This is a genomic window from Isoptericola sp. Y581, from assembly GCF_059445475.1.
Window position 1 is genome coordinate 1 of record NZ_JCAIUK010000010.1, and the last position, 105,574, is coordinate 105,574.

Annotated in this window: 103 protein-coding genes, 1 tRNA gene, 2 pseudogenes and 1 riboswitch; of the genes and pseudogenes, 57 read left to right on the plus strand and 49 right to left on the minus strand. The window is 73.4% G+C overall.

The genetic code is table 11. The annotated features are described in order from the left end of the window. Positions 1 to 196: 196 nt before the first annotated feature. From AC1C2W_RS17785 to AC1C2W_RS17800, 4 genes are all read left to right on the plus strand, one after another. Positions 197 to 1,468: an AGE family epimerase/isomerase gene (locus tag AC1C2W_RS17785; RefSeq protein WP_495413865.1), complete on the plus strand. Its 1,272-nt coding sequence runs from the start codon at positions 197 to 199 to the stop codon at positions 1,466 to 1,468. Next, positions 1,465 to 1,923: an RrF2 family transcriptional regulator gene (locus tag AC1C2W_RS17790; protein ID WP_495413866.1), complete on the plus strand. Its 459-nt coding sequence runs from the start codon at positions 1,465 to 1,467 to the stop codon at positions 1,921 to 1,923. Before AC1C2W_RS17785 ends, AC1C2W_RS17790 begins: the two co-directional genes overlap by 4 nt. A gap of 160 nt (positions 1,924 to 2,083) precedes the next feature. Then, positions 2,084 to 3,004 (plus strand): sulfite exporter TauE/SafE family protein, encoded by a 921-nt coding sequence (locus tag AC1C2W_RS17795; RefSeq protein WP_495413867.1) that lies wholly within the window; start codon positions 2,084 to 2,086, stop codon positions 3,002 to 3,004. A gap of 230 nt (positions 3,005 to 3,234) precedes the next feature. Next, positions 3,235 to 4,038, plus strand: a complete 804-nt coding sequence (locus tag AC1C2W_RS17800; RefSeq protein WP_495413868.1) for a PAS domain-containing protein — start codon at positions 3,235 to 3,237, stop codon at positions 4,036 to 4,038. 27 nt (positions 4,039 to 4,065) lie between these two features. Here AC1C2W_RS17800 and AC1C2W_RS17805 read toward each other — a convergent pair whose 3' ends face one another. Next, positions 4,066 to 4,332: a DUF4235 domain-containing protein gene (locus tag AC1C2W_RS17805; protein WP_495413869.1), complete on the minus strand. Its 267-nt coding sequence runs from the start codon at positions 4,330 to 4,332 to the stop codon at positions 4,066 to 4,068. 141 nt (positions 4,333 to 4,473) lie between these two features. Further along, a riboswitch (TPP riboswitch) is annotated at positions 4,474 to 4,576 on the plus strand. 70 nt (positions 4,577 to 4,646) lie between these two features. Between AC1C2W_RS17805 and AC1C2W_RS17810 the strand changes: the two genes are divergently transcribed. The 3 genes from AC1C2W_RS17810 to AC1C2W_RS17820 all read left to right on the plus strand — a co-directional run bounded on the left by AC1C2W_RS17810 (position 4,647) and on the right by AC1C2W_RS17820 (position 8,310). Then, positions 4,647 to 5,756 (plus strand): thiamine ABC transporter substrate-binding protein, encoded by a 1,110-nt coding sequence (locus AC1C2W_RS17810; protein ID WP_495413870.1) that lies wholly within the window; start codon positions 4,647 to 4,649, stop codon positions 5,754 to 5,756. Positions 5,757 to 5,872: 116 nt separating this feature from the next. After that, positions 5,873 to 7,510: an ABC transporter permease gene (locus AC1C2W_RS17815; protein WP_495413871.1), complete on the plus strand. Its 1,638-nt coding sequence runs from the start codon at positions 5,873 to 5,875 to the stop codon at positions 7,508 to 7,510. Next, positions 7,510 to 8,310, plus strand: a complete 801-nt coding sequence (locus AC1C2W_RS17820) for an ABC transporter ATP-binding protein (protein ID WP_495413872.1) — start codon at positions 7,510 to 7,512, stop codon at positions 8,308 to 8,310. The genes AC1C2W_RS17815 and AC1C2W_RS17820 overlap by 1 nt, the downstream gene beginning before the upstream one ends. A gap of 32 nt (positions 8,311 to 8,342) precedes the next feature. Here AC1C2W_RS17820 and AC1C2W_RS17825 read toward each other — a convergent pair whose 3' ends face one another. Both AC1C2W_RS17825 and AC1C2W_RS17830 read right to left on the minus strand, forming a co-directional pair. Then, positions 8,343 to 9,041 (minus strand): response regulator transcription factor, encoded by a 699-nt coding sequence (locus AC1C2W_RS17825; protein WP_495391092.1) that lies wholly within the window; start codon positions 9,039 to 9,041, stop codon positions 8,343 to 8,345. Further along, on the minus strand, positions 9,038 to 10,306 hold the full coding sequence (locus AC1C2W_RS17830) for a sensor histidine kinase (protein WP_495391091.1): 1,269 nt from the start codon (positions 10,304 to 10,306) through the stop codon (positions 9,038 to 9,040). The genes AC1C2W_RS17825 and AC1C2W_RS17830 overlap by 4 nt, the downstream gene beginning before the upstream one ends. Positions 10,307 to 10,585: 279 nt before the next feature. On the opposite strand from AC1C2W_RS17830, the gene AC1C2W_RS17835 reads away from it, so the two are divergent. After that, the gene (locus AC1C2W_RS17835) at positions 10,586 to 10,951 is read left to right on the plus strand and encodes a DUF6069 family protein (protein ID WP_495413873.1); all 366 of its coding nucleotides are present in this window, start codon (positions 10,586 to 10,588) and stop codon (positions 10,949 to 10,951) included. On the opposite strand, the gene AC1C2W_RS17840 is transcribed toward AC1C2W_RS17835, so the two are convergent. Next, positions 10,899 to 12,029, minus strand: a complete 1,131-nt coding sequence (locus tag AC1C2W_RS17840) for a PrsW family intramembrane metalloprotease (RefSeq protein WP_495391090.1) — start codon at positions 12,027 to 12,029, stop codon at positions 10,899 to 10,901. The genes AC1C2W_RS17835 and AC1C2W_RS17840 overlap by 53 nt on opposite strands. Positions 12,030 to 12,068: 39 nt before the next feature. Here AC1C2W_RS17840 and AC1C2W_RS17845 point away from each other — a divergent pair, with 39 nt between their 5' ends. Then, entirely contained in the window at positions 12,069 to 12,683 is a 615-nt protein-coding gene (locus AC1C2W_RS17845; protein WP_495391089.1) for a dihydrofolate reductase family protein, read from the plus strand. Positions 12,684 to 12,728: 45 nt separating this feature from the next. Here the strand turns inward: AC1C2W_RS17845 and pgi are convergent, their stop codons facing one another. Continuing rightward, complete coding sequence (pgi, locus tag AC1C2W_RS17850) at positions 12,729 to 14,438, minus strand: glucose-6-phosphate isomerase (protein ID WP_495413874.1); 1,710 nt, start codon at positions 14,436 to 14,438, stop codon at positions 12,729 to 12,731. A 138-nt stretch (positions 14,439 to 14,576) separates the two neighbouring features. Then, positions 14,577 to 14,864: a hypothetical protein gene (locus AC1C2W_RS17855; RefSeq protein ID WP_495391087.1), complete on the minus strand. Its 288-nt coding sequence runs from the start codon at positions 14,862 to 14,864 to the stop codon at positions 14,577 to 14,579. 147 nt (positions 14,865 to 15,011) lie between these two features. On the opposite strand from AC1C2W_RS17855, the gene AC1C2W_RS17860 reads away from it, so the two are divergent. The 3 genes from AC1C2W_RS17860 to AC1C2W_RS17870 all read left to right on the plus strand — a co-directional run bounded on the left by AC1C2W_RS17860 (position 15,012) and on the right by AC1C2W_RS17870 (position 17,050). Continuing rightward, positions 15,012 to 15,803, plus strand: coding sequence for a copper homeostasis protein CutC (locus AC1C2W_RS17860; RefSeq protein WP_495413875.1), 792 nt, complete (start codon positions 15,012 to 15,014; stop codon positions 15,801 to 15,803). An 8-nt stretch (positions 15,804 to 15,811) separates the two neighbouring features. Then, positions 15,812 to 16,510 carry a DedA family protein gene (locus tag AC1C2W_RS17865; protein WP_495391085.1) on the plus strand — a complete coding sequence of 233 codons (699 nt, stop codon included), beginning with the start codon at positions 15,812 to 15,814 and terminating at the stop codon, positions 16,508 to 16,510. Between the two features lie 243 nt (positions 16,511 to 16,753). Continuing rightward, positions 16,754 to 17,050 carry a hypothetical protein gene (locus AC1C2W_RS17870; protein WP_495413876.1) on the plus strand — a complete coding sequence of 99 codons (297 nt, stop codon included), beginning with the start codon at positions 16,754 to 16,756 and terminating at the stop codon, positions 17,048 to 17,050. 81 nt (positions 17,051 to 17,131) lie between these two features. On the opposite strand, the gene AC1C2W_RS17875 is transcribed toward AC1C2W_RS17870, so the two are convergent. Beyond that, positions 17,132 to 18,187: a LacI family DNA-binding transcriptional regulator gene (locus AC1C2W_RS17875; protein WP_495413877.1), complete on the minus strand. Its 1,056-nt coding sequence runs from the start codon at positions 18,185 to 18,187 to the stop codon at positions 17,132 to 17,134. 198 nt (positions 18,188 to 18,385) lie between these two features. Between AC1C2W_RS17875 and AC1C2W_RS17880 the strand changes: the two genes are divergently transcribed. The 5 genes from AC1C2W_RS17880 (at position 18,386) to AC1C2W_RS17900 (ending at position 24,602) form a co-directional block, all read left to right on the plus strand. After that, on the plus strand, positions 18,386 to 19,702 hold the full coding sequence (locus AC1C2W_RS17880; protein ID WP_495413931.1) for an ABC transporter substrate-binding protein: 1,317 nt from the start codon (positions 18,386 to 18,388) through the stop codon (positions 19,700 to 19,702). 7 nt (positions 19,703 to 19,709) lie between these two features. Further along, on the plus strand, positions 19,710 to 20,678 hold the full coding sequence (locus tag AC1C2W_RS17885) for a carbohydrate ABC transporter permease (protein WP_495413878.1): 969 nt from the start codon (positions 19,710 to 19,712) through the stop codon (positions 20,676 to 20,678). Continuing rightward, complete coding sequence (locus AC1C2W_RS17890) at positions 20,675 to 21,568, plus strand: carbohydrate ABC transporter permease (RefSeq protein WP_495391081.1); 894 nt, start codon at positions 20,675 to 20,677, stop codon at positions 21,566 to 21,568. Before AC1C2W_RS17885 ends, AC1C2W_RS17890 begins: the two co-directional genes overlap by 4 nt. A 14-nt stretch (positions 21,569 to 21,582) precedes the next feature. Next, on the plus strand, positions 21,583 to 24,021 hold the full coding sequence (locus AC1C2W_RS17895) for a beta-xylosidase/alpha-l-arabinosidase (protein WP_495413879.1): 2,439 nt from the start codon (positions 21,583 to 21,585) through the stop codon (positions 24,019 to 24,021). An 86-nt stretch (positions 24,022 to 24,107) separates the two neighbouring features. Further along, a complete protein-coding gene (locus AC1C2W_RS17900) occupies positions 24,108 to 24,602 on the plus strand; it encodes a nitroreductase family deazaflavin-dependent oxidoreductase (RefSeq protein ID WP_495391079.1) in 495 nt (164 codons plus the stop codon). Positions 24,603 to 24,960: 358 nt separating this feature from the next. Here the strand turns inward: AC1C2W_RS17900 and aspA are convergent, their stop codons facing one another. After that, the gene (aspA, locus tag AC1C2W_RS17905) at positions 24,961 to 26,532 is read right to left on the minus strand and encodes an aspartate ammonia-lyase (RefSeq protein WP_495391078.1); all 1,572 of its coding nucleotides are present in this window, start codon (positions 26,530 to 26,532) and stop codon (positions 24,961 to 24,963) included. Positions 26,533 to 26,794: 262 nt separating this feature from the next. Here aspA and AC1C2W_RS17910 point away from each other — a divergent pair, with 262 nt between their 5' ends. After that, positions 26,795 to 27,157 (plus strand): RNA-binding S4 domain-containing protein, encoded by a 363-nt coding sequence (locus AC1C2W_RS17910; protein ID WP_495391077.1) that lies wholly within the window; start codon positions 26,795 to 26,797, stop codon positions 27,155 to 27,157. Between the two features lie 96 nt (positions 27,158 to 27,253). After that, complete coding sequence (locus AC1C2W_RS17915; RefSeq protein ID WP_495413880.1) at positions 27,254 to 28,465, plus strand: dipeptidase; 1,212 nt, start codon at positions 27,254 to 27,256, stop codon at positions 28,463 to 28,465. Positions 28,466 to 28,477: 12 nt separating this feature from the next. On the opposite strand, the gene AC1C2W_RS17920 is transcribed toward AC1C2W_RS17915, so the two are convergent. Further along, on the minus strand, positions 28,478 to 28,786 hold the full coding sequence (locus AC1C2W_RS17920; protein ID WP_495413881.1) for a hypothetical protein: 309 nt from the start codon (positions 28,784 to 28,786) through the stop codon (positions 28,478 to 28,480). 314 nt (positions 28,787 to 29,100) lie between these two features. Here AC1C2W_RS17920 and AC1C2W_RS17925 point away from each other — a divergent pair, with 314 nt between their 5' ends. Continuing rightward, positions 29,101 to 31,179, plus strand: coding sequence for a gluzincin family metallopeptidase (locus tag AC1C2W_RS17925; RefSeq protein WP_495413882.1), 2,079 nt, complete (start codon positions 29,101 to 29,103; stop codon positions 31,177 to 31,179). On the opposite strand, the gene AC1C2W_RS17930 is transcribed toward AC1C2W_RS17925, so the two are convergent. The 3 genes from AC1C2W_RS17930 to AC1C2W_RS17940 form a co-directional block, all read right to left on the minus strand. After that, a complete protein-coding gene (locus tag AC1C2W_RS17930) occupies positions 31,063 to 31,617 on the minus strand; it encodes a GNAT family N-acetyltransferase (RefSeq protein WP_495413883.1) in 555 nt (184 codons plus the stop codon). The two genes, AC1C2W_RS17925 and AC1C2W_RS17930, sit on opposite strands and share 117 nt — an antisense overlap. Before the next feature lie 10 nt (positions 31,618 to 31,627). After that, a complete protein-coding gene (locus AC1C2W_RS17935) occupies positions 31,628 to 31,807 on the minus strand; it encodes a hypothetical protein (protein WP_495413884.1) in 180 nt (59 codons plus the stop codon). 90 nt (positions 31,808 to 31,897) lie between these two features. Next, positions 31,898 to 32,479: a 1-acyl-sn-glycerol-3-phosphate acyltransferase gene (locus tag AC1C2W_RS17940; RefSeq protein WP_495413885.1), complete on the minus strand. Its 582-nt coding sequence runs from the start codon at positions 32,477 to 32,479 to the stop codon at positions 31,898 to 31,900. An 85-nt stretch (positions 32,480 to 32,564) separates the two neighbouring features. Between AC1C2W_RS17940 and AC1C2W_RS17945 the strand changes: the two genes are divergently transcribed. Then, positions 32,565 to 32,945, plus strand: coding sequence for a VOC family protein (locus AC1C2W_RS17945; RefSeq protein WP_495391071.1), 381 nt, complete (start codon positions 32,565 to 32,567; stop codon positions 32,943 to 32,945). Between the two features lie 7 nt (positions 32,946 to 32,952). Here the strand turns inward: AC1C2W_RS17945 and AC1C2W_RS17950 are convergent, their stop codons facing one another. Further along, positions 32,953 to 34,137 carry an SLC13 family permease gene (locus tag AC1C2W_RS17950; RefSeq protein WP_495413886.1) on the minus strand — a complete coding sequence of 395 codons (1,185 nt, stop codon included), beginning with the start codon at positions 34,135 to 34,137 and terminating at the stop codon, positions 32,953 to 32,955. 79 nt (positions 34,138 to 34,216) lie between these two features. On the opposite strand from AC1C2W_RS17950, the gene AC1C2W_RS17955 reads away from it, so the two are divergent. Both AC1C2W_RS17955 and AC1C2W_RS17960 read left to right on the plus strand, forming a co-directional pair. Next, on the plus strand, positions 34,217 to 34,492 hold the full coding sequence (locus AC1C2W_RS17955) for a formyltransferase family protein (RefSeq protein ID WP_495413887.1): 276 nt from the start codon (positions 34,217 to 34,219) through the stop codon (positions 34,490 to 34,492). 88 nt (positions 34,493 to 34,580) lie between these two features. After that, on the plus strand, positions 34,581 to 35,141 hold the full coding sequence (locus tag AC1C2W_RS17960; protein ID WP_495413888.1) for a hypothetical protein: 561 nt from the start codon (positions 34,581 to 34,583) through the stop codon (positions 35,139 to 35,141). A gap of 74 nt (positions 35,142 to 35,215) precedes the next feature. Here AC1C2W_RS17960 and AC1C2W_RS17965 read toward each other — a convergent pair whose 3' ends face one another. The 4 genes and pseudogenes from AC1C2W_RS17965 to AC1C2W_RS17980 all read right to left on the minus strand — a co-directional run bounded on the left by AC1C2W_RS17965 (position 35,216) and on the right by AC1C2W_RS17980 (position 38,025). After that, positions 35,216 to 35,581 (minus strand): DUF2255 family protein, encoded by a 366-nt coding sequence (locus tag AC1C2W_RS17965; RefSeq protein WP_495413889.1) that lies wholly within the window; start codon positions 35,579 to 35,581, stop codon positions 35,216 to 35,218. A gap of 212 nt (positions 35,582 to 35,793) precedes the next feature. After that, positions 35,794 to 35,958, minus strand: a pseudogene (locus AC1C2W_RS17970) (carboxymuconolactone decarboxylase family protein); the annotation flags it as partial. A 64-nt stretch (positions 35,959 to 36,022) separates the two neighbouring features. After that, positions 36,023 to 37,039: an aldo/keto reductase gene (locus AC1C2W_RS17975; RefSeq protein ID WP_495413890.1), complete on the minus strand. Its 1,017-nt coding sequence runs from the start codon at positions 37,037 to 37,039 to the stop codon at positions 36,023 to 36,025. Between the two features lie 95 nt (positions 37,040 to 37,134). Then, on the minus strand, positions 37,135 to 38,025 hold the full coding sequence (locus AC1C2W_RS17980; protein ID WP_495413891.1) for an aldo/keto reductase: 891 nt from the start codon (positions 38,023 to 38,025) through the stop codon (positions 37,135 to 37,137). A gap of 126 nt (positions 38,026 to 38,151) precedes the next feature. Between AC1C2W_RS17980 and AC1C2W_RS17985 the strand changes: the two genes are divergently transcribed. The 4 genes and pseudogenes from AC1C2W_RS17985 (at position 38,152) to AC1C2W_RS18000 (ending at position 40,896) form a co-directional block, all read left to right on the plus strand. Continuing rightward, entirely contained in the window at positions 38,152 to 39,087 is a 936-nt protein-coding gene (locus AC1C2W_RS17985; RefSeq protein WP_495413892.1) for a 1-phosphofructokinase family hexose kinase, read from the plus strand. Positions 39,088 to 39,165: 78 nt separating this feature from the next. Beyond that, positions 39,166 to 39,927, plus strand: a complete 762-nt coding sequence (gene surE / locus AC1C2W_RS17990; RefSeq protein ID WP_495413893.1) for a 5'/3'-nucleotidase SurE — start codon at positions 39,166 to 39,168, stop codon at positions 39,925 to 39,927. Between the two features lie 253 nt (positions 39,928 to 40,180). Next, positions 40,181 to 40,483, plus strand: a pseudogene (locus tag AC1C2W_RS17995) (MmyB family transcriptional regulator); the annotation flags it as partial. Then, entirely contained in the window at positions 40,483 to 40,896 is a 414-nt protein-coding gene (locus AC1C2W_RS18000; protein WP_495413894.1) for a (R)-mandelonitrile lyase, read from the plus strand. The pseudogene AC1C2W_RS17995 and the gene AC1C2W_RS18000, both read left to right, overlap by 1 nt. Before the next feature lie 74 nt (positions 40,897 to 40,970). Here AC1C2W_RS18000 and AC1C2W_RS18005 read toward each other — a convergent pair whose 3' ends face one another. Genes AC1C2W_RS18005 through AC1C2W_RS18020 form a run of 4 tightly spaced genes read right to left on the minus strand, consistent with a single transcriptional unit; the run spans position 40,971 to position 44,544 of the window. Beyond that, complete coding sequence (locus AC1C2W_RS18005) at positions 40,971 to 41,396, minus strand: universal stress protein (RefSeq protein WP_495391060.1); 426 nt, start codon at positions 41,394 to 41,396, stop codon at positions 40,971 to 40,973. After that, on the minus strand, positions 41,393 to 42,979 hold the full coding sequence (locus AC1C2W_RS18010) for a tripartite tricarboxylate transporter permease (RefSeq protein WP_495413895.1): 1,587 nt from the start codon (positions 42,977 to 42,979) through the stop codon (positions 41,393 to 41,395). Before AC1C2W_RS18010 ends, AC1C2W_RS18005 begins: the two co-directional genes overlap by 4 nt. A 12-nt stretch (positions 42,980 to 42,991) precedes the next feature. Then, on the minus strand, positions 42,992 to 43,528 hold the full coding sequence (locus AC1C2W_RS18015; protein WP_495413896.1) for a tripartite tricarboxylate transporter TctB family protein: 537 nt from the start codon (positions 43,526 to 43,528) through the stop codon (positions 42,992 to 42,994). Beyond that, complete coding sequence (locus AC1C2W_RS18020) at positions 43,525 to 44,544, minus strand: Bug family tripartite tricarboxylate transporter substrate binding protein (RefSeq protein WP_495413897.1); 1,020 nt, start codon at positions 44,542 to 44,544, stop codon at positions 43,525 to 43,527. The genes AC1C2W_RS18015 and AC1C2W_RS18020 overlap by 4 nt, the downstream gene beginning before the upstream one ends. 194 nt (positions 44,545 to 44,738) lie before the next feature. On the opposite strand from AC1C2W_RS18020, the gene AC1C2W_RS18025 reads away from it, so the two are divergent. Together AC1C2W_RS18025 and AC1C2W_RS18030 are read left to right on the plus strand one after the other, a co-directional pair. Further along, positions 44,739 to 46,409: a sensor histidine kinase gene (locus AC1C2W_RS18025; protein WP_495413898.1), complete on the plus strand. Its 1,671-nt coding sequence runs from the start codon at positions 44,739 to 44,741 to the stop codon at positions 46,407 to 46,409. Beyond that, positions 46,406 to 47,104 (plus strand): response regulator, encoded by a 699-nt coding sequence (locus AC1C2W_RS18030; RefSeq protein ID WP_495391055.1) that lies wholly within the window; start codon positions 46,406 to 46,408, stop codon positions 47,102 to 47,104. The genes AC1C2W_RS18025 and AC1C2W_RS18030 overlap by 4 nt, the downstream gene beginning before the upstream one ends. Before the next feature lie 3 nt (positions 47,105 to 47,107). On the opposite strand, the gene AC1C2W_RS18035 is transcribed toward AC1C2W_RS18030, so the two are convergent. The 4 genes from AC1C2W_RS18035 to AC1C2W_RS18050 all read right to left on the minus strand — a co-directional run bounded on the left by AC1C2W_RS18035 (position 47,108) and on the right by AC1C2W_RS18050 (position 50,334). Continuing rightward, a complete protein-coding gene (locus AC1C2W_RS18035) occupies positions 47,108 to 48,484 on the minus strand; it encodes a hypothetical protein (protein ID WP_495413899.1) in 1,377 nt (458 codons plus the stop codon). Continuing rightward, a complete protein-coding gene (locus tag AC1C2W_RS18040; protein WP_495413900.1) occupies positions 48,481 to 48,957 on the minus strand; it encodes an RNA polymerase sigma factor in 477 nt (158 codons plus the stop codon). Before AC1C2W_RS18040 ends, AC1C2W_RS18035 begins: the two co-directional genes overlap by 4 nt. 175 nt (positions 48,958 to 49,132) lie before the next feature. Continuing rightward, positions 49,133 to 49,315, minus strand: coding sequence for a hypothetical protein (locus AC1C2W_RS18045; protein WP_495413901.1), 183 nt, complete (start codon positions 49,313 to 49,315; stop codon positions 49,133 to 49,135). A 143-nt stretch (positions 49,316 to 49,458) separates the two neighbouring features. Then, positions 49,459 to 50,334 carry an SDR family oxidoreductase gene (locus AC1C2W_RS18050; protein ID WP_495413902.1) on the minus strand — a complete coding sequence of 292 codons (876 nt, stop codon included), beginning with the start codon at positions 50,332 to 50,334 and terminating at the stop codon, positions 49,459 to 49,461. A 120-nt stretch (positions 50,335 to 50,454) separates the two neighbouring features. Here AC1C2W_RS18050 and AC1C2W_RS18055 point away from each other — a divergent pair, with 120 nt between their 5' ends. Continuing rightward, the gene (locus tag AC1C2W_RS18055; RefSeq protein ID WP_495413903.1) at positions 50,455 to 51,117 is read left to right on the plus strand and encodes a histidine phosphatase family protein; all 663 of its coding nucleotides are present in this window, start codon (positions 50,455 to 50,457) and stop codon (positions 51,115 to 51,117) included. 85 nt (positions 51,118 to 51,202) lie between these two features. Next, positions 51,203 to 51,568: a cupin domain-containing protein gene (locus AC1C2W_RS18060; RefSeq protein ID WP_495413904.1), complete on the plus strand. Its 366-nt coding sequence runs from the start codon at positions 51,203 to 51,205 to the stop codon at positions 51,566 to 51,568. A gap of 17 nt (positions 51,569 to 51,585) precedes the next feature. Here the strand turns inward: AC1C2W_RS18060 and AC1C2W_RS18065 are convergent, their stop codons facing one another. The 3 genes from AC1C2W_RS18065 to AC1C2W_RS18075 are packed head-to-tail and all read right to left on the minus strand — an operon-like array spanning position 51,586 to position 54,277. Further along, positions 51,586 to 52,590, minus strand: coding sequence for an NAD(P)-dependent alcohol dehydrogenase (locus AC1C2W_RS18065; RefSeq protein WP_495413905.1), 1,005 nt, complete (start codon positions 52,588 to 52,590; stop codon positions 51,586 to 51,588). Between the two features lie 41 nt (positions 52,591 to 52,631). Continuing rightward, entirely contained in the window at positions 52,632 to 53,498 is an 867-nt protein-coding gene (locus AC1C2W_RS18070; protein ID WP_495413906.1) for a sugar phosphate isomerase/epimerase family protein, read from the minus strand. Positions 53,499 to 53,539: 41 nt separating this feature from the next. Next, positions 53,540 to 54,277, minus strand: a complete 738-nt coding sequence (locus tag AC1C2W_RS18075) for an HAD-IA family hydrolase (RefSeq protein ID WP_495391046.1) — start codon at positions 54,275 to 54,277, stop codon at positions 53,540 to 53,542. A gap of 105 nt (positions 54,278 to 54,382) precedes the next feature. On the opposite strand from AC1C2W_RS18075, the gene AC1C2W_RS18080 reads away from it, so the two are divergent. Further along, positions 54,383 to 55,318, plus strand: a complete 936-nt coding sequence (locus AC1C2W_RS18080; protein ID WP_495413907.1) for a sugar-binding transcriptional regulator — start codon at positions 54,383 to 54,385, stop codon at positions 55,316 to 55,318. A gap of 50 nt (positions 55,319 to 55,368) precedes the next feature. Here AC1C2W_RS18080 and AC1C2W_RS18085 read toward each other — a convergent pair whose 3' ends face one another. The 4 genes from AC1C2W_RS18085 to AC1C2W_RS18100 are packed head-to-tail and all read right to left on the minus strand — an operon-like array spanning position 55,369 to position 59,411. Next, positions 55,369 to 56,079, minus strand: a complete 711-nt coding sequence (locus AC1C2W_RS18085) for a glycerophosphodiester phosphodiesterase (RefSeq protein WP_495413908.1) — start codon at positions 56,077 to 56,079, stop codon at positions 55,369 to 55,371. Between the two features lie 34 nt (positions 56,080 to 56,113). Then, on the minus strand, positions 56,114 to 57,499 hold the full coding sequence (locus AC1C2W_RS18090; protein WP_495413909.1) for an ABC transporter substrate-binding protein: 1,386 nt from the start codon (positions 57,497 to 57,499) through the stop codon (positions 56,114 to 56,116). Between the two features lie 44 nt (positions 57,500 to 57,543). Next, positions 57,544 to 58,470 (minus strand): carbohydrate ABC transporter permease, encoded by a 927-nt coding sequence (locus AC1C2W_RS18095; RefSeq protein WP_495391042.1) that lies wholly within the window; start codon positions 58,468 to 58,470, stop codon positions 57,544 to 57,546. Beyond that, complete coding sequence (locus tag AC1C2W_RS18100) at positions 58,470 to 59,411, minus strand: carbohydrate ABC transporter permease (RefSeq protein ID WP_495413910.1); 942 nt, start codon at positions 59,409 to 59,411, stop codon at positions 58,470 to 58,472. Before AC1C2W_RS18100 ends, AC1C2W_RS18095 begins: the two co-directional genes overlap by 1 nt. Before the next feature lie 197 nt (positions 59,412 to 59,608). On the opposite strand from AC1C2W_RS18100, the gene AC1C2W_RS18105 reads away from it, so the two are divergent. From AC1C2W_RS18105 to AC1C2W_RS18140, 8 genes are all read left to right on the plus strand, one after another. Beyond that, complete coding sequence (locus tag AC1C2W_RS18105; RefSeq protein ID WP_495391040.1) at positions 59,609 to 60,340, plus strand: MgtC/SapB family protein; 732 nt, start codon at positions 59,609 to 59,611, stop codon at positions 60,338 to 60,340. Positions 60,341 to 60,439: 99 nt separating this feature from the next. Further along, a complete protein-coding gene (locus AC1C2W_RS18110) occupies positions 60,440 to 62,023 on the plus strand; it encodes an HNH endonuclease signature motif containing protein (RefSeq protein ID WP_495413911.1) in 1,584 nt (527 codons plus the stop codon). 114 nt (positions 62,024 to 62,137) lie between these two features. Then, positions 62,138 to 63,079, plus strand: a complete 942-nt coding sequence (locus tag AC1C2W_RS18115) for a cold-shock protein (protein ID WP_495413912.1) — start codon at positions 62,138 to 62,140, stop codon at positions 63,077 to 63,079. Positions 63,080 to 63,557: 478 nt separating this feature from the next. Then, positions 63,558 to 65,441, plus strand: coding sequence for a molecular chaperone DnaK (gene dnaK / locus AC1C2W_RS18120; RefSeq protein WP_495413913.1), 1,884 nt, complete (start codon positions 63,558 to 63,560; stop codon positions 65,439 to 65,441). Next, entirely contained in the window at positions 65,438 to 66,082 is a 645-nt protein-coding gene (gene grpE / locus AC1C2W_RS18125; protein WP_495413914.1) for a nucleotide exchange factor GrpE, read from the plus strand. Before dnaK ends, grpE begins: the two co-directional genes overlap by 4 nt. A 173-nt stretch (positions 66,083 to 66,255) precedes the next feature. Next, on the plus strand, positions 66,256 to 67,275 hold the full coding sequence (locus AC1C2W_RS18130; protein WP_495413915.1) for a DnaJ C-terminal domain-containing protein: 1,020 nt from the start codon (positions 66,256 to 66,258) through the stop codon (positions 67,273 to 67,275). Between the two features lie 21 nt (positions 67,276 to 67,296). After that, positions 67,297 to 67,728, plus strand: a complete 432-nt coding sequence (locus AC1C2W_RS18135; RefSeq protein WP_495391101.1) for a heat shock protein transcriptional repressor HspR — start codon at positions 67,297 to 67,299, stop codon at positions 67,726 to 67,728. A gap of 156 nt (positions 67,729 to 67,884) precedes the next feature. Beyond that, positions 67,885 to 68,193 (plus strand): DUF1540 domain-containing protein, encoded by a 309-nt coding sequence (locus AC1C2W_RS18140; protein WP_495391034.1) that lies wholly within the window; start codon positions 67,885 to 67,887, stop codon positions 68,191 to 68,193. 85 nt (positions 68,194 to 68,278) lie between these two features. On the opposite strand, the gene AC1C2W_RS18145 is transcribed toward AC1C2W_RS18140, so the two are convergent. Next, positions 68,279 to 69,049: a hypothetical protein gene (locus tag AC1C2W_RS18145; protein WP_495391033.1), complete on the minus strand. Its 771-nt coding sequence runs from the start codon at positions 69,047 to 69,049 to the stop codon at positions 68,279 to 68,281. 211 nt (positions 69,050 to 69,260) lie between these two features. Between AC1C2W_RS18145 and AC1C2W_RS18150 the strand changes: the two genes are divergently transcribed. Then, complete coding sequence (locus AC1C2W_RS18150) at positions 69,261 to 73,250, plus strand: sigma-70 family RNA polymerase sigma factor (RefSeq protein WP_495413916.1); 3,990 nt, start codon at positions 69,261 to 69,263, stop codon at positions 73,248 to 73,250. A 49-nt stretch (positions 73,251 to 73,299) separates the two neighbouring features. On the opposite strand, the gene upp is transcribed toward AC1C2W_RS18150, so the two are convergent. Further along, positions 73,300 to 73,935, minus strand: a complete 636-nt coding sequence (gene upp / locus AC1C2W_RS18155) for a uracil phosphoribosyltransferase (RefSeq protein WP_495391031.1) — start codon at positions 73,933 to 73,935, stop codon at positions 73,300 to 73,302. A 156-nt stretch (positions 73,936 to 74,091) separates the two neighbouring features. On the opposite strand from upp, the gene AC1C2W_RS18160 reads away from it, so the two are divergent. Together AC1C2W_RS18160 and AC1C2W_RS18165 are read left to right on the plus strand one after the other, a co-directional pair. After that, positions 74,092 to 74,640, plus strand: a complete 549-nt coding sequence (locus AC1C2W_RS18160; protein WP_495391030.1) for a nucleoside deaminase — start codon at positions 74,092 to 74,094, stop codon at positions 74,638 to 74,640. Positions 74,641 to 74,678: 38 nt separating this feature from the next. Next, the gene (locus AC1C2W_RS18165; protein WP_495391029.1) at positions 74,679 to 75,710 is read left to right on the plus strand and encodes a transglutaminase domain-containing protein; all 1,032 of its coding nucleotides are present in this window, start codon (positions 74,679 to 74,681) and stop codon (positions 75,708 to 75,710) included. Positions 75,711 to 75,730: 20 nt separating this feature from the next. Here AC1C2W_RS18165 and AC1C2W_RS18170 read toward each other — a convergent pair whose 3' ends face one another. Next, positions 75,731 to 77,284: a phytoene desaturase family protein gene (locus tag AC1C2W_RS18170; protein WP_495413917.1), complete on the minus strand. Its 1,554-nt coding sequence runs from the start codon at positions 77,282 to 77,284 to the stop codon at positions 75,731 to 75,733. Positions 77,285 to 77,395: 111 nt separating this feature from the next. On the opposite strand from AC1C2W_RS18170, the gene AC1C2W_RS18175 reads away from it, so the two are divergent. Genes AC1C2W_RS18175 through AC1C2W_RS18185 form a run of 3 tightly spaced genes read left to right on the plus strand, consistent with a single transcriptional unit; the run spans position 77,396 to position 80,273 of the window. Next, a complete protein-coding gene (locus AC1C2W_RS18175) occupies positions 77,396 to 78,748 on the plus strand; it encodes a sensor histidine kinase (RefSeq protein WP_495413918.1) in 1,353 nt (450 codons plus the stop codon). After that, positions 78,736 to 79,398 carry a response regulator gene (locus AC1C2W_RS18180; protein WP_495413919.1) on the plus strand — a complete coding sequence of 221 codons (663 nt, stop codon included), beginning with the start codon at positions 78,736 to 78,738 and terminating at the stop codon, positions 79,396 to 79,398. The genes AC1C2W_RS18175 and AC1C2W_RS18180 overlap by 13 nt, the downstream gene beginning before the upstream one ends. Beyond that, on the plus strand, positions 79,395 to 80,273 hold the full coding sequence (locus AC1C2W_RS18185; protein WP_495413920.1) for a DUF4097 family beta strand repeat-containing protein: 879 nt from the start codon (positions 79,395 to 79,397) through the stop codon (positions 80,271 to 80,273). The genes AC1C2W_RS18180 and AC1C2W_RS18185 overlap by 4 nt, the downstream gene beginning before the upstream one ends. 14 nt (positions 80,274 to 80,287) lie before the next feature. Here the strand turns inward: AC1C2W_RS18185 and AC1C2W_RS18190 are convergent, their stop codons facing one another. From AC1C2W_RS18190 to AC1C2W_RS18225, 8 genes are read right to left on the minus strand one after another with little or no spacing between them, the layout of a single operon-like run. After that, entirely contained in the window at positions 80,288 to 80,740 is a 453-nt protein-coding gene (locus tag AC1C2W_RS18190) for a thioesterase family protein (protein WP_495413921.1), read from the minus strand. After that, complete coding sequence (locus AC1C2W_RS18195) at positions 80,737 to 81,681, minus strand: 3-hydroxyacyl-CoA dehydrogenase NAD-binding domain-containing protein (RefSeq protein WP_495391023.1); 945 nt, start codon at positions 81,679 to 81,681, stop codon at positions 80,737 to 80,739. Before AC1C2W_RS18195 ends, AC1C2W_RS18190 begins: the two co-directional genes overlap by 4 nt. Beyond that, positions 81,678 to 82,565, minus strand: a complete 888-nt coding sequence (locus AC1C2W_RS18200; protein ID WP_495413922.1) for a beta-keto acid cleavage family enzyme — start codon at positions 82,563 to 82,565, stop codon at positions 81,678 to 81,680. Before AC1C2W_RS18200 ends, AC1C2W_RS18195 begins: the two co-directional genes overlap by 4 nt. A gap of 59 nt (positions 82,566 to 82,624) precedes the next feature. Next, entirely contained in the window at positions 82,625 to 83,770 is a 1,146-nt protein-coding gene (locus AC1C2W_RS18205; RefSeq protein ID WP_495391021.1) for a serine hydrolase domain-containing protein, read from the minus strand. 12 nt (positions 83,771 to 83,782) lie between these two features. Then, entirely contained in the window at positions 83,783 to 85,591 is a 1,809-nt protein-coding gene (locus AC1C2W_RS18210; RefSeq protein WP_495391020.1) for an ABC transporter ATP-binding protein, read from the minus strand. Next, positions 85,588 to 86,481 (minus strand): ABC transporter permease, encoded by an 894-nt coding sequence (locus AC1C2W_RS18215; RefSeq protein ID WP_495413923.1) that lies wholly within the window; start codon positions 86,479 to 86,481, stop codon positions 85,588 to 85,590. The genes AC1C2W_RS18210 and AC1C2W_RS18215 overlap by 4 nt, the downstream gene beginning before the upstream one ends. Beyond that, positions 86,478 to 87,545, minus strand: a complete 1,068-nt coding sequence (locus AC1C2W_RS18220; RefSeq protein ID WP_495391018.1) for an ABC transporter permease — start codon at positions 87,543 to 87,545, stop codon at positions 86,478 to 86,480. The genes AC1C2W_RS18215 and AC1C2W_RS18220 overlap by 4 nt, the downstream gene beginning before the upstream one ends. 1 nt (position 87,546) lies before the next feature. Continuing rightward, positions 87,547 to 89,097, minus strand: a complete 1,551-nt coding sequence (locus AC1C2W_RS18225) for an ABC transporter substrate-binding protein (protein ID WP_495413924.1) — start codon at positions 89,095 to 89,097, stop codon at positions 87,547 to 87,549. A gap of 152 nt (positions 89,098 to 89,249) precedes the next feature. On the opposite strand from AC1C2W_RS18225, the gene AC1C2W_RS18230 reads away from it, so the two are divergent. After that, entirely contained in the window at positions 89,250 to 90,044 is a 795-nt protein-coding gene (locus tag AC1C2W_RS18230; RefSeq protein WP_495413925.1) for an IclR family transcriptional regulator, read from the plus strand. Positions 90,045 to 90,050: 6 nt separating this feature from the next. On the opposite strand, the gene AC1C2W_RS18235 is transcribed toward AC1C2W_RS18230, so the two are convergent. Continuing rightward, positions 90,051 to 90,905 (minus strand): NAD-dependent protein deacetylase, encoded by an 855-nt coding sequence (locus AC1C2W_RS18235; RefSeq protein ID WP_495413932.1) that lies wholly within the window; start codon positions 90,903 to 90,905, stop codon positions 90,051 to 90,053. Positions 90,906 to 91,350: 445 nt separating this feature from the next. On the opposite strand from AC1C2W_RS18235, the gene AC1C2W_RS18240 reads away from it, so the two are divergent. From AC1C2W_RS18240 to AC1C2W_RS18250, 3 genes are read left to right on the plus strand one after another with little or no spacing between them, the layout of a single operon-like run. After that, on the plus strand, positions 91,351 to 91,605 hold the full coding sequence (locus tag AC1C2W_RS18240) for a hypothetical protein (protein ID WP_495391015.1): 255 nt from the start codon (positions 91,351 to 91,353) through the stop codon (positions 91,603 to 91,605). Further along, positions 91,602 to 92,663 carry an FUSC family protein gene (locus AC1C2W_RS18245; RefSeq protein WP_495413926.1) on the plus strand — a complete coding sequence of 354 codons (1,062 nt, stop codon included), beginning with the start codon at positions 91,602 to 91,604 and terminating at the stop codon, positions 92,661 to 92,663. Before AC1C2W_RS18240 ends, AC1C2W_RS18245 begins: the two co-directional genes overlap by 4 nt. 47 nt (positions 92,664 to 92,710) lie before the next feature. Beyond that, positions 92,711 to 94,285, plus strand: a complete 1,575-nt coding sequence (locus AC1C2W_RS18250) for an NAD-dependent epimerase/dehydratase family protein (protein ID WP_495413927.1) — start codon at positions 92,711 to 92,713, stop codon at positions 94,283 to 94,285. 22 nt (positions 94,286 to 94,307) lie between these two features. Here AC1C2W_RS18250 and AC1C2W_RS18255 read toward each other — a convergent pair whose 3' ends face one another. Continuing rightward, a complete protein-coding gene (locus AC1C2W_RS18255; protein ID WP_495413928.1) occupies positions 94,308 to 95,261 on the minus strand; it encodes a manganese catalase family protein in 954 nt (317 codons plus the stop codon). A 129-nt stretch (positions 95,262 to 95,390) separates the two neighbouring features. Between AC1C2W_RS18255 and AC1C2W_RS18260 the strand changes: the two genes are divergently transcribed. Next, the gene (locus tag AC1C2W_RS18260; protein ID WP_495391011.1) at positions 95,391 to 96,698 is read left to right on the plus strand and encodes an APC family permease; all 1,308 of its coding nucleotides are present in this window, start codon (positions 95,391 to 95,393) and stop codon (positions 96,696 to 96,698) included. Here the strand turns inward: AC1C2W_RS18260 and AC1C2W_RS18265 are convergent. Further along, entirely contained in the window at positions 96,695 to 97,894 is a 1,200-nt protein-coding gene (locus AC1C2W_RS18265) for an alcohol dehydrogenase catalytic domain-containing protein (protein WP_495391010.1), read from the minus strand. The two genes, AC1C2W_RS18260 and AC1C2W_RS18265, sit on opposite strands and share 4 nt — an antisense overlap. A gap of 2 nt (positions 97,895 to 97,896) precedes the next feature. After that, positions 97,897 to 98,517, minus strand: coding sequence for a DUF2231 domain-containing protein (locus AC1C2W_RS18270; protein ID WP_495413929.1), 621 nt, complete (start codon positions 98,515 to 98,517; stop codon positions 97,897 to 97,899). Positions 98,518 to 98,802: 285 nt separating this feature from the next. Here AC1C2W_RS18270 and AC1C2W_RS18275 point away from each other — a divergent pair, with 285 nt between their 5' ends. Continuing rightward, positions 98,803 to 98,997 carry a hypothetical protein gene (locus AC1C2W_RS18275; protein ID WP_495391008.1) on the plus strand — a complete coding sequence of 65 codons (195 nt, stop codon included), beginning with the start codon at positions 98,803 to 98,805 and terminating at the stop codon, positions 98,995 to 98,997. Positions 98,998 to 99,015: 18 nt separating this feature from the next. On the opposite strand, the gene AC1C2W_RS18280 is transcribed toward AC1C2W_RS18275, so the two are convergent. Then, positions 99,016 to 99,708: a PAS and ANTAR domain-containing protein gene (locus AC1C2W_RS18280; RefSeq protein WP_495391007.1), complete on the minus strand. Its 693-nt coding sequence runs from the start codon at positions 99,706 to 99,708 to the stop codon at positions 99,016 to 99,018. 213 nt (positions 99,709 to 99,921) lie between these two features. Between AC1C2W_RS18280 and AC1C2W_RS18285 the strand changes: the two genes are divergently transcribed. The 4 genes from AC1C2W_RS18285 to AC1C2W_RS18300 all read left to right on the plus strand — a co-directional run bounded on the left by AC1C2W_RS18285 (position 99,922) and on the right by AC1C2W_RS18300 (position 103,738). Continuing rightward, on the plus strand, positions 99,922 to 100,632 hold the full coding sequence (locus tag AC1C2W_RS18285) for a PAS and ANTAR domain-containing protein (protein WP_495391006.1): 711 nt from the start codon (positions 99,922 to 99,924) through the stop codon (positions 100,630 to 100,632). 59 nt (positions 100,633 to 100,691) lie between these two features. Further along, a complete protein-coding gene (locus AC1C2W_RS18290; protein ID WP_495391005.1) occupies positions 100,692 to 101,555 on the plus strand; it encodes an SDR family oxidoreductase in 864 nt (287 codons plus the stop codon). 208 nt (positions 101,556 to 101,763) lie between these two features. Next, a complete protein-coding gene (locus AC1C2W_RS18295; protein ID WP_495413930.1) occupies positions 101,764 to 103,497 on the plus strand; it encodes a glycosyl hydrolase family 18 protein in 1,734 nt (577 codons plus the stop codon). A gap of 152 nt (positions 103,498 to 103,649) precedes the next feature. After that, positions 103,650 to 103,738: transfer RNA gene (locus AC1C2W_RS18300), tRNA-Ser, on the plus strand. 134 nt (positions 103,739 to 103,872) lie between these two features. Here the strand turns inward: AC1C2W_RS18300 and AC1C2W_RS18305 are convergent. Further along, entirely contained in the window at positions 103,873 to 104,535 is a 663-nt protein-coding gene (locus AC1C2W_RS18305; protein ID WP_495391003.1) for a DUF2625 family protein, read from the minus strand. A 42-nt stretch (positions 104,536 to 104,577) separates the two neighbouring features. Here AC1C2W_RS18305 and AC1C2W_RS18310 point away from each other — a divergent pair, with 42 nt between their 5' ends. Next, positions 104,578 to 105,267, plus strand: a complete 690-nt coding sequence (locus AC1C2W_RS18310; RefSeq protein WP_495391002.1) for a YdcF family protein — start codon at positions 104,578 to 104,580, stop codon at positions 105,265 to 105,267. The last annotated feature ends 307 nt before the right edge of the window (positions 105,268 to 105,574 follow it).

Genomic DNA, 105,574 nt, shown 5'->3' on the forward strand with positions numbered 1-105,574 from the left:
TGGTACTGCCCTCGAGAGGGGGTGGGAGAGTAGGACGCCGCCGGACATCTATTCACGAGAGGCCCACCCCTTACCCGGGGTGGGCCTTTCGCGTACCCCGATACATTTCGCGTACCCCGATACAGGAGCGGCCCCGCAGCACGGCACGTGGCGGGCGACGCTTCGCCGTCGCGGCACCGGCCGATAGGCTCACCGGGTGACCGGAGCTGCCTTCCTTCCTCCCGCGGGCCCCACGTCGTCGTGGCGCGCTGACCACTTCTTGTCCCTCCTGGACTTCGCCCAGCCGTCCGTCGGCGCCGGCGGCGCGGCGGGTTGGCTCGACGATGCGGGCGCGGTGGACGCCACCCAGCCCACGCACACGTGGATCACCTCCCGCATGACGCACACGTTCGGCCTGGGGCACCTGCTGGGCGTCGAGGGCGCCGGGGATGTCGCGGAGCGGGGCGTGGCGGGTCTGGATCGCGTGCTCGCCGATGCCGAGCACGGCGGTTGGGTGGCCTCTCGCGGCCCCGGAGCCGACGAAGTCGACGGGACTAAGCAGGCGTACGGCCACGCGTTCGTCGTCCTCGCGGGAGCGACGGGAACCTTGGCCGGGATCACCGGAGCCGAGCCGCTGCTCGAGCGCGCGCTGTCCGTGCTGGACGGGGAGTTCTGGGAGGCGGAGCACCAGCTGCACCTCGACGAGCGCTCGCGCGACTGGGCGGTCGTGGACCCGTACCGGGGCGTGAACGCCAACATGCACTCGGTCGAGGCGCTGCTGGCCGCCCATGACGCCACCGGGGAGCGTCGGTGGCTCGACCGGGCGGCGACGATCGCCGACCGTGTCATCGGATGGGCGTCGTCGAACGACTGGCGCATCCCCGAGCACTTCGACTCGTCCTGGCAGCCCCAGCTCGAGTACAACGCCGACCGGCCGCACGACCCGTTCAAGCCCTACGGCGCGACGCCGGGGCACGGGCTCGAGTGGTCCCGACTGCTGCTGCAGGTCGACGTCGCGGCCGGCGCTGAGGGCACGCGCACGCACGCGGCGCGGAGCCTGTTCGAGCGCGCCGTGACCGACGGCTGGGACCCGTCGGGCGGCGGCTTCGTCTACACGACCGACTGGACGGGGCGGCCGGTCGAGCCGCGCCGCTTCCACTGGGTGGCCGCCGAGGCCGCCGCGGCGGCCGACGTGCTGCACCGAACCACCGGCGACGACCGCTTCTCCGGCCTCGCCGACGAGTGGTGGGCCTGGATCGACGCCCACCTGGTGGACCACGGCCAGGGCTCCTGGTTCCACGAGCTCGGCAGCGACAACCTGCCGTCGGGGCGCACCTGGGTCGGCAAGCCGGACATTTACCACGCAGCGCAGGCGGTCATCCTTCCGGAGCTCCCGCTCACCGGCTCGTTCGCGGCCTCGGCCCGGGCGGTCGGCCGGCTGCTCGAAGGGGCGCGGCTCGCTGCCCCGACGGAGAGCGCCGGGCGATGAGGATCTCCGCCAAGGCGGACTACGCGGTGCGGGCGGCGGCCGAGCTCGCGGCCTCCGTCGACGACGGTCCGGTGCCCGCCGAGGCGCTAGCCCGGGCGCAGCAGGTGCCGCACCGCTTCCTCGAGGCGATCCTCGGCGATCTGCGTCGCGAGGGGATCGTCGCGAGCCGTCGGGGGGCCGGCGGAGGGTATGTTCTCGCACGCCCGGCAGATCACGTCACCGTCGCCGACGTGGTGCGGGCCGTGGACGGGCCGCTCGTCTTCGTGCGCGACGCGCGCCCCTCCGATCTCGAGTACTCGGGGGCGGCGGCCGCGTTGCTGCACGTCTGGGTGGCGCTCCGGGTCAACGTACGGGCCGTCCTCGAGCAGGTGACGCTGGCGGACCTGGCGGCCGGAAGCCTGCCCGACGTCGTGCGGGAGCTCACGGACGGCGAGTCCGCCTGGCTCAACCCCTGACGTCGACCCACCGCAACATGAAGGCCTGACGATCCGGGCGCCTCCAGCGTGTCTCACGGTACGGACAAATCAGCGAGACCCGTTGAATCCGATCGGACCGATCGGGTAAGTTCGCATAGGTCGCGGTGGACCGGCTGCCGTGCCGACGGAGGGAACACCCGTGCGGACTCTCGTGCTCCTTGCACTCGTAGGCCTCGGCGCGCAGCTCGTAGACGGCAGCCTGGGCATGGCCTACGGCGTGACCTCGACGACCCTGTTGCTCGCGATCGGCACCAACCCCGCGGCCGCCTCGGCGACGGTGCACCTCGCCGAGGTCGGCACGACGCTCGCATCGGGCGCGTCGCACTGGCGCTTCGGCAACGTCGACTGGAAGGTCGTGGTCAAGATCGGCATCCCCGGCGCGATCGGGGCATTCGCCGGCGCGACGTTCCTCTCGTGGCTCTCGACCGAGATCGCGGGGCCGCTCATGTCCATCCTGCTGCTCGGCCTCGGTGTCTACGTGCTGCTGCGCTTCACGCTGCGCGGCCTGCGCACCGACCGCCTCGGGCAGCCGCTGCGCAAGCGGTTCCTCACTCCGCTCGGGCTCGTGGCCGGCTTCATGGACGCCACGGGTGGCGGCGGCTGGGGCCCGGTCGGGACGCCCGCGATCCTCGCGAGCGGCCGGATGGAGCCGCGCAAGGTCATCGGCTCGATCGACACCAGCGAGTTCTTCGTGGCGGTCGCCGCCAGCCTCGGCTTCCTGTTCGGCCTCGGTGTCGCCGGCATCAACCCCTCGTGGGCGCTGGCGCTGCTGATCGGCGGCCTGATCGCGGCCCCCATCGCCGCCTGGCTCGTGCGGCTGGTCCCGCCGCGGGTCCTGGGTTCCGCCGTCGGCGGCATCATCGTCCTCACCAACGCGCGCACCCTGATGAACCTGGACTCGTTCCCGGTGGACGGCGCCGTGCGCGGCGTCGTGCTCGGCCTCATCGCCGTCGGCTGGGCCGGGGCGATCGTGTACTCGTTCCGCGAGCACCGTAAGGCCGTCGCCGAGGAGACGGCTGCCGCGCCCGTCGATCCCGCGGTCGCGACGCCCGCCGTCTGAACCAGGTCTGAAGCACAGGGAGGCGCACCCGCCGGTACGACACCCGCGGCCCCGCGCGGTCACCCGACCCCCTGGGCCGTGGGTGAGATCGTGGGCCGGTTCCTGGGGAAACCGGGCCACTTGCCCTCACCACCCCGGGCCGTCCGGTGGCGGTGCTGCCGTGTCCCGGTACGGTGGGGGAGCCAGGAGATCTGCGAGCCCGACCCTGAGCACGGATCGGGGGTGAGCCCATGTCGACGCACAGGACTCCGCACGACTCCCCGCGCCGTGAGCTGGTCGCGCTCGCGGAGCTGCTCGGGGCCGGGAGCCAGCTCCTCGTGGGCCAGTATCGGGTCGACGTCGCCACGGGGGCGTGGTGGTGGTCCGACGAGGTCTACCGGATCTTCGGCCGCGAGCCCGGGACGATCCCGCCGGGGCCCGAGGTGCTGCGCGCCCACCTGCACCCCGACGACCGGGAGCGGCTGTCGCGCACCGCGGTGGTCGCGCTCGGCACGGGCCGCCCGTTCGCGGGCGGGCACCGCATCGTGGACGACCACGGGCGTACGCACACCGTCGTCGTCACGGGGCAGGCGCGGCACGGCACGGACGGCGCGGCGTCACAGCTCGTGGGGTACGTGATCGAGGCGAGCCCCGTCGTTCGCGTCGCGCTCGACCGCGACGCGCACCGGGCCGTCTCGCGCGCGTTCGTCGCGGCGGCCGCCTCGGAGCGTGCCAAGGGCGCGATCATGGCCGTCTGCGGGGTGGACGAGTCGGTGGCCACCGAGGTGCTGGCGGACGCCGGCGCCCAGGTCGGCGCCTCCGCGCAGTCGGCCGGAGAACAGGTCATGAAGGAGCTCGCGCGACCCGTCGGCGTCGGTGTCGGCGACGGCGACGGCGACGCGGCGCTCACGGCGGCGGAGGTGGTCCGGTCCGCGCCGCCCGCGAAGGACGCCGCGGACCGGCTCAGCCGCGCGCTCGCCGCCGTGCACCTGGTGGACCGCCCGCACGGCCACGACGCGCAGCTCGCGAGGCGTCGCCCGCGGGCGAGCCGCTGAGCGGCTGCACCCGCGGAGGCGCCGTCGTCAGGCGCTGTGCACGAAGCGCCCGGCCGCGCGCACCGCGCCCTTGCGGGCCAGCCGCTTGGCGAGGACCGCGACGCCTCCCGAGACCGCCGCGAACGTCACCGCCTGGACGACCGAGATCTCGTCGTCGTCCACGTTGGTGGGTGCCGCGCTGCCGGTGGCCTTCTCCCAGACCACCCCGATGAGCTTCTGTGCGATCCATCCGGCGGCGATCGTCAGCACGACCGTGCCGACCTTCACCGCGATCGGCTGCTCGGTGTCTGCCACGTGGCCTCCTCGGTTCGTTCTCTCGTGCGTTCTCGGTGCGTGATCGTGGCGCGTGCAGGGGCGTCGTGGCACGTCAGGCACATCACACCCCGTCGACGCGGACGGCACCACGGTAGCGCGGCGCGGGTGTGTAGGCTCGTGGTGATACGACAGGGGAGCGCCACGGCGCTGAGAGTGCGGACCGCCGCAGACCCTCGAACCTGACCCGGTTAGCACCGGTGGAGGAAGTCGGGATTCTCGATCCCTGCGGGCATCCGCGCCACGACGACGCCCAGCGCCCGCAGGACCCCCTTCTCGACCGTTGAGGAGGAACCATGACCCACAGCGCGCAGCGTCCGCTCCCGGCGGGCCGCGAGCGGACGAGGACACGCACGACGGCGGGCCTCGCCGTGGTCGCGCTGCTGCCACTGCTCGCCGCCTGCGGGGCAGGCGGGGACGGCGGTGGCGCGGCGAGCGGTGGGGACGACAGCACGGTGACGCTCGTGACCCACGACTCGTTCGCCGTCTCCGACGACGTCCTGGCCACGTTCGAGAAGGAGTCCGGCCTCACTGTCGAGCAGGTCGCGCCTGGTGACGCCGGCACCCTGGTCAACCAGCTGGTGCTCACCAAGGACGCGCCGCTGGGCGACGTCGTCTTCGGGGTGGACAACTCGTTCGCGTCGCGCGCGGTGGAGGCGGGCGTCTTCGAGCCATACCAGCCCGCTGACCTCGACCCGCAGGTCGCGGCGTACGCGCCGGACGACCTGGCCGGCACGCTCACGCCGATCGACGTGGGCGACGTGTGCCTCAACCTCGACGACGGCTGGTTCGCCGAGCACGACGTCACCCCGCCGGAGACGCTCGAGGACCTCACGAAGCCCGAGTACGCGGACCTGACCGTGGTGACGAACCCCGCCACCTCGTCGCCCGGGCTGGCGTTCCTGCTCGCCACGATCGGCGCGTTCGGCACCGACGGCTGGCAGGGCTACTGGGCCGACCTGCGTGACAACGGCGTCAAGGTGGCCGAGAGCTGGGAGGACGCGTACTACGTGGACTTCTCCGGCGCGGGCGAGGGCGGGCAGCGGCCGATCGCGCTGTCGTACGCGACGTCGCCGGCGTTCACCGTGTCCGAGGACGGGAAGTCCTCGACCACCAGCGCCATGCTCGACACCTGCTTCCGGCAGGTCGAGTACGCGGGCGTGCTCGCGGGGGCCGAGAACCCGGAGGGCGCGCAGCAGCTGGTCGACTTCCTCACCACGAGCGAGTTCCAGGCCGACGTGCCAGGCCAGATGTACATGTACCCGGCCGACCCGGGCGTCGAGCTGCCCGCCGAGTGGCAGAAGTTCGCGCCTCTGGCCGACGAACCGTTCGAGGTGGCGCCCGCCGACGTCGCCGAGCACCGCGACGAGTGGATCGAGCAGTGGACGGCCACGGTCGTCGGCTGACGCGGCCGCCCGCCCCGGCAACGCGTCCCGTCGCGCGCCCTTCGTCCCGGGCGTCGCTTCCGCGCGCCCACCGGTGGCGCGCGTGGCTCGGCTGGGGCGCCGCGGTCGCGCTCCCGATGGGCTTCCTCGCGGTCTTCTTCGCCTGGCCGGTGGTCTCGCTCGTCCTGCAGGGATTCTTTACGGACACCGCGGCGGGCCGGGTGCTGGACCTGTCCGGCTTCGCGGACGTGCTGTCGCAGGAGCGCACGTGGCGCATCGTCGGCCAGACGCTCGCCCAGGCGGTCGCGGGGGCGGTGCTGTCGCTGCTGCTCGGCCTGCCCGGCGCGTACGTGCTGTACAGGTGCCGGTTCCCCGGGCGCACGCTGGTGCGCGGCCTGGTGACCGTGCCGTTCGTGCTGCCGAGCGTGGTGGTGGGCGTCGCGTTCCGCGCGCTCTTCGCGCCCGGCGGGCTGCTCGGCTGGGCCGGGCTCGAGGAGAGCTTCGCCGGCATCGTGCTGGCGCTCGTCTTCTTCAACTACGCGGTGGTGGTGCGCACCGTGGGCGGTATGTGGGAGCGGCTGGACCCGCGCGCCGAGCAGGCCGCCCGCGCGCTCGGCGCCACGCCGTGGCGGGCGTTCCGCACCGTGACCCTCCCCGCCCTCGGGCCGGCGATCGCGTCGGCCGCCGCAGTGGTGTTCCTGTTCTGCGCGACGGCGTTCGGCGTCGTCCTCGTGCTCGGCGGCCTGCGCTACGGCACCATCGAGACGGAGATCTGGACCCGGACCACCCAGTTCCTCGACCTGCGCTCGGCCGCCGTGCTGTCCGTCCTCCAGCTCGTGGTGGTGGCCGGGGCCCTGCTGGTCAGCTCGCGCGCGCGGTCCCGGCGCGAGCGCGCGCTGCACCTGACGAGCGACCGGGTGTCCGCCCACCGGCTGCGCCTGCGCGCGGGCGCGGACCTCGCCCCCGCCGTCGCGACCGTCGTCGTGGTCGCCGGGCTGCTGGTGCTGCCCGTGGCGGGGCTCGTCGCCCGCTCCCTGCGGACGGCCGACGGCTCCTGGGGGCTCGACAACTACCTGGCGCTCGGCACCACGGGGGGCCGCAACGCCCTGACAGTCACCGTGTGGGAGGCGCTCGGCAACTCCCTGCGGACGGCGGCGTGGGCGGCTGTGATCGCCGTCGTCGTGGGCGGGCTCGTGGCCCTGGTCGTCTCCCGCCGCCCTCGCCGCGCGGGGCTGCGGCGGGCCATCGGCGTCCTCGACGCGGCGTTCATGCTGCCGCTGGGCGTGTCCGCGGTGACGGTGGGGTTCGGCTTCCTGATCACGCTGGACCGGCCGCTCGGGCTCGACGTCGACCTGCGCACGTCGGGCGCCCTCGTGCCGATCGCGCAGGCCGTGGTGGCGATCCCCCTCGTGGTGCGCACGATGCTGCCGGTGCTGCGCGCGATCGACCCGCGGCTGCGCGAGGCCGCCGCCGCCCTGGGCGCGACGCCGGGGCGCGTGCTGCGCACCGTGGACGGGCCGCTCGGGGCACGGTCGCTGGGGCTCGCGATCGGCTTCGCCTTCGCCGTGTCCCTGGGCGAGTTCGGCGCGACGTCGTTCCTCGCCCGCCCCGACACGGCGACGCTGCCGGTGGTGATCTTCCGGCTGATCGGGAGGCCCGGGGCCGAGAACTACGGGATGGCGCTCGCGGCGTCCGTGGTGCTCGCCGTGCTCACCGCGACCGTCATGATGGTGGCCGAGCGCCTGCGGGGCGACCGGCCGGGAGGGGAGTTCTGATGGGGCACGCGAACGAGGCGACCCCGGGGGCGCCGGGCGGGCTGGCCGTGCGCGACGCCGAGGTGCGGTACGGCGCGACGCGCCGACGCGCGGGGGCCGTCGCCGTGGACCGGGTGTCGCTCGACGTGGCGGCGGGGGAGATCGTCGCCCTGCTGGGGCCGAGCGGCTGCGGCAAGTCGTCGCTGCTGCGCGCGGTCGCCGGGCTGGAGCCGCTCGCTGGCGGCAGCGTCGCGTTCGACGGCGAGGACCTCGCCGGCGTGCCCGTGCACCGCCGCGGCTTCGGCCTGCTCTTCCAGGACGGCCAGCTGTTCCCGCACCGCGACGTGGCCCGCAACGTGGCCTACGGGCTCGAGACGCAGGGCGTGCCGCGGGCCGAGCGGTCGGCGCGCGTCGCCGAGCTGCTCGCCGACGTGGGTCTGGCGGGCTACGAGCGCCGGTCCGTCGCGACGCTGTCGGGTGGCGAGCAGCAGCGGGTGGCACTGGCCCGCGCGCTCGCCCCGCGGCCGCGGCTGCTGCTGCTCGACGAGCCGCTGTCCGCCCTGGACCGCCGGCTGCGCGAGCGGCTCGCCGTCGACGTCCGGGACACGCTGCGCGCCACCGGCACCACCGCCGTCTTCGTCACGCACGACCACGACGAGGCGTTCACCGTGGCCGACCGGGTCGCGGTGATGGACGCCGGCCGGTTGCTGCAGCTGGACGCCCCCGACGTGCTGCTGCGCGCCCCGGCGTCCGCCCGGGTGGCGGAGTTCCTCGGCCTCGCGCCGGGGGCCGAGGACCTCGTGCCGCGGGTCGAGGCCTGAGGGCAGAGGGCAGAGGGCAGAGGTCTGAGGGACTAGGCGCCGGCGTCGTGCACGAGCAGCGCCACCTGCGTGCGGTTCTCCAGCCCCAGCTTCACCAGCACGCTCGACACGTGGGCCTTGACGGTGGGGACGCTGAGGTAGAGGCGCGCGGCGATGTCCGCGTTCGACGCGCCGCGGCCGAGCTCGACGGCGACGTCCCGCTCCCGCCCGGTGAGGGTCGCCAGCGCCGCGCGGGCCCGCTCGCGCGTCCCGCCCGACCCGGCCACGGCGTCCATCAGCCGCCGCGCCACGTCCGGCGCCAGCACGGGCTCGCCCGCGGCCGCCGCGCGGACCGCGGCGGCGATCCGGGCGGGTGGCATGTCCTTGAGCAGGTAGCCGGCTGCGCCGGCACGCAGCGCTCCGCCGACCTCCTCGGCGGTGTCGAACGTGGTCAGCACGACCACGGCCGGCGGCGAGGGGCGGGCGCGCACCCGCCGCGTAGCGGCGATGCCGTCGACGCCGGGCATGCGCAGGTCCATCAGGACGACGTCGGCCGGGTGGGCGTCGAGGACGGCGGGGACGTCCGCGCCGTCGGCGGCCTCGGCCACCACGCGCACCCCGTCCGCGCCGTCGAGCATGAGGCGCAGGCCCGCCCGGACGAGGGCGTCGTCGTCCACGAGCACGAGCCGGACCGTGCCGGCGGGGTCAAGGTTCGCGTCCGTGCCGGCGCCGGTGCTGTCAGGGGTGGTCACGGGCCCCACGGTAGCCACGCCTCCACCGCGAAGCCGCCCGACGCCTCCGGCCCGGCGGCGAGCGTGCCGCCCAGGAGCGTGGCCCGCTCGCGCAGGCCGACGAGGCCGGTCCCCGTGCCCGCCCCCGTCGTCGGGCCGCCGCGGGTGGCCCCGTCGTCGGCCACGCGCACGCGCACCTCGCCGCGCATCTCGTCATGGCGCGTCGTCGCGACCGTCACGCGCACGCCCGCCCCCGGCGCGTACCGACGGGCGTTGGTGAGCCCCTCCTGCACCACGCGGAAGACCGCGGTCGCCACGCCGGCGGGCGGTGCGGCGTCCGGCCGGAGGTCACCCGTGCGCTCGAACCGCACGTCGCCCCCGGCGGCGCGGGCGTCGTCGACCAGCCGGCGCACGTCGTCCAGGCCGGGCACCGGGCCGAGGTCGTCGGGGCCGGCGCGCAGCAGGCGGATCACCTGGCGCAGGTCCTCGAGGGCGTCGCTGACGCCCGAGCGGACCCGCCCGGCCGCCGCCGCGACCTGCGCCGGGTCCGCGTCCGGCCGGTACTCCAGGGCCCCCGCCGTGGCTGCCAGCAGGGAGAGCCGGTGCGCCAGCGTGTCGTGCATCTCGCGGGCGATGCGGGTGCGCTCGGCGGTGCGCGCCTCGGTCAGGCGCCGCTCCTGATCGGCCTCCGCCCGGCGGGCCCGGTCGCGCAGCGACCACACCACCAGCGCGCGCTCCCGGCCGTAGGCGCCCCAGCCGAGCAGCGCCGCGTGCACCGCGACGTCGCACAGCAGCCACCAGCCGATGGGCAGGCTCACCGGCCGCCACAGCGCCTGCACGGCGTGCCCGAGGACGCCCGCCGCCGCGACGGGGATCGCCGTCCGCACCGGGTACCAGCGCGCGACCTGCAGCGTCCCCACCGTCGCGGCCGGGGTGGCCGCCCCGGAGGCCGCCGCGAGGATCGCGAGCGCGACGGCGGCGACGACGCTGCGCCGTGTGAACAGCAGCGGCACGATCGCGACCGCGGCCACCGCCACGGCGATGTCGACGGCCGCGGGCACCTTCGGCACCGCCGCCAGGATCGCGCCGGGCCCGGGGACCGAGGTCACGACGGCGGCCGTCGATGCCGCCGTGAGCATGGCGATCAGCGCCCATGCGATCACGAGGAGGCTGCGCGGGGCGGGTGGCGGGCCGTCGCTGGGGGGCGGGCACGGGTCGCTCGTCGCCCAGCCGCCAGGAGTCGGGCGGGGCCGCGCCGCGGTCGGGGTGGTGCCGGAGGTGGTCATGACCGGGACGCTACGGCGGCGTGTGTGCCCGCGACACCGACCAAGGTCGGGGGTGGGGGCGCCGCAGGGTGTGCCGGTTGCCGACCGCGGGAGGGCGCGGTGTATGCCCGGTGCGCGGGAGTCTCGTCGTGTCGGCAGGGAGCCGGCAGAGGAGGGGACGAGACCATGGGCGCGACGGAGACACCGAGGACTCATCGGAACACGCGGAGCACCACGCCGTCGGGCACGAGGACGCCGCGCAGGCGGTGGAACCGCCCGACGAAGGTCGTGGTGGCCGCGATGCTCACGGGCTCGTTCGTGTACCTCGTCGGGATGCTGCTGGGCGTCGACCCGCAGGTGCGGGCCGGGTCGGGCACCCTCGAGGTCGTCATCTCGCTCGTCGTGGCCGCGAGCATGACGACGGCACTGGCAGGCTGGGGGGTCCGGGCGCTCCTGTTCCGCACGCGGAGCGGCGGGCGACGGGCCTGGCTGATGCTGTGCGCCGTCGTCCTGCTGGTGTCGCTGCTCGGCCCGCTGGGCGCCGCCAACGGCGGCGCCATGGTGCTGCTGATGCTGGAGCACCTCACGGTGGGCGCGGTGATTGCCCTCGGTCTCAGCGGGGCGGGCGCCGCAGGGGCTCGAACACCTGCCGCGCCGCGTGCATGAGCAGCAGCAGGGGCCCGCGACGCAGCTCGAACCGGGGCCGGTCCACCAGCCCGCGCTCGGCGCGACGGTGCAGCATGGCGAGCTCGGTGGCCGCCTGCTGGTAGTCGCGCAGGGCGCGGGCGGGGCCCGGGCCGCCCGCGGCGCGGACCTGCTCGCGCGCCCGCCGGCGCGCCGGCAGCGAGGACAGCATCACGACGTCCGACGGGGTCACGACCCCGGCCGCCGCGTACGGGGGCAGGTAGCGGCCGATCAGCGCCACGATGCGGGCCCGGTCCGCGCGGACGACGGTGAGCAGCCCGACCAGGACGGCGAGGCCCAGGACGTAGACGGCGATCGTCGGGCCGACGCCGGCCGACGCGGCGCCGTTCCACAGCGCGTGGTAGGTCACGGCGCCCAGCAGCCCGAGCAGCACCGGCCAGACGCGCGACCAGCCGCGCGGCGCGAGCGCCGCCATCGCGATCCCGATGCCCGTGAGCGAGGTGCACAACGGGTGCACCAGCGGCGACGCGAGGCCGCGGGCCACGAACGTCAGCGCCAGCCCCTCCGGGCCGGCGACCGTGTAGTAGTGGATGTTCTCCACCGTCGCGAAGCCGAGGCCCACCATCGAGCCGTAGATGATGCCGTCGGTCGGCCCGTTGAGCTCGTGCCGGCGGAACCAGAGCATCCCCACGAGGACGAGGGCCTTGAGCGTCTCCTCGACGACGGGTGCGGTGAGCACCGCCGTCGCGACGAACCCCTCCTCCTGGCCGAGCAGCGGCGTCCACAGCATCGTGAGCCCCGCGGTGTTGATGGCCATCGCCACCAGCACGGACACGCCGGCGCCCCAGAGGAAGGCCAGGACCAGCGCGTCGGGGGGCTCGGGCTCGAGCCGGTCCAGGGAGAGCACGCCGGCGAGCAGCAGGGGCAGCGGCAGCAGGGCGAGCAGCAGGCCCTCGACGAACGTCGGTCCCTCCGCCGCGGTCATGACGAGCGCGGCGATGAGGCACAGCGACGACACGGCGATGGTGACGAGGGCGCCCACCGGCGGGCGACCGGGCGGCCGCCCGGCGAGGATGGCCTTCGGGTCGAGGGCTGCCATGGCCACCGATCCTAGGACCCCCTACCGGAAGGACCTCTCATGGCCTCGGTCGTCTCCACCCTGTTCATCTCGCTCGACGGCGTGGCCGAGATCGACCCCGCCTGGCACTTCCCGTACTTCGACGACCACATGTCGGGCGCCGTCGACGACGACTACCGCGACACCGACCTCCTCCTGATCGGGCGCGTCACCTACGACAGCTTCGCCGGCGCCTGGCCGGAGCGGGAGCTGGCCGGCGAGGAGGACGCGGCGTTCGCCAAGCGCCTCGGCGACATGCGCAAGGTCGTCGCGACCCGCCAGGACCACGACCTCGGCTGGCGCGGGGTCGAGCGCCTCGACGGCGACCTCGTGGCCGCCGTCGAGGCGCTGAAGGCGGAGCCCGGCGTGGAGAAGATCCTGGTCCCCGGCTCGCTGTCGATCGTCCGCCAGCTCCTCGCGGCCGGCCTCCTCGACGAGCTGCGCCTGCTGGTGCACCCCGTCGCGGCCCGGCACGGCGAGCGGCTCTTCGACGAGGGCGAGCCGATCTACCCGCTGACCCTGCTCGCCTCGGAGGCGTTCCCGACCGGCGTCGTGCGGCTGATCTACGCGCCGGGCGAGCTGCCCAACCAGGCCGAGTACGACGACGTCAAGGGCCAGGTGCCCAGCGCTGGTTGAGCTTGTCGAAACCCGGGTCTCGACAGGCTCGACCGACGGTAAGGATCAGGCGCGGTGGTCGCGGTAGTACCGGATGAGCGCGGCGGTGGACTGGTCCTGGGCGGCCAGGGCGGCGTCGTCGCCGGCAACGGCGGGCGCGACCTCGAGGGCGAGCTTCTTGCCGAGCTCCACCCCCCACTGGTCGAAGCTGTCGATGCCCCAGACCACGCCCTGGACGAACGTGATGTGCTCGTAGAGCGCGACGAGCTGGCCCAGGACGGACGGCGTGAGCGCGGGCGCGATGATCGACGTCGTGGGCCGGTTCCCGGGGAAGGTGCGCGCCGGGACGATCTCCTCGGGCGTGCCCTCGGCGCGCACCTCGTCCGCCGTCTTGCCGAAGGCCAGCGCCTTGGTCTGGGCGAAGAAGTTCGCCAGGAACAGCTCGTGCACGTCGGCGCCCGGGGACACGGCCTTGCCGTCGCCCTCGGCGTCGGCGAGCGGGTAGGCGGGGTTCGCGACGGCGATGAAGTCGGCCGGGATGAGCCGCGTGCCCTGGTGGATGAGCTGGTAGAACGCGTGCTGGCCGTTGGTGCCGGGCTCGCCCCAGAAGACCTCGCCCGTCTGTGTGGTCACGGGCGAGCCGTCCCAGCGCACCGACTTGCCGTTCGACTCCATCGTGAGCTGCTGCAGGTAGGCGGGGAAGCGGTGCAGCTGCTGGGCGTACGGCAGCACGGCGTGCGTGTGGGCGCCGAGGAAGTTGACGTACCAGACGTTGAGCAGGCCCATGAGGGCGGGCACGTTGCGCTCGAGCGGGGTGGTGCGGAAGTGCTCGTCGACGGCGCGGAACCCGGCCAGCAGCTCGCGGAAGACGTCGGGGCCGAAGGCGATCGCCAGCGACGTCCCGATCGCGGAGTCCACGGAGTAGCGGCCACCCACCCAGTCCCAGAACCCGAAGGCGTTGGTGGGGTCGATGCCGAAGTCGGCGACCTTGTCGAGGGCCGTCGAGACGGCGACGAAGTGTGCGCGCACGGCGGCCTGCTTCGCGTCGGTGTCGTCCTCGATCGCCCCCGCGTCGATGAGGCGCTCCCAGAGCCAGGCCCGCGCGAGCCGGGCGTTGGTGAGGGTCTCGAGCGTGCCGAACGTCTTGGACGCCACGATGAAGAGGGTGGTCTCGGGGTCGAGGTCCGCCGTCTTCTGCGCGATGTCGGTGGGGTCGATGTTGGAGACGAAGCGCACCTCGAGGTCCGCGCGGCCGTAGGGCTTCAGCGCCTCGTAGACCATGACCGGCCCGAGGTCGGAGCCGCCGATGCCGATGTTCACCACCGTGCGCACGGGCTTGCCGGTGACGCCCGTCCACGCGCCCGAGCGGACCTCGTCGGCGAAGGCGGCGACCTTGTCGAGCTCCCCCTGGACGTCGGCGTCGACGTCCTGCCCGTCCACGACCAGCGGCGGCTGCGTGCCGGGCGGCCGGCGCAGGGCCGTGTGCAGCACGGCGCGGTCCTCGGTGACGTTGATGTGGTCGCCGGTGAACATCGCCTCGATGCGCTCGGGCAGGCGCACCTCGTGCGCGAGGCGGACCAGCAGGTCCAGCGTCTCGTCGGTCGCGAGGTTCTTCGAGAGGTCCACGTGCAGGTCGCCGGCGACGTGGGTCATCCGCTCGGCGCGCTCCGGGTCGGCAGCGAACCACCCGCGCAGGTCGCCCCGGAACTCCTGGTAGTGGCCGTACAGGTCGCCCCAGGAGGCCGTGGTGGTGGGATCGACGGGGGAGGAGGTCATGGGCCCCACGGTACTGACCTCCTCGGGACCCGGCCACGCTGGTTCGAGAGGACGGCCGAACAGGCGGTTGACACCGTTATCGGGGCCACGAGCGGCGGATTACGGTGTCAACCGCCTGTTCGGCAGGGAAGGGGGCGGTCAGGCAGGCTGCCAGCGGTTGCCCCAGCGCCGGGTGAGGGTGCCCCCGAACGTGTCCGCCAGCGGGTCGACCCCGTCCTGGACGGCGTCGGCGACCTGGTGCGCGACGTCGTCGTCGTCCGCGGTGAAGCGCACCGTGATGCGTGCGCGTCCGCGCACCACGCCGACGTCGTACGCCTCGACGGTGGCGAGCGCACGGGCCGCGTCGGCGGCCGCGGGCAGCACATCGGCCGGGCCGACGCCCGGCTGGAGCAGACCGATGGCGAGGCTCACGCGGTAGGAGGGCACCCGGAGATCCTGCCACCGACGCCCGCCGAGCCCCGACGCCGCCACCACCGAGTAGTCACCACCGAGTAGTTACCACCGAGTGGTCACCACCGCGCCGTCACAGGCTGCACCGATCGCGCACACGCGTGCCCCCGTAGACTCGCCGCCGTGACTGCCGCCCCCTCGACGGAACCCGTCCCCGAGCCCGTCAGCCCTGCTCACCGGGCCGTCGCCCTCGAGATCGCCGTGCAGGACGTCGCCGGTGCGCGCGTCGCCGCGGAGGGCGGCGCCGACCGCCTCGAGCTGTGCGCGGCCCTCGCGGGCACGGGCGGGCTCACGCCGTCGACGGGCATGGTCGCCGCCGTGGCGGACGCGTTGCGGGGCACGGGCGTCGGCGTGCACGTCCTCGTGCGCCCCCGCGCCGGTGGGTTCGTCTGCACGCCCGACGAGGTGGACGTGCAGGTGCGCGACGTCCGTGCCGTGCTGGACGCCGGCGCGACGGGCGTCGTGGTCGGCGCGCTGACCGAGGCCGGCGACGTCGACGCGTCGACCCTCGCGGCGCTCGTCGTCGCGGCCGGCGGTGCGGACGTGACCTTCCACCGGGCCATCGACCAGGTGAGCCGCCCCGTCGAGGTGCTGGAGACCCTGGCAGCCGCCGGTGTGCGGCGCGTGCTCACCTCCGGCGGCGCGCCCCGGGCGTGGGAGGCACTGGACGTCCTCGCCGCGCTCGCGGAGCGCGGCCGGTCGCTCGGCGTCGAGATCATGGCCGGCGGCGGCGTGCGGGTGCAGGACGTGCCCGCCCTCGTCGCGGCCGGCGTCGACGCCGTCCACCTCTCCGCACGACGCACCGTGGTCGCCGACGGCGGCCCGGGGGGCGGCGGCACCGGCGGGTACGACGTCACCGACCCCGACGTGGTCGCCGCGACCCGTGCCGCGCTCGACGCCGGGACCGCCCTGTGAACGGCGTCGTGAGCGCCGTGGCCGCGGCGACCACCGACCCGACCCAGGGGTACGACGGCTTCATCGGCTGGGTGCTCGGCCTGATGGTCACGCTCGGCGAGGTCGGCGTGGGCGCGGCCGTGCTCATCGAGACGTTCGTTCCGCCGATCCCGTCGGAGGCCGTGCTGCCCGGTGCGGGCTTCCTCGCGTACGCCGGGCACATGAACGCCTGGCTCGCGATCCTCGCGGCCACCGTCGGCGCCGTCGTCGGGGCGTGGATCTGGTGGCTCCTCGGCCTGCTGCTCGGCCGGGACCGCACGCGCGCGATCGTCGACGCGATCCCGCTCATGGACGGCTCGGACTTCGACAAGGCGGAGGCCTTCTTCGCGAAGTGGGGCCGCGTCGCCGTGCTGCTCGGCCGCTGCGTGCCGCTGGTGCGCAGCTTCATCTCCATCCCCGCGGGCATCGAGCGCATGCCGTTCTGGTCGTTCACCCTCTACACCGCCATCGGGTCCGGGGTGTGGAACGGCATCTGGGTGGGCCTCGGCTACGCGTTCGGCCCCGCCATCGAGCCCGTGCTGGAGCAGTGGAGCGGCATCATCTCCAACGGCGTGCTCGTGGTCATCGGGCTGCTGGTGCTGTGGTTCGTCCTGGTGCGGCTGCGCAGCCGGTACCTCGCGCGCCGCGCCCCCCGGGAGCCCGAGCGCAGGCACGGTCGCCAGCGCTGACTCGCAGGCCTACGCTCCCGGCATGTGGACCCGTGGCGGGTGGCCGGGCGGCGTGGCCCTGGCGTCGTTGGTGCTGCTCGTCGGCTGCGAGCTGGCCGACGACGACGCCCTCGACGACCAGGCTGTGGGGTTCGACACGCCCCAGGTCCAGGCCCTCGACGAACCGAGCTACGACCGTATTTCCGTGACGAGCCCGCGCTGCTCTTCGGTGAGCTGCGAACGCTCGCCAACGGCTGCCACGTCGTGGAGATCGACGGCGTCGAGCACGTGGTCTTCTGGCCGGACGGCACGGAGGCTGTCGCGTCCGGTGACTCGAGCAGGAGTTCCACGATCACGCTCCCCGGCGGGGCGTCGCTCCAGGCCGGCGGCCGGGGCGGAGACCGCTTCACCGCCACAGGCACGGTGGCGGACTCGAACGGAGCGATCGCCGTCGACCCCGAGCATCCGGACGGCGACTTCGCCGGCAGCTACCTCGGGTTCTGCGGCGTCGACGCGCCGCCGGTGATGTTCCAGGACGCCGCAACCTTCGTCGTCGACTGAACTACCTCGCCGAGGCTCGGACTACCTCGCGGAGATCCGAACTACCTCGCGGAGATCCGAACTACCTCGCGGGATTCGGGACTACTTCGGCGGGGGTGCGGTCGAGGCGCGGACGACGAGCGACGTCGGGAGCCGGAGGTGGCGCTCGCGGGCGGTGCCGTCGAGGAGGTCGAGCACCATCCGCAGGGCCTCGGCGCCCATGCGGTGCATGGGCTGCGCGACGGTGGTCAGCGGGGGAGTGCTGCTCCACGACTCGGGGATGTTGTCGAAGCCGACCACGGAGAGGTCCTCGGGCACCCGCAGCCCGAGCTCCTGCGCCACCTCGAGGACGTGGATGGCGGACAGGTCGTTGGCGGCGAAGACCGCGGTGGGCCGGTCGGAACGGGTCGGGTCGAGCAGGGAGCGCACCGGGGCGTCCGCGAGGTCGGGCCGGTAGCCGCCGACCTTGATCAGCAGCGGGTCGACGGGGATCCCCGCGCCGGCGAGCGCCTGGCGGTAGCCCAGCTCGCGCAGGCGCGCGGACTCGAGGTCGGCGCGCCCGCCGAGGTGGGCGATACGCCGGTGCCCGAGGTCGATGAGGTGCTCCACGGCCTCGCGGGCGCCCGTGGTGTTGTCGGAGTCGACGGTGGGGGTGCCCTCGGGGCCGGTGTGCGGGTCGACGGCGACGACGGGGACCGGCGAGTCGGCGGACATCACCATCGTGGGCGTCACGACGATCGCCGCGTCGACGAGCGTGCCGGCGAGCCGGGAGAGCGATCGCCGCTCCCACCCGGTCTGCGCGCCGCCGTCGGTGCGCCCGGCGTAGGCGAGCAGCTCGTACCCGGTGCCGTCGACCGCCGCCGAGATGCCCTTGAGCAGCTCCGTGGAGTACGGCTCGAACTCGGCGACGAGCACCCCGATGACGTTGGTGCTGGTGCGGCGCAGGCTGCGGGCCACGAGCGACGACTCGTACCCGAGCTCCTCCACCACGGCGAGCACGTGCTTCGACGTGCTCGGGGAGACGCCGTACCGGCTGTTCACGACCTTGGACACGGTGGCCACGGAGACGCCGGCGACGCGTGCCACGTCGGAGATGGTCACGCGCCCGACGACGGGGGTGGGGGCGCCCGCGGCGGGCGGGTCGGCGGCGGTGCTCACGAGTCGACAGTATGCGGCATGCCCGCGCCGGTCACCCCGCCGCGTCCCCGTCGTCGAGCCCGGGCAGGTGAGATGTCGAAATCGTTATCGACAACGATTGACGAAGCGCCGCCCGGCCTGCCAGTCTCGTGCTCAGGCACTCACCCACCTCGCGGCAGCGTCGCTGCCGTGCCCGTCGACGAAGACAAGGGATCGATGATGACGAGGACGAGGATCATGCGCGGCGCCACCGCGGTCGCGATCGGGACCACCGTGGCGCTCCTGGGCGCAGCCTGCGCCGGCCAAGGCACGGGCAACCAGAGCGACGACGACACCGCCAGCGCCGACGGCGGCACCATCACCTGGTGGCACAACTCCAACACCGGCGACGGCAAGGAGTACTACGACAAGGTCGCCGCAGACTTCGAGGCGGCGCACGAGGGCGTGACCGTCGAGGTCAGCGCCATGCAGCACGAGGACATGCTCACCAAGCTCGACGCCGCCTTCCAGGCCGGCGACTCGCCCGACGTGTTCATGGAGCGGGGCGGCGGCGAGCTCGCCGACCACGTGGAGGCCGGGCTGCTCAAGGACATCTCGGAGCCCGCCGCGGACACGATCGGCACCCTCGAGCCGTACATGCCCGGGTTCCAGGTGGACGGCGCCTCGTACGCGCTGCCCTTCTCGATCGGCGTCGTCGGCTTCTGGTACAACAAGTCGCTCTTCGAGAAGGCGGGGATCACGCAGACCCCCACCACGATGGCCGACCTGTACGACACCTTCGACAAGCTCGAGGCGGCCGACATCACGCCGGTCTCCGTGGGCGCCGGCGACAAGTGGCCCGCCGCGCACTACTGGTACTACAACGTGATCCGGCAGTGCTCCGCGGACACGCTCGACTCCGCCATCGCGGACGTGGACTACTCCGACCCGTGCTTCGTCAAGGCGGGCGAGACGCTCGACGAGCTGCTCGCCACCGAGCCCTTCAACAAGGGCTTCCTCACCACCGCGTCGCAGACGGGCCCGACGTCGGCGTCCGGCCTGCTCGCCAGCGGCAAGGTCGCGATGGAGCTCGCCGGCCACTGGGAGCCCGGCGTCATGCAGGGCCTCACCGAGGACGGCACGGGCCTGGGCGACGACACGGGCTGGTTCCCGTACCCGTCGATCCCCGGCCAGCAGGGCACCGAGTTCGCCCAGATGGGCGGCGGCGACGCGTGGGCGGTGTCGAACGACTCGCCCGACGTAGCGGTCGAGTTCGCGCAGTACCTGCTGAGCGACGACGTGCAGCAGGGCTTCGCCGAGCTGGACATGGGCCTGCCGACCAACCCGACGGCGTCCGCGTCCGTCTCCGACGCCGCGCTGGCCGAGCTGCTCAGGGTGCGGGACTCCGCGCCGGAGATCCAGCTCTACCTCGACACGCTGCTCGGGACCTCCGTGGGTGGCGCGATGAACGACGCGATCGCGCTGCAGTTCGCCGGCAAGGCGACGCCGCAGGACGTGGTCGACGCGGTGCAGTCCGCCGCGGAAGCGGACCAGTGACCGACCGATGACGGAGACCGCGGTCCGGTCCGCCGGCCGTGCCCAGGCACGGTCGGCGGACCGCCGTCCGGAGCGTCGCGGCCAGGCAGGGGCGTGGCGCAAGCGGGCGGAGATCGCCTTCTTCGTGACACCTGCTCTCGCCCTGCTGGTCGCGTTCATCGTGGTCCCCATCGCCACCGCCGTGCAGATGTCGCTGTACAAGTGGAAGGGCTTCGGCCCGATGGTCGACTTCGTCGGCCTGCGGAACTACGTCTCCGTGCTGACCAGCGAGGTCTTCACGGACGCCGTCGTGCACAACCTCATCATCGTGGTCGGCTCGATCCTGCTGCAGCTGCCGCTCGGCCTGGCGATCGCGCTGCTGCTCAACCGCAAGATGTGGGGCCAGGGGCTGCTGCGCACCATCATCTTCGTGCCGTACGTGCTGGCCGAGGTCATCGCGGGCGTCGTGTGGTTCCAGCTGCTGCAGCCGCAGTACGGCGTGATCGACTCGATGCTCGCCGCCGTCGGCCTGCACGGGCCGGAGCAGGGCTTCCTCGGCACCCCCGAGTACGCCCTGTGGACCGTGCTCGTGGTGCTGACCTGGAAGTACCTCGGGCTGGCCGTGATCCTGTTCCTCGCGGGCCTGCAGGGCGTACCCGGGGAGCTCTACGAGGCCGCTCAGCTCGACGGCGCGACCTGGTGGCAGGTGCAGCGCCGGATCACGATCCCGCTGCTGGGGCCGACCATGCGCACCTGGGGCTTCCTGTCGATGATCGGCTCGCTGCAGCTCTTCGACATGGTGTGGATCCTCACCGGCGGCGGCCCCGCCAACGCCACCACCACCATGGCCACGTTCCTGGTCAACGAGGGCACCAAGCGGCAGAACTTCGGCATCGCCGGCGCCGCGTCGGTGGTGCTGTTCGTCATCGCGCTGGTGCTCGCGCTGGTCTACCAGCGCGTCGTGCTGCGCCACGACACTCAGGAGGACGACCGATGAGCGCCGTCACGACGTCCCCGGCCACGACCGCTGGTCGAGCCCGACGAGACGCGGGTTTCGACAGGCTCAACCGGCGGGGACGCAAGGCGCTCGTGTACGCGATCTCCCTCGTGGTGGTCGCCGTGACCCTCGGGCCGGTGCTGTACGGCGTGCTCGGCGGGTTCCGCACCAACGCGCAGCTCGCCGAGGACCCGGCCGGGCTGCCGAGCCCGTGGGTGCTGTCCAACTACGTGGGCGTGCTGTCCCCGGGCTCGCCGTTCTGGGGCTACTTCCTCAACTCCACGATCATCGCGGTGCTCACCACGGCCGTGGTCGTCGTCTTCGGCATCATGGCCGCCTACCCCCTCGCGCGGTACCGCTTCAAGGGGCGCGAGGCGCTGTTCATGGTGTTCGTCATCGGGCTGCTGTTCCCCGCCACCGTGGCGATCATCCCGCTGTTCATCCTGATCACGCAGAACTACCAGATGGGGAACACCTGGTGGGGTGTGGCCCTGCCGCAGGCGGCGTTCGCGCTGCCGATGACGGTGGTGATCCTGCGGCCCTTCCTCAAGGCGCTGCCCGCCGAGCTCGAGGAGGCGGCGCAGCTCGACGGCGCCAGCCGGATCGGGTTCTTCTGGCGGATCCTGCTGCCGCTGTCCGGGCCGGGGATGGTGACCGTGGGCGTGCTCGCGTTCGTCGGCTCCTGGAACGCCTACCTCCTGCCGCTGCTGCTGCTGCAGGGCGACATGCGGACGCTGCCCCTCGGCGTCGCCGACTTCTCCTCGGAGCACTCGGCGGACACCGCGGGCGTGTTCGCCTTCACGACGCTGGCGATGATCCCTGCGCTGGTGTTCTTCCTCGCGATGCAGAAGCGCATCGTGAACGGCCTGCAGGGAGCCGTGAAGGGATGACCCAAGGAGAGCACGTGACCCACCCTGTCCCCACGGCGCCGGAGCTGCCGAAGCTGCCCGTGGTGTCCGAGCGCGTCCGCGCGCTGCACGCCCGGATGACCCTCGACGAGAAGCTCGCGCAGCTGGCCGGCTACTGGCTCGACAAGGGCGGCGACGTCGTCGCGCCCATGCAGGGCGAGATGGGGGTCGGCGACGGCGGTCGGCTCGAGGAGGTCACGCGGCACGGCATCGGCCACTACACCCGGGTGTACGGCACGCGGCCGGTGGACCCGGCCGAGCGGGCGGCGTGGCTGTGGGCGGAGCAGCAGCGGCTGCGTCGTGAGACGCGGCTCGGGATCCCCGCCCTCGTGCACGAGGAGTGCCTCACCGGGCTCTCCGCCTGGAAGGCCGCGACCTTCCCGACGCCGCTGGCGTGGGGGGCGACGTTCGACCCGGAGCTCGTGGCGGAGATGGGCCGCGTCATCGGCGACTCGATGCGCGAGCTCGGCATCCACCAGGGCCTCGCCCCGGTGCTCGACGTCGTACGCGACCCGCGCTGGGGGCGCGTGGACGAGTGCATCGGCGAGGACCCGTACCTCGTCGGCACGGTCGGCACCGCGTACGTGCGGGGGCTGCAGGGCGCCGGCGTGCACGCGACGCTCAAGCACTTCGCCGGCTACTCGGCCTCGCGCGCCGGGCGCAACCACGCCCCGGTCTCGGCCGGCCCGCGCGAGATGGCCGACGTCTTCGTGCCGCCGTTCGAGATGGCCGTGCTGGACGGCGGCGTGCGGTCGATCATGGCGTCGTACGTGGACGTCGACGGCGTACCGATGCACGCCAGCGCCGAGTACCTCACCGGGATCCTGCGGGAGCGGTGGGGCTTCGACGGCACCGTCGTGGCGGACTACTTCGGCGTGGCGTTCCTCGAGGTGATGCACCGGGTCGCCGCCGACCGCGGCGAGGCCGCCGCCCAGGCCCTCCAGGCGGGGCTCGACATCGAGCTGCCGTCCGGCGACGCGTACCTCGAGCCGCTGGCGGCCCTTGTCCGCGAGGGCCGGGTGGACGAACGCTACGTGGACCGCGCAGTGCTGCGCGCTCTCGCCCAGAAGGAGGAGCTCGGGCTGCTCGACGACGACGCCTTCGCCGGCGAGCCGCCGGCGCAGGTCGACCTCGACTCGCCCGCGCACCGCGACGTCGCGCGCCGCCTCGCGGAGGAGTCGGTAGTGCTGCTGACCAACGACGACCTGCTGCCCCTGTCCGGGTGGAGCGCCGCGCCGTCGCGCGTCGCCGTCGTCGGGCCGAACGCGCACCGCAGCGACGCGCTGATGGGTTGCTACTCGTTCGCCAACCACGTGCTGGCGCACCACCCCGAGGTGCCCAAGGGCTTCGAGATCCCCACGGTGTTCGAGGCGCTCGGCGGCGCGTTCCGCACCGCGGGCCTGCCGCAGCCGGAGCTGGTGCACGCCGCCGGCTGCGACGTCGAGGGCGAGGACACGTCCGGCTTCGCCGAGGCCGTCGCGGCCGCCGGGTCCGCCGACGTGGCGGTCGTCGTGGTGGGCGACCACGCCGGGCTGTTCGGCCGCGGCACCGTGGGCGAGGGCAACGACGCGGAGTCCCTCGAGCTGCCCGGCGTGCAGCGCGGGCTGGTCGAGGCCGTGCTGGCCACCGGGACGCCGGTCGTGATGGTGGTGCTCAGCGGGCGCCCCTACGCGATCGACTGGGCGCTGGACGGCGACCGTCGGCCCGGGGCCGTGCTGCAGGCGTTCTTCCCGGGCGAGGAGGGCGGCACGGCGGTGGCCCGGGCCGTCGCCGGCGCGGTGAACCCGTCCGGGCGGCTGCCCGTCTCGCTGCCGCGGTCGGCGGGGGCGCAGCCGTACTCGTACCTGCACCCCGTGCTGGGCGGGCCCTCCGACGTGACCTCCACCGACTCGACGCCGCTGCGGCCGTTCGGCTTCGGCCTGTCGTACACGTCGTTCGCCTACACCGACCTGGGGGTCGAGGCCGAGGTCTCGGCCGGCGGCACGTTCGCCGCCGCCGTCCGGGTGACCAACACCGGCACGGTCGCCGGCGCGGACGTCGTGCAGCTCTACGGCCGGGACGTGCTCGGCTCCGTCACCCGCCCCGTCGCGCAGCTGCTCGCCTACCGCCGGGTGTCGCTGGAGCCGGGGGAGTCGGTCGTCGTGACCTTCGCGGTGCCGACCACGCGGCTCGCGTTCTCCGACCGACGCCTGGTGCGCGTCGTCGAGCCGGGCGAGGTCGAGGTGTGGGTCGGGTCGCACGCCGCCGCCACGCCCGACGTCGAGGCCGAGGACGTGCAGCACGCCACGGGGGGCGCGATCACCAGCGCGCGCCGGTCCGAGAAGCGCGACGTGCCGGGCACCGCGACGCCGCGCGCGACGCTCGTCGTCTCGGGCGACACCTACGAGGTGACGGCCGCCGACCCGCGGGTCGTGACGTCCGCCCTCGGGTCGTGACGTCCACCCTCGGATAGCGAGATCGGAGGGCTGGGTCGGAGAGCGAGTCGCGAGCAGGGTGGCCGTGCCCCGGTCAGGATGGGGGCATGGCCACCCTGCTGCACGTCGTCCGGTCCGCCGTCGCACCGCTGACGCGCACGCGCGCGTTCCGGGCGGCAGGGCCGGTCGTGCTGCCACCCGTCGAGCGCGCGCTGGCGTGGCTCACGCGCGGCCGGTTCCAGCTCAGTGCGGTGCTGGTGCCGTCGCTGGTACTGCACACGACGGGCGCACGGTCGGGGGAGCCGCGCGACACGTACCTGATGTACACGCCCGTCGGCGCGGGGCGGCTGGTCGTGGCGGGCACGGCCTTCGCGCAGGGCCGGCACCCGGCCTGGACGTACAACCTGCTCGCGCACCCGGACGCGGCCGTCAGCATCCGCGGCCGGCGGTTCGACGTGCGGGCCACACCCATCGAGGACGACGCCGAGCGGGACGCCGCGTGGGCGCGCATCGAGGCGCAGTGGCCGGGCTACCGCGCCTACGAGCGGGACTCCGGCCGGGTGGTGCGGCTGTTCCTGCTGGAGCGCACGCCCGCGTCGTGAACAGAACCGCCGCGCGCGGCTCAGCCTCTTCTGGGCGCGGCCGACTGACGCACGACGAGCTGAGGGGCGGGCTCGGTGATGCTGTTCCTCACCCTCCTGCTGATGGGTCGTCGTCGAGCCTGATCCGAAGCCGCTCTGGATCAGGTGCCCGTCGACCGCCGACGACGTGTGACCCCGCGATGCTCGCCCAGCATCGGGCCGAACGTCGGCGGCTACCTCCCGACCTGGGTCGCTCTGATGCTCATCTTCACGATCTGCTACGACGCGATGCTGGTGGCCCGGTCCGGGTTCATGTCGGAGCTGTTCGACGTGCGCCGCCGGACGGGCGCTCGGTGGCCACGGTCCCGGGTCAGTACAGCTAGGCAGCCCCACCCGGCTCAGACTCGTGCGCCGATTCGTGGTCAGGGTCGGGGTCGGACGGCGCCCCGCCGGCGTTGTCCGACTCCACGACGTGGGACGACCCGCCCTCCTCGTCGACCGGCGGGATGCCACGCTCGTCGGGCGGGTAGAACCGGCCGGTATAGCGCGGGTGCAGGAAGTTCTCCGTGGTGAGGATGGCGTCCACCTCCTCGGCGCTGAGCAGGCCGCGCGCTACGACGACGTCCCGCACGGACCGGCCGGTGACCGCGGCCTCCTTGCCCACCTTGTCGCCGTGGTGGTGGCCGATCACCTCGTTGAGGTAGGCGACGATGCCGATCGAGCCGAGCACGTGGGCGCGCGTGACCTCCGGGTTCGCGGTGATCCCGACGACGCACTTGGTGCGCAGCGCGTTGCACGCGTTGGTGAGCAGCCGGATCGACTCGAACATCGACTCCGCGAGCACCGGCTCCATGACGTTGAGCTGGAGCTGGCCCGCCTCCGCCGCGTGGGTGATGGTCACGTCGTTGCCCATCACCTTGAAGCAGACCTGGTTGACCACCTCGGGGATCACCGGGTTCACCTTGGCGGGCATGATCGACGACCCCGCCTGCAGCTCGGGCAGGTTGATCTCGTTGAGCCCCGCGCGCGGTCCGGAGGACAGCAGGCGCAGGTCGTTGCAGATCTTGGACAGCTTGGCGGCGAGGCGCTTCACGGCCGAGTGCACGGCGAGGTAGGCGCCGTTGTCGTAGGTGGCCTCGACGAGGTTCTCCGCGGGCACCGTGGCCAGCCCGCTCACCTCGGCGAGGCGCCGGGCCGCGACCTTGGGGTAGCCGGGCGGCGTGTTGAGGCCGGTGCCGATGGCGGTGGCGCCGAGGTTGACCTCCAGGAGCAGGTCGGCGGCGACGCTGAGGCGCTTGACCTCCTCGGCGACGTTCACGGAGAAGCCCGCGAACTCCTGTCCGAGGCTCATCGGCACGGCGTCCTGGAGCTGCGTGCGGCCCATCTTGACGACGTCCGCGAACTCCGAGGCCTTCTCGTCGAACGCCCGGGAGAGCCGTCGGACCGCGATGGTCAGCGAGCTGACCAGGGCGTGCACGGCGAGCCGGAAGCCGGTGGGGTAGGCGTCGTTGGTGGACTGCGACTTGTTGACGTGGTCGTTCGGGTTGATGACGTCGTAGCGGCCCCGGGGGAAGCCCGCGAGCTCCAGCGCGAGGTTGGCGACCACCTCGTTGGTGTTCATGTTGACGCTGGTGCCGGCACCGCCCTGGAACACGTCGATCGGGAACTGGTCGAGGCACCGGCCCTTGACGAGGATCTCGTCGCAGGCGCCCACGATGGCGTCCGCGATGTCGCGCTGCACCGCCCGCAGCTCGCGGTTCGCCAGGGCGGCGGCCTTCTTCACCATGACCATGCCGCGGATCATCTCCGGCACGTCGTTGATGGTGGTCCCCGAGATGGGGAAGTTCTCGATCGCCCGGACCGTGTGGATCCCGTAGTACGCCAGCGCCGGGACCTCCTTCGGTCCGAGCAGATCTTCCTCGACGCGCACGTCAGCCCTGGGTTCAGCCATGGGGCAGACGCTAGCAACCGCGGCGACCCGCCACCCGCCGGGACAGGGCGCTCCCTACCGTCGTGAGCCTGCCGAGCATCTGACGGGCGACTGCACCGCGGACGCGTTCGGCGCGCTGTTCCTCGCCAACCCGGACCTGCCTCGTCGGCTGGCCCTTCAACGCGCCGGACCGCACCACCTTCTCCGGGGACGACGCGCGCGGCTACACGGACTACCCGGCGCTCGCGGCCTGAGCCGCTCGCCCTCGTGAGAGGCTGACGACGTGCGAGCGGACGTGTGGCTGTGGGCGGTGCGGCTCTTCAAGAGCCGGTCGTCATCGGCTGCGCTGCTCCGGGCCGGTCGGGTGCGGGTGAACGACGTCGTGGCCAAGGCGTCGACGCCGGTGAAGGTGGGCGACCGCATCACCTGGCGTGACCCGCTGCGCGACCGCAACGTCGTCGTCGTCGAGCTGCTGCCCAAGCGCGTGGGCGCGCCGCTGGCGGTCAAGGCGTATCGCGACGAGAGCCCGCCGGTGCCCACCCGCACGGAGCGGGCCGCCGTCGGCATCCGCGACCGCGGCGCCGGCCGCCCCACCAAGCGTGAGCGGCGCGAGATCGACCGGCTGCGCGGCGCCCGCCGCGACTGATCCCCGTCGGTCGAGCGTGTCTCCCCGCCGGTCGAGCTTGTCGAGACCGGGGTTTCGACAAGCTCGACCGGCGAAGTGCGCCGATAGGGTCGCGGGATGACGACCGACCGCATCGCCGCCCTCCTGCGTGACCACCCCGTCTGGGACGGGCACAACGACCTACCGTGGGAGGCGCGCGCCCAGGTCGCGTACGACTGGTCGCGGCTCGACGTCGCCGCCGGCACCGAGGGTCGCGGTACGGGGCGATGGGGCGCGCGTCGCGCCACCCAGACGGACGTGCCGCGCCTGCGCGCCGGGGGAGTGGGCGCCCAGTTCTGGTCGGTCTACGTGCCGTCCAACTTGCCGGACAGCGCCGCGGTCACCGCGACGCTCGAGCAGGTGGACGCCGTGCGCCGCATGGTGGCCCGCTGGCCCGAGCACTTCCGCCTCGCGCTGGGCGCGGACGACGTGGTGGCCGCCTGGGCCGAGGGCAGGATCGCGTCGCTCATGGGCGCCGAGGGCGGGCAGTCGATCGACTCGTCGATGGGCGCGCTGCGGATGCTGTACGAGGTGGGCGTGCGGTACATGACGCTCACCCACAACCACAACAACCCCTGGGCCGAGTCGGCCACGGACACCCCCGCCCCGCACGGCGGCCTGTCCGCCTTCGGGCGCGAGGTGGTGCGCGAGATGAACCGCCTCGGCATGCTCGTCGACCTGTCGCACGTCTCGGCGGGCACGATGCGTGCCGCGCTCGACGTCTCCGAGGCGCCCGTGATCTTCTCGCACAGCTCGGCCCGCGCCGTCTGCGACGTGCCGCGCAACGTGCCCGACGACGTCCTCGCCCGCCTCGCCGACAACGGCGGCGTCTGCATGGTGACGTTCGTGCCGAGCTTCGTCACGCCCGCGATCGGGGAGTGGCGCGCCGCGGCGGGGGAGGCCGCGAAGGCGGCCGGGATCGCGCCCAACGACTACGCCGAGTTCGCCGCGTTCGCCGACGAGTGGGAGAAGAGCCACCCCAAGCCGCCCACCACGCTCGACGACGTCGTCGCACACGTCGAGCACGTGCGCGAGGTCGCGGGGGTCCGGCACGTCGGGCTCGGCGGCGACTACGACGGCGCCAGCGGCTTCGCGGACGAGCTGCGCGACGTCTCCGGCTACCCGAACCTCTTCGCGGCGCTCGCGGACCGCGGCTGGTCGGACGACGACCTGGCCGGCCTCGCCAGCGGCAACGTGCTGCGCGCACTGCGCGGGGCCGAGGACGTGGCCGCGCGCCTGCAGACCGAGCGCGAGCCGAGCGTCGCGCGCATCGAGGTCCTCGACGCCTGACTTTCTCGCGTGTCAGGCGTGGAGGGAGCGCTGCGACCAGCTCACTCCGAGCGTGCGCAACACGTCCTGCGGGTCGCGCTGGGTGGCGTCGGTGTAGGCGCGCAGCGACATCACCGAGGCCGTCAGCATCGTGGTGAGGACCTCGCGGGCGAGGTGCGCGTCGTGGCTCGCCTCGTCGAGCAGCTCCTGGACGACGCGAGACCGGATGCCGAGGTCGGGCTCGGAACAGGCGGTCAGGAGCGCGATCGTCAGCGACCCGGCGTCCACGTCGGGGTCGACGCCCGCGCCCGTGCTCCGGTGCGTGCTCTCGTCAGCGCTCATGGCGTCCCCCTCCGTGGCCCGACCTGCACCGGTCTACCGCACGCCGGGGGCTCGCGCACTCGGAACGTCCATCTCACCAGCGTCGACGGGCTCGCCGGGCGCGACCGGCGGGTGATGTACGGGTCGCGCCTTGCGGTGCCCACGCGCCGCGCGGCAGGATGCGGCGACCGATCACGTCGGTTCCTCCATCTCGGCACCGGGCGGCAGCTCCCGGAGCCCGCCAGCGACAGGACGCGATGACGCTTGTGGCCACCCCCCACGCATGCCCGGCCCGACGGCCGCGTACCCGCCGACAGACGCTCCGGCGTCGACGCGTGCTCCTGGGCCTCGGCGCCGGCCTCGTCGGCGCGCTCGCGCTCGCCGGCCCGGCCGCCGTCGCGGACGAGGGGCTCACGGAGGAGTCGGACAGCCGCTACGTGCTCCGGGCCAAGGACTCCGAGGTCGAAGCGACGGTGACCACCACCATCCGCAACGTCACGCCGGACCAGGGAAACACGTACTACTACTTCACGAGCTACACGATCCCGGTCCCTGCGGGCGCCGAGGACCTGCGCGCCGTCAGCGGCGGTGCGTCGCTGCCGGTGCGGCTGGAGAAGACGGAGGACCCGAGCACCCGGTATGCGACGGCCACCTTCGCGCCGCTGCGTTACGGCAGCTCCCGCTCCGTCGAATGGAGCTTCGTCATCCCGGGCGAGCCCGTCCGGTCGAAGGACTACACGCGGGTGGGGGACGGGTTCGCGACCTTCGCCGCCTCCAGCGTGGGCGACGCCGGGCGCACCCGGGTCGAGGTGGTGCTGCCCGCCTCGATGACGTTCGACGCCACGTCCGACGTCTTCACCGAGAAGCGCACGGGCAAGACCGTCACCTACACGGCCACGGAGAACACCGACCAGGACGGCATCTGGGCCGTGGTCTCGGCCCGCGACCCGAAGAAGTCCGACGAGCGGAAGGTCGAGGTCGGGGACACCTCGCTCACGCTGCAGAGCTTCCCGGGCGACGAGAAGTGGACCGGCTTCGTCGGCAAGCGGCTGGAGAAGGGGCTGCCGGTGCTCGAGGAGCTCGTCGGGCGGCCGTGGCCGGGCGGCCTCGAGACGATCCGCGAGGACGTCTCGCCGAAGGTGCTCGGCTATGCCTGGTTCGACCCGGGCAAGGACGAGATCGTCATCCCGGAGGACCTCGACGAGGTCACGCTGTACCACGAGCTCGGCCACGCCTGGCTGAATCCGGACCGGCTGCGCGAGCGGTGGCTGTCCGAGGGGCTCACCGAGGTGGTCGCCCACCGGGTGGTCGCGCGCACGGGCGGCACCAGCGACCCGTGGAAGACGCCCGACCGGCACGCGGACGAGGCCGTGCCACTGTCGGACTGGGAGGGCAACATCGGCGAGCTGGACGAGGACGTCGAGAACTACGGGTACGCCGCCTCGTACACGACGGTGCAGAAGCTGCTCGGCCCGCTCGAGGACGACGCGTTCACCGCGGTCGTCTCGGCGGCGCAGGCGGGCGAGAGCGCCTACGAGCGGCCGGGCTCGACCGAGGAGAACCACGGGCGCACCGACTGGCGCCGCTTCCTCGACCTCGTCGAGACGCGCGGGCAGGTGTCCGGGGCGCCGAAGGTGCTGCGTACGTGGGTGCTCGACCCTTCGACAGGCTCAGGGGAGACCGCTGACCAGGAGGCGCTCGCGGACCGGGCGCCGGCGCGTGCCGCCTACGCGGAGACGGACGAGGCCGACGGGGAATGGTCGTCGCCGCTCGGGCTGCGTGCCGCGATGACCGACTGGGAGTTCGAGGACGCCGCCCGCGTGCTCTCCGCGCTCGACGGCGTCCCGGCCGAGGCAGCCGCCGCCCAGGAGGCCGCCGACGCCGCAGGCGTCCCCGTGCCGGCCGCGGTGCGTGCGGCGTACGAGGGGGCCGACGCGGAGGAGGACTACGCGGCCCTCGCGACGCTGCTGCCCCGAGCCGCAGAGGTCACGACCGACGTCGGCCGGGCTGCGCGCGCCGCCGCGGCCGACCGCGACCCGGTGTCGGAGCTGGGCAGCCTCGTCCTCCGAGCCGACCAGGCCGCCGACCGCGCGCAGGACGAGCTGGCGGCCGGCGACCTGGACACGGCCGCCGAGGAGGCGGACGCCGCGGCAAGCCGCGCGGGGGCGGCGCCGTGGGTCGGCGCGGGGATCGTGCTGCTGGTGCTCGGCGGCGCCGGCGGGATCGCCGCGGGCGTGGTGCACCGACGGCGTCGGCGGCGGGCGGCGGAGGAGCGGGCGGACGTCCCCGCCGAGGGGTCAGTCGTGCAGGATGCGCTGGAAGAGCGCGTGGTCCTGCCAGCGTCCGGCGATGTTGAGGTAGCGCGGCGCGGTGCCGATCCGGTCGAACCCGGTGCGGGCGAGCACTCGCTGTGACGCCTCGTTGTGCAACAGGGTCGCGGCCTGGACGCGGTGCAGCCCGAGGTCGTCGCGGGCATAGGCGCACGCGGCCTCCACGGCCGCGGTCATGATGCCGCGCCCGCCCAGCCGCGCGTCGACCCAGTAGCCCAGGTGGGCGCTGTGGAACGCGCCGAGCACGATGTCGCTGAGGTTCACGCGGCCGACGATCTCGCCGTCGCGCTCCAGCACGAGGGGAGTCGACCGTCCGGAACCGTGCGCCAGCAGCTCCACCGGGATGCGCTGGGCGTGGTACTCGGCGTCGTAGAACGACGCCGGACGGGCCGGCTCCCACGGTTCGAGGTGGTCGCGGTTGCGCGTGTACGCCGCCGCCAGCGCGGGGCCGTCGTCGTGGTCCAGCAGCCGCAGGTTCACGTCGTCGGGCAGCGTCGTGCGCAGCGTGTCGGTGGGGGGCACGGGCGCGAGCCTAGTCCGGGGAGGGCCCGGAGTCGGACGGTGCGATCTGCCCGCGCAGCGCAGCGCGCGAGCGCGGCGTCTCCGGGTACGTGGTGGACGGGTCGTCCCGGCGGCCGGCCGTGCACATCGGCGACGCCACGCGGGCCGTGGCGCTCGCGCTGGCGAAGGCGCCCGCGGGTCCGTGGTGCACGCCGTCTGCTCGACGACCTGGCGGCCGGGGCGTTCGACCACGCGGCGCGCGGCTGACGCCGGGTCGCCCGTGCCGCCGGCGGTGTGCCGGTCAGGCCGGCCGGTCCTCGTCCTTGAGCCGCGGCTCGGTGCGCAGGCCGGGGCGCAGGCCCGCCTTGTCGGCGTAGAACGCGCGGATGACGTCCATGTCGGCGCGTACGTCGCCGGTGAGGCGGAGGGTCGGGCCGAGGCCCGTCGTCATGGTGGTGCGGTCCACGTACCCCAGGGTGACGGGCAGGTCGGCGGCTCGGGCGATGCGGTAGAAGCCGGACTTCCACCCGTCGCCCGAACGGGTGCCCTCCGGCGTGACTACCAGGTGGAAGACCTCGCCGGCCCGGACCCGGGAGAGCACGTCCTCGACCACGCTGCTGGGGTCGCGACGGTCCACCGGGATGCCGCCGAGCCGGCGCATCAGCGGCCCCCGCCAGCCGGCGAACAGCGTGTGCTTGCCGAGCCAGCGCACGTTCAGCCCGAGCCGCCACGCGATGGCCAGCATGAGCGCGAAGTCCCAGTTGGACGTGTGCGGCGCCCCCAGCAGCACGCCGGCCTGCGCCGGCACGGGCTCGCTGCGGAGGGTCCAGCGGCTGACCCGCCAGTAGACGCGGGCGAGGGCCCTCCGCAGGTTCCTGAGCATCACGCGACTCTACCGGCCGCCGTCCTCCCGCCCGGCCGCGCTGTCGCCCGGCCGTGCTGTCGGAGGCCCGCGGCACGCTGGGCCGATGAGCGAACACACGCACGGCGTCCACCACACCATCGACTACCTCGAGCTGCCGGTGACCGACCTCGCAGCGGCCCAGGAGTTCTACGGCTCAGTGTTCGGCTGGGAGTTCGTCCCGTACGGCCCTCAGTACGCGGGCATCCGCACGGCCGCGGAGCAGGCGCCCGCCGAGGCGGGCGGGCTGCGCCTCGCCGAGGCCGCCGACATCAGCCGGGGCGGCCCGTTCGTGCTGCTGTTCTCCGACGACCTCGACGCGACGCTCGCCGGCGTCACCGGCGCCGGCGGCCGGGTGGTCGACGGCCCGTACGAGTTCCCCGGCGGCCGGCGCTTCCACTTCCTCGACCCGAGCGGCAACGAGCTGGGGGTCTGGGCCACGTCCTGACCACGCGTCAGCCCCCGAGCGCGAGGGCTACGACGCCGGCACCGACGGCCAGCGGGGCCATGACCGCGCCCTGCAGCACCACTCGCCGCACCAGCCCGGACGGCGACGTCCAGACGTGCCGGCGGTACTGCTGCAGCCAGAGCAGCGTGGCGAGCGAGGCCCACGGCGTCACCAGCGGACCCGCGTTCACGCCGATGAGCAGCGCCGCGAGCCGGGCGTCGTCGCCGGTGACGGTGGGGGCGAGCGCCAGATAGGCGGGGAGGTTGTTTACCCCGTTCGCCGCCGTGGCCCCGACCGCCGCGACCTGGGCGAGGCTCGCCGCGTCGCGGCCGTCGCCCACGAGGTGGGAGAGCAGATCGGTGAGGCCGTGCGCGTGCCAGGTGCCGACCGCGACGAACAGGCCGGCCGTGACGACGACCGTGCGCCACGGCACCATCGCGCGCGCCGGGACCACGAGCGGGACGCGCCGCCAGGCCGTCGCGCCGCCGAGCGCGGCTGCGGCGACCAGCGCCGTCGGCAGCACGGGCAGCTCGGCCGCGAACGCGACGCCCATGAGGACCACCACCGCGGCGGCCACGCGCAGCAGCACCGGGTCGCGCGGCGCCGTCCGCTCCGGGACGGCGTAGCGGCCGCGCAGCGCGGGGGCGTGCAGGACGGCGAGGGCGGCCATCGCCACGACGAGCACCGCGACGGCCGGCCACACCATCACGCCCACGTACCCGGCGTCGAAGGACCGGGCCGCCATGAGGTTGGTGAGGTTGGAGACCGGCAGCAGCAGCGACGCCGTGTTGGCCAGTGCCAGCACGGTGAGCGCGAGGGGGAGCGGGTCGCGGCCGGCGCGCCGGGCGACCGCCACGACGGCGGGCGTGAGCAGGACGGCCGTCGTGTCCAGGGAGAGCACGATCGTGCAGGCCGCGGCGGCGGCCACGACCAGCAGCCACAGCACCGCGGGGCGGCCCCCGGCGAGGCGCGCGGCGCCGTCGGCGACCGCGTCGAACAGCCCGGCCCCGGCGCAGAGCTCCGCGATCACGATGAGCACGACGACGAACGCGAGGACCGGGCCGGTGAGGGTGGCGAGCGCGGCGGCGTCGTCGGCGGGCAGTGCGCCGGTCGCCGGCAGGAGGACGAGCACGACGGCGGCGAGGACCCACGGCTGGGCCAGCGAGCGGAGCCGTCCGCGGCGTCCGGTCACCGCCGGCTCGGGTCGTGCGTCACGGCGTCGATCCTAGTGCGGCGCCGCTGTGCTGGCCGGGTGCTGCGATGCTCGCGTCGTGAGCATCGCGCCTGCACCCACCCGGGCGCTCCTGCCGGAGTTCGGCGGCGCCGGCATGTTCGGCGACCGGGTGCACGCGGCCGTGCTCGCCGCCGGTCGCCCGACGTCCGGCGCCACGGTGCACCTGGTCACGGCCGGCTACGACGAGGGACCCGTCGTCGCGCAGGTCGAGGTCCCCGTGCTCCCGGACGACGACGTGCCCGCGCTGCGGGCGCGCGTGCAGGCGGCCGAGAAGGAGCTCCTGGTCGACGCCCTCCGGACCTGGACGGGCTGAGCGCCGGGACGCTGCGACGACGGACCCCGACGACAACGAGTTCTCGATCCCGGGTAGCGATCGCGGGGTTGCCGGCAATGGGGAGGGTATGGGGACTCGACGGCCCGGGGACAGCCCGGGCGGCCTGCTGTTCGCCCTCGTGGCGTGCGGCTGCCTGACGGTATGGGTCGTGGGCGCCGGAGTCCTGCTGCTCACGAGGCCGGGGGACGACGTCGCCGCCGGCGGCTGGGCGTGCGTCGTCGCGGGGTCGGTGGTGCTGGTGGGCCTCGCGGTGACCGTCGTGTCACTGCTGCGCGGCCCGACGACGATCGCCGTCCACAACGAGGCCGGGACGAGCTGGTCGCTGCGGACGTCGCCCGTGCCGCTGCGGCTGGCGAGCTCCGCCCGGCTCGTGGCGGGATCGCGGGGGGAGGCGCTCGCGGCCCAGGTGGTGCGCGCTGCCGCCCGCGACGGGGGCCACCGGGTCGACGTCGCGCACGCGGTGCCGGTGCTCCAGGGGATCCTCGAGATCGCCTCGTCGGACGACGAGAAGGAGTGGTCGCGCGTGCGCGCGGCTGTCGTCGACCTCACGCTGCGCGCCTCGGACCACCCGCCGCACCCGGTGACCCTGCTGCCATGGGGGGAGCACCTCTCCGTGCCCCCGCGCTGACGGGCACGCTCGTGCCGGGGGGCGTCAGGGACTCGAGGAGGTCGGGAACCCGCCGATCGTAGGGGACCGGCGGCTCAGGCCGGGTCGACGCGCAGGGTGGTCGCCGTCGCGTCGGGGCTGGTGATCGAGCGCACGGCCGAGCCGTCGCCGTACTTGACGTGGTACGCCTGGTCGACCGCCTTGTCGTGGGCGTCGTCGCGGGTGAACGTCACCTCGGCGTGGATGCCGCCGGCGTCGATGGTTCCGGTGCCCGTGCGCCGGACGCCGCGGTACCAGGAGCCCTCCTCCCCGCGGACGGAGCGGATGAACAGGTCGTCGTCGACGACGACGTGCCAGACGGTCCGCGGGGTGCGGAGCGTGCCGTCGGGCCGGTGCGCCGCGACGCGCAGCTCTCCGTCACCCTCGATCGCGGCGAGGTCGGCAGGGTTCCAGCCGGTCATGGTTCCTCCCAGGTCAAAACAGGTCCGACAGGTCAGTGCTGTGCGGGGGGACGACATCGTCGAGGGCCCGCAGCCCGTTGAGCGTGCGGGGGTACCCGACGTCGGGCAGGAGGTGCGTGAGCACCGCGACCAGCGTCCCGCGTTCGTTGCCCACCCGCACGTTCGCGCGCACGTGCCCGGCCACCTGCCGGGTCGGCGCCGCCGAGCGCGACGAGCAGCGCGAGGGCGATCAGCTCGCGCGTGGGCACGTCGATCCCGTCGCGCGTGTAGTGGTCGCCGAAGCAGTGCGCAGACAGGTAGTGCTGCACGTGCTGCTCGTCCGCCGGGGCGTTCGCGTACATGGCGTCGAGGGCGGCGCCGAGCGACTCCCGGAACATTCGGCGGCCGCCCGTCGCGACAGCGCGGCGAGCCGCACCAGCCCCTTGAGGGCCTCGCGGCTGTTCAGTGGCGCCGCTCGCCGGGTGTGAGCTCGTGGGCGCCGTAGCTGTTGTCGTCGGGGTTGACGGTGACCCCCGGAGCGACGAGCTCGTCGATCCGGTCGAGGACGTCGGCGGTGAGCGTGAGTCCCGTGGCGGGCAGGTACGACTCGAGCTGCTCCATCGTGCGCGGCCCGACGATCGCCGAGGTGACGCCGGGGTGGTTGATGACGAACGCGATCGCCAGCTCGAGGAGCGGCATGCCCGCTTCCTCGGCGAGCAGGGCGAGCTCCTCGACGACGTCGAGCTTGCGCTGGTTGGCGGGGCTGCTCATGTCGAAGCGGGCACCGGGCCGCGCGCTCGACGTCGGGGCCGACGCGGCGCCCTTGCGCCACCGGCCGGAGAGCCAGCCGCCGCTCAGCGGGCTGTACGTGAGGGTGCCCATGCCGTGCCGCCGCACGGCGGGCAGCACGTCCTCCTCGATGCCGCGCACGAGGATCGAGTACGGCGGCTGCTCGGTGACGAACCGCTCGAGGTTTCGCTCCCGGGAGGCCCACTGCGCCTCGACGATCTGAGACCCGGAGTACGACGACGAGCCGAGGTAGCGGATCTTGCCCTGCCGCACGAGGTCGGTCAGCGCGCCGAGCGTCTCGGTGACGTCGGTGTCCGGCGACGGCCGGTGCACCTGGTAGAGGTCGATGTGGTCGGTGTTCAGCCGGCGCAGCGAGCTCTCGACCTCGCGGACGATCCACCGGCGGGAGCCGCCGCGGTGGTTCGGGTCGTCGTCCATCGGCATGAAGAACTTGGTGGCGAGGAACACGTCGTCGCGGCGCCCGGAGATCGCCTCGCCGACGATCTCCTCGGAGACGCCGGCGGAGTACACGTCGGCGGTGTCGACCACGTTGATCCCGGCGTCGAGGGCGCGGTGGATGATCCGGGTCGCGTCCTTGCGATCGTCGTTGCCCCAGGGGCCGAACATCATGGCGCCGAGCGTGAGCGGGCTGACCTGGACGCCGGTGCGTCCGAGCGGGCGGTACTGCATGGCTCAGGCCTCCGATTCTGTGGTCGGCATGTGTCTGCGCTCCGCGTCGTGCGGGTGCCTCGTTGCTCGGCCCCCACCCTGTGCTGCGCTCCGACTCATGCCTCGGGGATGTCGCGGCCGAAGGTCTCGAGCGTGATGGCGTCGGGCTCGGGGCCGCCGCGCACGCCGGTGTCGAGGGCGTCGATCGCGGCGAGCTCGTCGGTGGTGAGCTCGAAGTCGAGCACGTCGAAGTTCTCGGCGATGCGGCTCGGGGTGACGGACTTGGGGATCGCGGAGCGACCCTGCTGCAGGTGCCAGCGCAGCATCACCTGCGCGGCGGTCTTGCCGTGCGCCTGGCCGATGCGCAGGATCGTGGGGTCCTGCAGGGTGCTGGTGTGCTTGCCGTCGCGGTAGAACGTGATGCCGCCGATGGGCGACCAGGCCTGCGTGAGGATGCTGTGGGCGGCGTCCGCGGCCAGCACGTCGGGCTGGCGGAAGTAGGGGTGCATCTCGACCTGGTTGACGGCTGGCACGACGGTCGTCGCGGCGAGGAGCCGGTCCAGGTGCTCGGGCATGAAGTTGCTGACGCCGATCGCGCGGACCTTGCCGTCGGCGAGCAGCTTCTCCAGGGCCTGGTAGGCCCCGGTCGTGAGGTCGAAGCGGCTGGGCAGGGCCTGGTGCAGGATCAGCAGGTCGATCGTCTCGACGCCGAGCTTGCGGGCGCTCTTGTCGAACGCGTGCAGCGTCGCGTCGTAGCCGTAGTCGCTGATCCAGATCTTGGTCTCGAGGAAGACGTCGGAGCGGTCGACGCCGGAGCGGCGGATGGCCTCGCCGACCTCGCGCTCGTTGCCATAGGCGGCGGCGGTGTCGATGTGCCGGTAGCCGGTGGCGAGCGCGGCCTCCACCGCGGCGACCGTCTCGTCCGGCGGGGTCTGGAAGACGCCGTACCCGAGGGCGGGCATCTCGACGCCGTTGTTCAGGGTGAGGGTGGGAACGGAGTTCGTCATGCCCCCACGCTAGGCACGGTCCGGCGGACTCGGGAGGTGCTGCTGGTACCCCGCTCGTCGGCACCCCGATCACCGTCCGGGCCGCCGACCCGGCGGACACCCCGGATTCTGCTTAGGGTCCGAGGCATGGCATCCGAAGGCGCCCCCACCGTCTGTGTCGTGGCCCCCGAGCCGCTGCTCACGATCGAGATCGAGACCGACCGCGTCCGGGACGCGCCGGAGATCCACGTGCATCCGGGCGGCCAGGGCCTCTGGGTCGCCACGATGGCACGTTCCCTCGGGGCGGACGTCGTCGTCTGCGGACCGTTCGGCGGCGAGACGGGGGAGATCACCGCCCACCTCGCTCGCAGCCGGGGCCTCGAGCTGCGGGCCACCGTGCAGGGCGGAGGCGGGACCCTGCTGCGCGACCGGCGGAAGGGAGGGGACCCCGAGCTCGTCACGATGCCGTCGATGCGGCTCGACCGGCACGCGCTCGACGACCTCTACGGCACGGCCCTCGTCGCCGCCCTCGAGGCCGACGTCTGCGTGCTGACGGGCATACAGCACGACATCGGGCTGCCGCCGGACTACCTCGCCCGCCTTGCCCGGGACGTCGCCGCGTCCGGGACTCCGGTCGTGGCGGACCTGAACGGCGAGCTCGCCAGCGCCGTGGGCAGGGAAGCGATCGCGGTGCTCAAGATGAGCCACGAGGAGATGGTCGACTCCGACCTCGCCGCCGACGACTCGGTGCCGGCGCTGCGCCGCGCCGCCGAGGGGTGGATCGACGAAGGGCTGGGTGCCCTGGTCGTCTCCCGGGCGCACGAGCCGGCGCTCGTCGTGACGGGCGAGGGCACGTCGACGATCACGACTCCGTCGGTGTCGACCGTCGACCACCGCGGCGCCGGCGACTCGATGACGGCCGGCATCGCGGTGGGGGTCGCGCGCGGGCTGCCGGTCGCCGACGCCGTACGGCTCGGTGCCGCGGCCGGCGCGCTCAACGTGGCGCGGCACGGCCTGGGCTCCGGCCGGCGCGACGAGATCGAGAGCTTCGCCGCGAGGGTGACGGTCGAGCCCATGGACTGAGGAGCCGGTCCTCGCGGGGCGCGGGCGGGCCGGAACGACCGACGGATCGGCAGACGGGAGCAGGCGATGCTGGCGCTGGTGACGAACGACGACGGGATCGACTCCCCGGGCCTCGGGGTTCTCGCCCGGTGCGCCGTCGAGCGGGGGCTCGAGGTGCTGGTCGCCGCCCCGCGGGAGGAGTCCTCCGGTGCCTCGGCGGCCCTGCATGGAGCCAAGCAGGACGGTCGGCTCGTCGTCGAGCCGCACCGGGCACCCGGCGTGCCCGACGGGGTGACGTCCCTGGCCGTGGCGGCCGACCCCGCGCTCATCACGTTCGTCGCCGCGTACGGCGCCTTCGGCCCCGTCCCCGACGTCGTGCTCTCCGGGGTCAACCGCGGGCCCAACATCGGCAACGCCGTCCTGCACTCGGGCACCGTGGGCGCGGCCCTGTCCGCGACGTCGCTCGGCATGCGGTCGCTCGCGGTCTCGCTCGACGCCGAGCAGCCGCGGCACTGGGACACGGCAGAGCGGGTGGTCGCCCACGTGCTCGACTGGGTGCTCAGCACCCCGCGCAGCCGCCGGACCCTCAACCTCAACGTGCCGGACGTGCCGGCCCACGAGCTGCGCGGGCTCCGGCAGGCGCCGCTCGCCACGTTCGGGGCGGCGCGCGCGCGGGCGGCGCAGGCCGACGACGACACCGTTCTCGTGGTGCGGTACGAGGGCACGGAGCGGTCCTCCGAGCCGGAGTCCGACGCCGGCCTGCTCGCTCAGGGCTGGGCGACGGCCTCCCTGCTGGTGGCCCCGTACGCGGACGAGTCGGTGGAGGTCCCCGGTTTCGAGGGCGGGTTTCCGGCCGGGTGACCGTCCCGAGCAGTCCTCGCCCGGGTGGTCGTCACCGGCCGTCCCGGGTAACGCCAGTACCTGCCGTGCCGCGGCGGCCGGACGTACCGTCGGTGACATGGACCTGAAGCCGAGACGCGAGAGTTCCTGGCCCGTCCGGGTCGAGGAACTGGAACCGTGCCGTGTTGACGGGCTTGTTCGCGGGGCGCTCCGGGGAGTCGTACAGCGGCGCGTAGAGGGCCCGGCCCATGAGGTTCGCGCACCCGCCGGTTCACTCACCGCCCTGGTGGGCGAGCTGTCCACCCGCAGCGAGGACTTCCGCCGGCTGTGGGCCTCGCACGACGTGCGCCTCCACCGCACCGGCACCAAGGTCTTCGACCACTCCGCGGTCGGTGCGCTCGAGCTCGACTACGAGGCGCTGGTGCTGCCCGCAGATCCCGGGCTCCAGATGAACGTGTACACCGCCCAGCCCGGGTCGCCGTCCGACGACGGGCTGAAGGTGCTCGGGTCGTGGGCCGCCACGACGCTCACGGCGCCGGCCGAGAACGCCGCCACCCGAGAAGGAGTCTCCGACTGATGCAGAAGAAGCTCGCCAGGCCCGCGACCACCAAGAACCCGCCGGAGATGTTCGCCGGCGACGTGTGGCTCGACCCGATCGCCTCGCCGCAGGACAGTGACCAGCGCATGACGGTCGCGCTGGTGCGGTTCGCGCCCGGCGCCCGCACCGCGTGGCACTCGCACGCCCGGGGCCAGACGCTGCACGTGACGTCGGGCGTCGCGCTGTTCGGGAGCCGCGACGGGAGCGTCATCGAGGCGGGTCCCGGCGAGACCGTCTACTGCCCGCCGGGGGAGGAGCACTGGCACGGCGCCACGCCCGACGCCTTCATGGAGCACCTGGCGATGCTCGAGGGCGCCGATGACCCCGCCGCCACCACCACGTGGCTCGAGCACGTCACCGACGCGGAGTACGCCGCGCGCAGCGCCGGCTGAGCCTGCCGACGTACCGCTGGTTGAGCCTGTCGAAACCAGGTTTCGACAGGTTCAACCAGCGGGTTTCGACAGGCTCAACCGGCGGAGGGCTTGACCGCCAGCACCGGGCACGCGGCGGTGAGCAGGATCCGCTGCGCCACGGAGCCCATGAGCAGCTTCCCCACGGGGCTGCGGTGCCGCAGGCCCACCACGACGAGGCGGGCGTCGAGCTCCGCCGCGACGTCGAGCACCTGCTCCGCGACGTCGCGCCCCATCTCCTGCCGCACCACGTGCGGAAGCCCGGTGCCGCGCAGCCGCTCCGCCAGCGCGGCGAGGCGGTCGCCGGTGGCATACCGCTCGTCCACGAGGGCGTCGCCGCGGGTGCCGTTGACCACCGCGACGCCGCGGCCGCCCTCGTGCGCCCACGCGACCGCGTGCTCCAGGGCGGCGTCGCCGTACTCGTCGGGCGTCCACGCCACCACCACCCAGCCGTCGGCCGAGGGCTGCTCCTGCTCGTTCATCGCGCGTTCCCTTCCGTCACCGTCTCCGCCTCGTCGGCCCCGTCAGCCCCGTCCGCCTCCGCGACGATCCGCGACTCCGTCCGCGTCCGCCACCGCGACAGCAACGGCCGGCCCGCGAGCACCAGGAGCAGCACCGCGTAGATCGCGATGGCGAGCGGCTCGCTCCACAGGATGGCGGGGTCGCCGCCGGAGATGGTGAGCGCCTCGCGCAGCTTGGTCTCCATGAGCGGGCCCAGGATGACGCCGAGGATGAGCGGCAGCACCGGCAGCCCGAAGCGCCGCATCGCCAGCCCGAGCAGGCCGAAGACCAGCAGCAGGCCGATGTCGAACGGGTCGAGGTTGGTGGCGTAGGCGCCGAGGCAGGCGAAGAACAGGATGCCCGCGTACAGCTGCGGCCGCGGGATCCGCAGCAGCCGGGCCCACAACGGCGCCAGCGGCAGGTTGAGCACCAGCAGCAGCAGGTTGCCGATCAGCAGGCTGGCCAGCAGCGTCCACACCATGTCCGCGTGCTCGGTCATGAGCTGCGGGCCGGGCTGGATGCCATAGCCCTGCAGCGCCGACAGCATCACCGACGCCGTCGCCGTCACGGGCAGGCCCAGCGCGAGCATCGGCACCAGCATGCCCGCGGCAGACGCGTTGTTCGCCGCCTCCGGGCCGGCGACGCCCTCGATGGCGCCCTTGCCGAACTCGTCCTTGCCGGGACGCTCGCCAGACCGCTTGCGCGCGGCCAGCTTGCGCTCCGTGACATAGGACAGGAAGGTCGGCAGCTCCGCGCCGCCGGCCGGCAGCGCGCCGAACGGGAAGCCGAACGCGGTGCCACGCAGCCACGGCTTCCAGGAGCGGCGCCAGTCCTGGCGGCCCAGCCACGGCTGGCCCACCGGGACCACGCGCGCCGGCTTCCGACGCAGGTGGGCAGCGACCCACAGCGCCTCGCCGAGGGCGAAGATGCCCACCGCCACCACGACGATGTCGAGCCGGTCCACGAGCTGCGTGACCCCGAACGTCAGGCGCGGCTGCCCGGTGTTGAGGTCGAGCCCCACGATCCCGATGGTCAGCCCGACGAACAGGGACAGCAGGCCGCGCAGGGGGCTCGCCCCGAGCACCGTCGCCGTCATGACGAGCGCCAGCACCATGAGCGCGAAGTAGGACGGCGCGCCGATCTCCACCGCGACGTTCGCCAGCGCCGGCGCGAACATCGCGACCAGCAGCGTGCCGATGGTGCCGGCGACGAACGACCCGATGGCCGCGGTCGCGAGCGCCTGCGCGCCCCGCCCGGCCCGGGCCATGAGGTTGCCCTCCAGCGCCGTCATCACCGACGCCGACTCGCCGGGCGTGTTGAGCAGGATCGACGTCGTCGACCCGCCGTACATGCCGCCGTAGTACAGGCCGGCGAACATGATGAACGCCTGCGTGGGCTCGAGGCCGAAGGTGACGGGCAGCAGCAGCGCGATCGCCATCGCCGGCCCGATGCCGGGCAGCACGCCGACGAAGGTGCCGAGCAGCACGCCGATCGCGGCGTAGGCCAGGTTCATGGGGGTGAGGGCGGCGCCGAAGCCGTCCCACAGCAGTCCGAGATTCTCCATCAGGTCACCGCCTCACAGGATTCCGTCGAGGACGCCGGGGGCGAGCGGGATGCCCAGCCCGACGACGAAGCCGTACCAGCTCGCCACCGCGAGCACGAGGCCCACGAGGACGTCGCGGATCAGCGTGCGGCTGCCCAGCGCCCACGCTGCCCCGGCGAAGAGGATGGCGCCCGCGAGCGCCCACCCGAGCCACGTCACCGTGGCGATCGTCAGCAGGATCACCGCCACGAGCTTGAGCACGGTGCTCCAGTCGGCGGACGTCGTGACGTCCACGTCCTCGCCGGCCTCCGGCTCGGGGCGCGAGCCACGCGCCGTCGCGACGACCAGCAGCACGCTCGTCATGACCAGCCCGGCGCCGATGAGCAGCGGGAAGACGCGCGGGCCCACGGGATCGGCGAAGCCCACCTCGAGCGTCGTGGCGTCGTAGACGGTGTAGGCGCCGACGACGAGCAGCACGGCGGCGAGCCCGTACTGGGCGCGGTCGACGCGCGGGGTCGCGGGCCCGGGGTCCGCGGCCCCCGCGGCGGGCGAGTCCACCTCGGTGCTCACAGCAGGTTCAGCTCCTTCAGGGTGGTCGAGACCCGCTCGTCCTGGTCGCGCAGGAACTGCTCGAAGTCGTCGCCGGTGACGAAGGCGTCGGTCCAGCCGTTGTCGGCGAGGGCCTGCTGCCACTCGGGCGAGTCGTGCATGCGGGAGAGCTGGTCGATGAGCTCGTCGCGGCGTTCGTCGCTGATCCCGGGCGGGGCGATGATGCCACGCCAGTTGGTGAAGACGAGGTCGATGCCGCTCTCGGTGAGCGTCGGGACGTCGGCGAGCACGCCGCCCCGGATCCGTTCGTCGCCGGAGACGGCGAGCACGCGCAGCTCGCCCGCGGAGATCTGCCCCTCGAACTCGGCCAGGCCGGAGAACCCGACCTGGATCTTGTGCCCCAGCAGCGCGCTGGTCAGCGGGCCGCCGCCGTCGTACGACACGTAGCGCACGCCCTTGGGGTCGACGCCGGTGGTCTTCGCGAGCTGCATCGGGAACAGGTGGTCGGGGCCGCCGGGCGAAGAGCCGCCGCCTACCACCACCGAGCCGGCGTCGTCCTGCCAGGCCGCGACCAGGTCGTCGATGGTGCGGAACGGCGAGTCGGCCGGGACCAGCACGCCCTCCTGCTCCTCGATGAGCTGGGCGAGCGGGGTCGCGTCGTGCGGGCGGGCGTCCACGCCGAACGAGTAGGTGGACCCGACGACGCCGAGCCCGAGCGTCATCATCAGCCGCTCGTTGCCCGCCTCGCCCATGAGCCGCGACATCGCGACCGAGCCGCCCGCGCCCAGGATGTTGGTCACCTGGATGTCGCCGCCGGTGATGTCGTCCCGGTCCAGCACGCCGACGGCCGCGCGGCCGGTCTGGTCGTAGCCGCCGCCGGGGCTGTTGGGGATCCACATGTCGATGTCCGCGGAGTCGTCGCCGCGCGTGACGCCGCACGCGGCGGTGACGACGACGAGCGCCGCGGCGAGCGTGGCGGCAAGGGCTGTGCGGGCTGTGTGGGCGTAGCGCCAGGGGCCGGATGTCGTCGACGACATCGGGGTGCCTCCAGACTGGTCGGTGCTGCGGGGCGGCTGTGCCCCGGGAGCGATCGTCACAGGTGGGACGGCGCGCGTCATCATTGGGCAACCAAAGGAGGTTGTGGAACTTGCGGTCGCAGGCTCGTCCTACGCGTCATGGCGCGCCTCGTCCCACGGGTCGTCGCACGCGTCGCCTCACGCTCGGCGGGCAGGTGCTGGTGCTGCAGCTCGGCGTGCTGCTCGTCGTCGTCGCGGCCGCCGTGACCGTGTTCCTCGGTCAGGCCGACGCCGAGTTCCGCGACGACCGCGCCGACCGGCTCGAGCTGGCGGCGGAGGCGCTCGCCGGCATCCCCGCCGTGCAGCAGTCCCTGGCCGCCGACGTGCCCGACCGCCCCTCCCTCGGCTTCTACCTGCAGACCCGCGCCGACTTCGTCGACGCCACCAACGCCTACCTCACGGACCTCGACGGCCGCGTGCTGGTCGCGACCGACCCGACGCGCGTGGGGGAGCGGCTCGGCCTCGGCGCGCGCCCGACGACTCGCGCGGGCAGCGGCGACGTCGACGACGTGGCCGGGCGGTCCATCGCCGCGTGGGTGCCCGTGTACGGGGCGGGTCAGGCCGTGCCGGACGCCGCCGCGCCCGAGCCGGTGGCCGTCGTCGTCCTGTCCGAGCCGTATCCGCCGCTCGGGGAGCGCCTGTCGCGGGCGGGCGCCGACGTGCTCGTCGTGCTGGTCCTCGGCCTCGGGGTCGCCGCGGCCGGGTCGTGGCTGCTCGCCCGGCTGGTCAAGCGCCGCACGCGCGGGCTGGAGCCGGCGCAGATCGCGGCGCTCGCGGACCACCGCGAGGGCGTGCTGCGCTCGATCCGCGAGGGCGTCGTCGTGGTGGGCGACGACGGCCGGGTGAGCCTCATGAGCGACAGCGCCCGCGAGCTGCTCGGCCTCGCCGGGACGGACGATCCCGCGGGCCGGCCGCTCGACGACCTCGACCTCGAGCCCGCCGTCCGCGACCTGCTGCGCGGCATCGACGAGGTGCACGACGCGGTGCTCGTCTCCGGCGACATCGTGCTGGTGCTCAACCGCCGCCGCGTGCTGCACGACGGCCGCCCGGCGGGCACCGTCACCACGCTGCGCGACCGCACCGAGCTGCTGGCGCTGCAGAGCGAGCTGCACGCCCGCGAGAGCGTCACGGAGACCCTGCGCGCCCAGACCCACGAGTTCAGCAACCAGCTGCACACCGTCTCCGGGCTGCTCGAGCTGGGCGAGTACGAGGAGGTGGGCCGCTTCGTCGAGCGCCTCACCCGCCGCCGCGCGGACCTCAGCGACGTCGTGACCGCGCGCGTGGCCGACCCGGCGGTGGCCGCCCTGCTCATCGCGAAGGCGAGCCTCGCGGACGAGCGGCACGTCGAGCTCGTCGTCGACCCGGAGAGCTCGCTGCCGCGGCTGGACCCTGACCTGTCGGCCGACGTCGGCACCGTGCTCGGCAACCTCGTGGACAACGCCGTGGACGCCGCGGCCTGGGCCGCCGGCCCCGACCCGCAGGGCGTCGTCCGGCCCGCGCGGGTGCGCGTCCGCCTGGCGGTGTCCGGCCCGGAGCGGAGCGTCGTGGTGGAGGTCTCCGACAGCGGGCCCGGCGTGCCGCCCGAGCAGGCGGACACGATCTTCCGGCGCGGGTGGAGCACCAAGCCGCACGGCGAGGTGGGGCGCGGCGTCGGCCTCGCGCTGGTGCACGTGCTCGCCCAGCGCCGCGGCGGCGGCGTGACGGTGCACAATGGCGGCGCCGTCGACGACGGCGCGGGCGGCGCCGTGTTCACCGCGCGGCTGCCGCAGGCCGCAAGCCGGCAGCCGACCGACCGGACGACCGACGAGGGGGTGCGACCGGCATGAGCCTGGACGTGCTCGTGGTGGACGACGACTTCCTGGTCGCCTCCATCCACCGCCGGTTCGTGGAGCGGGTGCCCGGCTTCCGCGTCGTCGGCGAGGCGCACACCGGCGCCGACGCGCTCGCGGCCGTCGAGCGGCTCCGCCCCGACCTCGTGCTCCTCGACGTGCACCTGCCCGACGTCGGCGGCATCGAGGTGCTGCGCCGGCTGCGGGCCGCGGGGCACGACCTGGGCGTGGTCGTGATCACCGCAGCCCGCGAGGCCGACACCGTGCGCGCGGCCGCGGCGGGCGGGGCGGCGCACTACCTGGTCAAGCCGTTCGCCTCCGAGGACCTCGTGGCCCGGCTCGAGGCGTTCCGCCGCTCGCACGAGGCCCTCCAGGGCCTGGCCGGCGCCGAGGACACCGCCGACCAGGCCGCCGTCCAGGCCGACATCGACGCCGCCTTCGCCCCGCAGCCCGCGCGCGTCTCCCCGCGCGCGCCGCTGCCCAAGGGGCTGAGCCAGGAGACGGCGGACGCCGTGCTCGGCGCTCTCGCCGGCGGCGCGGAGCTCAGCGCCGCCGAGTGCGCCGACGCCGTCGGCGTCAGCCGCGTCAGCGCCCGCCGCTACCTGGAGCACTTCGCGACGTCGGGCCGCGCCGCGGTGCGCCTCAACTACGCCACGGCCGGGCGGCCCGAGCGCCGCTACCGCCTGCGCTGATGGTCACGGGAAGGCGGGGCCGCTCCCGAGCTCCGAGCCGTTCGCGTCGTACCAGGTGAGCGTCGCGCCATCCCAGGGGCCGTCGCCGCTCGGGCCCGCGCCCTGGCCTTCAGCGCCATCGTCGAGGTCGGCGCTCCACGCCACCCAGTAGCCGGCGTCGACCGTGGCGTCGAGCCGGACTCCTGCGGCGGTGGTGACCTCCACCCGGGCGACGTCCGCCCCCGCGATCCCGACCAGGGCACCGCCCGGGCCGGACGCGCCGCCGCCGACCGCGTCCGCGTCGCCCGGCGCCGGATCCTGCTGAGGCAGCGCACCGTCGGCGGTGAACAGCGGCGCATACGGCGCGTCGGCCTCCTGCACGCACGCGGTGAGCCGGTGGGCGGCCTCGTTCACGAGCACCGTGACGCCGTGGTCGTCGCGTCGGCCCTCGAGGACCGGGCCGGCGGCCGCGCCGCCCCAGCCGGGGCTGCAGGCCCGACGGCGCTCGTCGGCGAACGTGGGGGAGCCCGCGTCGACGTCGTGCCAGGCGGCGTCGAGGGGCACGGACCGCGTGGTCCCGTCCACGAGGCGCCACGTGAGCGTGACCTCCGCGTCCTTCGGGACGTCGCCGGGCGCGAGGAACGCGGACCAGTAGCCGTCGTCGGTCAGGTCGGCCTCCACGACGAGGCCGGAGTCCTCCCGGTCGGAGCCGTCGGTGTCCGCGACGCTCCACTCGGCGTGGACGTCCACCGACACGACGCCCTCGCCCACGGTGCCCCACAGCGCGGACCACCCCCCGAGCTGGGTGCCGACCGGCAGGACCGCGCCCGGCTCGGGTGCCGCGTCGCGGACATGGGTCCAGAGCCTGCTGCTCGTCGTCCCGGCGCCGACGGCGCAGAACCCCGCGAGCCCGGAGTCCGTGGCGAGCAGCGTCAGGTCTGCGTCGCCGCGCGACCCTCGCGCGATGGTGCGCCAGGACAGGTCGGCCTCGAACCCGTCGGGAACGGCCGAGGCGGTCAGGTGCTCCTGGCACCCCTCGACCTGCGACGCCGGCCCGACGCGGAGGCCCCCGGGCGCGACCAGGAGCGCGGCGGCGCCCAGGACGACGAGCCCGGTGGCCGCGGCGACCAGGGCGTTCCTGCGGCGGTGCGGGGAACGACGTCGGTCCGGTCCGTGCACCGGAGGTGCCACGTCGACGCGCACGCGGTCGTCCACGAGTTCGAGGAGGTGGGCGCCGGTGCCGGCCGAGCGGCCGCCGTCGCTGCCTGTACCGCCCTCGTGCTCGATCGACGCCTCCAGCGCGGCCCGCGCCGCATCGAGCCGGTCGGGGTCGGGCGAGGTCGCCGGCGCAAGGTGGGTCAGACGACGGTCGATGCCGTCGGTGCGGTCGTCGGTGCTCATGCCGACCTCCTCGGGGTCGGGGTAGGGCCCGTCGGGCGCGCGGTGCCCCTGGCGTCGGTGCCGATGAGGCCGTCTTCTCCGGCCGTGAGCCGCCGTCGGGCCCGGTGCAGCCGCACGTGGAAGGCCGCCGTCGAGCAGGACGCGACGTCGGCGGCCAGTGACTCGGGTGCGGCATCGGGCAGCGGCGCCGAGGCCTCGAGGTTGGTGAGGGCGTCGACGAGCGAGCGGCGGCGGCGGTCCGACCGGTGCGCGTTCCGTACGTGGTTGCGCGCGACGACCAGCAACCACGGCAGCGCCGGGTCCGGCACGTCGCCGATGCGGCGCCACGCGACGAAGAACGTCTCGGACAGCACCTCCTGCGCGGTGTCCGGGTCGGTGTGGCGCAGCGCGTAGGCCTGGACACGGACGGCGTGGTCATCCCACAGCGCGGCCAGCCGTGCATGCGGGTCCACGTCGTCGTCGGAAGTGCTCACACCACGTAGTGTCCGGCAGGCCACGGAACTTACGGCGTCGGCAGCCCTGTGCGACCCGTCGTCTCGCGGCTGCTACGGCGGGACGCGACCTCGTGCCAGAGGGCAATGCCCCAGGGGCTGGACACGCCGCGCATGCGCAGCAGATGCGCAAGGCGATCTGACGTCGCCGTGCGGGTCAGAGGACCCGGGCTGCCGACGAGCGCCTCGCAGCCGCGGGGGAGCCGGACCTGCTCGCCGCGGAGAGCCGCCGGCACAGGCGCATGACCGAGTTGAAGTCGGGGTCGGCGGCGCCGTCCGCCGACATCTCTCCGCCGTCGGGGTACCAGGTCGCCGACCAGCGGCGCGCTCGCAGCAGCACGGTCGGACCCCCGACGACCCGGCCGACGGCCTGGTCGACGGCCGTCGAGCCGGCCCCTGTCCGACTCCAGGAGCTAGGCCGCCGTGGTCCGCGCGGCCAGCTCGTCGAGCCTCACCCGCGCGACGGTAGTGCCGTGGGCGACGTCACTGCAGGGTGAAACCGCCGTCGGTCGTGAGCACGCGCCCGACCATCCAGGAGCCCTCGGGCCCGACGAGCCAGCCGATGAGCCGCGCGGGGTCGGCCGGCTCGCCCCAGCGCCCGAACGGCAGGGCGTCGCGGATCTCGTCGAGCTCGGCGAGGGAGCGGTCGGTGGTTTCCGGGTCGAGGTACCCGGTGTTGACCGGTCCGGGGTTGATCGTGTTGAGGACGATGCCGAGCTCGAGGAGCTCGGCGGCGACGGTCGCCGTGACTCCCGCCAGCGCGGCCTTCGAGGTGGCGTAGGCGACCTCGCCGCGCATGGCCCCGCCCTCCTGGCCGGACGTCATCCACACGACCTTGGGAGCCGTGGCGGCGTCGTGCGGGGCGGTGCGCTGCAGCCGGTCGCCGGGCCGGGCGGACGTCGCGGGCGCCTGCCGGAACTGCTCGGCGAACCGCCGCGTGAGTAGCAGCGTGGACCGCGTGTTCGTCTCCCAGAACGCGTCCAGCGCGGCGGGGGACATGTCGAGGATCGACCCGTCGCCGCCGCTCCTGGCGTGGTTGCACACCAGGATGTCCACCGTCCCGGTCAGCGCTCGGGCGGCGTCGAACAGGGTGTCGACCTGCGCCGGGTCCCGCAGGTCCGCGCTCGCGTCCCCGGCGACGGCGCCGGGGAGCAGCGCCCCCCGGATCCCGGAGCGCACGGCGTCGAGGTCGTCCGCTCCCCACGGCCGGTCGACGTCGTGGGCGGCGTAGTGGTGGGTGAAGACGCTCGCGCCGCGGGACGCGAGGTCGCACGCCACGGCGTGGCCGATGCCCCGGCGTCGTGAGACGCCCGTGACGAGCGCGGTACGGCCGGCGAGCGGAAGGTCGTCGTGGGACATGTGTGGACCCTATCGAAGCCCGGTGCGCGTGCCCGGCGACCCCTGGGCGAGCTCCGGTCGGTCGTGGGAGCGCCGCCGCACACCCTCGGGACGCGCCACGGCCTCTGCGAGGCTGGGGGCATGCGTCTCCTCCTCCTCCGACATGGACAGACCCCCGCCAACGTGGCGGGCCTGCTCGACACCGGCGCCCCCGGGCCGCGACTCACCCCGCTGGGCGAACGCCAGGCCGCCGCGGTGCCGTTCGCGCTCCGGGACCGGGCGGTCGGCGCGCTGGCGGTCTCCTCGCTCGTCCGGACGTCCCTCACCGCCGGGCCGCTGGCCCAGGACCGCGCGCTGGAGCCGCTCGTGCTCGACGGGCTGCGCGAGGTCGAGGCCGGGGACCTGGAGATGTCCGCCGACCTCGCCGACCACCACACCTACCTCGAGACGGTGTTCGCCTGGGCGCGCGGGGACCACGCGCGCCGCATGCCCGGCGGCCCGGACGGGCACGACTTCCTGACCCGCTTCGACACGTCCGTGGCGCGCCTGGCCGACCTCGGCGAGGACGTCGTCGTGGCCGTGTCCCACGGCGCGGCGATCCGCACGTGGGCGAGCTCGCGCGTGCAGGGCCTCGAGGTCGACGAGGTCGAGCACACGCCGCTGGCCAACACCGGCCTCATCGAGGTCGAGGGCGACCCCGTCTCCGGGTGGCGCCTGGTCGACTGGCAGCGCGACCCCGTCGGCGGCGCGCACCTCGAGCCCGTCGTCGCGAACGACCCCACGGGCGAACCCGTCGACGACTGACGGACGACCGACGACCGACGACCAGGCATCCGATCGCTGGACAGGCCCTTGCCATGACCTGCCGCTCTGTCGCTAGCCTCCGATCATGGCCGACGACGTGCGCAACGTGCAGGACGCTCTCGACTCGATCGACACGCAGTGGCAGCCGCACCGGCTGACCAGCGTCAACGACTACGACGTCAAGGTCGTGAAGCTCGAGGGCGAGTTCGTCTGGCACACCCATCCCGACACGGACGAGATGTTCATGGTCGTCAGCGGCGTCCTGACCATTCAGCTCCGCGACCGCGACGTCGTGCTCGGCCCGAGCGACGTCTTCGTGGTCCCGAAGGGCGTCGAGCACTGCCCCAAGGCCGACGCCGAGGTGCACGCCATCCTCTTCGAACCTCGGGGGACGGAGAACACCGGCGACGTGGGTGGCGACAGGACGGCGTCGCTCAGGGAGCTGAGCTGAACTGAGCTGAGCCGGGCTCAGGCCTGCTGCGGGTAGACGATCGCCTTCATCGAGCGGGGGTCAGTCGACGCGATGTCCAGCGCGGTCGCGGTGTCCGCCAGTGCGAAGGAATGGGTCTGGAGGTCGTCGAGGACCACGCGGCCCGAGGCGACCAGGGAGATCCCCAGCGACCAGGTGTTCTGGTAGCGGTTCACGAGCGCGAGGCTGACCTCCTTCTTGTTGAGGAAGGAGACGGGGAGCTCGACGGGCTGCTTGGGCAGGCCGATCATGGCCGCCCGGCCCGCTTCGCGCAGCCGGTCCATCCCGGCGGCGAGGACCCCGGGCGCCCCCGAGCACTCCAGCAGCACGTCGAAGGTGCCCGCGCCGGGCTCGTCGCTCGTCTCCACGGAGAAGCCCAGCGTGCGGGCGAGGTCCAGGCGGAAGGCGGACACGTCGGTGACCGTGACCGAGCCCGCGCCGAGAGCTCGTGCGGACTGCGCGGCAAGCACGCCCACGGGCCCCGCTCCGGTCACCAGGACGTCGTCGCCGGGCCGGAGCCCGGCACGCTGGCAGGCCCACAGGCCGACAGAGAGCGGCTCGACCATCGCGGCCTGCTCGTAGGTCATCCCCGCGGGGATCGGGAAGAGAGTGCGGGCGTCGAGCGCGACGTACTGCATCAGCGCGCCGTCGAACGGGGGCGTGGCCAGGAACGCGAGGTCCGGGCACAGGTGGTAGCGGCCGGCCATGCACTGCGCGCAGTCGCGGCACGGGGTGCCGGGCTCGATCGCGACGCGGTCGCCGACGGTGAGGCCGGTGACACCCTCGCCGACCTGGACGACCTCACCGGCCGCCTCGTGGCCGAGGACGATGTCCCCGTCGACCACCCAGTCGCCGATGCGCCCGTGGCGGTAGTACGTGGTGTCGGAGCCGCACACCCCGACCGCGTGCACCTTGACCACGGCCGTCCCGGGCGTGGCCTGGGGCATCGGCCGCTCCTGCAGCTCGATGCGACCGATCTCGGTCATCACGGCAGCAACGTTCATGTCGTTCGTCTCCATTCGTGGGTGCGGGGTGTGCGCGTGGCTCAGTGCAGGTCGATCGTCTCGACGGCCCGGATGACGTTGCGGATGTAGTCGTTGGCGTGGCGGCCGAGGTCCGCGCCGTCGCGCCACAGGTTCCGCCAGATGCCGAGGGTCGCGGTGAGCTGCGGGTCCACGACGGCCGAGGAGAACGACTCGAAGACGATCGGGCCGTCGTAGTCCACGTGGCGCAGGGCGCGGAAGAACGACGGGAAGTCGACGGTGCCGGTGCCGAGGTAGCCGCGGTGGCTCTCCCCGATGTGCACGTACTCGAGGCGCCGGGCCGAGTCCACGACCGGTGCGAACAGGCCCGACTCCTCGATGTTCATGTGGTACGTGTCCAGGTGGACGCCCAGGTTGTCCATCCCGATCTCGTCGACGTACGCGACTCCTTGTGCGGCGGTGTTGAGGATGTTCGTCTCGTACCGGTTGACGATCTCCAGGCCGAGCCGGACACCGAGGCCGTCCGCCCGGCGGGCGAGCCGACGCAGGGCGTCCTGCCCGTTGACGATCTCCGCCGCGGTGGCCGGGCGCATGTGCTTGCGCATCGGGCCGTAGACGACGCCGCACAGGTGCGAGGAGCCGAGCTCGTGCAGGATCTCGAGGACCGCCGTCAGGTGCGCCTCGCCGCGGCTCACGACCTCGGCGTCCTCGGAGCTGATGTTCACCTCGTCGGTGAGCCCGAGCGAGGCGGTCACCGCGAGGTCGTACTCCGCCGCCAGCGACTTGGTGAGCTCGACGTTCCACCCGCGGGGGTCGAACATCGGCAGCTCGATGAGGTCGAAGCCGGCCTCCGCGGTGCCGCGGAACGCCGTCCTCAGGCCCTCGTCGTCGAACGTGCCGGTCCAGACGGAGGCGTGACAGCCGATCATGGTCTTCCCTTTCGACAGGATGGGAGAAGTCGTGGGCGCGGTCATGCCGGCGTCGCCGTCGCCGTGAGCCGGTCGCCGTCCTCGCGCACTCGCAGCACCTCGAGGGAGGGGACGACGAGGTGCGCGTGCGGGGCGAGCTCGTCCCGGTCGAACGTGCCCACGACGCCGATGGCCAGGCAGCCGGCGGCCCGAGCGGACCGCAGCCCGGCGATGGTGTCCTCCAGCGCGATCACCGGGCCGTCGCAGCCGCGCCCGCGCAGCTCGTGCAGCCCCTTCGCGAACGGCTCGGGCGCGGGCTTCCCCGAGGCCACGTCGTCGCCCGTCACCAGGAAGGTCGGGAAGGGCAGGCCGGTGGCGCCGTACCGCGCGCGGGCTACCGGCCGCGCGGCCGAGGTGACGATGCCCCACCGCGGCGCGGGCAGCGACGCGACGAGCTCGCGCACCCCCGGCAGCGGGTCCAGCAGCTGCCCGTCGCGCGACTCGATCTCGGTGAGCCGGTCCTCCGCCCGTCGGCGGTCGTCGGCGGGGATCCCGAAGGCCGCGACGACCGCCTGCACGGTGAGGCCGTGCGACCCCGCGAGCAGCATCGGCACGTCGTACTCGGAAGCCAGGATCCGCCAGGCCTCCTCGACCGCCGGCACCGAGTCCACCAGGGTGCCGTCCATGTCGGACAGCACGCCCCCGATCTCGATCGGCCGCCCGGCGGCGAGGTCCGCGACCAGGTCGGCGGCGAGGGCCTCCCGCGTGCCCGTCGTGCTCTGCATGAGGTCGTACTCCATTCCGCGAGTTCTCGACGCCCGAGTGCCGGGGCCGCTCCCTCGTGTCCGTTGCGGTGTCCGAGCAACGTAGAACGGAATGCTCTTACGTTGACCTACCATGCTCGGATGAGCAGACCGCTTCCCATCGATCAGCAGGTCCTCCACACGTACGTCGCGATGCAGAACCTCGCTCACGGCCGTGCCATCAACGACATCGCCGAGGAGATCGGCAGGTCCCGGTTCGCCACGGCCCGCATGGTGAAGCGCGCGCGGGAGCTGGACCTGATCGAGGTGAGGGCGAAGGTTCCCGACCCGGTCGACGTCGACCTCTCCGCGCGGCTGGTGCAGCGGTACGGGCTTCGTTCGGCACTCGTCGTGGCGGCGCCCTCGACGAGCATGTCCGAGGCGCGGGAGGCGATCGCCCGGATCACCGCGCGCTACATCGCCGACGACCTCGAGGAGGACGACGTGATCGGGATCGCCCCGGGGCGGACCCTCGTGCTCGCGTCGCGGCTGGTCGCGAACCTGCCCTCCGCCGACATCGTCCAGCTCACCGGCGTGGGCGCACCGCGGCTGGAGGACGGCGTCGAGGTCATCTCGAACCTTGGCCGGGCGAGCGGCGGCGCCACCTACCCCCTGTACTCCCCGGTGCTGCTCATGAAGGACCCGAAGGCGCGGATGCTCCTCCAGCACCCGTCCATCCAGCGCACGCTGCGCCGGATGGACCACCTCGGGAAGGCCTTCCTGACGATCGGCGGCTGGCCCGGGGCGTCGCTGCTGGCGCAACAGCTGACCGATCTCGGCGAGCGTGCGGCCTTCGAGAAGAAGGGTGTCGTCGCGGAGATCGGGACGGCCCTGCTCGACCGCGACGGCAACTCGGTGTCGGGCCTGGAGGAGCGGCTGGTCGGGATCTCCGAGGAGAGCCTGCGCCGGGTGCCCACCCGCGTCGGCATCGGCGGGGGCGCGGGCAAGGAGCAGGCGGTCACCGCCACCCTGCGATCCGGGATCTGCCACGTCCTCATCACGGACGTGGGCTGCGCGCAGGCGGCGCTCGCGGCGTGACCGCCGCGGCCCGACGGCCGCAGCGGTCACGCCCGCGCGAACGGGTCGGTTCAGGCCCGCGCCGTCTGCTCGGTGCGCACCTGGTCGTACCAGGTGCGCGCGAGCCCGGGGTCGTCGGAGGTCGTGCCGTCCGCGCCCAGCTCGACGGCCCGGCGCATGTCGTCGACCGTGCGCAGCGGCCAGACGTGCAGCTCGAGGCCCAGCTCGTGCACGGCGTCGACGACCTCGGGGGTGAGGCCCTCGAGGCCGCAGGCGAAGCGCGTGGAGCGGGTGTGGTCCAGCAATCCCCGCCAGCCGCCCTCGAACTCGTCGGCGACGGCGATCGTCTTCACGATGATGCACCGGCCGATCGTCGGCATCAGCTCCGCGGCGTGTCGGAGGGCGTCGGGGTCGAAGCCGGTCAGGATCGTGCGCTCGGCCTCGTCGGGGTGCGCCGCGAAGTACTCGGCGAGGTAGGGCACCGTCGCGGGATCCTTGATCTCCAGCTGGATGAAGGTGCGCGTCGCGTCGTACATCTCGGCCAGCGTGACGACGCCCCGGCCGGAGTCGAGCCGCGCCGCCTGCAGCTGGGCGAGGGTCAGCTCCGCCGCCGGGCCGAGCCCGCGGGCGGCGTCGTCGCCCGCGGTGCGGTCGAGGGTGGCGTCGTGCAGCAGGAAGAGCTCGTCGTCCTTGCTCAGCCGCACGTCGAGCTCGATCTCGTCGACCCCGACCCGCTCGGCGAGGGCGTACGACTCGAGGCTGTTCTCGGGCTTGTGGGTCATCGCGCCGCGATGACCGACGATCGACAGTGGCATCTCAGTTCACTCGTTCCTCATATTGGGGGCGGATCCGATCGATCGACAGCTCCAGGTTGGTCGCCATCGTCGAGAGGGTGGATTCCGGGTCGGCACCGCCGGAGTACACGGCCTGGATGGTGTTCTTCGCCTCGGGCAGGCACTCCGGCACGTAGCGGCGGACGATGTCGGGCGCCTTGGCGGCCGCGAGCTGGTCGATCGCGACCTGGTAGTTCCGGTTCTCCGCGGCGCGCCGACGGATCTCGTCGGACTCCTTCGCTGCCTTGGTGGTCGGCATGTAGCCGGTGCCGACCGTCCAGTCGACGGAGGCCTGCCCGGAGCTGAGGAACTTGATGACCTCCCAGGCCGCCTGCTTGCGCTCCTGGGAGGCGTAGCGGAGCACGGCCAGCCCGCCGCCGCCGGTCGGCACGCCGGTCGTCGCCTGCTCGGGCAGGAAGCCGCACCCGACCTCGAACTCCGCGGACTCGATGATGCTGGTGAGGGCCCCGGTGGACTCCAGGATCGTCGCCGCCGTCCCCGCGACGAAGTCTCCGGACGGGTCGTTCGAGAGATACCCGGCGCCGTCGTCGTGGATGACGGCGCGATCGAACTCGAGCGCCGCCATCGTGGCGTCGGAGGTGAGCCGCATGTCCAGACCGTCCGAGTAGCCGCCCCCGAACGCCCAGGTCGACCCCTGGAAGTACCAGTCGTCGGCGCCGGTGTAGGCGCGCATCGACACGGACTGGCCGTCGGCCGAGTAGCCGGCCAGCTCCTTGCCCCAGTCCCGGTACTCGTCGTAGGTCTCCGGCGCGCGATCGGGCAGGCCGACGGCGGCGAAGAGGTCGCGGTTGTAGTAGAAGAGCGGCGTCGAACGCCCGAACGGCAGCCACCAGACGTCGTCCTTGACGGTCCCCTCGGCGAGGAACCGCTCGTCGAAGGCGTCGGTGCCGAAGCCGCCGTCGAAGTATCCGGTGAGCGGCTCGAGGGCGTCGGCGAGGTAGAAGCGGTTCCAGACGACGTCGCTCATCACCGAGATGTCCGGCACCTGCCTGGCCTGCAGGCTCGCGGCGAGCTTCGACTCGACGTTGTCGTAGCCCTCGAAGATCTGGATCTCGCAGAAGATGTCGCTCTGCGCCGCGTGGAAGGCGTCGACGTTCCGCTGCAGCACCTCGGCGTTGTGGGACGTCCAGTTGCTCCACAGCACCACGCGCAGACGGTCCGCGAACTCCGCCGGCACGTCTCCGCCGGGCTGTTCCATGATGGCGCCGGGGCCCCGGCCGGCGCCGAAGCAGCCGGTCAGGACGGGCGCCGCGGCGGCCATCATGCCCGCGGCGAGCACCTGCCGGCGGGTGAGTCCGCGAAGCCTGCTTCCGTGCCCTCCTGCGTGGGGGCGTCTCTGGGCGTGCATGATCTCCTTCGATCGTCGGGGGACGGGTGGGAGCACGTCGGGGCTCAGCGGCCGCTGCCCGCGGCGGCGCCGGTGAGCCCGGAGACGATGTACCGCTGGGCGAAGAGGAAGACGAGCAGCATCGGCAGCACCACGAAGAGCGTTCCGGACATGAGCACGCCCCACGAGACCATCCCGTCGTTGGCCTTGAGGTACATGAGGCCGATGGGCAGCGTGCGCATGTTGACGGAGTTGGTGATGATCAACGGCCACACGAAGCTGTTCCACTCGTCGATCACCGCGACCAGGGCCACCGTCGCGACGGCGGGCACCGACATCGGCAGCACCATCGAGCCGAGCTTGCGGAGGTGCCCGGCCCCGTCGACCTCGGCGGCCTCGAACACCTCCTTGGGCAGCGACATGAAGTGCTGCCTCAGCAGGAAGGTGCCGAACGCCGATCCGACGCCGGGCAGGATGATGCCGGCGTAGGTGTTGATCAGGCCCATGTTGCCGACGGTGATGTAGTTGACCAGGAGGGTGACGTGCCCGGGGACCATGAGGGCGCCGAGCATCAGGAGGAACAGGACGTTCTTGCCGGGGAACGGCAGGAAGGCGAAGGCGTAGGCCGTGAAGACGGCGAGCACGACCTTGAGGGCCGCCCCGACGACCGTGACGATCACCGAGTTCTTGATGAAGGTGCCGAACGGCGCGAGCTGCCAGGCGGTGCTGACGTTGTCCCACGTGAGGTCGGTGGGCAGGACCTTGGGGGGCCAGGAATAGATGTCGGAGTTCGTCTTGAACGCCGTCGTCACGAGGATGTAGAGCGGCACGACGAACACCAGGGCGGCGGCCACGAGCAGGAGGATCCCCCACCAGCGGTGGCGGAGCTTCCCGAGGCGCCGGGCCCCCGTCGTCGGCTGCTGCCGTGCGGTGCGGGTCCGCGCGGTGCCCTCGTCGCGAGAGGCGGCCGGCCGCGTGGTCGTGGCGGACATCAGTAGTGCACCTTCCTCTCGACGTACCGGAACTGCAGCATGGTGATGACCATGAGGATCACGAACATCACGGTTCCCGAGGCGGCGGAGTAGCCCACGTTGGAGCGCTGGAAGGCCTGTTCGTAGATGAACCAGCTCAGCGTCGTGGTGGCGGAGGCCGGGCCGCCGCCGGTCATGATGGCGATGATGTCGAAGGCCTGGAACGCGGCGATCGTCTGCGTGATCACCAGGAAGAAGGTCGTCGGCGACAGCAGCGGCAGCACGACCCGGGTGAAGAGCTGCCAGCGGGTCGCGCCGTCCAGGCGTGCGGCCTCGAGCACCTCCGAGGGCAACCCCTGCATCCCGGCCAGATAGACGATCGACACGAAGCCGACCCCCTTCCAGATCGAGACGATGATCAGGGCGGGCAGGGCCCAGTTCGCGTCCGTGGTCCAGCCCGGCGAGGTCAGACCCACGGCGTCGAACAGGGTGCGGGCGAGGCCGTAGTTCGGGTCGAAGATGAACAGCCACACGGCGCCGATCGCCGCCCCGGCGATGACGTGCGGGGTGAAGACGATCCCGGTGACGATGCCCGTCCCGGGCAGCTTCATCGAGAACAGCGAGGCGAGCGCGATCCCGAGGACGAGGCTGACGCCCACGACCACGACGACCCACGTCACCGTGGTCACCATGACGTCGAGGAACATGGGCGACGTGAACAGCTGGGTGTAGTTGCTGAGCCCGACGAAGATCGGCTCGGGAGAGATGAAGTCCCAGTTGGTGAGGCTGAGGTAGAGGTTCTCCAGCACCGGCCAGTAGGCGAAGACCGCGATCAGGGCCAGGTTGGGGAAGGCGAACAGGGCGAAGAGCGCGGCCCCCCTGCGCTGTCGGCGCCGATGGAGGAGTGAGTGCCCGCGTACCGGGCGGCGGGTCCCCCGCACGCCGACGTCCACTTCGGCCACGCTCGCCATCGCTCGCCATCCCTTCTCGGGTGCCTCGTTGCTTTCGGGCGCCCGACTGCTGTGTCGGAAGCCGCCAAGGTAGTGCCGGGTATCTCGGGTCCGGGCGGGGGTGCTCGGATGAGCGCGCCGAGCTCGCATTCGAGCGGAGGGGGAAGGGTAGGGTCGCGGAGGACCGCAGCCGACGGAGGTGATCGCGCATGGAACCGTTCGTCGGGATCGTCACCGGCACCAGCCTGGTCGAGGCCGAGCTGCTCCTGACGACCTTCGTGCTGTGCTCCCTCATCGGGGTCGAGCGTCAGCTCCGCCAGAAGGCCGCCGGGTACCGGACCCACGTGCTGGTCGGGCTCGGGTCCTGCGCCTTCACCCTGGTCTCCGCCTACGGCTTCTCCGCCGTGCTCGGCAGCGACGTCAACCTCGATCCCTCGCGCATCGCCGCCCAGATCGTCTCCGGGATCGGCTTCCTGGGGGCGGGCGTGATCTTCAAGGGGCGCAGCTTCGTCCGAGGGCTCACCACCGCGGCCACGATCTGGGTCGCCGCGGCGGTGGGCATGGCCTGCGGCGCCGGGATGCTCTCGCTGGCGGTCGCGCTCACCGCGCTCCACCTCACCACTCTGTTCGTCGTCGCCCCGCTGGTCCGTAGGCTCCCCGACCCGGACCGCAAGCGCATGCTGCGGATCACCTATGCCGACGGCGCCGGCGTGCTCCGCGACGTCCTTGCCGTTGCCTCCGCCTCCGGGTTCACGAGCTCGATCGAGAGCAGCCGACGGGTCGCCACCGGCGGGAAGCCGTTCGTCGTCATGGACATCCGGTTCCACGGACGGCCTCCGGTGCGCGACCTCATCCCGCAGCTCGTCGAGGTGCAGGGCGTCGACCGGGTGGACCTCCGGCACGACGCCGACGAGCTCGACGAGGACGTCGACCAAGCCTGACCGCCGCGCGGGAGGACTGCCGGCGAGAGGTCGAGGCGGTCGTCCACAGGCCCTGTGAGGCCTTGTGGCCGAGGTGCGGCGACCGATAGGATCGAACGTATGTTCGAACATGCGAGCGGGGGTGACGGTGCCCCGAAGATGTGGTCGCGCGGCTCGGTCGTCGCCCCGGCTCGCTCGGGCGTGGACGCGCCGGCCGACGTCGCGGGTGCGGTAGACGTGCTGCGCCGGGTGAACCCGGGGCCGCGACCGTCAGTGCACGACATCTCGGCGGCGATCGACGAGGCCGTGACGATCCAGGCGCGGATCGACGCGCTGGAGGGCGCCAAGCTGCTCGCGGTCGAGCGGGCGCGCAGGGCTGCCGTCGGGTGCGAGCGCGCCCTGCTCGACGAGAACGACCCGGAGCTGCGCCGGGCGTCAGCGGTGCGGCGGCACGAGCTCGCGGCGCGGGCGTTCGTGGCGGACCTCGCGGTGGCTCTGCGGTGGCCCGAGCAGCAGACGTCGCACCTGGTCGACACGGCCCGCACACTGACAAGCGCGGCCCTGGATGCCGGCGGCATGGATGCCGACGGCACGAGCGGTGTGGGCGACGTCGGCACCGGGTCTGCGCTGCTGCAGCTGTGCCGGGGGCGGATCTCCGCGGCGCACGCGCGCGCCCTCGCCGACACGCTCGCAGACTTGCCGGACGCCGTGGCCCGGCGCCAGGTCGAGGGCACTGTGCTCCCCGCCGCCGGGCAGCTCACTGTGCCGCAGTTCCGCCGCCACCTGCGTCGTGCGCGGGATCGGGTGCACCCGGTGCCGCTGACGGTGCGGCACCGCGCTGCGCTCGAGAAGCGGGCGGTCTATGTCGACCCGGGCGCCGACGGCATGGCCTGGCTGACCGCACAGCTGCCCGCCGTCCAAGCACACGCGATCCACGACCGGCTCACCCGCGCTGCGCGGACCGCCCGTGACGGCGGTGATCCCCGCGGGGTCGGGCAGCTGCGCGCGGACGCGCTGGCAGGCCTCCTGCTGGCGGGTCCCGGCGCCGACGGCGGTCGGTTCGGCGAGGCGCGTGCCGGGGCCGGGGGTGACGGCGCTGGTGACGGCGCTGGTGGCCCTGACGCCGTGCCGGACCTGGCCGGCCTGACGAGCCGGATCTCCCCGACGGTGCGGATCACGGTGCCGGTGCTGACGCTGCTGCGTGGCACCGACGTCGCAGAGCTCGACGGACAGGTCCCGGTCGACGCGGAGACCGCGGCCCACCTGACGGCGAACGCGCCGTCACTACGACGGTTCCTGGTCGACCCGGCAGACGGGACGGTCCTGACCGCCGACCCCGGCACGTACGCCGTGCCCGCCGCGTTGCGGGCCCTGCTGCAGCCCCGCGACGTCACGTGCACGTTCCCGGGCTGCACCCGCGCCGCGTCCGGTTGCGACATCGATCACCTGCTGGCCTGGGCCGACGGCGGGGCCACCGTCGCGGACAACCTCTCCCACCTGTGCCGCCACCATCACGTGCTGAAACATCAGACGGGCTGGCGCGTCGCCCGTGCCGCCGACGGCGTCCTGACCTGGACCTCGCCCACAGGACGCACCCGTCGCAGACCCCCGGAGAGCGGACCGCCCGACCCGGGAGGTCCCGAGGTGGCGCCGCGACCCCGCCCCGCGCCATCGGCGCCCGAGCCCGGGCCGCCACCTTTCTGACGTGCGATGGCGGCAGGGCGTGCACGGGCTACGCCGGAAGCGGCTGGACCTCCGTCTGCTGTTCTGTCGGGGACACTGGATGACAGCAATGTTTGCCAAGACTAGGAGTACCAGGTGCCTCAGGGAACTGTCCGATGGTTCGACGCCGACCGAGGGTTCGGCTTCATCGACCTCGGGAACGAGGCCGAGGACCTGTTCGTGCATGCGTCCGAGATCGTCGGCGACGACGGACCGAGGCTGCTCCGCGAGGGGCAGGTCGTCGAGTTCGAGGTGGGCGAGGGTGACCGTGGCCCGCAGGCGCGCCGCGTCCGGGTCACGGGCGACCGGGCCGCCGACGCGCCCGTGGGCGTGCTCGGCACCGTCGCCTGGTACGAGCCGGCCAAGGGATACGGCTTCGTCACGCCCGACGACGGGCGCGGCGAAGTCTTCGTGCACAGCTCGGCCATCGTCGGGGCCGGCGTGATCTCGGAGGGGCAGCGGGCGGCGTTCCTCGTCGTCGACGGGGAGAAGGGGCCGCAGGCGGACCACCTGCTACCGCTGGGGGCGGAGGCTGCACCACCGGCAGCCGACGGCGCGGACGGCACGGTGTCCTGGTACGACGACACCAAGGGCTTCGGGTTCGTCGCTCCAGACTCCGGTGGCGACGACGTCTTCGTCCACGTCAGTGCGCTCGGCTCGGGGTTGACCGAGCTCTCCGAGGGTGCGCGCGTGACGTATGGCGTCGTCGACGGCGACAAGGGGCCGAATGCCCGCAACGTGCAGCTCGTACGCGGCTCCGGGAGTGCGCGCGCGGCCACGGGGCGTGACCGGGACCATGGTCGGTCGAGCCGCCCCGCGGCGTCCGGCGGGCCTGTGCGCGGAGGTGAGGGCTCCGTCGCGCGCTACGACGCGGAGCGCGGTTTCGGCTTCATCACGCCCGATGCCGGGGGCGTGGACCTGTTCGTGCACGTGTCGGTCGTGCGGGGCACCGAGGTCCTGGAGGAGGGCGACCGGGTCCGCTTCAAGGTGCGTCAGAGCGACCGGGGACCGCAGGCAGACAGCGTTGAACTGGTGTGAGCTAGCTCGGTGAGCAGTTCGCCTCCGACTGCGCTCCGGGGCGCTGTCACGCTTGCTGATCCCTGACGCCATCGCCGCCCTGCGTCACGCGGAAGCCGTGTCGTCACCCCCCGCGGCGGCCACTACTTGCCCATGACACGGCCACGATCCTTCGTGCGCGAGCTCGAGGCGTTCGCCTCCGTCGGGTGACCCGGCCAAGGGCGACGCAGCGTTCGTGGAGGTTCTCGCGGTGACCACGACGGCGTGATGGAAACTCGCGACCTCTTAGAGCGACCTCTGAGGTGGAACCTGCAGTTCGCTCAGGGCGAACAGTCCGCCTGCCCAGGAGGAATATCGGTGCCACCGCCAAGGTTGAGCCATGCAGACTCAACTTTCGCCCCCGTGGTTTGCGAGCCGCGGCGCCGCGATTTACGTTGAGTGCAGACGACTCAACCTCGGGCGCTCACCTGGCACCCGGACTCACGCATGGAGGCAGCACATGGCTCGAGCAGTCGGTATCGACCTCGGCACCACCAACTCGGTGGTCGCCGTCCTGGAGGGCGGAGAGCCCACCGTCATCGCGAACGCAGAGGGGTCGCGCACGACGCCGTCCGTCGTCGCGTTCTCCAAGACCGGCGAGGTTCTCGTCGGTGAGGTGGCCAAGCGCCAGGCGGTCACCAACGTCGACCGCACGATCAGCTCGGTCAAGCGCCACATGGGCACCGACTGGTCGGTGGAGATCGACGACAAGAAGTACACCGCGCAGGAGATCTCCGCGCGCGTGCTCGGCAAGCTGAAGCGGGATGCCGAGGAGTACCTGGGCGAGCCCGTCACCGACGCGGTCATCACCGTCCCGGCGTACTTCAACGACGCCGAGCGCCAGGCCACCAAGGACGCCGGGCAGATCGCCGGCCTCAACGTCACCCGCATCGTCAACGAGCCCACCGCGGCCGCGCTGGCGTACGGCCTGGAGAGGGGCAAGGAGGACGAGCTCATCCTGGTCTTCGACCTGGGCGGCGGCACGTTCGACGTCTCGCTCCTCGAGGTCGGCAAGGACGAGGACGACTTCTCCACCATCCAGGTCCGCGCAACCTCCGGCGACAACCGCCTCGGCGGCGACGACTGGGACCAGCGCATCGTGGAGCACCTCATCAAGCAGGTGAAGAACAGCTCGGGCGTCGACCTGTCCAAGGACAAGATCGCCCTGCAGCGCCTGCGCGAGGCGGCCGAGCAGGCCAAGAAGGAGCTCTCGTCCGCGACGAGCACCACCATCTCGATGCAGTACCTCTCGATGAGCGAGAACGGCCCCATCCACCTGGACGAGAAGCTCACGCGGGCCCAGTTCCAGCAGATGACGCAGGACCTCATCGACCGCACGAAGGCGCCGTTCCACGCCGTCATCCGCGACGCCGGCATCTCTGTCTCCGACATCGACCACATCGTGCTCGTGGGTGGTTCCACCCGCATGCCCGCCGTGTCCGAGGTCGTCAAGGAGCTCACCGGGGGCAAGGAGCCCAACAAGGGCGTCAACCCGGACGAGGTCGTCGCCGTCGGCGCCGCCCTGCAGGCCGGCGTCATCGGCGGTGAGCGCAAGGACATCCTGCTCATCGACGTCACCCCGCTGTCCCTCGGCATCGAGACCAAGGGTGGCGTGATGACCAAGCTCATCGAGCGCAACACGGCCATCCCGACCAAGCGCAGCGAGATCTTCTCCACGGCGGAGGACAACCAGCCGTCCGTGGCGATCCAGGTCTTCCAGGGCGAGCGCGAGTTCACCCGCGACAACAAGCCGCTGGGCACGTTCGAGCTCACGGGCATCGCCCCGGCGCCGCGCGGCGTGCCGCAGATCGAGGTCACCTTCGACATCGACGCGAACGGCATCGTGCACGTGTCCGCCAAGGACCGCGGCACGGGCACCGAGCAGTCGATGAAGATCACCGGCGGGTCGGCCCTCCCCAAGGAGGACATCGACCGCATGGTGAAGGACGCCGAGGAGCACGCGGCCGAGGACAAGCAGCGTCGCGAGGAGGCGGAGACCCGCAACCAGGCGGAGTCGTTCGCGTACTCGATGGAGAAGCAGATCGCGGACAACCGCGACAAGCTCCCCGCCGAGGTCGTGTCCGAGGTCGAGGCCGACGTCGCCGAGGTGAAGTCCGCGCTCGAGGGTGAGGACGCCGGCGCCGTGAAGGCCGCGTACGAGAAGCTCGGCGTGTCGTCGCAGAAGATCGGCCAGGCGCTCTACGCCACGGCGGAGCAGGAGCAGGCCGCGGGTAACACCGGGGCCGCTGCCGACGACGCCGCCTCCGCGGCCGGCGCGACCTCCGCGCCGGACGAGGACGTCGTCGACGCCGAGATCGTGGACGACGAGGACGAGCGCAAGTGACGGACGAGAGCCAGCGGTCGGTCCCCGAGCCCCCGGAGAACTCCGAGGGCTCGGGGGAGACCCCATTCCAGTTCACCGACAAGCGCAAGGTCGACCCGCAGTCGGGCGACGCCCGCGCTGCCGGCCGGGCCGGCCCCGCCCAGCCCTCCGAGGGCGACGACCCGCTCGCCACGCTCGACTTCGAGCCCGCGGGCGACGGGGCCGAGAGTGCCGCGGTCCTGGCGGCCAAGGCCCAGGCGGCCGAGCGCCTGGACGCGCTGCAGCGCGAGCGGGCGTCGTTCACGAACTACCGCAACCGCTCGCTGCGCGACCAGGAAGCGGCACGCACGCAGGGCACGCAGGACGTGCTCGCTGCGCTGCTGCCCGTGCTGGACGACATCGAGCGCGCCAGGCAGCACGCCGAGCTGAGCGGGCCCATGGCGGCCATCGCGGAGAAGCTGGACGCGTCGCTGGCGAAGTTCGGAGTCGAACGGTTCGGCACGGTCGGGGAGGAGTTCGACCCCACCGTGCACGAGGCGCTCATGCACAACGTCGACGCGGAGGCGACGACCGCCACGGTCAGCCTGGTGGTCGAGCCCGGCTACCGCATCGGCGACAAGGTGGTCCGCGCCGCCCGCGTCGGCGTCGTCGGGCCGGAGTAGCACACCCGTCGCCGGTTGAGCCTGTCGAAACCCGCTGGTTGAGCTTGTCGAAACCGGCTGGTTGAGCTTGTCGAAACCCGGGTTCGACAGGCTCAACCAGCGGGGCTCCGGCTCAACCAGCACTCGCACGACGAGGATGATGAGATCACGAGCATGACCCGGAAGGAGGCGTCGTGACAGGTCAGGACTGGATCGAGAAGGACTTCTACTCCGCCCTCGGCGTCCCCAAGGACGCGGACGACGCGGCGATCAAGAAGGCGTACCGCAAGCTGGCCCGCAAGTACCACCCGGACCAGAACCCGGGGGACGACGCGGCCGAGACCAAGTTCAAGGAGATCGGCGAGGCGTACGCGGTACTCTCCGACACCGAGCAGCGCCAGCAGTACGACGCCGTACGGGCGATGGCCGGCGGCGGCGCGCGGTTCGCGGCAAGCCCCGGCGGTGGCGGCGGCAACGGGTTCGAGGACGTCTTCGGCAACATGTTCGGCGGCGGCGGCGCCGGCGCCGGCGGCCCGAACGTCCGGTACTCGCAGTACCCCCAGGGCGGCGCCGACAGCGGGTTCGAGGACATCCTGAGCTCGATGCTCGGCGGCCAGGGCGGCGGCGGGTTCCGCACCAGCCGGCGCGCCGGCTTCACCACGCCGCAGAAGGGCGCGGACGTCGCAGCGGAGACCACGCTGCCGTTCCGCACGGCTGTGCAGGGCGCCACGGTGGAGTTCACGGTGGACGGCCGCAAGGTCAAGACCAAGATCCCGGCCGGCGTCAACGACGGGCGCAAGCTCCGCATCCGCGGCAAGGGGCGCCCGGGCCCGGGAGGCGGCGACCCCGGAGACCTCGTGGTCACGGTGCACGTGTCCCCGCACCCCGTGTTCACGCTGGACGGGTCCAACCTACGCATGACCGTGCCGGTCACGTTCGCCGAGGCGGCGCTCGGAACCACGATCGAGGTGCCCACGCTCGACGGGCAGACCGTGCGGCTCAAGGTGCCTGCGGGCACGCCGTCGGGCCGAGTGCTGCGCGTCAAGGGTCGTGGCGTCCCGACGCCGAAGACCCAGGGCGACCTGCTGGTGACCGTGCAGGTCACCGTGCCGCAGAAGCTCGGCAAGAAGGCGAAGGAGGCGCTCGAGGCGTTCGCCGCCGAGAGCGACCACGAGGACGTGCGGGCGGGCCTGGCGCAGCGCGCCGCGCAATAGCACTGGTCGAGGGAGGAGATCATCGTGGACGTCGACGCCCCGGTGCTGACCGTGTCGCAGGCGGCCGGGCTCGCGGGGATGCATCCGCAGACCCTGCGGCAGTACGACCGCCTCGGCCTGGTAACGCCCCGGCGCGCCACGGGCCGCGGTCGGCGCTACTCCCAGCGCGACGTGACGCGCCTGCTGGAGATCCAACGGCTCGCCCAGGTGGAGGGCATCAACCTCGCCGGTATCCGGCGCATCCTCGACCTCCAGGAGCACGTGACGCAGCTCGAGAGGCGCCTCGCGGCGCTCGCGACGCATCCGGGCGGCAGGGTCTTCGCCGCCGGGTCCACGGGCGGCGACGTCGTCGTCGTGCGCCGTGGCCAGCGCGTTCGCCGGGCCGAGCGGTCGGAGCTCGAGGCGGCCGACGGCGCGATGGTGCTGTGGCGCCCGGGGCCCCGTCGCGGCTGAGAGTATTTTCGCAACGCCATTCTTCGTTAATTGGAATTGCGTTCGGTAAGGCTCTCCTCAGTAAATTCGATATCGCATTCGCTGTGCAATTCCGCGCACGAGTCATACCCTGGCCGAAGGCGGCGAGAGCCGGTGTCGAGCGGCGAGGAGCATGCGATGAGCACGCTGATGGAGATGCCCGAGGTGACCGAGTGCACCGTCGAGCGCTGCGGATACAACCACGAGCACGGCTGTCACGCCGGGGCGGTGACCATCGCCGGGCACCACGGCGACGCGTCGTGCGCCACGTTCATCCCGCTCAGCACCAAGGGCGGCCTCGAGAAGGTCATCGCCCACGTGGGTGCGTGCCAGCGTGGGGACTGCGTCCACAACCAGGAGCTCGAGTGCGGGGCGGGGGCGATCCGCGTCGGCGCCGGGCCCGACGACGAGAGCCACGCCGACTGCCTCACCTACGCCCAGCACTGACGGTCGTCGGCTGATCGTCTAGGTTTCGACAGGCTCAACCAGCGATCTGCAGGCTCAACCAGCGATCGACAGGCTCAACCAGCGATCAGCGTGCCAGCTGTGCGAGCAGCTCGACCGCGGCGGCGTGCGACGTCGGCAGGGACTCCATCCACACCCGGGTGGGGCGTCGCAGCGTGTCCCCGAGTCCCATCAGCATGGCGTTGCGCTCCACGACGCTCTGGACGGCCTTCGCCAGGTCGGGGACCCCGGAGTCGCGGCGTACCAGCACGGCGAAGACGCCGTCGGTCAGCGCCGCCATCGGGTGCCCGTCCCCGAACACCTGCTCCAGGGCGCGGCCCACCGTCGCCGACCGGGCCGCGCGATCCCAGGGGGCGAGCCCGTCGACGGCCACGTCGACGACCACGAGGCCGAACATGCTCAGGACGTCGTCCGTGCCCGGCGCCCCGTACGTCTCCCGCAGCCGCTCACCCAGGTAGTCGCGCGTCGGCAGCCCGGTGGCGGGGTCGCGCACCCCGCCCAGCGCCGGCTCGGCGTCCCGGCCGCGCACCCAGCCCACTGCCACCGCGCGGACCGCCTCCGGGTCGGGCTCGCGACGCACCGAGCGGTACAGGCACTCGACGTCGTCCAGGGTCTCGCCCAAGCCCACGCCCGCGCCCCCGCGGGCGGCTCCGAGCCGGTGGGCGGCGGCGTGCGGCGACGTGCCGTCGTCGAACGTCTCGGCGAGGGCGTCGACCGCCGGGTGGTACCAGTCGTTCGGGCGCAGCCACACCTCGGCCAGGCTCGTCGCACGCCAACGGTCGCGGACGTCGGAGCTTTGCTCCGGCGCGTCCGTGGGCCCGCTCGCTGACCGGTTCATGATGTAGGGACTTCCATAGCGGCTCATCATGACGCAGTTGTGGGGCACTTTCTCAAGGAACTTCCCCCGCCCATTTTCATATGGTGCTCGAGGCACGGAATCCCGCGGCTTCTGGCCTGAACTTCACCCTCCCGGAGGATGCTCCGGGCGCGTAAAGTACGGAGGTCTGCGTGGCGCGGGTCGCGCAGGGTTCTCGGAGCGAGGAACGGCCATGACGGACGTCTACGTAGGGTCTGACGACTCGGCGCGGAGCGATGCCGAGCTGATCCTCGACGTGCGCGGCGGAGACCTCGAGGCGTACGGCGCGCTCTACGTGCGGCACGTCCCGGCAGCCCGCGCGGTGGCCCGGCAGTACGTGCGCTCGTCGGCCGACGCCGACGACGTCGTGTCCGAGGCGTTCCACCGCGTGCTGGACGTGCTGCAGCACGGCGGCGGGCCCGACGCAACGTTCCGGGCATACCTGCTGACCGTCGTCCGGCACCTGGCCGCCGACCTCGCCCGCGGGGTGCGCCGCACGCGCCCCACCGACGACGACGGCACGTTCGAGGCCGCGCTCGGTCTTGTGGACTCCACCGACGTCGCCACCTTCGAGGGCTTCGAGCACTCCGTGGTGAAGAACGCCTACGAGGGGCTCCCGGAGCGGTGGCAGGCCGTGCTCTGGTACACGGAGATCGAGGGCCGGGCCCCGGCGGAGGTCGCGCCGATCCTCGGGCTCACGCCCAACGGCGTGTCTGCCCTCGCGTACCGCGCCCGGGAGGGCCTGCGGGTCGGGTACCTCCAGGAGCACCTGACGTACGCGCCGACCGACGGCTGCCGCGCGGTCAACCCCCTGCTCGGCGGGTACGTGCGGGGCGGCCTCGCCCGGCGCGAGGTCACGAAGGTCGACGCGCACCTCGGCGACTGCGGCGAGTGCCGGTCCCTGGTGCTCGAGCTCGGCGACATCGCGCACGGGATGCGCGCCGTGGTGGCGCCGCTGATCGTCGGGCTCGCGGGCATGGCCGTGGTGGGTGCCCTGCCGATCGGCGGCTCGATCGTCGGGGCCCTCGGCGGCAGCGGCGTCGCCACCGGGAGCGCCGTGACCGTCGGCACGGTGACGGGCGGCTCGGCCGGCAGTGCGACGGGCGGTGCCACGGCCTCGATCTGCACGACGGCAACCACGACCACGACCACCGCGGCCTCGGCAGGGACGACCACGGCGACCGGCGCGGCGTCGCTGGCAGGCACGGCAACGGCGGGCGTGGCGACCGGGTCGGCGGCCACCGCCGGCACCGCGGCCGCGGCCGGGGCCGGGGCGTTCATGGGGACGACCGCCGGAGTGGCCGCGGCGGCGGGTGCGGTCGCCGTCGCGACCGTCGGTGTGGTCACCGTGCTCAACGCGCTCAGCACGGCGCAGGACCCAGCGGCCGCACCGCCGGCAGCCGTCACCATCCCGGGCCAGCCGTGGGCGGCGCCGTGGGAGCCGCCCGTCGAGGCGGAGGTCGAGCCCGGCGAGGACGCCGTGGACACCCCGACCGCCGACCCCTCGAGCCCGGCCAACCTGCTGGCCGTCAGCCCGTTCCCGCCGCTCGCCGACCTCACCGTCGCCTCCGCGACGGGGCCGCTCGAGCCGCGCATCGTGCAGTCCCTCGTGCTGACGGTGACCAACACCGGGGGCGCGACGGCCGACGGGGCCGTGGTCGAGGTCGCCATGCCCGACGGGGTCGATCTCGCGCTCCCCGACGCCCCCCTCGGCGCGGCCGCGGGAACCGCCTTCGCCGCGGACGCGCTCGCCTGTACCCCCGCCGACGGCGACGGGCGGCTGGCACGGTGCGCGCTCGGCACGATCGAGCCGGGGGCGTCGCGCACCGGGTCGGTCCCCGTGCGGGCCGGGTCGGGTGGCAGCTACCCGATCGGCGCGTCCGTGTGGGCCGACAACCTGGCGGCGGAGACCGTCGACCTGCCGCCCACGACCGTCCTGCCGTACGGCGCCGAGCTCACCGCGTCCACCGGGGACGCCGTCGTGCTCTCCAACCCGGGCGCCGCGTGGGTGCCGCTGGCGGTCCGCAACACCGGCGACCAGCCCGCGTCTGCCGGCTGGTCGGTGCTCGTGACTGTCCCGGACGGGCTGCGGCCGGTCACTTCCGACGGCGACCTGACGTGCTCGCCGGCGACCGGCGGCACCACCACCTCCCACGGCGGGACGTCCTCCACCGGGGAGGCGACCACGGCCACGGACGCCGTCCTGACCACCACGGGCAGCACGTCCGCGGCCGGTGCGGCGCACGGCACCTCCTGGTCGTGCGCCTCGGGCGCGGATGCCGCACCGCTCGGCCCGGGCGAGCAGCGCTCGGTCCGGGTGCGCGTCGTCGCCGACGGCACCTTCGCGCCGGGAACCACGACCGTCACCGCCGCGCCGCAGCTGCCCGGCTCCTCGCACGCGCTGCCCGGCCGCACCGCCGTCGACGTGGCGCAGCCGTGGGCGGGAGCCACCGGGGGCGTCCGGTCGGTCCAGGCGCGCTGCGCCGCGGTCGGCGGGGTGACCACGGCGTCCGCCGTCGTGGACGCCACGTACGTCAACCAGACCGACCAGAGCCTCGGGGTGCGGCTGGACGCCGCGGGCAGCTCCGGCACGGCCGGGCGGCAGGTGGCGCCGGGGGAGTCGGTCACCGTGCGGGTGCCGGACGGGCTCCGCGTGCCGGCGGGCGGCGCCAGCTGGACGCTGTCCACGACGCTCGGCGGCGAGACCTACCGCACCTCCGTCGCCGCCGGCCCGCACTCGTCGGCCGAGTGCTACGACCCGCGGTGGGACACGAGCACCGGGGCCGAGACCGTGAACGCGGACGGCCGCCTGCAGGTGCGGGGCACCCTCACCAACACCAGCGACGAGGCGATGCGGGTGGGTATGACCGCCGCCGGCGGCAGTGCCGACCAGAAGCGGGTGGCCCCGGGCGAGTCCGCGACCTTCGTCGTCCCGACCGACCGGACGACGCTGGGCGCCGCCGCCGCGGAGTTCGAGCTGTACCGGTGGGTGGCGGATGCGGACGGTGACCAGCCCCAGCAGGGCGTGGTGCCCGCGGTGGCGCCCACCGCCCGGTACGCGTCCGCCGTCCTCGCCCCGGCCGTGGGCGGGCCGGCGCAGCTCTCGGCGGGCGAGTGCGCGTACGACGCCGACACGGAGACGTCGCGGCGCACGGTCACGATCCCCCTCGACAACACCGCCTCGACGCACGCAGTACGGTTCGCCGTCGCCGGCGGGGTCGGCGGCGGGCGCGCGGCCACGGTCGAGGCCGGGAAGTCCGGGACGCTCGAGGTGCCCGTCGCATGGGGCACGCGCGGCGTCACGCTGACCGCGGACGGCCGCGAGCTCGCCATCGTCGACGTGCCGGCGTTCGACGGCTGCGCCACCGTCTCCTGGCCCGACGCGACCGTCGACGTGACCACCGCGGCCCGGTGCGTCGACGACCGCGCCCAGGTGGACGTGGAGGTGCGCAACCGCGGGAACGTGGCGTGGGAGGCGGGGCTCGCGGGCGGCGACGGGTCCGTCGTCCAGCCCGGCTCGAGCACCACGCTCGTGGCCCGGAAGGGCGGGCTCGAGACCGACGGCGGTTCCGTGACGGTGCGGCTCGCGCGGACGATCGAGGACCGCCGGCCCGCCGTCGAGCACACGGTCACCTACGACGCCGTGTCCTGCGTGGCTGTCGCCCCGCAGGCCCGCCTGGACCTGGGCGACGTACAGGTCGACAAGCATCGGTGGCGGTCCACGTCGATGCGCACCGCGATGGTGACGCTGGACAACAGCGGGTCGTCCGTCCCCGTCGACTTCCGGGTGACGGGCACGAACGGCGTCACGCAGGAGACGACCGTCGGGGCGCGGCAGACCGCGAGCGTGGACGGCGGCACCGTGGCCGGGCGCTCCGGCGCGACCTTCACCGTGAGCGCGGGCGACTGGTCCACCGCGCTCTCCGTCGAACCCTTCACCGGGACCACGGGCTGGTGCGCCTCACCCCTGCGCTGGTGGGACGACCACGAGGCGGGAGAGGTCGGGTCGTGGCGGGGGTCGAACTACCGGTACGTCGGCGCACAGGGGCGGGGCGGCGGCTCCGGCGGCAACGGGCACGGCGTCGCCCAGGGGCAGGGTGTGGCGACGGCCCAGGGCCACGGGCGCTGGTTCGGTCACGACGGTCGGCACCGGGGCTGGGAGCGGATCGGCGCCTGCGAGTAGCGGTCAACCGGCAGGTGCCCGGCCGCCGCGGGTCCGGCAGCCGTGCAGGTCAGACGATGCCGTACAGCCGGTCGCCGGCGTCGCCGAGGCCCGGGACGATGTACTTCTGGTCGTCGAGGCGCTCGTCGACCGCGGCCACGACGATCTGCACGTCCACGCGCGAGCCGATCGCGTTCTCGAGCACCTTCAGCCCCTCCGGGGTGGCCAGCAGGCAGACGGCGGTGACGTCGCGCGCGCCGCGCTCGAGCACGTAGTCGATGGCCGCGACCAGCGTGCCGCCCGTGGCGAGCATCGGGTCGAGCAGGAACACCTGCCGGTCGGTGAGGTCGTCGGGCAGCCGGTTGGCGTAGGTGACGGCCTCGTAGGTGGTCTCGTCGCGCTGCAGGCCGAGGAAGCCGACCTCCGCCGTCGGGATCATGCGCGTCATGCCCTCGAGCATCCCCAGCCCGGCGCGCAGGATGGGGATGACGATGGGGCTGGGATCGCTCAGGCGCACCCCCGTGGTCGTGGTGACCGGGGTGCGGATCTCCTTGGGCTCGGTCCGCACGTGCCGCGTCGCCTCGTAGGCGAGCAGGGTGACGAGCTCGTCGACGAGGAGGCGGAACGTCGCCGACGGGGTCTTCTCGTCGCGGAGGACGGTGAGCTTGTGGTCCACCAGCGGGTGGTCGGCGACGTGCAGGCGCATGGGCACACCGTACCCGGGAGTTGTCAGGGCGACGGCGACGAATACATGGTCCTGGCCCTGACAGCTCGGCGAGCCCGGGAGTTGTCAGGGCCAGGAGCAGGGAAACGTGCACGTCGACCTGACAACTCGGGTGGGGTTGGCGGCTAGCCTGGCGGGATGACGTCGGACGGCGGAGCGCCTGAGCCTGTTCGGTCCGGCCTCGCGCTGCCCTGGGCCGACGGCGAGTTTCCGCCGGCCACGGTCAGCGGGCGGCGGCAGGTGTGGGACGCGTTGATGGGGATGGCGCTGCACGAGGCGTCGCACGCGCTGGCCAGCGACGACGTGCCCGTCGGGGCGCTCGTCGTCGACGCCGACGGCCGGCTCGTCGGGACGGGTCGCAACCGCCGCGAGGAGACCGGCGACCCGACGGCGCACGCCGAGATCCTCGCGCTACGGCAGGCCGCGCTGACCCGCGGCGAGTGGCGGCTCGAGGGCTGCACGCTCGTCGTCACGCTGGAGCCGTGCGCGATGTGCGCGGGGGCGCTCGTCGCGGCGCGGGTACGGCGGCTCGTCCTCGGCGCCTGGGACCCTAAGGCGGGAGCGACCGGCTCGGTCTGGGACCTCGTGCGCGACCAGCGGGCGAACCACGCTGTCGAGGTGGTCGGGGGTGTGCGCGAGGACGAATGCGGCGAAATCCTGCGAGACTTCTTCGAGTCTCGCCGCTGAGGGTGATGACGCGGAACGCCGATGGAGGTCTGACAGGGATGGACACGCCCACCACGACGGAGTCACCGATCACCGGACGGGGCCCGACGGTGCCGACGCTCGCCGACTACGCCCGGCACAGCGCCTACTCCGACCCCGGGGCGCACGCCGACCTGCTGAGGGCCGTCGCCCCGGACGCCGCGAGCGCCGGCGCCGCGGCGTGCGCCACGATCGTGCACTACCGGTCGGGCAACCCGCTCACCGACGAGCAGTCCGCGGACGTCGACCGCCGCTGGCTGTCCTCGGTGCTGGATGCCGCCGCCGCCCGGCAGCCCGGGCCGCTCGACGCACCGCGGGAGCTGCCCCGGCAGGTCGCCGGCTGCTGCCGCGACCACACCCTGTTCGCCCTCGGGGTGCTGCGCGAGCACGGCGTCCCGGCACGGTCGCGGATCGGGTTCGCCGGGTACTTCGGGCCGCCGTTCTTCGGCGACCACGTCGTGGTCGAGCACTGGTCCGAAGGGGAGGACGACGGCGACGGCCGGTGGGTGCGCTGGGACCCGGAGCTGACCCCCGACGGGTCGTGGGAGTTCGACGTGCGCGACATGCCCACCGGGCCGGCGTCGCCGTTCCCCACGGCCGCCGAGGTGTGGCGGGCGATCCGGGCCGGCGACGTGGACCCGGCGTCCTACGGCGTCGACCCGAGCCTGCCGCACCTGGTCGGCAAGGACTTGGTGCGCGGCTACGTCATGCTCGAGCTGGCGCACCGGATGCGCGACGAGGTGCTGCTGTGGGACGTCTGGGGCGCCGTCCCCGACCTTCCCGGGGTCCCGGAGCTCCTGGCCTCCGCGCAGCCCGGGAGCGTCCCCCTGGTGCCGCTCGACCCGGAGACCTGGGACGCGCTGACGGACGTCCTCGCCGCCCTGCTGGTGGCGGCGGACGCCGGTGACGCGGACGCGGAGCGGAGCCTCGCCGCCCGGTACGAGGCGGGGCTCGGCCCCCGCGGGCGGCTGCTCACGGCGTCGCCGATGGGCCGCCTCGGGATCACCGACCTGCGCGAGCGCACGACGCGCTGGGCCACCGCGCCTGTCTGACCGGGGCCGTCCACGGGCGGCTACAGCGGCGCCACCCGGACCCCGAAGACCTGGCGCAGCGCGCGACGGGCGGCGTGCCAGCCGCCCATGCCGTGCACGCCCGGGCCGGGCGCGGTGGAGGCGGAGCACAGGTACACGCCGCCGGCGCCGACTCGGTACGGGTCCGCCGCGGCGGTGGGCCGCGCGAGGATCTGCCACATCGTGGCGGCGCCGGCGGAGATGTCCCCGCCCACGTAGTTCTGGTTGTGCTCCGCCATCGCGGCGGCGGGGACGGCGCGCGACGCGACGACGACGTCGCGGAACCCCGGCGCGAACCGCTCGATCTGCGCGGTCACGGTCTCGGTGACGTCGACGTCGGAGCCGGCCGGCACGTGCGTGTACGCCCACAGGGGTCGCAGCTCGCCCTGTCCGCCCGGGCCGGGGACGCGGCGCGACGCGTCCACGACGGTCGGGTCGCTGACCAGGCACACGGGGCGCTCGGCGTGCCGCCCGGCGGCCACCTCGCCCTCGGCCCGGGCCATCTCGGCGCGGGTGCCGCCCACGTGCACCGTGCCGGCCCGCGCGACCTCCGGGGCGCTCCACGGGACCGGGCCCGAGAGCACGAAGTCGACCTTTGCGGCCGCGTTGCCGTAGCGGAACCGCGAGAGGCGGCGGTGCACGGACGGCGGCAGCGACGCCCCGAGGACGTCGAGCAGCGTGCGGGGCGTCGTGTCGAACAGCACGGCGCGGGCTGCGGGCAGGTCCGCGGGAGTGCGCACCCGGTGTCCCGCGACGACCGTGCCGCCGTGGGCCTCGAGGTCCGCCCGTAGGGCGGCGACGATCGCCCCCGACCCGCCGCAGGGGACCGGCCACCCGCCGTCGAACCCGCCGTCGAACCCGCTGGCGGACCTGCTGTCGGGGGCGGCGTGTGCCAGGGCCCCGAGCAGCAGGGACGTGCCTGCCCCGGACAGCGACGGCAGCGCCGTGATGGCGTGGGCGGCGACGCCGGTGAGCAGCGCCCCGCCGTCGCCCGAGAACCTGCCGCCCCAGGCGTGGGTGCCCTGCTCGAGCACGCCGAGCGCGAACCGGGCGGCGCCCGCGGTGGCCCGCACGGGGTCCGCCGCGTCGAACACCCCCGGCGGCACGGAGCGGTGGTCGCCCATCCCGACGGCGACGACGGCCTCCCACTGCTCCGCCAGCGGGCCGAGCAGCGAGCGCCACGCGGCGCCGTCAGGACCCAGGCCCTCGGCCGTACGCTCGAGGTCGCGGTGGGCGACGGCGGCGCGCCCGCCGGGCAGCGGCTGCGCGTAGGACACCTCGGGGGTGAGCAGCTCGACGCCGTGCGCGCGCAGGTCGAACGCCCGGAAGAACGGCGATGCCCAGGCCATCGGGTGGACGGCGGAGCACAGGTCGTGCACGACGGCGCCCGGCAGGCCGGCGAGCAGGTCGCCGTCGTCGCCGGGGGCGAGCGTCCGCGCGCCGCCGCCGACGGTCGCGTTCGCCTCCAGCACCGTCACCGACAGCCCCGCCCGGGCCAGCGTCACGGCGGCCGCCAGGCCGTTGGGACCCGAGCCGACCACCACGGCGTCGTGCACGTCGTCCTCCCTCCGCCGGCACCGCCGGCCGCCTCCGGTGGGTATTCCCTACCGCGACGACGTGGGGATGCAGACTGTCCGGCCGATACGTCGCAGCCTAGTCTCGACACCATGACCAGCACGGACGCCCGCGGGCCCACCATGAGCCTCGTACCGGCCCTGACCTCCGGAGCGGGCCTGCTGCGGGCGCCCGTGGACCCGGCCACGGGCCGCGCCGTCGCGCAGCTCGCCGTCGGGACGGTGTGGTTGGCGAGCGTGGGCGTCGTGGTGTGGGTGCTGGTCACCGTGTCGACGGTCCTCGTCGCCGCCGTGGGGCTGGGCCTCGTCCTCCTCGGGCTCACCCTGTCCCTGGCGCGGCGGTTCGCCGCCCTCGAGCGCGAACGCCTCGCCGTCCAGACCGGGGTCGTCGTGCCTGCGCCGTCGCCGCCCACGGCCCCGTTCCCTCGGTCCTTGGCCGCCCTGCGGTGGACGCTGCGCGACGACCGCGCGTGGGCCGCAGCGGCGTACGCCCTGCTCGCCCTGCTCGTGTCCGTCGCCTTCCTGGTGACCGCCGTCGGCCTGGCCGCGGGGGCGATCGCGCTCGTCGTGCTCCTGGTCCGGGGCGCGGTCGGGAACATGTCCGGCCTGACCGGGAACCCGTGGCCCTTCGCGGTGCTCTTCGGGGCCTTCGTCGGCGCCGGGCTGTTGTGGGCCGCGTCCGCCGTCGCCCAGGCCGGCACCGCCCTCGTGGTGTGGATGGCGCAGAACTGCCTCGGCCCCTCGGCGGCCGACCTGGCCCGGGAGCAGGCCCGGGCCGCCGAGCAGGACGCCGCGACCGCGCGCGAGCGCGCCGTCGCCCTCACCGAGACGCGCTCTCAGGCCGTCGCCGCCGCTGCCGACGAGCGGCGGCGCATCGAGCGCGACCTGCACGACGGCGCCCAGCAACGTCTCGTCGCCCTGGGTGTCGAGCTCGGCGTCGCGCGCCGCCTCGCGGGGCAGGACCCCGAGGCGACCGCCGCAACGATCGAGTACGCGCACGGCGAGGTGAAGGCGACGCTCGCCGAGCTGCGCGACCTCGTGCGCGGTATCCACCCCGCCATCCTCGACGACCGTGGGCTCGACGCGGCCCTGTCTGCCCTGGCGGCCCGCAGCCCCGTCCCGGTGCAGGTCGAGACGGCTTCCGACCTCTCCCGGGCCGGTTCGGCCGCGCAGGCCGCGGCCTACTTCGTCGTCGCCGAGGCGCTGACCAACGCGGCCAAGCACGCGGACGCCCGGACCGCCCGGGTGCGTGCCGACGTCACGGAGGACGGGGCCCGCCTGCGGGTGGTCGTCGAGGACGACGGCCGCGGCGGGGCCGAACCGGCACTCGGCAGCGGCCTCGCCGGGCTGCGGGGGCGCGTCGCCGCGCTCGACGGCAGCTTCGAGCTCACCAGCCCGCCCGGTGCGGGCACCCGACTCACCGTGGAGGTGCCGTGCGCGTCGTGATCGCGGAGGACTCCGTGCTCCTCCTGGACGGGCTGTCCCGGCTGCTGGCCGCGGAGGGCCACACGGTGACGGGCCACCGCACCGCCGACGAGCTGGTCGCGGCCCTCTCGCGCCACGGGGCCGTGCTGCCCGACCTGCTCGTCACCGACGTGCGCATGCCGCCGTCGCACACCGACGAGGGGCTGCGCGCCGCCCTGCACCTGCGCAGCCTGCACCCCGACCTGCCGGTCCTCGTGCTCTCGCAGTACGTGGAGCAGCGGTACGCGTCCGAGCTGTTCGCCGCCGGCGCTCGCGGGCTAGGGTACGTGCTCAAGGACCACATCGCCGACGTCGACACGTTCCTCGACGCGGTCGACCGGGTGGCAGGCGGCGGTACCGTCGTGGACCCCGAGGTGGTCACGCAGGTCATCGCGCGCAGCCGCCGCTCGGGCCTCGACATCCTGACCCGGCGCGAGCGCGAGGTACTCGGGCTCATGGCCGAGGGCCGCTCCAACACCGCGATCGCGGAACGCCTCGTCGTGGGGATGCCCGCCGTCGAGAAGCACGTCACGAACATCCTCACCAAGCTGGGACTTCCGCCCGACGCCGACGACAACCGCCGCGTGCTCGCGGTGCTGCGATGGCTCGACGAGAACGGAGCACGACCATGACCACGACCACGACCAACCCCACGCCCGCGCCTGCACCCAACCCCGCGCCCGCGGTGCCCCCGCCGCACCGCAGCTCTGTCGGCCGCGCACTGCTCGTCATCGGCGCCGTGGTCGCGACCCTGGCTGGGCTCTGGGTCGCGTTGTTCCTCGTGGACGGCGCGGTGGCGGAGACGGCTGCGAAGCACGAGAGCTACGCCGCCCCCGCCACGGTAGAGCTGGTCGCCGACGGCGACGTGACGGTGCGGGCCTCGGACGGCAGCGGCGACGTCGAGGTCGACCGGATCGCGCACAGCGGCCTGACGAGCCCCACGTACCGCGCCGACGAGTCCACCGGCCGCCTCGTCCTCACGCACGAGTGCACGGGCTGGCTGAGGAGCGCCGGCCGGTGCAGCGGCGAGCTCGCGGTCACCCTTCCCGCGGACACCGCGGTGCTGGTCCGCACGTCGAACGGCGACGTGCTGGCCGCCGGGGTCGCGGGCGACGTCGAGCTGCGGTCCAGCAACGGCGACGTCGAGGCCACCGACATCGGGGGCGCCCTGGACGTCGGCACCAGCAACGGTGACCTCGTCATCGACCAGGCCGCCGGCGACGTCGACGCCCGGTCGTCGAACGGGTCGATCGACGTCACGGACGTCGGGGGCAGCGTGGACGCCGACACGAGCACCGGCCGCGTCGACGTCGCCGAGGTGAGCGGGGACGTGCGCGCCACGAGCAGCAACGGCGACGTCACGGTCGTCGGAGACGGCGAACCCGTGCGACTCCAGATCGAGACGTCGAACGGGGAGCAGACCACCGAGGGGCCCACCGACCCCGACGTCGACCGGAGCGTGGCGATCCACTCGTCCAACGGGGACGTGTCCTACCTGGCCCCGTGACCCGGCCCCGGCGGTCAGCGACCAATCCGGATGGCCCGGCCGACGTCCGGGCCGGGTGGCGTGCGCGCCGCGTCGATCCGTTCGACGACCTCGGGTGGGAACGGCGCCGACCGGCCGCCGACCACGTGCAGCCCGAGCACCTCCTCGGTCGCCCGCAGGCGGCCGCCGGTCCACAGCTCGTGCCAGAGGTGCAGTGCCTTGCCCGTGGCGCCGACAACGCTCGACCGCACCTCGAGGTCGGCGCCGGCCGGCACCTCGTCCAGGTACCGCAGGTGCGCCTCGACCGTGTAGAGCGACGCGTCGTGCCGCTCGCGGTAGTCGGGTCCGAGGCCGACGTGGTCCATCAGCGCATCGGTGGCGTGCCCGAGGACGAGCACGTAGTAGGCCTCGCTGAGGTGGCCGTTGTAGTCGATCCACTCGTCGCGGACCGGCTCGCGCCAGGGCGGGAGCACCGCGGGCGTTGTCACGCGCGTCCCGTGGCGCGCAGCAGGGCGACGACCTGGCGGTCGCGCTCGGCGATGAGGTCGTCCACCGTGCGGCCGTCGGCCTCGTCCTCGCACCCGTCGACGACGGCGTCCCGCAGCTCGGGCGTGAGCTCCGGGGCGTCGAGCCGCGTCCACGGCGAGAGCAGCGACGGCCCGAAGTGGTCGAGCATGTGCGCCATGCCGCCCTGCCCGCCGGCCAGGTGGAAGGTGAGCATCGGCCCCTGGAACGGCCACCGGAGCCCGGGGCCGTCCGTGATGGAGCGGTCGATCTGCTCGACGGTCGCCTCGCCGGCGTCCACCATGTGCAGGGCCTCGCGCCACAGTGCCTCCTGCAGGCGGTTGGCGATGAAGCCCGGCACCTCGCGGTCCATGGTGATCACCGACTTGCCGGCGGTCGTGAGGAACTCCGAGGCCCACGCGACGGCGGCGTCGTCGGTCTGCTCGCCGCCCACGACCTCGACGAGCGGGATGAGGTACGGCGGGTTGAACGGGTGCCCGACGACGGTGCGGCCCGGAGTGGCACAGTCCGTCTGCATGTCCGTCATCGGGTAGCCGGACGTCGACGACGAGATCACCACGTGGTCCGCGGTGGCCGCGTCGATGTCGGCGAGCAGCGTCCGCTTGAGCTCGAGGTTCTCCGGCGCGCTCTCCTGCACGAAGTCGGTGCCCTCGACGGCCTCGGCCAGCGTGGCGCAGACGGTGAGGTTCGTCCGGTCGGCGCCGTCCGCGAGGCCGAGCTCGGTGAGCGCGGGCCAGGCCGCGTCGACCAGGTGGCGCAGCCTGGTCCCGGCGTCGGGCGCCGGGTCCCAGGCGCGGACGTGGTAGCCGCGGGCGAGGAAGTAGGCGGCCCAGCCGCCGCCGATGACGCCGGCGCCGACGCAGGTGACGGTGCGGACGTCGTGGGGTGCGGTGCGGGCGGTCATCGGGCACCCTCCAGCTGCAGGATCTCGCGGGCGTCGTCGGGGGTGGCCACCGCGGCGCCCATCGCCTCGACGATGGTCCGGGCCCGCGTGACGAGCTGCGCGTTCGTGGCCTTGACCCCCTTGCTCAGGTACAGGTTGTCCTCGAGGCCCACGCGCACGTGGCCGCCCAGCAGCACCGACTGCGCCACCCAGGGCAGCTGCATGCGGCCCAGCGCGAACGAGGACCACACCGCGCCCTCGGGGAGCTGGTCGACCATCGTCGCCAGCAGCCGCGGGTCGGCGGGCGCGCCGTAGGGGACGTCCATGCACAGCTGGAACATCGCGGGGGAGTCGATGAGGCCCTCGGCGACCAGCTTCTTGGCGAACACGAGGTGGCCGGTGTCGAAGATCTCCATCTCGACGCGGGTGCCGAGCTCCTGGATGCGGCGGGCGCCGTCGCGCAGGATGTCGGGCGTGCTGATGTAGACCAGGCTGCCGTCGCCGAAGTTGAGGCTGCCGCAGTCGAGCGTGCAGATGTCCGGCCGCACCGTCTCGACGTGCTTGAGCCGCTCCACGCCGTTCACCAGGTCGGTGCCGGGCAGGATGGTGGTCGGGTCCTGGGGGTCGAGGTACAGGTCGCCGCCCATGCCGGCGGTCGTGTTGATGACGACGTCGACGTCGCTGGCGCGGATCAGCTCGACCGCCTCGCGGTAGAGCTCGGTCTCGCGCGAGGGGGCGCCGGTCCGCGGGTCGCGCACGTGGATGTGCACGATGGCGGCGCCCGCGCGGGCGGCGTCGATGCCCGCCTGGGCGATCTGCTCGGGGGTGACCGGCACGTGCTCGGAGCGGCCGACGGTGTCGCCGGCGCCGGTGAGCGCGCAGGTGATGATGACGTTGCGGTTCATGGTGTCCTCTCGGGGGTCCTCGGGGACGAGGTGTTCGGACGGTGGTGGGTGGTCGGAGGTCAGGGACGCGTGCCGGGCACCGCGGCGGCGATCGCCTGGAGCCCCAGGTAGCTGAGGTCGCGGTAGTGCCGGTCCTCCCAGGCGTCGGCGTACGGCCACAGGGAGGTCTTGACCACGACGACGCCGCGGTCGCGGTCGACGAGGGTGAACTGGCCGTGGCTGCCGTCGGCGACGAGCACCCGGCCGGCGGTGTCCAGCGGCCACCAGTGGCAGGAGTAGCCCGCGTGGGTGGTGTACGCGCTGGGCAGCCGCCCGGGAGCGAGGAACGGGTACGGGGGGACGCCGTCGGCGGCGACCCAGTCCTCCGCGAGGAGGCGGGTGCCGCCGGGGGTGCCGCCCACCCGTCCGTCGAGCGCGAGAAGGCCCACCCGGGCCCAGTCGCGCGCGGTGGCGGCGACGCCGCCGCCGGCCATGGCGGCACCGTCGCCGTCGATGCCGACGACGGCGTCCTCGGCGCACCCGAGGTCCGCCCAGAGGCGTGCCACGGCGTCGGCGAAGGCCTCGCCGGTGGCGCGCTCGCGGACCCAGTCGAGCACCTGCGAGTCCGCTGTGCAGTACCCCCACTGGGTGCCCGGCCGGTGCTTGGGTCGCGTCTCGGCGAGCAGGGTCCGGGTGCTGCCACCGGTGCGGAATGCGCCGACCAGCCGGGCGGCCGCGCCGTCGGGGTCGCGGTGATCCTCCACCCAGTCGAGCCCGGTCGTCATGGTGATGACGTCGGTGACGGTGCACTCGGCGTAGCCGGACCCGGCGAGCTCGGGCACGTGGCCCGTGACCCGGTCGGCGAGGCGCAGGCTTCCCTCGGTGACGGCGCGGCCCACCAGCGTGGCGAGCAGGGACTTCGTCATCGACGCGCCGAGGAACTTCGTCCGCGGCCCGAGCCCCTCGGCGTACCACTCGTGCACGACCTCGCCGCGGTCCAGCACGAGCAGGCTGGTCGCGTAGGTCTCGGCGCGCCACCGCCCCAGGTCGGCGAGGTGCCCGGCCCCCGCCACGTCGACCTCGAGGTGGCGGTGCGCCTCCGGCAGGGCGCTGGGCCGCGGCGCCGGGACGCGCACGTGGGGCATCACGGGGGAGCCTTCGCCGGACAGGTGCGGGTCGATGAACCGCAGCGCCGCGACGCCGTCGGTGCTGGTGCTCTGCGTCAAGGAACGTGCCTCTCAGTCGATGCGCGGCGTGTTGGCCAGCAGGGTCCGCGTGTAGTCCTGCTGCGGGTGCTCCATGACCTCGGCGACGGGCCCCGACTCCACGAGCCGGCCCTCGCTGAGGATGTCGACCCGGGTGGCGATGGAGCGGACCAGCGCGAGGTTGTGTGTGACGAAGAGCATGGCGATGCCGCGCTGCGTGCGAAGCCGTTCCAGCAGCTCGACGATCGAGCCCTGCACGGAGACGTCCAGCGCCGAGGTGATCTCGTCGCACACGAGCACATCGGGCTGAGCAGCCAGGGCGCGGGCGATGGCCACGCGCTGGCGCTCGCCCCCGGAGAGCCGGTCGGTGCGCAGACCGAGCACCGACGGGCCGAGCGCGACGGCCTCGAGCAGCTCGACCGCGCGGTCCGTGGCCTGCTTGCCCCGGGCGAGCCCGAACAGCTCCATCGGCCGCCGGACGATCTGCCCGACGGTCTGCCGCGGGTTCAGCGACAGGTACGGGTTCTGGAAGATGTACTGGACGCGCTTGCGGTCCTCGGTGCTGCGTCGTCGCGTGGACCTGGCCAGCTCGTGGCCGTCCAGCTCGATCCGGCCGGACCACTGGCGGTGCAGGCCGCCGACGCTGCGGGAGATCGTCGTCTTGCCGCTGCCGGACTCGCCGACCAGCGCGACGCACTCGCCGCGGGCGAGGTCGAACGAGACGTCGTGCACCACCTGCGTGCGTCCGTACGACACGTCGAGCCCCGTCACGGACAGCACGACGTCGCGCGCGGCGTCGTCCGTGACGGCGTCGGGCACCCGGCCGAGGTCGATGTCCCAGGCGCCGAGGACGTCGGCGCGCAGGCACCGTGCCCGGTGCCCCTCGCCGATGTCGACGGGCACGGGCACCGTGGTCGCACAGGCTTCCGTCGCGAACCGGCATCGGTCGTGGAACCGGCAGCCGCTCGGGCGTCGGCCCGGCTGCGGCGTACGGCCTGGGATCCCGCTGAGGGCGCGGGCCTGCCCGACGTGCGGGATCGCGTCCAGCAGCGCCCGCGTGTACGGGTGGGCCGGATGCGCGAAGACCTGCTCCCGTGGCCCGAGCTCCACGATCTGGCCGGCGTACACGACGGCGACCCGGTCGGCGATGTTGCCGATCACGGCCAGGTCGTGCGTGACGTACAGGGCGGCGACGTCGTGCGTCTCGCAGAGCCGCGACATCGTCTCGAGCACCAGGGTCTGGGTGGTGACGTCGAGCCCGGTCGTCGGCTCGTCCAGCACGAGCACCTGGGGCCGCGGGAGGAACGCCATCGCCAGGGCGACGCGCTGCACCTGCCCGCCGGAGAGCTGGTGCGGGTACCGGGCCAGGAAGGCGTCGTCGTCGGGCAGGCCGACCTCGGCCAGCCCGGCGCGGGCACGCTCCAGACGCCCTGCGCGGGTGTCGATGCCGCGCAGCTCGAGCAGCTCGACGATCTGCCGCCCGATGCGGATGCTCGGGTTGAGGGCCGAGGCCGGGTCCTGCGGCATGTACGCGATGTGCTCGCCGCGCAGCATCCGGACCTCGTCCGCGGGCATGCCGAGCACGTCGTGACCGTCCACGACGACCGTGCCGGCCTCGAGGACGGCACCCGTGCGGGCGTGGCCGAGCAGCGCGGTGCCGATGGTGGTCTTGCCGGAGCCGGACTCGCCCACCAGGCCCACGACCTCGCCGGGCCGCAGGGTCAGGTCGATCCCGTCGACGACGTCCACGCCGCTGCTCGCGAGCGCGACCCGCAGGCCGCGCACGGAGCAGATCGCGGACGGGGCATCGAGGTCGCCGGGTGTTGTCGTGATCGTCGTCATCGGTCGCCTCCCTTCGAGGTGAGCTGGGAGATTCCGTCGGCCATCAGGTTCGTGCCGATCGCGAAGATGCCGATCATGATCACCGGCGCCAGCACGCCCCAGGGCTGGACCAGGAGCGCCAGCCGGTTCTCGTTGATCATCTGTCCCCAGTCGGCGGCGCCGGGGTTCGTGGAGAAGCCCAGGAACGCGATGCCGGCGACCATGCCGATCGAGTAGGTCAGTCGGAGGCCGGCCTCGGCCAGCATGGGGCCGCTCATGTTGGGCAGCACCTCGCGCACCACGATGCGCAGCCGCCGCTCGCCGAGCGCCTCCGCGGAGGTGACGAAGTCGCGGCGGGTCAGGCCGAGCGCCACGCCGCGGGCCACCCTGGCGACGCGTGGCGCGTGCGAGATGCCGACCAGCAGGACGACCATCCACGCCGTCGGCTCCGCGACGGTGGACAGCACGAGCAGGGTGAGCAGGATCTGGGGGAAGGCGAGCACGGCGTCGTTGAGGCGCATCACGATCTCGTCGAACCACCCGCCGACGTACGCCGCGAGCACCCCGACCAGCACGCCCAGCACGAGGCCGACGACGGTGGCGAGGAGGGCGACCACGAGGACCGAGCGCCCGCCGTACAGGAGCCGGGAGAGCACGTCCTGGCCGATGTAGTCGGTCCCCAGGAGCCCCGCGTCGCTGTACGGGTCGCCGGTGATCTGGTTCTCGCCGAAGGGCGCGACCCACGGGCCGGCCACGGCGACCAGCACCACGAACGCGGTGATCACGACGCCGACCGTCAGCCGCGAGCTGCGCGCCCGGTGGGCGGCGGTCGCCGTCGTGTCACCCACCGTCGTGTCACCCACCGTCGTGTCATCCGGCGTCGTGCCGGTGCTCAGCTGGATGCTGCTCATGAGCTGATCGCCGTTCTCTCGCGGGGCGTGCACAGGATGGACAGGGCGTCGGCGACCAGGTTCACCACGACGTACACGGCGGCGATGATCATCGCGAGGGCCTGGACCATCGGGACGTCGCTGTTGCGGACGCTGTCGACGAGGCTGGCGCCCATGCCGGGGTAGGAGAAGAGGTACTCCACGAGCACGATCCCGCTGGCCAGCCAGGCGAGCTGGAGCGCCACCACCTGGATGCCCGGGACGACGGCGTTGCGCAGCGCGTGCCGCCGCAGCACCACCCGCTCCGGGACGCCCTTGAGGCGCGCGAGCTCGACGTAGTCGCTGTCGAGGACGTCGAGCAGCGTCGAGCGCATGATCCGGATGACATACGGGGCGACCACGAGGACCAGGGTCGCCACCGGCAGCACCATCGACGCCGGCTGGGTCCACGGCGCCTCGCCGCCGGCACTGATCGTGACCGCCGGCAGGGCGTGGAACACCACGGTGGAGAAGACCGCGACCAGCACGATGCCGACCACGAACTCCGGCAGCCCGGCGAGGGTCAGCACCACGAGCTGGATCCCGTGGTCGAGCCTGCGGCCGCGGTGGCGGGCGCTCAGCAGCGCAGTGCCGAAGGCGACCGGGATGATGACGATCGCGGCGATCAGCACCAGGATGCCGCTGTTCACGACGCGGTCGCCGATCAGCTCGCTCACCGGCAGGCCGTTCGCGACCGACGTGCCGGGGTCGCCCGTGAGGAGGCCGCCGAGCCAGTGCCAGTAGCGGTCCCACAGCGACTCGTCCAGGTGCAGCTGCTCGCGGATCTGGGCGGCGCGGCCGGGGCTGGTGGCGGCCTCCTTGCCGAGGATCGCCTTGACCGGGTCGCCCAGGGCGGCCGTGGCCAGGAAGACCAGGGCGGAGACCAGCCACAGCGTCAGGGCGGCCAGCCCGACCCGCCGCACGGTCCAGAGCGTCCAGGCCGTGACCGGGGACCCGGGTCGGCCGCGGCCCCGGGGGGTTCCGCCCGGGGATCCGGGGGTACCGGCGGACCGGGTGGCGCTCGCGGGTGTCTCGGTCGCGGTCATGTCAGGCTCCCTCGACGAAGGACACGCGGTGGAACTTGTATCCACCGCTCGGCAGGTAGCGGTCGGGCTCGAATCCCTGGACGAGGTTGGAGTACCCGTCGACCTGCTTCTTGAAGCCCCAGACGATGAGGCCGCCGCGCTCGTGCTCGATCTCCTGGCAGCGGTGCAGCAGCTCGCCGCGCTCCTGCTCGTCGACCGTGGCGGTCGCCTGCGCGAACAGCCCCTGGAACTCGGCGTCGTCGAAGTGGGTCTCGTTGTACGGCGCGCTCGGCAGGGCGCAGGTCGCGGCCTGCGGGATGTAGTTGCGGGTGACCCAGAAGTCCTGCGCGAACGGCCACTGGAGATACTGCTCGCCGTAGAAGGTGTTGGGGTCCGCCTTGTTCAGACGGACGTCGATGCCGGCCTGGCGGGCCTGGTCGACGAAGAGGTTCGCGGCCTCGACGCCGCCGGCGCCGACAGCGGTCGAGGTGACCAGCTCCACCTGGAGGTTCTCCTGGCCGGCCTGCTTGAGCAGCGACCTGGCCTTGTCGACGTCCTGGTGACGCTGCGGCAGGTCGTCGGCGTAGGCGGGGTCGAAGGGCGCGTAGAGGTCGTTGCCGATGAATCCGTAGCCGCCGAGCGCCTGGTCGATCATCTGCTGGCGGTCCACGACCAGCCGCAGGGCCTCGCGCACCCGGACGTCCGAGAACGGTTCGGCGTCCACCCGCAGGGTGAAGGGGATCCACGCGCCGGTGTCGGAGACGAGGGCGGACGCGCCCTGCTCGGCGACCGCGTCGACGAGGTAGTTGGGCAGGTTGTCGACGCTCTGCACCTGGCCGGCCAGCAGCGCGTTGACCTTGGCCGCGTCGTCGGCGAAGTCGAAGATGACCAGCTCGTCGACCCAGGCGGCGTCGCCCCAGTAGTCGTCGAACCGCTGGAACCGGCTGAGCTGGCCCGGCGTGAAGGTGTCCGCCCGGAAGGCCCCGGTGCCGACGGGGTTCGCCGGGTCGAAGTCCGTCGGGACGATCCCCGCCGTGTACTCCGCGATCAGCTGGTCGAACACCGAGTAGGGCTGCTTGAGGGCGAACCGGACCGTGTGCGGGTCGAGGGCCCTCGAGTTCTTGATGTCGAGGACCTCGCTCAGCGCGCCCGCGGCGCCCGTCTCCGGGTCGGTGATCCGCGCCATCGTGAACAGGACGTCGTCGGCGGTCATCGTCTTGCCGTGGTGGAACTGGACGTCGCGGCGCAGCTCCACCGTCCACGACGAGGCGTCGCGGTTCGGGGTCACGGCCGTGGCGAGCGCGGGGGCGAGCTGGTAGCCCGAGTCCCAGAAGAGCAGCGGCTCGTACAGGTTGTTCACCCGGGCGATGTCGGGGTTGGTCACGGGAAAGTGCGGGTCGAGCGAGTCCTTGAGGCCTCCGCCCGTGGCGCCGTGGCTGAGGATGCCGCCACGCGTCCGCGGTGCCGAGGCGCCGGGCGCCTGCGGGACGGTGCCGCACCCTGCGAGCGCCGTCGCGCTGACGGCTCCTGCTGCCGCGATCGCCGCCAGTCGGAGTACGTCGCGCCGCGACACCCCGCGACCACCCGGGCCGAGTCCGTTGTAGATTTGTTCTCTCCTTGTTCGCATTGCGAGCACATGGTTGAGCGATGCGAACATAGGGGGTCCCGTGGGTCGAGTCAACCTGGCCTGGGGCGACAGGAAAGCGGCGGCAAAGGAGTCGGCAGGTGGATGAAACGGCCATCAACGGGGTCGAGAGCACGCGTCGGAGCGGGCGGGTGCAGTCCGTGGATCGGGCCGTCGCGCTGCTGCGTGCGGTCGCCAGGTCGGGTGCTCCCGGGGACGCCACGGTGGCGGCACTCGCCGTCCGATGCGGGCTCAACCGCGCCACCGCGTGGCGCATCCTCACGACCCTCGAGGCGGAGGGCATGGTCGCGTGCGACCGGCGGACCGGCGAGTGGCAGATCGGGGTGGGTCTCGTCGAGCTCGCGGGAGCGGGCAGCGTCGAGACGGTGATCCGCTCCGCGCACCACGTGCTCGAGAAGCTGTGCCTGCAGACCGGAGAGACGGCTGCGCTCGCCGTGTTCCGGTCCGGCCGGCTGACCTACGTCGACGAGGTCGCCCCGACCTCGGTCGTGGCGGCGACCTGGCACGGACGGGTGGTCCCCTTCCACGCGACGTCGACCGGCAAGGCGCTGCTCGCGTCCCTGCCCCCGGAGTCGGCCCGCAAGCTGCTCGTCGGGCGCCTCAAGCGGTACACCGACACGACCGTCACCGACCGGCAAGCCCTCGACGTCGAGCTCGAGGAGACGCGGCGCCGCGGCTACGGCGTCTGCCGCGGAGAGTTCGAGGCATCGGCGTTCGGGATCTCCGCGCCGGTGCTCGACTCCAACGGCCACCCGCTCGCCGTCGTGAGCATCTGGGGTCCGGGGAGCCGGCTCACCGAGGACCGGTTCGCGGCGATCGGCGAGGTCGCCCGGGGCGCCGCCGACACCATCGCGAGGCCGGCCACGCGCCGGTAGCCGCCCTCAGAGCCGCTCGGCCAGGGTGGTGAGCGTGGCCGTGACACCGGCGTCGACCTTCACGGTCGCGAGCGGGTCGGCCCGCGTCGCGCCACGGTTGACGATGACCACCGGCTTCTCCGCCTTCGCGGCGTACCGCACGAAGCGCAGCCCGCTCATCACCGTGAGCGACGTGCCCGCCACGAGCAGCGCGTCGGCGTCGTCGACCAGAGCGAACGCGCGCTCCACCCGCTCGCGGGGCACGTTCTCGCCGAAGTACACGATCTCCGGCTTGAGCACCCCGCCGCAGAACTCGCACGCGGCCGGCACGAAGTGGCCGGTCTGCTCGATCACGGCGTCCGCGTCCGGCGCGGTCTCGATGTCCGCGACCGTGGTGCCCTCGGCGAGCACCGACTCGACGAACCCGGGGTTGAGGGCGTCCAGCCGTTCCGCCAGGTGCGCGCGGCTGATGACGCGCCCGCACTGCAGGCAGATCACCCGGTCGTAGCGGCCGTGCAGGTCGATGACGTGCCGCGACCCCGCGTCCTCATGCAGCAGGTCCACGTTCTGCGTGATGACGCCGCGCAGGATGCCGCGGTCCTCCAGGGCGACGAGGGCGCGGTGCCCCGCGTTCGGCTCCGTGCGGCGCACCACCTGCCAGCCCACGTGGTTGCGCGCCCAGTAGTGGCGGCGGAACGCCTCGTCGGCCACGAACTGCTGGTACGTCATCGGCGCGCGCGGCGGCGAGTCCGGGCTGCGGTAGTCCGGGATCCCCGAGTCGGTGGAGATGCCCGCGCCCGTCAGCGCGGTGATCGTCCGCCCGCGCAGCACGCGCACCGCGTCGTCCACCGTGCCGTGGTGCACCACCGCGTCCGGCGGGATCTCCCACCGTCGGTCCTGGTACGTCGGGGCGAGCGGCCGGGGCACAGGTTGCACCGTTCGAGCGTACGACGCTGCGGTAGTGCGCGAGGTTCCGGCTGCTGGCGAGGTAGTCCAGCCGACAGCCGCACCGTGCCGCCCGAGACCGTGGTGCCATCGGCGGAGTCGAGCGCCCCGTCGCCTCCGGCGTCGACCGCGATGGTGGACGGCGATCCGGTGACCATCGTCGACGACCTCGAGGTCGCCGGCCCCGGGCGGCCGGGAGGCAGTGCCCGGACAGGCGGCGCACGTCGCCGGGATCCTCATGGGCTCGGTGCTGGTCACGAGGCTCTGCGGTCGAGCTCACAGTGCCCTCCGACCGGCTCGACGCCGACTGGGTGGAACACTGGGTGCGCGAGCGGCTGATCGCGCGCATCCCCAGCGGACGGCACGACCCGGAGGCGGAGTCATGAACGTTGGCGACCTTCTCGACGCGCGGGTGCTCGGACCCGACGGTGCGGCCCTCGGCGTCGTCACCGACGTGCGGCTCGCGCTCGAGGTGCTCGACGAGCAGGACGACGCGCCGGGACGGGAGCAGGACCGTGAGGGCCGCGACCCGCAGGAGGCACCGCTGAGCGAGCACAGGCGGCCCAGCGCGGTCGGCGGCAAGCAGCGCGTCCGGCTGTCACCGGAGTACGCGGAACTCTCGCGGGAGCTCGGATGACTGCGCCGCGTCTCCTCGTCGCCGCACGCCGCGCCTGGATGCTGCACCCGCGCTGGTCGATTGCCTTGAAGGGCGCCGTCGCGGCCGCCCTGGCCTGGACGGTGGGCGTGCTTGCGCCTGCGCCGCTCTCCGACTACCCGTACTACGCGCCGCTCGGCGCGGTGATCGCGACCACGAGCACGCTGGCGCGCTCGGTGCGCGAGTCCGTGCAGGCGGTGGGGGCACTGCTGCTCGGCATCCTCATCGCCCGGGCGGCGGACGTGGTGCTCTCTCCGGGCGCGTTCTCCGTCGCCCTGGTCGTGGGGGTCGCCCTGCTCTGTGCCGGGTGGCGGTGGTTCGGGCAGATGGGCACCTGGGTCGCGACGTCGGCGCTCTTCGTGCTCATCCTGGGCGACGTCCAGACGGCCGAGTACGTCGGCGCCTTCTCGGGGCTGGTCGTGGTGGGCGCGGTGATCGGCATCGGGGTCAACCTCGTCCTGCCGCCCTTGCCCCTGACGCCGTCGGAGCGCGCGCTCGACCGCCTGCGCGACGCGCTCGCCGACCACCTCGAGGAGCTCGCCGACGCGCTCGACGGCGACGAGGCCCTGTCGGTCGACAAGTGGGAGCGCCGCCGACGCGACCTGCAGCCCGTGATCGAGCTGGCGCGGACGGCGGTCGCGAGCACCCACGAGGCGACGCGCGGGAACCCGCGCGTGCGCAGGCACCGGGACCGGACGGAGACCCAGGGCCACCGCGCGCACGAGCTCGGCACGTCCGCCGCGGTCGTCGACGACGCCGCGAGCCTGCTGATCGCGCGGGACGCCGAGGGCTACGACCGCGTGGTGCTGGGCCCTGGGCTGCGGCCGGCCACGGGGACCGCCCTGCTCGCGTACGCCGGTGCTTTGCGCGCCGACGCGACGGAGGGAGATCGCGCCGAGACCGCGGACCGGTTCGCCACGGCGCTGGCCGACCTCCGCGAACGGGTCCTGGCGGAGCGGGGATCCGGGTCCGGTGACGAGCTGGCCGCCGGGGCGCTGGTGCTCGTCCTGCAGCGCGGCGCGGGGGCGCTCGCGGTGTGACACCGCGGCCCACCTGCGTGCAACGGGGACCGGTGTCACGGTGGGGCATGCGCATCGTCGTCGTCGGAGCGACCGGGAACGTCGGCACCGCGGTCCTCAGGGCCCTGGGAGGCGAGCAGGAGGTCACCTCGCTCCTGGGCGTCGCCCGGCGCCTGCCGGACCGGACCGCCGAGCCCTACCGCCGGGCCGAGTGGGCGGCCCTCGACCTGACGCACCCCGCGGACGAGGTGGTCGAGCGGCTGACGACCCTGTTCCGCGGCGCGGACGCCGTCGTCCACCTCGCCTGGCTGACCCAGCCCCACCGCGACCGCGCACTCCTGCGCCTGACCAACGTCGAGGGCACCCGGCGCGTGGCGTGGGCGGTGGCGCGCGCGAGCGTCCCGCATCTCGTCGTCGCGTCCTCCGTGGGCGCGTACTCGCCGGTCGGCGACGACTCACCGCGGCGCGAGGGCTGGCCCACCGGCGGCGTGCTGACGTCGCACTACAGCGTCGACAAGGCGGCCCAGGAGGACGTGCTGGACGAGCTGGAGCGCGAGCACCCTGAGGTCGTCGTGGCCCGGCTGCGCGCCGCCCTGGTGTTCCAGGGCGACGCCGGGGCCGAGGTGGTGCGCTACTTCGTGGGCCGGCTCCTGCCCGTCGGGCTACTGCGCCACGGGCGCCCGCCCGTGCTGCCGCTGCCCGCGGGGCTGCGGTTCCAGGCGGTGCACGCCGACGACGCCGCGGACGCCTACCGCCGGGTGGTGCTCCAGCAGGCCGGCGGCGCGTTCAACGTCGCGGCGCACGACGTGCTGCGCGGCCGGGACGTCGCCCGGCTGGTCGACCACGGCCGCCTGGCCGAGGTGCCGGTCGCGGCCGTGCGGGCCGCCGTCTCCCTCGCCTACCGCACGCACGTCGTGCCCACCGATCCCGGCTGGGTCGACATGGCGATGGGCGCCCCGGTCATGGACACCGCCCGGGCGACCGTCGAGCTCGGGTGGCAGCCCCGGCACTCCGCGGCGCAGGCGCTCGACGAGGTCGTGCGGGGGATGGCCGACGGCCGTGGTCTCGCCTCGGCGCCGCTGCGTCCGAACCCCTCACGGCCGGCGGGCGCGTCGACCCTCCCGCTGCGGGGGACGGACCCCGCCGTGCCGCCGGGGCTGGACCGGGACCTGCTCGGGTTGTACCTCTCCGACCACCTGACGGGCGCGACGGCGGGCCTCGGCCGGGTGGAGCGCATGGTCGGGGACTACGGGGACCTACCGCTGCACGCGGAGCTGGTCGAGCTGGCGGAGCAGATCCGCGGCGAGCGCGAGCTGTACGTGCGGCTGCTGCAGGCGCTGGGCCTGCCCCGGCGCCGCCACCGCCAGCTCCTCGCCGGGGTGGCGGAGCGCGTCGGCCGCCTCAAGCTCAACGGGCGGCTGGTCACCCGGTCGCCGATGTCGGTGGTGCTGGAGACGGAGCTCATGCGGTCGGCCGTGGTGGGGAAGCTGGGCGGCTGGCAGACGCTCGAGGAGCACGCCGACGACCTCGGCCTCGACCCCGCCCAGTTCCGCGAGCTCGTCGAGCGCGTGCAGCGTCAGCTCGCGACGCTCGACCGCCTGCACGAGTACGCGCGCCGGCGCGCGTTCCGGGAGCAGACCTGACCGCCGCGTCCCCGCCCAGGCGTCAGGTCGTGGGCCCGAAGAGCGGGTCCGCGGCGGCGGCCATCTCGAGGTCCGCCGTAGCCTGGACGAGGGCGAGCAGGTCGGGGTCGAGGCCCGGGGAGAACTCCTCGAAGCGTTCGCGCGCGATCGTGGAGGGGACTCCGGCGGGTGCCTGCTCCCTCGCATCGAGAGAGGTGCCGTCGTTGGACGGGGACATGCCCTGGAAGATGCGTCCGGCCTCGGAGGCGCCCTCGAGGTCGAAGGTGTACTGCTTGGACTGCAGCCCCAGGTCGAGGAGCTTCTTGACCTCGGGGAACTTCTCGGCGTTCGTCTTGGGGATGGGCAGCACGGTCGCCCAGTTCACGCCGAGCGTCTCAAGGGCCCGGGCGTAGGCGTTCTCGTGGGCCTGGTCGCGCACGATGAGGTACGCGATCGTGGAGCGGGCGGCCTTGTTGTCCGTCATCTCGTAGATGCGGCACTTCTGGAGCCGGCCGGTCGACTCGAGCATGAGGTTGTAGAGCAGGTCGAGCACGAGGTTGCCGGAGTTGTAGACGTAGCTGCCGCTCCACGGGTTGCCGGCGGCGTCCACCGGGAGAGCTCCCTGGGCGGCGACGAGGTAGTGGTGGATGTTGCTGGTCCCCAGAGCCAGGCCGAGCGGTGTGTCGCCGCCGGCGCCGGGGGTGTCCAGCGGGTCGGTCTTCTTCCCGTTGTACCGCGGAGACCCGTCCAGCAGGCGGGCGATGGTGGTGCCGATCAGCTCGACGTGGCTGATCTCCTCGGTGCCGATCCCCTGGAGCAGGTCCCGGTAGGGCTTCGCCGTGGGGCCGCGGAAGTTCATGCTCTGGAAGAGGTACTGCATCATCGTGCGCATCTCACCGAACTGGCCGCCCAGGCCTTCCTGGAGTGCGTTCGCCGCCGCGGGGTCCGGCTCGTCGGTCTCGATGTCGTTGATCAATCGCTGCACGTGCAGGTACATGTCGCGTCTCCTCGTCGGCCGGTTCAAGGCTCTCACCGTCACCCCGGAGCCGGGTGCTTGCATCTGGGCGCTCCCGGAGCCAGGTCGCTCGGCGAGCGTGGACGTCGTCGGGACGCCAGACTCGGCCGGATGACGAGCACGGAGACCACTGGTCCGATCGGCCTGCGCCGCGCCGTGACCGGACACCTGCTGTTCCTGTTCATCCTCGGCGACGTGCTCGGCGCCGGCGTGTACGCACTCATCGGCGAGATGGCCGGGGACGCGGGGGGCTTGGTGTGGCTGTCCTTCGCGGTCGCGCTCGCCATGGCCATGCTGACGGCCTTTTCCTACGCCGAGCTCGTCACCAAGTACCCCCGGGCGGGCGGGTCGGCGGTCTTTGCCGAGAAGGCGTTCGGCAGTCCTCTGGTCGCGTTCCTGGTCGGGTTCTGCATGCTGTCCGCCGGGGTGGTGAGCGCCGCCGGGCTGTCGCTGGCTTTCACCGGGGAGTACCTGACCGCGTTCCTCGACGTCCCCCAGGTTCCGGCCGCGATCGTCTTCCTGCTGGTCGTGGCGCTCGTCAACGCGTGGGGGATCAGGGAGTCGCTGCGCGCCAACGTGGTGATGACCGTGATCGAGTCCGCCGGCCTGGTGCTGGTCATCGTCCTGGGCGCGTGGGTGATCGGGCGCGGCGACGCCGACCTCAGCGGGGCGTTCACCCCTCCGGAGGACACCTCCGTGGGGCTCGCCGTCCTGGGGAGCGCGCTGGTCGCGTTCTACTCGTTCGTCGGCTTCGAGACGTCGGCGAACCTCGCCGAGGAGGTCCGGGACGTCTCCCGGGTCTACCCACGGGCCCTGTTCGGTGCGCTCGCCGCCGCCGGGGCGGTGTACGTGCTGCTCGGGTTCGTCGCGCCGGCCGTCGTGCCCCCGTCCGAGCTCGCCGCGTCCTCCGGCCCCCTGCTCGAGGTCGTCCGGGCGGCCGGGGCCGTCTCACCGGAGCTCTTCGCCGTCGTCGCGCTCGTGGCCGTCGCGAACGGGGCGCTGCTGACCATGATCATGACGAGCCGGCTCTCCTACGGCATGGCGAAGCAGGGGCTGCTGCCCGCACCGCTCGCCCGCGTGCTGCCGCGGCGCCGCACCCCGGGCGTGGCCATCCTGGTGACCACCGCCGTCGCGATCGTGCTCGCCGCGACCGGTGAGCTGGTCGACCTTGCCTCCACCGTCGTCCTGCTGCTGCTCTTCGTGTTCCTCTCGACCAACATCGCGGTACTCGTGCTGCGCCGCGACCAGGTCGAGCACGACCACTTCCGGTCTCCGACGGTGATGCCGGTGCTCGCGATCGCCACCTGCCTGCTGCTCCTGACCCAGCAGGAGGCCCAGCACTGGGCGTTGGCGGGCGCACTCCTCGTCGTCGGCCTCGGCGTCTACCTCGTCATGCGGCTGGCGCGGCGCGCGGCCTAGGCGTGGTTCGCCCAGGGGTCGAGGACGACCTTGACGCAGCCGTCCTCCTTGCGCTGGAACGTGCGGTAGGCCCCCGGGGCGTCCTCCAGGGGCAACCGGTGGGTGCGCAGGTCGAGCACACCGAGCGGGTCGGCCGGGTCCTGCACCAGCGGCAGCAGGCCGTCGGTCCAGCGGCGCACGTTCGCCTGGCCCATGCGCAGGGTGAGCTGCTTGTCGAAGAGCTGCATCATCGGCAGCGGGTCCTTCGCGCCGGCGTAGACGCCCGAGAGGGACACGGTGCCCCCGCGCCGTACGAGGGCGACCGCCGCGAGGAGGGCGGCGAGCCGGTCCGCGCCGCCGCGCTCGGTGAGCGGCGCGGCCAGGACGTCGGGCAGCAGGCCCACGAGCTTCTGGGTGGTCTCCGCGAGCGGGGACCCGTGCGCTTCCATGCCGACGGCGTCGACGACGGAGTCCGGGCCACGACCGTCCGTGAGGTCGAGCACCGCCGCGCGCACCCCCTCCTCGGCCGGGTCGAAGACCGTGACGCCGTGGCGCTGGGCCATGGCCCGCCGCTCCGGCACCGGGTCGATGCCGATGACGATCTCGGCGCCGCGGTGCCGGGCGATCCGCGCCGACATCTGCCCGATGGGCCCGAGCCCCAGCACCAGCACGTTCCCGCCGTCCGGGACGTCCGCGTACTCCACCGCCTGCCACGCGGTGGGCAACACGTCGGACAGGTAGAGGTAGCGCTCGTCGGGAGACCCGTCGTCGGGGACGACGAGGGGCCCGTACTGGGCCTGGGGCACCCGCAGGTACTGGGCCTGGCCGCCGGGAACCTGGCCGTACAGGCGGGTGTATCCGTACAGGGCCGCGCCCTTGTCCTGGCTGCGCACCTGCGTGGTCTCGCACTGCGACTGCAGGCCGCGGGCGCACATCCAGCACTGTCCGCAGGAGATGGTGAACGGCACGACGACCCGGTCCCCGACGGCGAGATCGCCCGCGGCACTGCCGACCTCCTCCACCACGCCCATCGCCTCGTGCCCCAGCACGTCCCCGGCGTCGAGGAACATCCCCAGGACGCCGTACAGGTGCAGGTCCGACCCGCAGATCGCGGTCGACGTCACTCGGATCACGGCGTCGGTCGGCTCCTGGACGCGCGGGTCGGCCACGTCCTCGACGCTGACGCTCTCCCGGCCCTGCCAGGTCACGGCGCGCATGGTCACCCCGCCCCCGGCATGTGGCGCGGCTCGCGCATCGCCTGCGCGAGGTGCCCGCCGAGGTAGCCGCCCGCACCCGCCGCGCCCATCCCGACCATGGTCAGCAGCGCACCCGCGCCCGTCCGGCCCGAGCGTCGCGCCCGCCACGAGGCCAGGGCCAGCAGCGTGCCCACCGCGTTGCACGACGCGTGCACCACGGCGACGCGCCGCGCCGGCACGCTGAGCGCCCGGTAGTCCGCGAGGCCGGTCAGGGCCGTCGGGGGGGCGGCGAGCAGTCCCAGCCCGACCAGACGCCGGGCAGCGGCGGCGTGGCCCGGCGGTCGCGTGAGGTCGAGCGCCAGCGCGCTCGTCCACAGGCCGATCGGCAGGTCGGTGAGCGTGCTGTGCACGGGATGGCCCACCGACCGCCCGCGGAGCTCGTCGCGCACGCGGCCCGTCGACGGCACGACGGTGCGCGCGAGCCGATCGAAGAGCCCGGCCGCCTTGTCGAGGCCCTGCATGCGCTCGAGCTCGGTGGCGAGTCGCGGCAGGGGCTCGTCGGGAAGGGGCTCGTCGGGAAGGGGCTCGTCGGGAAGGGGCTCGTCGGGAAGGGGCGGGGCCAAGGGGCGCTGGTCGGCTGGCATGACGGCCTCCTCGTGTCGACCTGGGGTGTCCTGTGTCTTGTGTCCGATGGCGGTCGACTGGTGGGCGCGTCCCGACTCGACGCCATCCTTCGACGGTAGGCCGGGGGTCCGGTGCTCGCCCGCCGTCGCGCGCGCTGACGGCGGGGAGCGCCCTGACCTGGTGGGGGACGGGCGGATCGTGAGGAGACCACGGCGGAGTTACGGTGCACGCTCAAGCGACAGGCCGTCGCCACCGCACCGCGGGAACACCCTGTCCCACCGTTCCCCGAGAGCTGAGGAGAACCGATGAGCGAGAGCCCGACCGGCCACGACCGCATGGCCGAGGACCGCGACGACGACAGCACCGGCGGCTCGCAGCACGTCGACGAGCAGCACACGACGCCGGTGCCCGGCAAGGCGGCGGACATCGAGACGATCCCCGGCGAGAAGCCGAAGGACGACCCCGACGAGGAGGGTGAGGACCGCTTCGACGCCGGGTGACGGGGCCCGCCCCGGCGGTCAGCCGGCGGTGCGGTCGATCGGCGGTGCGGTCAGCCCGCGGTCGGGGGCCGGCTCGTCGAGCAGTTCGAGCACGGGCGCCAGCCGCTCGTCCCGCGTCGCGCCGGCGTGCGCGCGCTCCATCAGGCGGCTCGCCAGCTCCCGCACCGGAGTGTTCGTCACGTTGGATCGTCTGCGCAGGACGGCGAACGCCTCCTCGTCGCTGACGCCGAGGGCCACGGCGACCACCGCCTTGGCCTGCTCGATGTCGCGACGGCTGCGTGCCGCGGCTTGGATCGAGGCGTCGGCACCCTCGGCCGCAAACTGCTTGACGCTCGCGGTCAGGTCGAGCACATAGCCCACGAGCTCGACGATCTCGCCGGCGTCGTCGCGCTGGCCCTGGCCGACGATCGAGACGACGTGGTGGCCGCCTTGGGAATCGACGATGCGGTGCACGGAGGCGAAGGGCTCGCCCGTGCGACGGGCGCCTTCGAGAATATGGCCGACCCGGTCCCGGTCGTCGGGATGCTTGTGCGCGAGCACCATGGCGGTCGTCGGGACGACGTCGCCGGGTTCGAAGCCGTGGATGCGGAAAGTCTCGTCGGACCACCACCAGCGCTCGGTGGCCAGGTCGGCGCGGTACCGGCCGATCGTCGTCGTGTCGCCGACGGCCAGCACGTGCTCGGGCTGTGGGTCGTTCAGGGGTTGGGACATCGGTCCCCACTTTCAGGGAGCGCGTCGACCACGTCCTGGCCGATGCCGCCGAGGCTAGCGCTCCTGCGTGCCGAGCGCCGGTCGTGCGGCACGACGTGCGCGAAGATCGCCCGCTCCGGGCCGGACCCGGTGGCTGACTTCGGTCCTCGGCGTTAGCGTGAGGTCCCGGCGTCAGGAAGCGGCACCGATCCTCCGTATCCCCTGGAGGCCACCATGACGACACATCCCCCTGCCGGCACCGACCGTCTCACCGAGGCCCTGGCCGTCGGGACGCACCTGCTGATCGGCCGCTACCGGGCCGAGACGGAGACCGACAGGTGGTGGTGGTCGGACGAGGTCGACGTGCTCCTCGGTCAGGAGCCGGGCGCCGTCGAGCCTGGCGCGGACGCGCTGCAGGCACGGCTGCACCCCGACGAGCGCAGCCGCGTGGTGCACGACGCCGCTCGCGCCCTGGCGGCGGGTGGCCCCATCGTGACCGCGCGCCGGACCGTCGACGCCCACGGCCGCCCCCGCACCCTGCTCGTGACCGGGCAGGTGCGCCGCGGTCGCGACGGGTGCCCGGACGCGGTGGCCGGGTACGTCATCGACGTCACGCCCGTGCAGCGCGAGGCCGTGCAGCGCGACGTGCGCCGCGCCCTGAACAGCGCCTTCGTCTCGGCGGCCGCCATCGAGCGGGCCAAGGGGGTGCTCATGGCCGTGCACGGCGTGGACGAGCGCGAGGCGGAGAGCCTGCTCACCGAGGCGGCGGGTGCCTCGGGCGCGACGCTACGGGAGGCGGCGGCCCAGGTGATGGAGCATCTCTCGGCCGGCGACGGCTTCGGCCGCACCGCCCGGGAGCGGGTGCGCGACGCGTGCAACGCCATCCGGCCCAGCCAGCGACCCCACGAGCACGAGGCGCAGCTCGCGCGCCGTCGTGCCGCCTGACCCGACGGACGAGCGAGCCGAGCGAGCCGCGCGGCGACCCCTACCACCAAGGAGACAGCATGGCCGACGACCAGCAGTCGTTCCCCGCCCAGCGGCAGGAGCCGCCCGGGCTCACCGGCGCGATGACCCCGGTGCCCGACCACGGCGAGCAGAGCTACCAGGGCGCCGCCCGCCTGTCGGGCCTGCGGGCGCTGATCACCGGCGGCGACTCCGGCATCGGGCGCGCCGTCGCGATCGCGTTCGCACGGGAGGGCGCGGACGTGGCGATCGGCTACCTGCCCGAGGAGGAGGACGACGCGCAGGAGACCGCGCGGTGGGTCCGCGAGGCGGGCAGGACGGCGGTGCTGCTGCCCGGCGACATCACGGCCGAGGCCACGGCCCGGGCGCTCCCGGGCAAGGCGGTCGAGGGCCTCGGCGGCCTCGACGTGCTGGTGAACAACGCCGGGTTCCAGATGGCGCGGCGCGAGTCGGTCGAGGACATCACGACCGACGAGATCGACCGGGTCTTCAAGACCAACCTGTACGCGCTGCTGTGGATCACGCAGTCGGCGCTGACGCACCTGGGCGAAGGGGCGAGCATCATCAACAACTCGTCCATCCAGGCCTACCAGCCGTCGTCGTCGCTGCTCGACTACGCGTCGACCAAGGCGGCCATCAACAACCTCACGGTGAACCTCGCCGCCGAGCTCGGCCCGCGCGGGATCCGCGTGAACGCCGTGGCGCCCGGGCCCATCTGGACCCCGCTGCAGCCGGCCACGCAGCCGGAGGAGAAGCTGGAGAAGTTCGGCCAGGACGCGCCGCTCGGCCGCGCGGGCCAGCCGGCGGAGGTCGCGCCCGCGTTCGTGTTCCTCGCCTCGCCGCGGGACGCGAGCTACGTCTCCGGCACGGTGCTCGGGGTCACGGGCGGCAAGCCGGTCTTCTGACGAGTCCGCTGGTGAGCCTGTCGAAGCCCCGCAACCCGCTGGTTGAGCCTGTCGAAGCCCCGCGACCCGCTGGTTGAGCCTGTCGAAACCTGGTCACCCGCTGGTTGAGCCTGTCGAAACCTGGTCACCGGCGCACGCCCGCGCTATTGTGCAGGAGCCCGAACAAACCTGGTCCCGGGTGCGCCCGGAGGAAGCAACGAGGCTCCCGATGAGACATCGACCGTCCCCGCGCCGCCATGGCGCCCTCATGCTCGTCGCGGCGGCCGCCGTCGTCGGGCTGACCGCAGGCGCGGCGTCTGCGGTGCCCGCGACTCCGTCGTCCCCGCCCACCGGGTCGTCCGGCCACGACGCCGACGGCGTCAACGGCTTCACGACGCTCGGCTACTTCCCCGGCTGGGGCCCGTCCGACTCCCACGACTACGAGGTGGCCGACCTCGTGCGCACCGGAGCGGCCGCGGACCTCACGCACCTCAACTACGCGTTCGGCAACGTCACGAGCGACCTCGTGTGCGACATCACGGACGCCCAGGGGGCCGAGGGCCCGGAGGGCGACCCGGAGAACGACTACCTGCGCCTCGTCGGGGCAGCCGACTCGGTCGACGGCGTGGCCGACGCCGCCGACCAGGCGCTCGCGGGTAACTTCAACCAGCTCCGCAAGCTCAAGGAGATCTACCCGGACCTGAAGATCCTGCTGTCGATCGGCGGCTGGACCTGGTCGGACCACTTCTCCGAGGCCGCGCTCACCGCCGAGAGCCGCGAGCGGCTCGTCGACTCCTGCATCGATCTCTACCTCGACGGCGACCTGCCCGCCGTCGGCGCGCAGGGCGGCGCCGGCGCCGCGGCCGGCATCTTCGACGGCTTCGACATCGACTGGGAGTGGCCCGCCGCCACGGGCGAGCACCCGAGCCAGCACCCCGACGTCGACCAGGAGAACTTCCTGTCCCTCATGGAGTTGTTCCGCGCCGAGCTCGACGAGAGGGCCGCCGCGACCGGCGAGGACTACGAGCTCACCGGGTTCGCCCCCGCGGGCTGGGAGCCCCGCACCAGCGGCGGCTGGGTCGACCCGCGGCTGGCCGCCGTCGTCGACCACCTCAATGTGCAGGGCTACGACTACCACGGCACCTGGGTGGCGGACCGCACCGGCCACCAGGGCAACCTGCACCCGTACTCCTGGCCGGACGCGCCGGACCAGGACGCCAACTGGGGCCTGGCCGCCGACGGCCTCCTCGGTGCGTACCGCGCGGCGGGCTACCGCGACGACCAGATCGTGCTCGGCCTCGCTGCCTACGGGCAGGGCTGGTCCGGGGTCGACGACCCGACGCCCGGGGCGCCGGCCGAGGCCGCCGTCGGCATCAAGAACTACTCCGAGCTGCGCACCCTCGGCACCGAGTACTACGACGAGACCGCCGTGGCCGGCTACCGGTACGACGGCGACCAGTGGTGGAGCCTCGACACCCCGCGCTCGGTGACGGCGAAGGCGGAATGGGTCGCGCAGAACGGGTACGGCGGCGCCTACTTCTGGGACATCGCGGGCGACTACCGGAACGAGCTTGGCTCGGCCCTCGCCGACACGCTGCGGGCGGCGACGCCCGGGCCGCTGGTGACGGGCGAGGGGGCCGACCCCTGGTATGCCACCGGCGTCTACACCGAGGGCGACGTCGTCTCCCGCGACGGCGTCGAGTACCGGGCGAAGTGGTGGACCCGCAACCAGGCGCCCGGCAACCCGCACGGGCCGTGGGAGGAGATCGGCCCGCGCGGCACCGCGCCCGCTCCCGCGGCGGCCGAGTGCGCGGCCGACTGGTCCGGAGACACCATCTACCGCAAGGGCGACGTCGTCTCCCGGGCCGGCGTCAACCACACGGCGCTCTGGTACGCCGCCGGGTCGCGACCCGGTGACGACGTGAACGGCCCCTGGGACGCCGGAGCGCCCTGCGCCGGTTGAGCCTGTCGAGCATCGCCGGTTGAGCTTGTCGAAACCGCTGGTTGAGCCTGTCGAAACCAACCTGTCGAACGCCGCTGGGTTGAGCCTGTCGAGACCGGATTTCAGGTCTGCGGCTCCGTTGGGTATCCTCGGACGGCTGGTTCTTCCGGCGAGGTAGCGTGTCCGAGCGGCCTAAGGAGCACGCCTCGAAAGCGTGTGAGGTTCATAGCCTCCGTGGGTTCAAATCCCACCGCTACCGCCACACGAGGGCCCCACCCGCGCAATCATGCGGTCGTGGGGCCCTTCGTCGTTCCCCGCACTCCTTTTTCACTCCGTTTTGCCCACGGCTCGCGGCGCAGGATGAGTTGGACGCGGGTCGGCCGGTGCGGTGAGCTCTCAGAGCTGCGAGGCGGCCTCGTCGTAGAAGGCGAAGAGCTCGTGCAGCGGAACTGGACGACGCGATACCCGGCCCACGTCGCGGCCCTCTTCGCTGAAGGGCGGCGGGTACGCGCTGAACCCCTGATCGAGCGCCACGGCTTCGACGTCGCGTTGCCAGGTGCTCCAGCGCAGATCGGCGAACGTCTCGCCCATCGCTCCGGTCACCACGGCTTCCACAAAGGCCGAGTGTCCGCCACCGAGCCCGTCCCACGTCAATGTGTCCGGACCGAAGTAGCACACCTCGCCTGGAGCCACGCCCAGACCGCCGCCGTCGATGGCAAAGCGGCCCCCCATGACGTCGTACCCGACGAGCAGAGACGAGGGCGGCGCCGGGTTCGTGTCGGGGCTCAGTTGGTTGGCGGTCGCGAGGTCCGGCAGACCGTCTCCTCCTCCACCCAGTAGGCGAAACCACCCGTGGTCGGCGACGATCGCCCCACAGTTGAGGGCGAGCGCGCCGAGAGTCGACCGAGCTGTGACCTGGAGAGCTTCCAGCGTGTGGAGCCCCTGGGCGCGCGAGATGGGTAGAGCCCGCGCGCCGGACGCGGCATCGATGCGTTCGTAGAGGCCGGGCCACGCAGGATCGTCTACGTCGGCGAGCTGAGCGCCACTCAGGAAAGTCATGGCGCCAGTATCGGGCCTGGACACCGCAGCTGATCCTGAGGGATGCGGCGTATTTCACGGGGCATCACCCTTCGCCGCTGCCGCCTGCGTGACCAACCGATCGATGAAGACCCGAAGGTCCGGCGCCACGTGGGTCCGCTTCACGTAGTGCCGCACGGTGGTGCCCTCGTCGGCGTGGCCGAGCAGCGCGGTCGCGTTGGCGATGGTGGTCGAGTTGGCGACCTGCGTGGCGACGGTGCGGCGGAAGTCGTGTGGCGTGACCTTCGTGCCGATGGCGGCCTGGGCGTCGCGGAGCTGGTCGCCATCGGACTCGGCAGCCATGACATCGGCGTCGCCGAGCATGCCGCCGAGCTCTGGCATGAGGGCCGTTTCCCGCTCATCGTCTTCACGGGCGCCAACGCGCCGACGACCATCGAGGTCTGCCCGCGGGGCGAGGCCATGCACTATGCCGAGCGGGCGCACGACCTCGGGGTGCCAGCCGACGCAATCCTCACCGAGACGCGCGCGACGAACACGGGCGAGAACTTCACCCTCACCCGTGAGTTGCTGGGCGGCCTTGGACTCCATCCAGCGTCAGCCACGATCGTCAGCAGGCCGTACCAGCAGCGTCGCGCATTCGCGACAGCCCGCAAGCTCTGGCCGAACTGGATGTTGTTTGCTCAGCCCGGTCACAGGCTCTCGACGGCTACATCGCTTCGATCGGTGACGTCGACCGAGTTCTCAACATGCTAGTCGGCGACACCCAAAGGATCTGGGTCTACGCAGAGGCCGGGTTCGCCGAACCTCAGCCACTCGACAGACGAACGGTCGCCGCCTACGAGCGGCTCGTCAGAGCGGGCTACACCAGTCGTCTCGTCCCCACCGCGCCGTAAAGCGCTGAGTCCACTGCGTTGAAGCCCTTCGAGGCGAAGAGGGTGAATCTTCCGCTCCGTGCGCGACAGTCAGGCCTAGGCCCGTAACCTGGGGCACTGAGGTTTTCTCACCAGCGTGATCGCCGGGTCCCGCGTTGAAGGTTGAGTAGCACGAGTGCTGCGGCGGT

Coding starts and splice junctions, on each gene's coding strand:
- AC1C2W_RS17790 (WP_495413866.1), top strand. CDS start 1,465: ATGAGGATCTCCGCCAAGGCGGACTACGCGGTGCGGGCGGCGGCCGAG.
- AC1C2W_RS17800 (WP_495413868.1), top strand. CDS start 3,235: ATGTCGACGCACAGGACTCCGCACGACTCCCCGCGCCGTGAGCTGGTC.
- AC1C2W_RS17810 (WP_495413870.1), top strand. CDS start 4,647: ATGACCCACAGCGCGCAGCGTCCGCTCCCGGCGGGCCGCGAGCGGACG.
- AC1C2W_RS17815 (WP_495413871.1), top strand. CDS start 5,873: ATGGGCTTCCTCGCGGTCTTCTTCGCCTGGCCGGTGGTCTCGCTCGTC.
- AC1C2W_RS17820 (WP_495413872.1), top strand. CDS start 7,510: ATGGGGCACGCGAACGAGGCGACCCCGGGGGCGCCGGGCGGGCTGGCC.
- AC1C2W_RS17830 (WP_495391091.1), bottom strand. CDS start 10,306: ATGACCACCTCCGGCACCACCCCGACCGCGGCGCGGCCCCGCCCGACT.
- AC1C2W_RS17835 (WP_495413873.1), top strand. CDS start 10,586: ATGCTCACGGGCTCGTTCGTGTACCTCGTCGGGATGCTGCTGGGCGTC.
- AC1C2W_RS17840 (WP_495391090.1), bottom strand. CDS start 12,029: ATGGCAGCCCTCGACCCGAAGGCCATCCTCGCCGGGCGGCCGCCCGGT.
- AC1C2W_RS17845 (WP_495391089.1), top strand. CDS start 12,069: ATGGCCTCGGTCGTCTCCACCCTGTTCATCTCGCTCGACGGCGTGGCC.
- pgi (WP_495413874.1), bottom strand. CDS start 14,438: ATGACCTCCTCCCCCGTCGATCCCACCACCACGGCCTCCTGGGGCGAC.
- AC1C2W_RS17880 (WP_495413931.1), top strand. CDS start 18,386: ATGACGAGGACGAGGATCATGCGCGGCGCCACCGCGGTCGCGATCGGG.
- AC1C2W_RS17885 (WP_495413878.1), top strand. CDS start 19,710: ATGACGGAGACCGCGGTCCGGTCCGCCGGCCGTGCCCAGGCACGGTCG.
- AC1C2W_RS17890 (WP_495391081.1), top strand. CDS start 20,675: ATGAGCGCCGTCACGACGTCCCCGGCCACGACCGCTGGTCGAGCCCGA.
- AC1C2W_RS17900 (WP_495391079.1), top strand. CDS start 24,108: ATGGCCACCCTGCTGCACGTCGTCCGGTCCGCCGTCGCACCGCTGACG.
- aspA (WP_495391078.1), bottom strand. CDS start 26,532: ATGGCTGAACCCAGGGCTGACGTGCGCGTCGAGGAAGATCTGCTCGGA.
- AC1C2W_RS17915 (WP_495413880.1), top strand. CDS start 27,254: ATGACGACCGACCGCATCGCCGCCCTCCTGCGTGACCACCCCGTCTGG.
- AC1C2W_RS17920 (WP_495413881.1), bottom strand. CDS start 28,786: ATGAGCGCTGACGAGAGCACGCACCGGAGCACGGGCGCGGGCGTCGAC.
- AC1C2W_RS17940 (WP_495413885.1), bottom strand. CDS start 32,479: ATGCTCAGGAACCTGCGGAGGGCCCTCGCCCGCGTCTACTGGCGGGTC.
- AC1C2W_RS17945 (WP_495391071.1), top strand. CDS start 32,565: ATGAGCGAACACACGCACGGCGTCCACCACACCATCGACTACCTCGAG.
- AC1C2W_RS17960 (WP_495413888.1), top strand. CDS start 34,581: ATGGGGACTCGACGGCCCGGGGACAGCCCGGGCGGCCTGCTGTTCGCC.
- AC1C2W_RS17965 (WP_495413889.1), bottom strand. CDS start 35,581: ATGACCGGCTGGAACCCTGCCGACCTCGCCGCGATCGAGGGTGACGGA.
- AC1C2W_RS17975 (WP_495413890.1), bottom strand. CDS start 37,039: ATGCAGTACCGCCCGCTCGGACGCACCGGCGTCCAGGTCAGCCCGCTC.
- AC1C2W_RS17980 (WP_495413891.1), bottom strand. CDS start 38,025: ATGACGAACTCCGTTCCCACCCTCACCCTGAACAACGGCGTCGAGATG.
- AC1C2W_RS17985 (WP_495413892.1), top strand. CDS start 38,152: ATGGCATCCGAAGGCGCCCCCACCGTCTGTGTCGTGGCCCCCGAGCCG.
- AC1C2W_RS18000 (WP_495413894.1), top strand. CDS start 40,483: ATGCAGAAGAAGCTCGCCAGGCCCGCGACCACCAAGAACCCGCCGGAG.
- AC1C2W_RS18005 (WP_495391060.1), bottom strand. CDS start 41,396: ATGAACGAGCAGGAGCAGCCCTCGGCCGACGGCTGGGTGGTGGTGGCG.
- AC1C2W_RS18010 (WP_495413895.1), bottom strand. CDS start 42,979: ATGGAGAATCTCGGACTGCTGTGGGACGGCTTCGGCGCCGCCCTCACC.
- AC1C2W_RS18020 (WP_495413897.1), bottom strand. CDS start 44,544: ATGTCGTCGACGACATCCGGCCCCTGGCGCTACGCCCACACAGCCCGC.
- AC1C2W_RS18030 (WP_495391055.1), top strand. CDS start 46,406: ATGAGCCTGGACGTGCTCGTGGTGGACGACGACTTCCTGGTCGCCTCC.
- AC1C2W_RS18035 (WP_495413899.1), bottom strand. CDS start 48,484: ATGAGCACCGACGACCGCACCGACGGCATCGACCGTCGTCTGACCCAC.
- AC1C2W_RS18050 (WP_495413902.1), bottom strand. CDS start 50,334: ATGTCCCACGACGACCTTCCGCTCGCCGGCCGTACCGCGCTCGTCACG.
- AC1C2W_RS18055 (WP_495413903.1), top strand. CDS start 50,455: ATGCGTCTCCTCCTCCTCCGACATGGACAGACCCCCGCCAACGTGGCG.
- AC1C2W_RS18060 (WP_495413904.1), top strand. CDS start 51,203: ATGGCCGACGACGTGCGCAACGTGCAGGACGCTCTCGACTCGATCGAC.
- AC1C2W_RS18065 (WP_495413905.1), bottom strand. CDS start 52,590: ATGAACGTTGCTGCCGTGATGACCGAGATCGGTCGCATCGAGCTGCAG.
- AC1C2W_RS18070 (WP_495413906.1), bottom strand. CDS start 53,498: ATGATCGGCTGTCACGCCTCCGTCTGGACCGGCACGTTCGACGACGAG.
- AC1C2W_RS18075 (WP_495391046.1), bottom strand. CDS start 54,277: ATGGAGTACGACCTCATGCAGAGCACGACGGGCACGCGGGAGGCCCTC.
- AC1C2W_RS18080 (WP_495413907.1), top strand. CDS start 54,383: ATGAGCAGACCGCTTCCCATCGATCAGCAGGTCCTCCACACGTACGTC.
- AC1C2W_RS18085 (WP_495413908.1), bottom strand. CDS start 56,079: ATGACCCACAAGCCCGAGAACAGCCTCGAGTCGTACGCCCTCGCCGAG.
- AC1C2W_RS18090 (WP_495413909.1), bottom strand. CDS start 57,499: ATGCACGCCCAGAGACGCCCCCACGCAGGAGGGCACGGAAGCAGGCTT.
- AC1C2W_RS18095 (WP_495391042.1), bottom strand. CDS start 58,470: ATGTCCGCCACGACCACGCGGCCGGCCGCCTCTCGCGACGAGGGCACC.
- AC1C2W_RS18105 (WP_495391040.1), top strand. CDS start 59,609: ATGGAACCGTTCGTCGGGATCGTCACCGGCACCAGCCTGGTCGAGGCC.
- AC1C2W_RS18110 (WP_495413911.1), top strand. CDS start 60,440: ATGTTCGAACATGCGAGCGGGGGTGACGGTGCCCCGAAGATGTGGTCG.
- dnaK (WP_495413913.1), top strand. CDS start 63,558: ATGGCTCGAGCAGTCGGTATCGACCTCGGCACCACCAACTCGGTGGTC.
- AC1C2W_RS18140 (WP_495391034.1), top strand. CDS start 67,885: ATGAGCACGCTGATGGAGATGCCCGAGGTGACCGAGTGCACCGTCGAG.
- AC1C2W_RS18145 (WP_495391033.1), bottom strand. CDS start 69,049: ATGAACCGGTCAGCGAGCGGGCCCACGGACGCGCCGGAGCAAAGCTCC.
- AC1C2W_RS18150 (WP_495413916.1), top strand. CDS start 69,261: ATGACGGACGTCTACGTAGGGTCTGACGACTCGGCGCGGAGCGATGCC.
- upp (WP_495391031.1), bottom strand. CDS start 73,935: ATGCGCCTGCACGTCGCCGACCACCCGCTGGTGGACCACAAGCTCACC.
- AC1C2W_RS18160 (WP_495391030.1), top strand. CDS start 74,092: ATGACGTCGGACGGCGGAGCGCCTGAGCCTGTTCGGTCCGGCCTCGCG.
- AC1C2W_RS18165 (WP_495391029.1), top strand. CDS start 74,679: ATGGACACGCCCACCACGACGGAGTCACCGATCACCGGACGGGGCCCG.
- AC1C2W_RS18175 (WP_495413918.1), top strand. CDS start 77,396: ATGACCAGCACGGACGCCCGCGGGCCCACCATGAGCCTCGTACCGGCC.
- AC1C2W_RS18185 (WP_495413920.1), top strand. CDS start 79,395: ATGACCACGACCACGACCAACCCCACGCCCGCGCCTGCACCCAACCCC.
- AC1C2W_RS18195 (WP_495391023.1), bottom strand. CDS start 81,681: ATGACCGCCCGCACCGCACCCCACGACGTCCGCACCGTCACCTGCGTC.
- AC1C2W_RS18200 (WP_495413922.1), bottom strand. CDS start 82,565: ATGAACCGCAACGTCATCATCACCTGCGCGCTCACCGGCGCCGGCGAC.
- AC1C2W_RS18210 (WP_495391020.1), bottom strand. CDS start 85,591: ATGACGACGATCACGACAACACCCGGCGACCTCGATGCCCCGTCCGCG.
- AC1C2W_RS18215 (WP_495413923.1), bottom strand. CDS start 86,481: ATGAGCAGCATCCAGCTGAGCACCGGCACGACGCCGGATGACACGACG.
- AC1C2W_RS18220 (WP_495391018.1), bottom strand. CDS start 87,545: ATGACCGCGACCGAGACACCCGCGAGCGCCACCCGGTCCGCCGGTACC.
- AC1C2W_RS18240 (WP_495391015.1), top strand. CDS start 91,351: ATGAACGTTGGCGACCTTCTCGACGCGCGGGTGCTCGGACCCGACGGT.
- AC1C2W_RS18245 (WP_495413926.1), top strand. CDS start 91,602: ATGACTGCGCCGCGTCTCCTCGTCGCCGCACGCCGCGCCTGGATGCTG.
- AC1C2W_RS18250 (WP_495413927.1), top strand. CDS start 92,711: ATGCGCATCGTCGTCGTCGGAGCGACCGGGAACGTCGGCACCGCGGTC.
- AC1C2W_RS18255 (WP_495413928.1), bottom strand. CDS start 95,261: ATGTACCTGCACGTGCAGCGATTGATCAACGACATCGAGACCGACGAG.
- AC1C2W_RS18260 (WP_495391011.1), top strand. CDS start 95,391: ATGACGAGCACGGAGACCACTGGTCCGATCGGCCTGCGCCGCGCCGTG.
- AC1C2W_RS18265 (WP_495391010.1), bottom strand. CDS start 97,894: ATGCGCGCCGTGACCTGGCAGGGCCGGGAGAGCGTCAGCGTCGAGGAC.
- AC1C2W_RS18270 (WP_495413929.1), bottom strand. CDS start 98,517: ATGCCAGCCGACCAGCGCCCCTTGGCCCCGCCCCTTCCCGACGAGCCC.
- AC1C2W_RS18275 (WP_495391008.1), top strand. CDS start 98,803: ATGAGCGAGAGCCCGACCGGCCACGACCGCATGGCCGAGGACCGCGAC.
- AC1C2W_RS18280 (WP_495391007.1), bottom strand. CDS start 99,708: ATGTCCCAACCCCTGAACGACCCACAGCCCGAGCACGTGCTGGCCGTC.
- AC1C2W_RS18285 (WP_495391006.1), top strand. CDS start 99,922: ATGACGACACATCCCCCTGCCGGCACCGACCGTCTCACCGAGGCCCTG.
- AC1C2W_RS18290 (WP_495391005.1), top strand. CDS start 100,692: ATGGCCGACGACCAGCAGTCGTTCCCCGCCCAGCGGCAGGAGCCGCCC.
- AC1C2W_RS18295 (WP_495413930.1), top strand. CDS start 101,764: ATGAGACATCGACCGTCCCCGCGCCGCCATGGCGCCCTCATGCTCGTC.
- AC1C2W_RS18305 (WP_495391003.1), bottom strand. CDS start 104,535: ATGACTTTCCTGAGTGGCGCTCAGCTCGCCGACGTAGACGATCCTGCG.
- AC1C2W_RS18310 (WP_495391002.1), top strand. CDS start 104,578: ATGCGGCGTATTTCACGGGGCATCACCCTTCGCCGCTGCCGCCTGCGT.